Annotated in this window: 109 protein-coding genes and 1 tRNA gene (2 of these 110 cut by a window edge); 56 read left to right on the forward strand and 54 right to left on the reverse strand. The window is 69.9% G+C overall.

Features of this window, described 5'->3' with window-relative positions; translation table 11 throughout:
- The 5 genes from B378_RS0103165 to B378_RS0103185 form a co-directional block, all read left to right on the forward strand.
- A protein-coding gene (locus B378_RS0103165) for an energy-coupling factor ABC transporter ATP-binding protein (RefSeq protein ID WP_017342374.1) crosses the window boundary here: on the forward strand, nucleotides 1–551 show its 3' portion. The gene continues 241 nt to the left of window position 1, outside the view; 551 of the gene's 792 nt are visible here — the last part of the coding sequence; its start codon lies off the left edge, out of view; it ends in the stop codon at nucleotides 549–551.
- Complete coding sequence (locus tag B378_RS0103170) at nucleotides 548–1,261, forward strand: energy-coupling factor transporter transmembrane protein EcfT (RefSeq protein WP_017342375.1); 714 nt, start codon at nucleotides 548–550, stop codon at nucleotides 1,259–1,261. The genes B378_RS0103165 and B378_RS0103170 overlap by 4 nt, the downstream gene beginning before the upstream one ends.
- A gap of 78 nt (nucleotides 1,262–1,339) precedes the next feature.
- The gene (locus B378_RS0103175) at nucleotides 1,340–2,176 is read left to right on the forward strand and encodes a phosphoenolpyruvate hydrolase family protein (protein WP_017342376.1); all 837 of its coding nucleotides are present in this window, start codon (nucleotides 1,340–1,342) and stop codon (nucleotides 2,174–2,176) included.
- A complete protein-coding gene (locus B378_RS0103180; protein WP_017342377.1) occupies nucleotides 2,173–3,396 on the forward strand; it encodes a Tm-1-like ATP-binding domain-containing protein in 1,224 nt (407 codons plus the stop codon). The genes B378_RS0103175 and B378_RS0103180 overlap by 4 nt, the downstream gene beginning before the upstream one ends.
- 180 nt (nucleotides 3,397–3,576) lie before the next feature.
- On the forward strand, nucleotides 3,577–5,763 hold the full coding sequence (locus B378_RS0103185; RefSeq protein WP_017342378.1) for a (Fe-S)-binding protein: 2,187 nt from the start codon (nucleotides 3,577–3,579) through the stop codon (nucleotides 5,761–5,763).
- Between the two features lie 33 nt (nucleotides 5,764–5,796).
- On the opposite strand, the gene B378_RS0103190 is transcribed toward B378_RS0103185, so the two are convergent.
- Nucleotides 5,797–6,093: a hypothetical protein gene (locus tag B378_RS0103190; protein ID WP_017342379.1), complete on the reverse strand. Its 297-nt coding sequence runs from the start codon at nucleotides 6,091–6,093 to the stop codon at nucleotides 5,797–5,799.
- A gap of 211 nt (nucleotides 6,094–6,304) precedes the next feature.
- Here B378_RS0103190 and B378_RS0103195 point away from each other — a divergent pair, with 211 nt between their 5' ends.
- The 6 genes from B378_RS0103195 (at nucleotide 6,305) to B378_RS0103220 (ending at nucleotide 12,901) form a co-directional block, all read left to right on the forward strand.
- Entirely contained in the window at nucleotides 6,305–7,309 is a 1,005-nt protein-coding gene (locus tag B378_RS0103195; RefSeq protein WP_017342380.1) for a PstS family phosphate ABC transporter substrate-binding protein, read from the forward strand.
- A gap of 56 nt (nucleotides 7,310–7,365) precedes the next feature.
- Nucleotides 7,366–8,340 carry a phosphate ABC transporter permease subunit PstC gene (gene pstC / locus B378_RS0103200; RefSeq protein ID WP_017342381.1) on the forward strand — a complete coding sequence of 325 codons (975 nt, stop codon included), beginning with the start codon at nucleotides 7,366–7,368 and terminating at the stop codon, nucleotides 8,338–8,340.
- Nucleotides 8,340–10,124, forward strand: coding sequence for a phosphate ABC transporter permease PstA (pstA, locus tag B378_RS0103205; RefSeq protein ID WP_017342382.1), 1,785 nt, complete (start codon nucleotides 8,340–8,342; stop codon nucleotides 10,122–10,124). Before pstC ends, pstA begins: the two co-directional genes overlap by 1 nt.
- 1 nt (nucleotide 10,125) lies before the next feature.
- Nucleotides 10,126–10,962, forward strand: a complete 837-nt coding sequence (gene pstB, locus B378_RS0103210) for a phosphate ABC transporter ATP-binding protein PstB (protein WP_017342383.1) — start codon at nucleotides 10,126–10,128, stop codon at nucleotides 10,960–10,962.
- Nucleotides 10,963–11,664, forward strand: a complete 702-nt coding sequence (gene phoU, locus B378_RS0103215; RefSeq protein WP_017342384.1) for a phosphate signaling complex protein PhoU — start codon at nucleotides 10,963–10,965, stop codon at nucleotides 11,662–11,664. It abuts the gene before it with no gap.
- 184 nt (nucleotides 11,665–11,848) lie between these two features.
- Nucleotides 11,849–12,901, forward strand: a complete 1,053-nt coding sequence (locus B378_RS0103220; RefSeq protein ID WP_017342385.1) for a sodium:calcium antiporter — start codon at nucleotides 11,849–11,851, stop codon at nucleotides 12,899–12,901.
- A gap of 577 nt (nucleotides 12,902–13,478) precedes the next feature.
- Here B378_RS0103220 and B378_RS0103225 read toward each other — a convergent pair.
- Complete coding sequence (locus B378_RS0103225) at nucleotides 13,479–14,426, reverse strand: VOC family protein (protein ID WP_017342386.1); 948 nt, start codon at nucleotides 14,424–14,426, stop codon at nucleotides 13,479–13,481.
- A 133-nt stretch (nucleotides 14,427–14,559) separates the two neighbouring features.
- On the opposite strand from B378_RS0103225, the gene B378_RS0103230 reads away from it, so the two are divergent.
- The 4 genes from B378_RS0103230 to B378_RS0103245 all read left to right on the forward strand — a co-directional run bounded on the left by B378_RS0103230 (nucleotide 14,560) and on the right by B378_RS0103245 (nucleotide 18,144).
- On the forward strand, nucleotides 14,560–14,979 hold the full coding sequence (locus B378_RS0103230) for a cobalamin B12-binding domain-containing protein (RefSeq protein WP_004595202.1): 420 nt from the start codon (nucleotides 14,560–14,562) through the stop codon (nucleotides 14,977–14,979).
- Nucleotides 14,980–16,239, forward strand: coding sequence for a methylmalonyl Co-A mutase-associated GTPase MeaB (gene meaB, locus B378_RS0103235; RefSeq protein WP_017342387.1), 1,260 nt, complete (start codon nucleotides 14,980–14,982; stop codon nucleotides 16,237–16,239).
- A gap of 84 nt (nucleotides 16,240–16,323) precedes the next feature.
- Nucleotides 16,324–17,274 (forward strand): alpha/beta fold hydrolase, encoded by a 951-nt coding sequence (locus tag B378_RS0103240; RefSeq protein WP_017342388.1) that lies wholly within the window; start codon nucleotides 16,324–16,326, stop codon nucleotides 17,272–17,274.
- Nucleotides 17,275–17,379: 105 nt separating this feature from the next.
- Nucleotides 17,380–18,144 (forward strand): response regulator, encoded by a 765-nt coding sequence (locus B378_RS0103245; protein WP_017342389.1) that lies wholly within the window; start codon nucleotides 17,380–17,382, stop codon nucleotides 18,142–18,144.
- A gap of 30 nt (nucleotides 18,145–18,174) precedes the next feature.
- On the opposite strand, the gene B378_RS0103250 is transcribed toward B378_RS0103245, so the two are convergent.
- A complete protein-coding gene (locus B378_RS0103250) occupies nucleotides 18,175–18,693 on the reverse strand; it encodes a DUF4442 domain-containing protein (protein WP_017342390.1) in 519 nt (172 codons plus the stop codon).
- Nucleotides 18,694–19,421: 728 nt separating this feature from the next.
- Between B378_RS0103250 and B378_RS0103255 the strand changes: the two genes are divergently transcribed.
- A complete protein-coding gene (locus B378_RS0103255) occupies nucleotides 19,422–20,438 on the forward strand; it encodes a TIGR00269 family protein (RefSeq protein ID WP_017342391.1) in 1,017 nt (338 codons plus the stop codon).
- Between the two features lie 45 nt (nucleotides 20,439–20,483).
- Here the strand turns inward: B378_RS0103255 and B378_RS0103260 are convergent, their stop codons facing one another.
- The 4 genes from B378_RS0103260 to B378_RS0103275 all read right to left on the reverse strand — a co-directional run bounded on the left by B378_RS0103260 (nucleotide 20,484) and on the right by B378_RS0103275 (nucleotide 23,946).
- Nucleotides 20,484–21,488 (reverse strand): hypothetical protein, encoded by a 1,005-nt coding sequence (locus tag B378_RS0103260; protein ID WP_017342392.1) that lies wholly within the window; start codon nucleotides 21,486–21,488, stop codon nucleotides 20,484–20,486.
- A complete protein-coding gene (locus tag B378_RS0103265) occupies nucleotides 21,485–22,594 on the reverse strand; it encodes a glycosyltransferase family 4 protein (protein WP_017342393.1) in 1,110 nt (369 codons plus the stop codon). The genes B378_RS0103260 and B378_RS0103265 overlap by 4 nt, the downstream gene beginning before the upstream one ends.
- On the reverse strand, nucleotides 22,591–22,968 hold the full coding sequence (locus tag B378_RS0103270) for a 6-carboxytetrahydropterin synthase (protein WP_017342394.1): 378 nt from the start codon (nucleotides 22,966–22,968) through the stop codon (nucleotides 22,591–22,593). The genes B378_RS0103265 and B378_RS0103270 overlap by 4 nt, the downstream gene beginning before the upstream one ends.
- 102 nt (nucleotides 22,969–23,070) lie before the next feature.
- Nucleotides 23,071–23,946 (reverse strand): hypothetical protein, encoded by an 876-nt coding sequence (locus B378_RS0103275; protein ID WP_026046163.1) that lies wholly within the window; start codon nucleotides 23,944–23,946, stop codon nucleotides 23,071–23,073.
- Between the two features lie 130 nt (nucleotides 23,947–24,076).
- On the opposite strand from B378_RS0103275, the gene B378_RS0103280 reads away from it, so the two are divergent.
- From B378_RS0103280 to B378_RS0103290, 3 genes are all read left to right on the forward strand, one after another.
- A complete protein-coding gene (locus B378_RS0103280; RefSeq protein WP_017342396.1) occupies nucleotides 24,077–26,056 on the forward strand; it encodes an aldo/keto reductase in 1,980 nt (659 codons plus the stop codon).
- A gap of 69 nt (nucleotides 26,057–26,125) precedes the next feature.
- On the forward strand, nucleotides 26,126–26,512 hold the full coding sequence (locus tag B378_RS0103285) for a hypothetical protein (protein ID WP_017342397.1): 387 nt from the start codon (nucleotides 26,126–26,128) through the stop codon (nucleotides 26,510–26,512).
- Between the two features lie 74 nt (nucleotides 26,513–26,586).
- Nucleotides 26,587–27,357 carry a CDP-alcohol phosphatidyltransferase family protein gene (locus B378_RS0103290; RefSeq protein ID WP_017342398.1) on the forward strand — a complete coding sequence of 257 codons (771 nt, stop codon included), beginning with the start codon at nucleotides 26,587–26,589 and terminating at the stop codon, nucleotides 27,355–27,357.
- 13 nt (nucleotides 27,358–27,370) lie between these two features.
- On the opposite strand, the gene B378_RS0103295 is transcribed toward B378_RS0103290, so the two are convergent.
- From B378_RS0103295 to B378_RS0103310, 4 genes are all read right to left on the reverse strand, one after another.
- Nucleotides 27,371–28,450: a zinc-binding alcohol dehydrogenase gene (locus B378_RS0103295; RefSeq protein WP_017342399.1), complete on the reverse strand. Its 1,080-nt coding sequence runs from the start codon at nucleotides 28,448–28,450 to the stop codon at nucleotides 27,371–27,373.
- Between the two features lie 220 nt (nucleotides 28,451–28,670).
- Nucleotides 28,671–29,915, reverse strand: coding sequence for a cell division protein FtsZ (ftsZ, locus tag B378_RS0103300; protein ID WP_017342400.1), 1,245 nt, complete (start codon nucleotides 29,913–29,915; stop codon nucleotides 28,671–28,673).
- 4 nt (nucleotides 29,916–29,919) lie between these two features.
- Nucleotides 29,920–30,099: a ribbon-helix-helix domain-containing protein gene (locus B378_RS0103305; protein WP_004595187.1), complete on the reverse strand. Its 180-nt coding sequence runs from the start codon at nucleotides 30,097–30,099 to the stop codon at nucleotides 29,920–29,922.
- Between the two features lie 216 nt (nucleotides 30,100–30,315).
- Nucleotides 30,316–30,921 carry a zinc ribbon domain-containing protein gene (locus B378_RS0103310; protein ID WP_017342402.1) on the reverse strand — a complete coding sequence of 202 codons (606 nt, stop codon included), beginning with the start codon at nucleotides 30,919–30,921 and terminating at the stop codon, nucleotides 30,316–30,318.
- Nucleotides 30,922–31,081: 160 nt separating this feature from the next.
- Between B378_RS0103310 and B378_RS0103315 the strand changes: the two genes are divergently transcribed.
- Genes B378_RS0103315 through B378_RS0103325 form a run of 3 tightly spaced genes read left to right on the forward strand, consistent with a single transcriptional unit; the run spans nucleotide 31,082 to nucleotide 36,149 of the window.
- Entirely contained in the window at nucleotides 31,082–31,567 is a 486-nt protein-coding gene (locus tag B378_RS0103315; protein WP_017342403.1) for a bZIP transcription factor, read from the forward strand.
- Between the two features lie 18 nt (nucleotides 31,568–31,585).
- Nucleotides 31,586–35,170 (forward strand): chromosome segregation protein SMC, encoded by a 3,585-nt coding sequence (gene smc / locus B378_RS0103320; RefSeq protein ID WP_017342404.1) that lies wholly within the window; start codon nucleotides 31,586–31,588, stop codon nucleotides 35,168–35,170.
- On the forward strand, nucleotides 35,163–36,149 hold the full coding sequence (locus tag B378_RS0103325) for a ScpA family protein (protein WP_017342405.1): 987 nt from the start codon (nucleotides 35,163–35,165) through the stop codon (nucleotides 36,147–36,149). Before smc ends, B378_RS0103325 begins: the two co-directional genes overlap by 8 nt.
- A gap of 346 nt (nucleotides 36,150–36,495) precedes the next feature.
- On the opposite strand, the gene mtnP is transcribed toward B378_RS0103325, so the two are convergent.
- The 3 genes from mtnP to B378_RS0103340 form a co-directional block, all read right to left on the reverse strand.
- The gene (mtnP, locus tag B378_RS0103330; RefSeq protein ID WP_017342406.1) at nucleotides 36,496–37,362 is read right to left on the reverse strand and encodes an S-methyl-5'-thioadenosine phosphorylase; all 867 of its coding nucleotides are present in this window, start codon (nucleotides 37,360–37,362) and stop codon (nucleotides 36,496–36,498) included.
- Nucleotides 37,363–37,427: 65 nt separating this feature from the next.
- Nucleotides 37,428–38,426: a YeiH family protein gene (locus tag B378_RS0103335; protein ID WP_017342407.1), complete on the reverse strand. Its 999-nt coding sequence runs from the start codon at nucleotides 38,424–38,426 to the stop codon at nucleotides 37,428–37,430.
- Entirely contained in the window at nucleotides 38,423–38,614 is a 192-nt protein-coding gene (locus B378_RS0103340; protein ID WP_017342408.1) for a hypothetical protein, read from the reverse strand. Before B378_RS0103340 ends, B378_RS0103335 begins: the two co-directional genes overlap by 4 nt.
- Nucleotides 38,615–38,742: 128 nt before the next feature.
- Here B378_RS0103340 and B378_RS0103345 point away from each other — a divergent pair, with 128 nt between their 5' ends.
- Entirely contained in the window at nucleotides 38,743–40,167 is a 1,425-nt protein-coding gene (locus B378_RS0103345) for an HD domain-containing protein (RefSeq protein ID WP_017342409.1), read from the forward strand.
- A gap of 48 nt (nucleotides 40,168–40,215) precedes the next feature.
- Here B378_RS0103345 and B378_RS0103350 read toward each other — a convergent pair whose 3' ends face one another.
- From B378_RS0103350 to B378_RS0103360, 3 genes are all read right to left on the reverse strand, one after another.
- Complete coding sequence (locus B378_RS0103350) at nucleotides 40,216–41,619, reverse strand: FAD-dependent oxidoreductase (protein ID WP_017342410.1); 1,404 nt, start codon at nucleotides 41,617–41,619, stop codon at nucleotides 40,216–40,218.
- A gap of 151 nt (nucleotides 41,620–41,770) precedes the next feature.
- Nucleotides 41,771–43,060, reverse strand: a complete 1,290-nt coding sequence (locus B378_RS0103355) for an MFS transporter (RefSeq protein ID WP_017342411.1) — start codon at nucleotides 43,058–43,060, stop codon at nucleotides 41,771–41,773.
- A gap of 3 nt (nucleotides 43,061–43,063) precedes the next feature.
- On the reverse strand, nucleotides 43,064–44,176 hold the full coding sequence (locus B378_RS0103360; RefSeq protein WP_017342412.1) for an MBL fold metallo-hydrolase: 1,113 nt from the start codon (nucleotides 44,174–44,176) through the stop codon (nucleotides 43,064–43,066).
- Nucleotides 44,177–44,263: 87 nt separating this feature from the next.
- On the opposite strand from B378_RS0103360, the gene B378_RS0103365 reads away from it, so the two are divergent.
- From B378_RS0103365 to B378_RS0103375, 3 genes are all read left to right on the forward strand, one after another.
- The gene (locus B378_RS0103365) at nucleotides 44,264–44,998 is read left to right on the forward strand and encodes a helix-turn-helix domain-containing protein (RefSeq protein ID WP_017342413.1); all 735 of its coding nucleotides are present in this window, start codon (nucleotides 44,264–44,266) and stop codon (nucleotides 44,996–44,998) included.
- 103 nt (nucleotides 44,999–45,101) lie between these two features.
- Nucleotides 45,102–45,707: a bifunctional 2-polyprenyl-6-hydroxyphenol methylase/3-demethylubiquinol 3-O-methyltransferase UbiG gene (locus B378_RS0103370; protein WP_017342414.1), complete on the forward strand. Its 606-nt coding sequence runs from the start codon at nucleotides 45,102–45,104 to the stop codon at nucleotides 45,705–45,707.
- A gap of 38 nt (nucleotides 45,708–45,745) precedes the next feature.
- Nucleotides 45,746–46,555 (forward strand): nucleoside phosphorylase, encoded by an 810-nt coding sequence (locus B378_RS0103375; RefSeq protein WP_017342415.1) that lies wholly within the window; start codon nucleotides 45,746–45,748, stop codon nucleotides 46,553–46,555.
- A gap of 2 nt (nucleotides 46,556–46,557) precedes the next feature.
- On the opposite strand, the gene B378_RS0103380 is transcribed toward B378_RS0103375, so the two are convergent.
- The 7 genes from B378_RS0103380 to B378_RS0103410 form a co-directional block, all read right to left on the reverse strand.
- Nucleotides 46,558–47,271: an HD family hydrolase gene (locus B378_RS0103380; RefSeq protein WP_017342416.1), complete on the reverse strand. Its 714-nt coding sequence runs from the start codon at nucleotides 47,269–47,271 to the stop codon at nucleotides 46,558–46,560.
- Nucleotides 47,272–47,283: 12 nt separating this feature from the next.
- Nucleotides 47,284–47,979, reverse strand: coding sequence for a phosphoribosyltransferase (locus tag B378_RS0103385; protein ID WP_017342417.1), 696 nt, complete (start codon nucleotides 47,977–47,979; stop codon nucleotides 47,284–47,286).
- 123 nt (nucleotides 47,980–48,102) lie between these two features.
- Nucleotides 48,103–48,711: a hypothetical protein gene (locus tag B378_RS0103390; RefSeq protein WP_026046164.1), complete on the reverse strand. Its 609-nt coding sequence runs from the start codon at nucleotides 48,709–48,711 to the stop codon at nucleotides 48,103–48,105.
- On the reverse strand, nucleotides 48,651–50,189 hold the full coding sequence (locus B378_RS0103395; protein WP_017342419.1) for a DUF58 domain-containing protein: 1,539 nt from the start codon (nucleotides 50,187–50,189) through the stop codon (nucleotides 48,651–48,653). Before B378_RS0103395 ends, B378_RS0103390 begins: the two co-directional genes overlap by 61 nt.
- On the reverse strand, nucleotides 50,186–50,737 hold the full coding sequence (locus B378_RS0103400) for a hypothetical protein (RefSeq protein ID WP_017342420.1): 552 nt from the start codon (nucleotides 50,735–50,737) through the stop codon (nucleotides 50,186–50,188). Before B378_RS0103400 ends, B378_RS0103395 begins: the two co-directional genes overlap by 4 nt.
- Nucleotides 50,738–50,804: 67 nt before the next feature.
- Nucleotides 50,805–51,749, reverse strand: coding sequence for a DUF4129 domain-containing protein (locus tag B378_RS0103405; protein ID WP_026046165.1), 945 nt, complete (start codon nucleotides 51,747–51,749; stop codon nucleotides 50,805–50,807).
- Between the two features lie 82 nt (nucleotides 51,750–51,831).
- Nucleotides 51,832–52,881: an MBL fold metallo-hydrolase gene (locus B378_RS0103410; protein ID WP_017342422.1), complete on the reverse strand. Its 1,050-nt coding sequence runs from the start codon at nucleotides 52,879–52,881 to the stop codon at nucleotides 51,832–51,834.
- 119 nt (nucleotides 52,882–53,000) lie between these two features.
- Between B378_RS0103410 and B378_RS0103415 the strand changes: the two genes are divergently transcribed.
- The 3 genes from B378_RS0103415 to B378_RS0103425 all read left to right on the forward strand — a co-directional run bounded on the left by B378_RS0103415 (nucleotide 53,001) and on the right by B378_RS0103425 (nucleotide 57,418).
- The gene (locus B378_RS0103415) at nucleotides 53,001–53,378 is read left to right on the forward strand and encodes a hypothetical protein (RefSeq protein ID WP_017342423.1); all 378 of its coding nucleotides are present in this window, start codon (nucleotides 53,001–53,003) and stop codon (nucleotides 53,376–53,378) included.
- A gap of 418 nt (nucleotides 53,379–53,796) precedes the next feature.
- Nucleotides 53,797–56,070 (forward strand): phosphoribosylformylglycinamidine synthase subunit PurL, encoded by a 2,274-nt coding sequence (purL, locus tag B378_RS0103420; RefSeq protein WP_017342424.1) that lies wholly within the window; start codon nucleotides 53,797–53,799, stop codon nucleotides 56,068–56,070.
- Nucleotides 56,071–56,230: 160 nt separating this feature from the next.
- On the forward strand, nucleotides 56,231–57,418 hold the full coding sequence (locus tag B378_RS0103425; RefSeq protein WP_017342425.1) for an ABC transporter ATP-binding protein: 1,188 nt from the start codon (nucleotides 56,231–56,233) through the stop codon (nucleotides 57,416–57,418).
- A gap of 634 nt (nucleotides 57,419–58,052) precedes the next feature.
- On the opposite strand, the gene B378_RS16995 is transcribed toward B378_RS0103425, so the two are convergent.
- The gene (locus B378_RS16995; RefSeq protein WP_004595158.1) at nucleotides 58,053–58,202 is read right to left on the reverse strand and encodes a hypothetical protein; all 150 of its coding nucleotides are present in this window, start codon (nucleotides 58,200–58,202) and stop codon (nucleotides 58,053–58,055) included.
- A 211-nt stretch (nucleotides 58,203–58,413) separates the two neighbouring features.
- On the opposite strand from B378_RS16995, the gene B378_RS0103435 reads away from it, so the two are divergent.
- Nucleotides 58,414–60,126 (forward strand): L-lactate permease, encoded by a 1,713-nt coding sequence (locus tag B378_RS0103435; protein WP_026046166.1) that lies wholly within the window; start codon nucleotides 58,414–58,416, stop codon nucleotides 60,124–60,126.
- Between the two features lie 84 nt (nucleotides 60,127–60,210).
- A complete protein-coding gene (locus tag B378_RS0103440) occupies nucleotides 60,211–60,489 on the forward strand; it encodes a hypothetical protein (protein WP_026046167.1) in 279 nt (92 codons plus the stop codon).
- Nucleotides 60,490–60,649: 160 nt separating this feature from the next.
- On the opposite strand, the gene B378_RS0103445 is transcribed toward B378_RS0103440, so the two are convergent.
- From B378_RS0103445 to B378_RS0103465, 5 genes are all read right to left on the reverse strand, one after another.
- Entirely contained in the window at nucleotides 60,650–61,168 is a 519-nt protein-coding gene (locus B378_RS0103445; RefSeq protein ID WP_017342429.1) for a DUF3368 domain-containing protein, read from the reverse strand.
- The gene (locus B378_RS0103450; protein ID WP_017342430.1) at nucleotides 61,165–61,455 is read right to left on the reverse strand and encodes a UPF0175 family protein; all 291 of its coding nucleotides are present in this window, start codon (nucleotides 61,453–61,455) and stop codon (nucleotides 61,165–61,167) included. Before B378_RS0103450 ends, B378_RS0103445 begins: the two co-directional genes overlap by 4 nt.
- Before the next feature lie 103 nt (nucleotides 61,456–61,558).
- Nucleotides 61,559–62,158, reverse strand: a complete 600-nt coding sequence (locus B378_RS16290; RefSeq protein WP_082224234.1) for a DUF1102 domain-containing protein — start codon at nucleotides 62,156–62,158, stop codon at nucleotides 61,559–61,561.
- A gap of 366 nt (nucleotides 62,159–62,524) precedes the next feature.
- Nucleotides 62,525–63,469: a hypothetical protein gene (locus B378_RS0103460; RefSeq protein WP_017342432.1), complete on the reverse strand. Its 945-nt coding sequence runs from the start codon at nucleotides 63,467–63,469 to the stop codon at nucleotides 62,525–62,527.
- A gap of 179 nt (nucleotides 63,470–63,648) precedes the next feature.
- Nucleotides 63,649–64,236 (reverse strand): hypothetical protein, encoded by a 588-nt coding sequence (locus tag B378_RS0103465; RefSeq protein WP_017342433.1) that lies wholly within the window; start codon nucleotides 64,234–64,236, stop codon nucleotides 63,649–63,651.
- Nucleotides 64,237–64,558: 322 nt separating this feature from the next.
- On the opposite strand from B378_RS0103465, the gene B378_RS0103470 reads away from it, so the two are divergent.
- From B378_RS0103470 to B378_RS0103485, 4 genes are all read left to right on the forward strand, one after another.
- The gene (locus B378_RS0103470; RefSeq protein WP_020480111.1) at nucleotides 64,559–66,112 is read left to right on the forward strand and encodes a CARDB domain-containing protein; all 1,554 of its coding nucleotides are present in this window, start codon (nucleotides 64,559–64,561) and stop codon (nucleotides 66,110–66,112) included.
- A gap of 97 nt (nucleotides 66,113–66,209) precedes the next feature.
- The gene (locus tag B378_RS0103475; protein ID WP_017342434.1) at nucleotides 66,210–67,145 is read left to right on the forward strand and encodes a hypothetical protein; all 936 of its coding nucleotides are present in this window, start codon (nucleotides 66,210–66,212) and stop codon (nucleotides 67,143–67,145) included.
- Between the two features lie 203 nt (nucleotides 67,146–67,348).
- Nucleotides 67,349–68,512 carry a signal peptidase I gene (locus B378_RS0103480; protein ID WP_017342435.1) on the forward strand — a complete coding sequence of 388 codons (1,164 nt, stop codon included), beginning with the start codon at nucleotides 67,349–67,351 and terminating at the stop codon, nucleotides 68,510–68,512.
- A gap of 3 nt (nucleotides 68,513–68,515) precedes the next feature.
- The gene (locus tag B378_RS0103485) at nucleotides 68,516–69,850 is read left to right on the forward strand and encodes a DUF5305 domain-containing protein (protein WP_017342436.1); all 1,335 of its coding nucleotides are present in this window, start codon (nucleotides 68,516–68,518) and stop codon (nucleotides 69,848–69,850) included.
- Nucleotides 69,851–69,883: 33 nt separating this feature from the next.
- Here the strand turns inward: B378_RS0103485 and B378_RS0103490 are convergent, their stop codons facing one another.
- Both B378_RS0103490 and B378_RS0103495 read right to left on the reverse strand, forming a co-directional pair.
- Nucleotides 69,884–70,774 carry an NAD(P)-dependent oxidoreductase gene (locus B378_RS0103490; RefSeq protein WP_017342437.1) on the reverse strand — a complete coding sequence of 297 codons (891 nt, stop codon included), beginning with the start codon at nucleotides 70,772–70,774 and terminating at the stop codon, nucleotides 69,884–69,886.
- A gap of 43 nt (nucleotides 70,775–70,817) precedes the next feature.
- On the reverse strand, nucleotides 70,818–71,012 hold the full coding sequence (locus B378_RS0103495; protein WP_017342438.1) for a heavy-metal-associated domain-containing protein: 195 nt from the start codon (nucleotides 71,010–71,012) through the stop codon (nucleotides 70,818–70,820).
- Nucleotides 71,013–71,139: 127 nt separating this feature from the next.
- On the opposite strand from B378_RS0103495, the gene B378_RS0103500 reads away from it, so the two are divergent.
- Nucleotides 71,140–71,730: an AsnC family transcriptional regulator gene (locus tag B378_RS0103500; RefSeq protein ID WP_017342439.1), complete on the forward strand. Its 591-nt coding sequence runs from the start codon at nucleotides 71,140–71,142 to the stop codon at nucleotides 71,728–71,730.
- A 70-nt stretch (nucleotides 71,731–71,800) separates the two neighbouring features.
- Nucleotides 71,801–71,951, forward strand: a tRNA-Gln gene (locus B378_RS0103505).
- A 43-nt stretch (nucleotides 71,952–71,994) separates the two neighbouring features.
- Here B378_RS0103505 and B378_RS0103510 read toward each other — a convergent pair.
- Nucleotides 71,995–72,417, reverse strand: coding sequence for a low molecular weight phosphatase family protein (locus B378_RS0103510; protein WP_017342440.1), 423 nt, complete (start codon nucleotides 72,415–72,417; stop codon nucleotides 71,995–71,997).
- Between the two features lie 104 nt (nucleotides 72,418–72,521).
- Complete coding sequence (locus B378_RS0103515) at nucleotides 72,522–73,157, reverse strand: hypothetical protein (protein WP_017342441.1); 636 nt, start codon at nucleotides 73,155–73,157, stop codon at nucleotides 72,522–72,524.
- 98 nt (nucleotides 73,158–73,255) lie between these two features.
- On the opposite strand from B378_RS0103515, the gene B378_RS0103520 reads away from it, so the two are divergent.
- On the forward strand, nucleotides 73,256–73,759 hold the full coding sequence (locus B378_RS0103520) for a hypothetical protein (RefSeq protein WP_017342442.1): 504 nt from the start codon (nucleotides 73,256–73,258) through the stop codon (nucleotides 73,757–73,759).
- 461 nt (nucleotides 73,760–74,220) lie between these two features.
- Here B378_RS0103520 and B378_RS0103525 read toward each other — a convergent pair whose 3' ends face one another.
- The 3 genes from B378_RS0103525 to B378_RS0103535 form a co-directional block, all read right to left on the reverse strand.
- The gene (locus B378_RS0103525) at nucleotides 74,221–75,273 is read right to left on the reverse strand and encodes a cell division FtsA domain-containing protein (protein WP_017342443.1); all 1,053 of its coding nucleotides are present in this window, start codon (nucleotides 75,271–75,273) and stop codon (nucleotides 74,221–74,223) included.
- Nucleotides 75,270–75,755, reverse strand: a complete 486-nt coding sequence (locus tag B378_RS0103530; protein WP_017342444.1) for a FlaD/FlaE family flagellar protein — start codon at nucleotides 75,753–75,755, stop codon at nucleotides 75,270–75,272. Before B378_RS0103530 ends, B378_RS0103525 begins: the two co-directional genes overlap by 4 nt.
- A 129-nt stretch (nucleotides 75,756–75,884) precedes the next feature.
- Nucleotides 75,885–76,403 (reverse strand): zinc ribbon domain-containing protein, encoded by a 519-nt coding sequence (locus B378_RS0103535; RefSeq protein WP_017342445.1) that lies wholly within the window; start codon nucleotides 76,401–76,403, stop codon nucleotides 75,885–75,887.
- Between the two features lie 125 nt (nucleotides 76,404–76,528).
- Here B378_RS0103535 and B378_RS0103540 point away from each other — a divergent pair, with 125 nt between their 5' ends.
- The 7 genes from B378_RS0103540 (at nucleotide 76,529) to B378_RS0103570 (ending at nucleotide 83,092) form a co-directional block, all read left to right on the forward strand.
- Complete coding sequence (locus tag B378_RS0103540; protein ID WP_017342446.1) at nucleotides 76,529–77,524, forward strand: pantoate kinase; 996 nt, start codon at nucleotides 76,529–76,531, stop codon at nucleotides 77,522–77,524.
- 32 nt (nucleotides 77,525–77,556) lie between these two features.
- A complete protein-coding gene (locus B378_RS0103545; RefSeq protein ID WP_017342447.1) occupies nucleotides 77,557–78,324 on the forward strand; it encodes a DICT sensory domain-containing protein in 768 nt (255 codons plus the stop codon).
- 92 nt (nucleotides 78,325–78,416) lie between these two features.
- Nucleotides 78,417–78,719: an AbrB/MazE/SpoVT family DNA-binding domain-containing protein gene (locus tag B378_RS0103550; protein WP_017342448.1), complete on the forward strand. Its 303-nt coding sequence runs from the start codon at nucleotides 78,417–78,419 to the stop codon at nucleotides 78,717–78,719.
- The gene (locus B378_RS0103555) at nucleotides 78,716–79,192 is read left to right on the forward strand and encodes a PIN domain-containing protein (protein ID WP_017342449.1); all 477 of its coding nucleotides are present in this window, start codon (nucleotides 78,716–78,718) and stop codon (nucleotides 79,190–79,192) included. Before B378_RS0103550 ends, B378_RS0103555 begins: the two co-directional genes overlap by 4 nt.
- A 193-nt stretch (nucleotides 79,193–79,385) precedes the next feature.
- Nucleotides 79,386–79,808, forward strand: a complete 423-nt coding sequence (locus B378_RS16695; protein ID WP_155118185.1) for a hypothetical protein — start codon at nucleotides 79,386–79,388, stop codon at nucleotides 79,806–79,808.
- Between the two features lie 239 nt (nucleotides 79,809–80,047).
- Nucleotides 80,048–81,439, forward strand: a complete 1,392-nt coding sequence (locus B378_RS0103565; RefSeq protein ID WP_017342451.1) for a signal recognition particle protein Srp54 — start codon at nucleotides 80,048–80,050, stop codon at nucleotides 81,437–81,439.
- A gap of 426 nt (nucleotides 81,440–81,865) precedes the next feature.
- A complete protein-coding gene (locus B378_RS0103570) occupies nucleotides 81,866–83,092 on the forward strand; it encodes an MFS transporter (protein WP_017342452.1) in 1,227 nt (408 codons plus the stop codon).
- 33 nt (nucleotides 83,093–83,125) lie between these two features.
- On the opposite strand, the gene B378_RS0103575 is transcribed toward B378_RS0103570, so the two are convergent.
- Entirely contained in the window at nucleotides 83,126–83,584 is a 459-nt protein-coding gene (locus B378_RS0103575) for a DUF2237 family protein (protein WP_017342453.1), read from the reverse strand.
- Between the two features lie 108 nt (nucleotides 83,585–83,692).
- On the opposite strand from B378_RS0103575, the gene B378_RS0103580 reads away from it, so the two are divergent.
- Genes B378_RS0103580 through B378_RS0103590 form a run of 3 tightly spaced genes read left to right on the forward strand, consistent with a single transcriptional unit; the run spans nucleotide 83,693 to nucleotide 86,692 of the window.
- Nucleotides 83,693–85,480: a helix-hairpin-helix domain-containing protein gene (locus tag B378_RS0103580; protein ID WP_017342454.1), complete on the forward strand. Its 1,788-nt coding sequence runs from the start codon at nucleotides 83,693–83,695 to the stop codon at nucleotides 85,478–85,480.
- Complete coding sequence (locus B378_RS0103585; protein ID WP_017342455.1) at nucleotides 85,481–86,008, forward strand: Mut7-C RNAse domain-containing protein; 528 nt, start codon at nucleotides 85,481–85,483, stop codon at nucleotides 86,006–86,008. It begins immediately after the preceding gene.
- Between the two features lie 39 nt (nucleotides 86,009–86,047).
- A complete protein-coding gene (locus tag B378_RS0103590) occupies nucleotides 86,048–86,692 on the forward strand; it encodes a hypothetical protein (protein WP_017342456.1) in 645 nt (214 codons plus the stop codon).
- Between the two features lie 404 nt (nucleotides 86,693–87,096).
- Here the strand turns inward: B378_RS0103590 and B378_RS0103595 are convergent, their stop codons facing one another.
- The 4 genes from B378_RS0103595 to B378_RS0103610 form a co-directional block, all read right to left on the reverse strand.
- Nucleotides 87,097–87,906, reverse strand: coding sequence for a class I SAM-dependent methyltransferase (locus B378_RS0103595; protein WP_017342457.1), 810 nt, complete (start codon nucleotides 87,904–87,906; stop codon nucleotides 87,097–87,099).
- A gap of 69 nt (nucleotides 87,907–87,975) precedes the next feature.
- Nucleotides 87,976–88,434, reverse strand: coding sequence for a hypothetical protein (locus B378_RS0103600; RefSeq protein WP_017342458.1), 459 nt, complete (start codon nucleotides 88,432–88,434; stop codon nucleotides 87,976–87,978).
- Between the two features lie 96 nt (nucleotides 88,435–88,530).
- On the reverse strand, nucleotides 88,531–89,367 hold the full coding sequence (locus B378_RS0103605; protein WP_017342459.1) for a deoxyribonuclease IV: 837 nt from the start codon (nucleotides 89,365–89,367) through the stop codon (nucleotides 88,531–88,533).
- Between the two features lie 78 nt (nucleotides 89,368–89,445).
- On the reverse strand, nucleotides 89,446–90,297 hold the full coding sequence (locus B378_RS0103610) for a biotin/lipoate A/B protein ligase family protein (protein ID WP_017342460.1): 852 nt from the start codon (nucleotides 90,295–90,297) through the stop codon (nucleotides 89,446–89,448).
- Between the two features lie 145 nt (nucleotides 90,298–90,442).
- Here B378_RS0103610 and B378_RS0103615 point away from each other — a divergent pair, with 145 nt between their 5' ends.
- Entirely contained in the window at nucleotides 90,443–91,357 is a 915-nt protein-coding gene (locus tag B378_RS0103615) for a serine/threonine-protein kinase RIO2 (RefSeq protein ID WP_017342461.1), read from the forward strand.
- A gap of 38 nt (nucleotides 91,358–91,395) precedes the next feature.
- On the opposite strand, the gene B378_RS0103620 is transcribed toward B378_RS0103615, so the two are convergent.
- The 3 genes from B378_RS0103620 to B378_RS0103630 all read right to left on the reverse strand — a co-directional run bounded on the left by B378_RS0103620 (nucleotide 91,396) and on the right by B378_RS0103630 (nucleotide 94,778).
- Nucleotides 91,396–92,397 carry a cytochrome d ubiquinol oxidase subunit II gene (locus B378_RS0103620; RefSeq protein WP_017342462.1) on the reverse strand — a complete coding sequence of 334 codons (1,002 nt, stop codon included), beginning with the start codon at nucleotides 92,395–92,397 and terminating at the stop codon, nucleotides 91,396–91,398.
- Nucleotides 92,390–93,838, reverse strand: coding sequence for a cytochrome ubiquinol oxidase subunit I (locus B378_RS0103625; RefSeq protein WP_017342463.1), 1,449 nt, complete (start codon nucleotides 93,836–93,838; stop codon nucleotides 92,390–92,392). Before B378_RS0103625 ends, B378_RS0103620 begins: the two co-directional genes overlap by 8 nt.
- Nucleotides 93,839–93,977: 139 nt before the next feature.
- Nucleotides 93,978–94,778: a sulfite exporter TauE/SafE family protein gene (locus tag B378_RS0103630; RefSeq protein WP_017342464.1), complete on the reverse strand. Its 801-nt coding sequence runs from the start codon at nucleotides 94,776–94,778 to the stop codon at nucleotides 93,978–93,980.
- Nucleotides 94,779–94,961: 183 nt separating this feature from the next.
- On the opposite strand from B378_RS0103630, the gene B378_RS0103635 reads away from it, so the two are divergent.
- On the forward strand, nucleotides 94,962–95,258 hold the full coding sequence (locus B378_RS0103635; RefSeq protein WP_017342465.1) for a hypothetical protein: 297 nt from the start codon (nucleotides 94,962–94,964) through the stop codon (nucleotides 95,256–95,258).
- Nucleotides 95,259–95,776: 518 nt separating this feature from the next.
- Complete coding sequence (locus tag B378_RS0103645; protein WP_017342466.1) at nucleotides 95,777–96,610, forward strand: NAD(P)/FAD-dependent oxidoreductase; 834 nt, start codon at nucleotides 95,777–95,779, stop codon at nucleotides 96,608–96,610.
- A gap of 20 nt (nucleotides 96,611–96,630) precedes the next feature.
- On the opposite strand, the gene B378_RS0103650 is transcribed toward B378_RS0103645, so the two are convergent.
- Nucleotides 96,631–97,692 (reverse strand): TrmB family transcriptional regulator sugar-binding domain-containing protein, encoded by a 1,062-nt coding sequence (locus tag B378_RS0103650; RefSeq protein WP_017342467.1) that lies wholly within the window; start codon nucleotides 97,690–97,692, stop codon nucleotides 96,631–96,633.
- A gap of 85 nt (nucleotides 97,693–97,777) precedes the next feature.
- A complete protein-coding gene (locus B378_RS0103655; RefSeq protein WP_017342468.1) occupies nucleotides 97,778–100,096 on the reverse strand; it encodes an alpha-amylase family glycosyl hydrolase in 2,319 nt (772 codons plus the stop codon).
- Between the two features lie 104 nt (nucleotides 100,097–100,200).
- On the opposite strand from B378_RS0103655, the gene B378_RS0103660 reads away from it, so the two are divergent.
- The gene (locus tag B378_RS0103660; RefSeq protein WP_017342469.1) at nucleotides 100,201–102,327 is read left to right on the forward strand and encodes a hypothetical protein; all 2,127 of its coding nucleotides are present in this window, start codon (nucleotides 100,201–100,203) and stop codon (nucleotides 102,325–102,327) included.
- A 490-nt stretch (nucleotides 102,328–102,817) separates the two neighbouring features.
- Here the strand turns inward: B378_RS0103660 and B378_RS0103665 are convergent, their stop codons facing one another.
- The 4 genes from B378_RS0103665 to B378_RS0103680 all read right to left on the reverse strand — a co-directional run bounded on the left by B378_RS0103665 (nucleotide 102,818) and on the right by B378_RS0103680 (nucleotide 105,419).
- Entirely contained in the window at nucleotides 102,818–103,006 is a 189-nt protein-coding gene (locus tag B378_RS0103665; protein WP_004596599.1) for a hypothetical protein, read from the reverse strand.
- Nucleotides 103,007–103,104: 98 nt separating this feature from the next.
- Nucleotides 103,105–103,923, reverse strand: a complete 819-nt coding sequence (gene hisF, locus B378_RS0103670; protein ID WP_017342470.1) for an imidazole glycerol phosphate synthase subunit HisF — start codon at nucleotides 103,921–103,923, stop codon at nucleotides 103,105–103,107.
- Nucleotides 103,924–103,969: 46 nt separating this feature from the next.
- Entirely contained in the window at nucleotides 103,970–105,019 is a 1,050-nt protein-coding gene (locus tag B378_RS0103675) for a glycosyltransferase (RefSeq protein ID WP_017342471.1), read from the reverse strand.
- A gap of 127 nt (nucleotides 105,020–105,146) precedes the next feature.
- Nucleotides 105,147–105,419 (reverse strand): helix-turn-helix domain-containing protein, encoded by a 273-nt coding sequence (locus tag B378_RS0103680; RefSeq protein ID WP_017342472.1) that lies wholly within the window; start codon nucleotides 105,417–105,419, stop codon nucleotides 105,147–105,149.
- Between the two features lie 151 nt (nucleotides 105,420–105,570).
- Here B378_RS0103680 and B378_RS0103685 point away from each other — a divergent pair, with 151 nt between their 5' ends.
- Both B378_RS0103685 and B378_RS0103690 read left to right on the forward strand, forming a co-directional pair.
- The gene (locus tag B378_RS0103685; RefSeq protein WP_017342473.1) at nucleotides 105,571–105,963 is read left to right on the forward strand and encodes a PPOX class F420-dependent oxidoreductase; all 393 of its coding nucleotides are present in this window, start codon (nucleotides 105,571–105,573) and stop codon (nucleotides 105,961–105,963) included.
- Between the two features lie 112 nt (nucleotides 105,964–106,075).
- A complete protein-coding gene (locus B378_RS0103690) occupies nucleotides 106,076–106,795 on the forward strand; it encodes a class I SAM-dependent methyltransferase (protein WP_017342474.1) in 720 nt (239 codons plus the stop codon).
- A gap of 15 nt (nucleotides 106,796–106,810) precedes the next feature.
- Here the strand turns inward: B378_RS0103690 and B378_RS0103695 are convergent, their stop codons facing one another.
- On the reverse strand, nucleotides 106,811–107,221 hold the full coding sequence (locus tag B378_RS0103695; RefSeq protein WP_017342475.1) for a TRAM domain-containing protein: 411 nt from the start codon (nucleotides 107,219–107,221) through the stop codon (nucleotides 106,811–106,813).
- A gap of 230 nt (nucleotides 107,222–107,451) precedes the next feature.
- On the opposite strand from B378_RS0103695, the gene B378_RS0103700 reads away from it, so the two are divergent.
- Nucleotides 107,452–108,357 carry a dihydrodipicolinate synthase family protein gene (locus B378_RS0103700; RefSeq protein WP_017342476.1) on the forward strand — a complete coding sequence of 302 codons (906 nt, stop codon included), beginning with the start codon at nucleotides 107,452–107,454 and terminating at the stop codon, nucleotides 108,355–108,357.
- Nucleotides 108,358–108,383: 26 nt separating this feature from the next.
- Here B378_RS0103700 and B378_RS0103705 read toward each other — a convergent pair whose 3' ends face one another.
- Nucleotides 108,384–109,160, reverse strand: a complete 777-nt coding sequence (locus tag B378_RS0103705) for a YkgJ family cysteine cluster protein (RefSeq protein ID WP_017342477.1) — start codon at nucleotides 109,158–109,160, stop codon at nucleotides 108,384–108,386.
- A 25-nt stretch (nucleotides 109,161–109,185) separates the two neighbouring features.
- Nucleotides 109,186–110,742, reverse strand: coding sequence for a glycosyltransferase family 2 protein (locus B378_RS15780; RefSeq protein WP_192812430.1), 1,557 nt, complete (start codon nucleotides 110,740–110,742; stop codon nucleotides 109,186–109,188).
- Nucleotides 110,743–110,887: 145 nt separating this feature from the next.
- On the opposite strand from B378_RS15780, the gene B378_RS0103715 reads away from it, so the two are divergent.
- Nucleotides 110,888–111,265, forward strand: partial view of a DUF5788 family protein gene (locus tag B378_RS0103715; RefSeq protein WP_017342479.1) — the 5' portion only. It continues 69 nt past the right edge of the window; the window shows 378 of its 447 coding nt (coding positions 1–378); the start codon lies at nucleotides 110,888–110,890; the stop codon falls past the right edge of the window.

Consider the following 111,265-nt stretch of genomic DNA (forward strand, 5'->3'; position numbering starts at 1 on the left):
CCCCGGTCGACGAGGACCTCGTCGCCGCGCGCTCGGCGGTCGGCATGGTGTTCCAGGACCCTCGTGACCAGTTGGTCGCCGCCACCGTCGGCGCCGACGTCGCGTTCGGGCCGGAGAACCTCGGACTCGCGCACGACGAGATCGACCGACGGGTCGACGAGGCGCTCGCGGCCGTGAACATGGCGGGCCGGGAGCGCGAGCGCGTCGACTCCCTCTCCGGAGGCGAGCGCGAGCGCGTCGCGATCGCGGGCGCGCTCGCGATGGAACCGGACCACCTCGTGTTGGACGAGCCGTTCACCGGCCTCGACGAGCCCGCCCGGCGGTCAGTCGTGGAGCGGCTCCGGGCGCTTCACCGCGAGGGGACGAGCGTCGTCGTCGTCACCCACGACCTCCGCGACGTCGCCGCGCTCGCCGACCGGATCGTCGGGCTCGCGGACGGGCGGGTCGCGGTCGACGCGCCACCCGACGAGGCGGTTTCGGCGCTGCCCGGGCTGGACGTGCGCGTACCCGACGGCGCCCTCACCGAACCGTCCGCCGCGACCGACGGATGACGCTATCCTTCGTCCCCGGCGACTCGCTCGCCCACCGGCTCGACCCGCGGTCGAAGCTGCTCGTTCAGGTCGCGTTCGCCGCGGTCGCGTACGCGTACACCACCCCGCAGGGGCTCGCCCTCCTCACGCTCGTCGCGGTCGGCTGCCTCGTCGCCGCCGACGGGGGGCCGCGTGACCTGTGGAGCTACCGTGTCGCGTTTCCCGTCCTGCTCTTCGCCCCCCTCGTCGCGGGCGCGACGCTCGGCGCACCGTGGTTTCGGGTCGAGCGCGCCGCGACGACGGGACTCGCGAGCTACCGCGTCCTCCTGCTGCTCGTCGTCGCGGCCGCGTACGTGCGGTCGACCCCGGTCCGCGAGTCGCGCGCGGCGCTCCAGCGGACGATTCCCGGGCGGCCGGGCGTGTTCTTCGGGGTCGGCGTCGCGCTTGTCTTCCGGTTTCTCCCCCTGCTGAAGCGAGACCTGCTGACGGCGCGGGAGGCGGTCCGCGCCCGCGGCGGCGGCGCGCTGCCGGTCAGCGAGCGGATACGGCTCGTCACCGTCGCCGGGATCGACCGGGCGTTCGGACGCGCGGACCGGCTCGGAACCGCCCTGAACGCCCGGTGTTTCGCGTGGAACCCGACGCTCCCGCGGCTGGCGTTCGGGCGCGCGGACGCGGTCGCGCTGGGAGTCGGATTCGGCCTGTTCGCGGCCGCTCTCGCGGCCGTTCTCTGACCGCCCCGGCGACGCCCCCCCCTCGCCGAGAACATCCCGAACGTTCATTATGGTTCTGGGAGATGACGGACGCGTCACATGAAATTTGACCGATCGGAGACGCTCGACCGACTCGAATCAGTCGTCGCGGACGGCGACCCCGTGATCGGTGCCGGCGCGGGGACGGGGCTCTCGGCGAAGTTCGCCGAGCGGGGCGGCGTCGACCTGCTCATCATCTACAACTCCGGCCGTTACCGGATGAACGGGCGGGGGTCGCTGGCCGGGCTGCTCCCGTACGGCGACGCCAACGAGATCGTCGTCGAGATGGGCCACGAGGTGATCCCGGTCGTGGAGGACACGCCGGTGCTCGCGGGAGTCAACGGGACCGATCCGTTCCGGGACATGGGCGTGTTCATCGAGGACCTCAAGCGGCGGGGGTTCTCGGGCGTCCAGAACTTCCCGACCGTGGGGCTCATCGACGAGGAAAGCGACTTCCGACGGAATCTGGAGGAGACCGGGATGGGGTACGACCGCGAGGTCGAGATGATCCGCGAGGCCAGCGAGCGCGGGATGCTGACGTGCCCGTACGTCTTCACCGAGGAGCAGGCCCGCGCGATGACTCGCGCCGGCGCGGACGTCGTCGTCTCGCACATGGGACTGACCACCTCCGGCGACATCGGCGCCGAGACGGCGCTCGACCTGGAGGCAGCCGTCGATCGGGTTCAGGCCCACTGTGACGCCGCGAAGTCGGTCGACGAGGACGTGCTGGTGATCTGTCACGGCGGGCCGATCGCCTGGCCCGACGACGCCCGATACGTGCTCGAACACACCGAGGACGTCGTCGGCTTCTTCGGCGCCTCCAGCATCGAGCGGCTCCCCACCGAGACGGCCATCGAGGAGCAGGCCCGCGAGTTCAAGGAGATCGACCTCCGATGAGCGTCGTCGTCGTCGGCACCCTCGACACGAAAGGCGAGGAGATCGGATTCGCTCGCGACGTCCTCCGCGCCCAGGGCGTCGACGTCCACGTGGTCGACGTGGGAGTGATGGGCGAGCCGGAGTTCGAGCCGGACACGGGAGCCGACGCGGTCGCGGCGGCGGCCGACGCGTCCCTCGACGGCCTGCGCGACGCGGCCGACCGCGGCGAGGCCGTCGAGGTCATGGGCGAGGGCGCCGCCGCCGTGGTCTCGCGCATGTACGAGGCCGGCGAACTCGACGGCGCGTTGGGGCTCGGGGGGTCGGGCAACACCTCGATCGCGACGGCGGCGATGCGCGCGCTTCCGGTGGGCGTTCCGAAGCTGATGGTCTCGACGATGGCCTCCGGTGACACCGAGCCGTACGTCGGCGCGACGGACATCGCGATGCTGTACTCAGTCGCCGACATCGAGGGGCTCAATCAGCTCTCCCGACAGGTCATCGCCAACGCGGCGCTCGCGATGGTCGGGATGGTCACCAACGATCCCGCCGTCGAGGTCGAGGAGCGACCCACGATCGGGATCACGATGTTCGGCGTGACCACCCCATGCGTCCAGACGGCACGCGAGTACCTCGAATCGCGAGGGTACGAGACGATCGTCTTTCACGCGACCGGGACCGGCGGTCGGGCCATGGAGAACCTCGTCGAGGAGGGCGTCATCGATGGCGTGCTCGATGTCACCACGACGGAGTGGGCCGACGAGCTCGTCGGAGGCGTGCTCTCGGCCGGACCGGACCGCCTCGACGCGGCCGGGAAGGCGGGGATCCCGCAGGTCGTCTCGACCGGAGCGCTCGACATGGTGAACTTCGGCCCGCGGGACTCCGTTCCCGAGCGGTTCGACGAGCGGCTGTTCCACGTTCACAACCCGCAGGTGACGCTGATGCGGACCACCTCCGCGGAGTGCGCCGAGCTCGGGGAGATCGTCGCCGAGAAGCTGAACGCCGCGACCGGCCCCACCGCGCTCGCGCTCCCGCTCGACGGCGTCTCGATGCTCGACGTCGCGGGCGAGCGGTTCCACGACCCGGAGGCCGACGCGGCGCTGTTCGACGCGTTACGGCGCGGCGTCTCCGACGACGTCGAGGTGATCGAGGTGGACGCCGCCGTCAACGACGACGAGTTCGCCCGGACGATCGCCGCGAAGCTCGACGAGTACATGCGCGAGGCGGGGCTGGCGCCGGAGTGACACGCGGCGAGCGGAAGCCCGCCGCTTCGAAGATGGGGGGACGGCACGCGCGGCGCGGCACAGCCGGCGCGCAGGCGTGGAGAGGCGCCGTCTCGCGAGTCCCCCGACGCCGCGTGAACGCCGAGCGACGAGGTCCGCGTTGTGGCAAGTTTTAACCGGACCGTATCCGGCTGATCGATCATGACTCCCCTGCAGGCGGCCACCCGAGAGACCTTCTGGACGATCGGTCCGGTGGGGAAGGCGGCGTTCTACTGGCTCGCCGCCGTCGCGGTCCTCGTCTTCTGCTACGGCGTCTACGCCCGGTTCGCGGCGTACGCGCGCGGGAGCGCGGACCCGCAAGACAGACTGTCGAACCTCCCCGGACGGACCGTCGCGGCGACGAAGACCGTCCTCGCGAACGAGAACCAGTTCGACGGGGACCTGTACACCGGCGTGATGCACACGTTCGTGCTGTGGGGGTTCCTCGTCCTCCTCGTCGCGACGACGATCCTCGGGATCGACATCGACCTCTACCGCCCGCTCACGGGCGAGTCGTTCTGGGTCGGCGACTTCTATTTGGCCTACCAGTTCGCCGTCGACGCGTTCGGCCTGCTGTTCGTCGTCGGCGTCGGTATGGCGGGCTACCGCCGCTACAAGACCCGCGAGGGGCGGCTGTGGGGGAAACACACCTCCTTCGAAGACGACGCGTTCGTCTGGACACTCTTCTTGCTCGGCGTCGGCGGCTTCCTCGTCGAGGGCGTGAGCATGGTCGGGCAACCGCAGCGCGCGACCGAGACGGTGAGCTTCGTCGGGATGGCGCTCGCGACCGGGCTGGAGACCGCCGGGCTCACGGCCGCGGGCGCCGAGGCGATCTACGGCGTCCTCTGGTGGAGCCACTCGCTGCTCGCGTTCGCGTTCGTCGCGTGGATCCCGTACGCGAAGCCGTTCCACATGATCTCCTCGTTCGCGAACGTCGTCGCCCGCGACGAGAAGGCGGGCGCGCGGCTCCCGAACGTCCCCGCCGACCTCGATCACACCAACGCGGAGTCGCTCGACGACTTCACGTGGAAGGAGCTGCTGGACGGCGACGCCTGCACGAAGTGCGGCCGGTGTACCGACGCCTGTCCCGCCGACACGGTCGGTCGCAACCTCGACCCGCGGAACGTTATTCTCGATTTGAAGGCGTACCGCGAGTCGGTGAGCGACGATCCGGTGGCGGGGAGCGGGCGCGGGGACGGGCCGATGGCAACCGACGGCGGCGTCGCGAGCGCAGACGGGGGCACGGTCCCCATTGTCGCCGATGAGGGCGGCGTCATCGATGCCGAGTCGATGGAGTCGTGTATGTCCTGTATGGCGTGTATGGACGCCTGCCCGGTCGACATCGAACACCTCACCTCCTTCACGAAGATGAACCGCCAGCTCGTCGACGAGGGAGCGGTCGACTCGAACCTCCAAGATGTGTTCCAAGATGTCATGCAGAAGGGGAACAGCTTCGGCGAGTCGCAGTCGACGCGGGGCGACTGGGCCGACGACCTCGAGGAGGAGGTCGACGTCCCGGACGCCCGCGAGACGGAGGTGGAGTACCTCTGGTACGTCGGCGACTACCCGAGCTTCGACGATCGGAACAAGAAGGTCGCCCGCGCCCTCGCCCGCCTCTTCGACGAGGCGGACGTGTCGTTCGGAATCTTATTCGACGACGAGAAGACCGACGGCAACGACATCCGCCGGATCGGCGAGGAGTTCCTCTACCTCGAACTGGCGGGCCACCACGTCGAGACGTTCGCGGACTGCGAGTTCGAGAACATCGTCTGTACCGACCCGCACTCGTACAACACCATCAAAAACGAGTACCCCGAGGTCGACTTCGCCGAGTTCGCGGACGACCCGATGATGCCGTTCGACCGCGAGGAGCCGTGGAACCCGGACGGCGCGGTCGACGTGTTCCACTGGACGCAGGTGGTCGAGGAGCTCGTCGAAGCGGGCCGGCTCGACCTGTCGGGCGACGAGCTCGACTACACCGTCACCTACCACGACCCGTGTCACCTCGGGCGGTACAACGACGAGTACGAGGCGCCCCGCGAGCTGATCCGCGCGACCGGCGCCGACCTCCACGAGATGCCGCGCTCGCGCGACGACTCCTTCTGCTGTGGCGGTGGCGGCGGCGGCCTCTGGACCGAACACGAGGAGGAGGTGAAGCCGAGCGAAGAGCGCCTCCGCGAGGCGGTCGAGGACACCGACGCGGGCGCCGCGATCGAGAAGTTCGTCGTCGCCTGCCCGATGTGTACGACGATGTTCGAGGACGGCCGGAAGACGGGGAACTTCGAGGACGATGTCGAGATCGTCGACGTCGCGGAGCTGCTGATCGAGGCGGTGGAGGCCGGATCGTAGCGGTCGGGAGTTCTTTTTCGGCGGTCGTCGACGCTACGCGTGCCGTGACCGCGCGTCCGTCGCGTCGTCGGTGCGGCGCAACAGCGCCCGTCCGGGGGCGCGGTCGCGCACCGGCGCGTCGCCGAGGTAGTCGACGAGCGCGTCCCGGAGCAGCGCGATGTCCTCGTCGTCGAGCGCCGCGCCCCGCTCTATCGACTCGATCGGACGGCGGTACGCAACGTCCTCGTCGGTCGCGCGCTGCGCGGCGTCGAGCAGCGCGGCGTGAGCCACCCACGCCTCCTCCCGGGAGGTGGTCGGCGCCGGCGGCCCGTCGGTGGTGGGAGGGGTCATTCGTCCGGGTTCTCCCGGTACGGGGACTTAAAACCACGTCTCGGTTCGGGGTCGCGCGAGCCCGCGGAGTCGCCGTCGCCCTGACCGCGGTTCGGTCGTACCCACGCGTCTATATAGAGTATATATCGAAACATAGCCGTACCGGGCAGTACGCGCTCCCCTGTACTCATCATAGCATACTACTTAACCGAAACTCGCCCATCCACGGGTGATGGCTTCCAGCCACGACGCGGACACAGCGGGAATCACGCGGCGGAAATCGCTCGCGGCGATCGCGGGTGCCGGGGCGCTCGGGCTCGCGGGCTGTACGCAGAGTACGGGCGACGGCGGCGGTTCCGACGGGGGCGACGGCGAGCTCTCGGGCACGATCAACATCGCGGGTTCGAGCACAGTGTTCCCGCTGATGAGCGCGGTCATGGAGGACTTCGCCGAGATGCACCCCGAGATCGACCCCAGCGTGAGCTCGACCGGCTCCGGTGGTGGCTTCTCGAACTACTTCTGTGTCGGCGAGACGGACTTCAACAACGCGAGCCGGCCGATCCAGCCGGCCGAAGAGGACCTGTGCGGGGAGAACGGCGTCGAGTACATCGAGCTGGTCGCCGCGACCGACGCGGTCACGGTCGTCGTCAACCCCGAGGCTGACTGGATCGACCACCTCACCATCGACGAGCTCGCGCAGATCTGGCGGTCCGACGCGGCGCAGACCTGGGACGAGGTCCGCGACGAGTTCCCGAACGAGGAGATCCGCCGGTTCGGTCCGGCCGACACCTCCGGGACGTACGACTACTTCATCGAGAACGTCACGGGCGACGCGGGCCACACGGACGACTACTCGGCGACCGAGAAGGACAACGCGATCGCCGAGGGCGTCTCCGGCAGCGAGTTCGCGGTCGGCTACTTCGGCTTCGCGTACTACTTCCAGAACCCCGACCAGCTGAAGGCGCTCGGGATCGACGACGGGGACGGTCCGGTCGAGCCGAGCCTCGAAACCGCCGCCAGCGGCGAGTACAGCCCGCTCTCGCGGTCGCTGTACACGTACCCCTCGATCGAGTCGCTCGGCGAGGAGCACATCGCGGAGTTCGCCCGCTACTTCGTCGAACAGACCACCAACGAGGACCTCGTCGCCGGCGACGTCGGGTACGTGCCCGCCACCGAGGAGACCCAAGAGGCGCAGCTGGAGAAGCTCGAAGACGCGATCGAGCAGGCACAGGGGTAACCGGTCGAAATGAACCGGTGTATTGATTTACGACAGCGTTCGATACCCCACCGTTCGTGACTGACAGCACAGAGAGTCCCGATCTGACTCGGCAGGGCGGGCTCACACGACTGAAAGAGGGAACTTACGGCGGGCTGTTCGCGGCCTGCGCGGCGGTCACCTTGCTCACGACGGTCGCGATCTTCGTGACGCTGCTGTCCGACGCGGTGGTGTTCTTCCAAGAGATCGCCGTCACGGAGTTCCTCACGGGGACGAACTGGAGCCCGAACCCGGCCGGCGGCGGACAGGCGTTCGGTATCATTCCCCTGTTCATCGGGACGGTCGTCGTGACGGTCACGGCGGCGTTCGTCGCGCTGCCGACCGGGACGCTCACCGCCATCTACCTCAGCGAATACGCCTCGCCGAACGCGCGATCGATACTGAAGCCGCTCCTCGAGATCCTCGCCGGGATCCCGACGGTGGTGTACGGCTACTTCGCGTTGGTGTACGTCACGCCCGTCCTGGAGGCGACGCTGCTTCCGGGAATCAGCACCTTCAACGCGCTGTCGGCGTCGATCATGGTCGGCATCATGACGATCCCGATGGTGTCGTCGATCTCCGAGGACGCCATGAGCGCCGTGCCCGACGAACTCCGTCAGGCCGGGTACGGGCTCGGCGCGACCAAGTTCGAGGTGTCGACCGGGATCGTCGTCCCGGCGTCGATCTCCGGGATCGCCTCCTCGTACATCCTCGCGGTCTCCCGGGCCATCGGCGAGACGATGATCGTCGTCGTCGCGATGGGCGCGCAGGCCCGGATGCCGACGGTCAAGGAGGCCGCGTTCGGAGTCCCGTACATCAACCCCGCCGACGTGCTCTTGGACTCCGGGATGACGATCACCGTCGCGATGGTCCAGATCGCCGGCGGCGACCTCACCGGCGGAACGGTCCCGTACGACGCGATGTTCGCGCTCGGCCTCGCGCTGTTCGTGGTGACTCTCGTAATGAACGTGCTCAGTGACTTTATCGCGGAACGCTACCGGGAGGAGTACTGATGGCGACGGACAGCGCCACCCCGACCGAAAGCGAGGACGCGACCGCGTTCGGCACGGTCAGTCGGACGCGCGGGACGATCTTCGAGTACCTCTCCCTGTCCGCCAGCGTCGCCGGGCTGGTCGCGCTCGGCGTCCTCCTGGTGTACGTCGCGATCGACGCCTTCGACCTGGCGAACGCCAGCCCCGAGTGGCTGTTGACCTACTTCGTGACGCTCGTGCTGCCGTTCCTCGCCTTCTGCCTGTACAGCGCGGGCGACCCGGCCGTGACCCGGCGCGTCCTCGGCGTCCTCGGCGGCGGGCTCGTCGCCGTCGCCGTCGGCTTCACCGCGATCGAGGCGTTCGTCGTGGAGATCCCGCGGCTCAGCTGGCAGCTCACGTACCTCTTCGTCGTCGTCGGGCCCGCCGCGGCGTACCTCGCGTACGTCGGGAGCAAGGGGCGCGTCGGCGCGGTCGGCTTCGGGCTGCTCGGCCGGCTGATCGGCGGCGTGGCGGTCGGCCTCGCGGTCGGCACCCTCTTTTTGGTGTTCGACGAACTGGTCTGGTTCCTCGCGTACACGCTCGGCGTCCTCCCGGCCGCTGGCCTGTACGCGTACGGGCGCCTGCGCGACGCGGACCGGGCGGTCACCGCCGCCGTTCCGGTCGGTCTCGTCGGGACCGTCGTCGCGGCGGTCCTCCGAGAGGTGGTCGCGACGTACCCGTCGGACACCGTCATCTACCTCTGGACGATCGCGGTCCCGCTCGCCGTCGTCGGGGCCCTCCTCGTCGGCGCCCGCGGGAGCCGGACCGCCGCCGTCGCGGCCGGCGGCGTGCCGCTCGCGCTCGCGACCGCCGGCGGCTTCTTCGGCGGGAGCGTCGGACTGCCCGGTCCCACGACGCTGATCGTGATCGCGCTGACCGGCGTGCCGACGACCGTGTACGTCCACCGCGTCGTCGCGGACCGGGAGGGGACGATCGGCCTCGGACTACCGTTCCTGCTCGGTGTCGGCGTGATCGCCGGCGCGCTGCTCGTCGAGGCGTGGGGCGTGCCGGCGCCGGACCCGTGGCTCGACCCCAACTACGTCACGGAGGCGCCCTCGCGGACGCCTGAGGAGGCGGGACTGTACCCGGCCATCGTCGGCTCCGTGATCATCATCGCGCTGGTGGCGGTGCTGTCGTTCGTCCTCGGCGTCGGGACATCAGTCTTCTTGGAGGAGTACACCTCGGAAACCGGGGTCGTCGGGAAGCTGACGCGGCTGCTCCAGATCAACATCGCGAACCTGGCCGCCATCCCGTCGGTGGTGTACGGGCTGCTCGGGCTGGGGCTGTTCGCGAACCTGCTCGGGCTCGGCTTCGGGACGGCGGTGACGGCCGCGCTGACGCTGTCGCTCCTCATCCTCCCGATCACGATCATCTCCGCACAGGAGGCGATCCGGTCCGTGCCGGACGACCTCCGGCGCGGGTCGGACGCGATGGGGGCGACGCGCTGGCAGACGACGAAGAACGTCGTGCTGCCCGAGGCGTTCCCCGGTATCCTCACCGGGACGATCCTCGCGCTCGGCCGTGCGATCGGCGAGACCGCCCCGCTCATCATGATCGGAGCGGCGACGACGGTGTTCAGCGCGCCGAGCAGCCTCTTCAGTCGGCTCAGCGCGATGCCGATGCAGATCTACGCGTGGTCGAACTTCCCGCAGGCCGACTTCCGGTACGGCGTCGTCGCCGCGGGCGTCATCACGCTGCTCATCGTGCTCATCGGAATGAACGGGACGGCGATACTGCTGCGGAACCGCGCGGAAGGGGGGACCTGACATGAGTAACACGACATCAGACGACTCGCTCATCACGACGGAGGTACAGGCGGATTCGAACGACGACCGGGCGCCGCTCGGCGAGACCGGCACCGCGGTGGCGGCCCGGAACCTCGACGTCTACTACGGCGACGAGCAAGCCATCGACGACGTGACGATGGAGATCCCCGAGAAGCGCGTCACCGCGCTCATCGGTCCCTCGGGCTGCGGGAAGTCGACGTTCCTCCGGTGTATTAACCGGATGAACGACATGATCGAGATCTGCCGCGTCGAGGGCGACGTGGAGTTCGGCGGCAAGAACGTCTACGAGGACGACGTCGACCCGGTCGCCTTACGCCGGAAGATCGGGATGGTGTTCCAGAAGCCGAACCCGTTCCCGAAGTCGATCCGCGACAACGTCGCCTACGGCCTGAAGATCCAGGGGTACGAGGGCGACGTCGACGAGCGCGTCGAGGAGTCGCTGAAGGCCGCCGCGCTGTGGGACGAGGTGAAAGACCAGCTCGACTCCTCGGGGCTCGAACTCTCCGGCGGCCAGCAACAGCGGCTCTGTATCGCCCGCGCCATCGCGCCCGACCCGGAGGTCGTCCTGATGGACGAGCCCACCTCGGCGCTCGACCCCGTCGCGGCCTCGAAGATCGAGGACCTCATCGACGACCTCGCGGAGGAGTACACCGTCATCATCGTCACGCACAACATGCAGCAGGCGGCCCGCATCTCCGACCGGACCGCGGTGTTCCTCACCGGCGGCGAGCTCGTCGAGTACGACGACACCGCCAAGATCTTCGAGGACCCCGAAGAACAGCGCGTCGAGGACTACATCACGGGGAAGTTCGGATAGATGCCCCGCGAGAACTATCAGGAGCGGCTCGACGAGCTCCGCGAGGACGTGGTCGCGATGGGCGAGACCGTCTGCGACCGGCTCGACGACGCGATCGAGGCCGCGGTGACCGGCGACGACGAGCTCGCACAGTCGGTGATCGAGACCGACCACGAGGTCAACGAGACGTACCTCGCCCTCGAGGACGAGTGTACCGAGCTGTTGGCGCTCCAGCAGCCGGTGGCCGGCGACCTCCGGCTCGTCACCGCCTCCTTCAAGATCATCACCGACCTCGAACGCGTCGCGGACCTCGCGACGAACGTCGCGGCGTACGGCGGTCCCGAGGGCGGCGTCCACGACGCCGTCGACGTGCGCGACCTCGGGGACGGCGCCCGGGAGATGGTCGTCGACGCCGTCGACGCCTACGCGGCGCGCGACCCGGACGCCTGCCGCGAGATCGCCGCCAGCGACGACGCGTTCGACGAGCGCTGTCGCGAGGCGAGCGAGGCGGTCGTCCGCGAGCTCTTAAAGGCCGACCGCGCCCGCGACGCGGCGCGCGACGGCCCGGCGCCGACGGACGGCGAGGCGCTCGAAGCCTCCCTCGACGAGGTGTCGCAGGCGCTGCTCGCGGTGCGCGACCTCGAACGGGTCGCCGACCACGCGGTCAACATCGCGGCGCGGACGCTGTACATGGTCGAGAACGACGACGAGCTGATCTACTGAGCGCGGCTCGCGGCTCGGCCTGCCGCGGGCGGACCGGCTTCCGTCTCGGCCTGCCGCGGGCGGACCGGCTTCCGTCTCGGCCTGCCGCGGGCGACCGGCTTCCGTCTCGGCCTGCCGCGGGCGGACCGGCTTCCGTCTCGGCGTCTCCGGAACTCCTAATCGACTCCGGGCCTACTGACCGAACGTGACCGTACTGCAGGAGCTCATCGGAGACCAGTCGCTCGCCGTTTGGATCGCCTTGGGCGCGATCGGGTTCCTGCTGACCTGGAAGGGCGCGAACGTCATCGAGTCGACGACCTCGAAGATCAGCGACCACTTCGGGGTCTCGCAGGCGATTCAGGGCGGACTCATCGTCGCGGCCGCGACGTCGTTCCCCGAACTCGCGATTATCCTCATCTCGGTGCTCGTGCTCGGCGACTTCGGCGTCGGCGCGGGGGCGCTCATCGGGACGGCGGTGTTCAACATACTCGTCATCCCGGCGGCCGTCTCCATCACGAGCGGCGACACGACGACGACGCAGGGGATCGTCTACCGCGACGCCATCTTCTACATGGTCGCCGTCCTCGCCCTCTTCGGCGTGATCGCCTTGGGCGTCCTCGGGACCGACGGGCGGGAGATCGCGCGGATCACCCCGCAGATGGGCGTCGGCCTGCTGGTGTTGTACGGCGTGTACGTCATTCTCCTTGCCGGCGGGAAAAGCGGCGCTTCGGACCTCAAACGGGCCGAATCGACGAACGTCCCCAAACAGGCCGGACTGTTCGCGATCGGGCTGGTCGTCGTGCTCGTCGGCGTCGAGTCGATGGTCACCATGACGGTGCAGCTCTCGGACGCGCTCGACGCGCCGTCGTTCCTCATCTCCGTGACGGTGTTGTCGGCGCTGAGCTCCTTCCCCGACCTGCTCGTCGGCGTGAAGATGGGCAAGGCCGGCGACAAGCGCGCCGCGGTCGCCAACGTCTTCGGAACGAACACGTTCAACCTCGTCGCCGCGCTGCCGATCGGCGTCATCCTCGCCGGCGGCGTCTCGATCGGCTTCCTCACCTCCGTGCCGCTCCTGTTGTTCCTGTTTTACACGACCCTCGTCGTGGTGGTGATGGCCGCGACGGACTTCGAGATCACCACCGAGGAGGGGTACGTCTTCCTCGCGATGTACGCGGCGTTCATCGGCTGGATGACCGCCGAGGCGTTCGGGATCACCACGTTCCTGACCGAGTCGACGCTCCGGACGATCGTCGGGTGACGACTACCACAGCGGTCGATCGGTTCGGGACATCAGACAGCGCTCGAGTACGCACTTATAAATGGTTGAACCTCGGGCAACGGCGGCTACCTCCGAACGCTCGGGTTCTCTATTATAAGTGATTGACCGCAGATCGACCGTGGAGACCTCCAAAGCCCAGCCGCTCGTTTATAAATGGTTGCTTACGGATCGACGGCGAACACCGCCAAAGTTCCAGCCGTATACTTATAAATCGACACTGGCAGATCGACGACGAACACCTCCAAAGCCCCAGCCGCGAGGACTCGCGCGGCTTGCTGCGCGCCTCGCTCAGTCGCTCGCGTTGCTCACTCCTTCGCTGCGGTGCTTGCTACGCCGTGCTTCGCCCTCGCGGCAGCGTGGCGCGACGCGCCACGGGCAACCGGCGGCTTCGCCGCCGGTGACTGCCCCTTTGAGTTCCACCCCGCACAGCACCGCACCTCACGCCTCCCCAGCCTCGTCAGTCGCCTCCGCTTCGCTCCGGCGACTGACTCCCTCGCACGCGCTGTCTCGCGGCCGCCTTCAGCGGCCGCTCGCAGGCGCGCGCCACCGCATTCCTTTATAAAGACTGAGTTTCCGCTGCCCGAACCTGGACCTCGATCCCGTCGGCGTCGGTGACGGCGAACCCGTCCGCTCGCTCCGCGACAGCGAACTCGACCTCGTTCTCGCCCGCGACCGCGTTGAGTCGCGACCGGGCCGCCTCCAGCGCGGCCGCGTCGGGAACGACGACCTCGAACCACGCGACCCCGCGCCCCGCGGCGGGGGTCGTCCGCCCCCGCCACGTGTTCGCGCCGAGGTGGTGGTGGTAGCCGCCGGCCGCGACGAACCGCACGTCCGGGCCGCTCATCCCGACCTCGAAGCCGAGCCCGTCGACGTACACCGTCTCGAACGCCGACAGCGAGGTCACTTCGAGGTGTATGTGCCCCACGTCGGTGCCGGCGGGGGCGCGGTCGACGACTGCGGCGGAGTCAGCGCCGCCTTCCTCGCCCTCGCCGGCCGCCGCCGCGGCGACCCCCTCGACGTCGAGCGGGTCGGTCGCCATCCGGGGCGTTCCGTCCGGGTCCGTCGGCCACTCTCCGCGGGGGCGGTCGCGGTATATCTCCACGCCGTTCCCCTCCGGGTCGTCGAGGTACAGCGCCTCGCTGACGAGGTGATCGGAGGCGCCGTCGAGCCGCCACCGCTCCCGGACGCGTCCCAACGCCTCGCCGAGCGCGGCCCGCGAGGGGACCCGGAACGCGGTGTGAAAGAGCCCGGCGTCGGTCCGGCTCCGGGCGGGGCGGTCGGCGTCGCGCTCCAAGACGAGGAGGGGCGTCCCGTCGACCCCGAGCGTCGCGCGCTCGGGGTCGCGGTCGAGGACGACGAGGCCGACCACGTCCCGGTAGAACGCGGTCGTCTCGTCGAGGTCTGCGACCCGGAGCGCGGCGCGGCCGATGCGCGTTCCGGGCGGAAGGCGGTCGTCGCGGTCGCTCGCGGCGGCGTCGCCGTCGCCGTCGTCGGTGGCGGTCATCGGGCGGACTACGGTCGCTCGCGCGTTCAACGCGTCGGTCGCGGAAGCCGAACTGAGCGACCGCCCCGGCCGACCGCCCGAACCTTCCCCATCTTCCGTTAGAATCAAACCCGCACGCGACACAGAAGGGTGTATGAGCGCCGAACAGCAGGAGCGGGCCGTCCGGTGTCTGGTCGCGAAGGTCGGGCTCGACGGCCACGACCGGGGGGCACACGTGATCGCGCGGGCGTTCCGCGACGCCGGCTTCGAGGTCGTCTACTCCGGCCTCCACCGGGCGCCGGAGGACATCGTCCAGGCGGCCGTGCAAGAGGACGTCGACGTGCTCGGCATCTCGATCCTCTCGGGCGCGCACAACACGCTCGTCCCGAAGGTGATCGAGGGGCTGAAGGAGTACGACGCGTTCGACGACACCCTCGTCCTCGTCGGCGGGATCATCCCGGACGAGGACGAGGACGAGCTGAAGGAGCTAGGCGTCGCCGAGGTGTTCGGCCCCGGGACGCCGATGGAGGAGACGATCGAGTTCATCCGGAACAACGTCCCGGAGCGCGCGTAGATGGACGGGCCGGACGCACCCGCGTTCGCGGACGCGCCGTCGCTCACCGACGACGACGCCGCGCTCGTCGAGGACCTCCTCTCCGGGAGCCACCGCGCGCTCGCCCGCGTCATCACCAAGATCGAGAACCGGACGCCGGGGTACCGCGCGATCGTCTCCGCGCTCCACGAGCACACCGGCGGCGCGGACGTGATCGGGATCACGGGCTCGCCGGGCGCCGGGAAGTCGACGCTCGTCGACAAGCTGGCCGCCGCCTACCGCGACCGCGGCGACACCGTCGGCGTGATCGCGGTCGACCCCTCCTCGCCGTACACCGGCGGCGCCGTCCTCGGCGACCGGATCCGGATGGGGTCGAACGTGGGCGACATGGACGTGTTCTTCCGGTCGATGAGCGCGCGCGGCCAGCTGGGCGGCCTCTCGACGGCGACCGCGGACGCGGTGAAGGCGCTCGACGCCTTCGGGAAGGACGTCGTGGTCTTAGAGACCGTCGGCGCCGGACAGAACGAGGTCGACGTGGTCCGTACCGCGGACACGGTCGCGGTCCTCGTCCAGCCCGGCTCCGGCGACGACGTGCAGACGCTGAAGGCCGGAATATTAGAGATTGGCGACGTCTTCGTCGTCAACAAGGCGGACATGGACGGCGCACAGCGCACCGTCGCGGAGCTAGAGGAGATGGTCCACCGCCGCGAGGGCGGGACGACCGGTCGCGGCGCCGGCCACCACGGCGCGGCCTCGATGGCCTCGACCGGCGCGGGCGGCTCCGCGGCGGGGCACGGCGACGGCCACCACGATGGCGGCAACCACGGCGACGGCCACCACGATGGCGGCAACCACGGCGGCGATCACGCGGGCGGTTCCGGACACGGCGATGCCGACGCGCACGCGGGCGATGCCGACGCGCACGGAGCGGACGCCGACGACTCGTGGACGCCGGACGTGTTAGAGACCGTCGCGAACAGCGGCGAGGGGGTCGAGGCGCTGATCGAGGCGTTCGACGCGCATGCGGCGTACCTCCGGGAGTCCGGCGAGATCGAGACGACCGAGCGGCGCCGGTACGCCGCGGAGATCCGCACGCTCGTGCGCGCGGACGTGGGTTCGCTCGCAACCGCCGAGATCGAGCGGCACGGCGGGATCGATCGCCTCGCGGAGCGGGTCCGGGACCGAGAGACGGACCCGTACGCGGTCGCGGAGGCGATCGTCGGCCCGATAGCCGACTGCGTCGACGAGGAGCGCGCCGCCGACGACGAGCGCGACGACTGACGCCCGGGCCTGTTCGCGGTCGCGCGGACCGCGGCCGCGACCGCGTCCCACGGGTATAAGTCGCCAGCGAACCAACAGGTTTCTATGAAGCTCAGGAACCTCCTCGGCAGTGCCGCGCTCGGCGTCGGCGCGCTCGCCGCGATCAACACCGGCCTCCGGTACGAGGGCGAGTTGGAGTCCCCGCTCGACGGCGACGACCGCACCTTCCGCTGGCGCGGGATGGACGTCGCCTACACCGAGGCGGGCGACCCGGACGACCCCGACCTCCTCCTGCTCCACGGGATCAACGCCGCCGGCTCCTCCGGGGAGTGGCGCGCGGTGTTCGACGACCTAGCTGCCGACTACCACGTCGTCGCGCCCGACTTCCCGGGGTACGGCCGCTCGGACCGGCCGCCGCTCCGCTACTCCGCCGCGCTGTACGAGGACTTCGTCCACGACTTCCTCGCCGAGTTCGACGAGCCGGCCGTCGTCGCCTCCTCGCTGTCGGCCGCGTACGCGCTCGCGGCGACCGACGGCGGCGAGGAGGGCGGCGTCGAACTGAGCGGGTTCGTCGCGGTCTGCCCGACGGCGACCGCGGGCCCGAGTCCGGCGAAGGGGTGGCTGCGGGAGCTGTTCCGCGCGCCGCTCGTCGGGCAGGCGCTGTTCAACGTCATCACTGCGAAGCCGTCGATCCGGTACTTTAACGCCGACCACGGCTACGACGACCCCGCGAACCAGAGCGCGGAGTGGACCGACTACGAGTGGCGCACGACCCACGTCGAGAACGCGCGCTTCGCGCCCGCCTCGTTCGTCTCGGGGACGCTCAACAGCGATATCGACCTCGCCGCCGCGCTCGGCGACCTCGACGTGCCCCCGACGATCGTCTGGGGCCGCGAGGCGACCGTGAGCCCGCTCACGGACGGCCGCGAGCTCGCGGACGCAGCGGACGCGCGCCTCGTCGTCTTCGACCGCGCGCGGCTGCTCCCCCACGTCGAACACCCCGAGCGGTTCGTCGAGACGGTCGAGGAGGCGCTCGTCGCGGCCGCGGCGGCGTAGCTCGGCTGGCCCGTCGCCCGACGCTCTTCGATCGCCGTCGCCCCCGGTTCTCAGCGCTGAGCATCGGGCGAACACGAATAAGTACGCCGTCCGCCGAAGACGCGTATGACGAACGAGACGTTTCGCGTGCTGTGCGTCGACGACGAGCCCGGACTCGCGCGGCTCGTCGCGACCCACCTCGAACGCGACGCCGACCTCGACTGCGAGACCGCGGTCGAGACCCGCCCCGACGACGCGCTCCGCCGGATCGAGCGCGAGTCGTTCGACTGCGTCGTCAGCGACTACGACATGCCCCGCCTGACCGGCGTGGAACTGCTCTCGGCCGCCCGCGAGGTCGACCCGGACCTCCCGTTCCTCCTGTTTTCCGCGACCGGCCCGGCCGACATCGCGGCCGAGATGGTCCGCGCCGGCGTCAGCGACTACGTCTCGAAACGGGGCGGCGCGGACGGCTACACGGCGCTGTTGCGGCGCGTCAAGCGGACCGCAGCCGGCGAGAACGGGGGTTTTGCGGCTCGGGACGCCGACGACCTGACCGAGGCGGACGTGGCGCTCGACGGGGTCTGTACCGTGGCGCCCGACGGGACCTTCGAGTTCGTCGGCGAGGAGTACGGCGCGTTGTACGGCTACGCCCCCGAGGAGTTAGAGGGAGAGCCGTGGCAGCGGCTCCATCCCGAGACCGAGGTCGAACACATCGAGACGAACGTCATCCCGGCCGTGACCGACGGTGAGCGGTGGACGGGGGCGAGCACGGGGCTCCGGGCGGACGGCAGCCGGTTCGCCGAGTCGAAGATGGTGAGCGCGACGGCGGACGACCGGCTGGTCATCTCGGTGTCGCCGCTCGACGCGGTACGGCCGGTCGCCGACGACTGAACGGGTACGAACCGTAGGACCCCGCCCGCCTCACCCGTCGCGGCGCACGTACAGCGTCTTCTCGCAGGCCGCGTGGACTTCCCCCTCGTCGTCGACCAGCGAGACGAGGTACTCGCGGTCGGTCGATTCTCCCGGCTCGAGCGTCTCGCGGATCGCCTCGGTCTCGGCGGTCGGCACCTCGAACTCGGCGTACAGCGTGTCGCGGCCGGGTTCGATGAACTCCAGCGCGGCCGACTTGTCCCACACCGTGAACGTGTCGCCGAGGACCCGCCGCAGCATCATCATGTACACCGGGTCGATCGCGGCGTAGATGCTGCCGCCGAAGATCGTCCCGACCGCGTTGCGGGTGCGCCAGTTCAGCGGCAGTCGAATTCGAATGTAGCGCCAGTCGGCCGCGATGTGGTCGACGCGCGCGCCCGTGCCCCGGTACGCGGGGAGGAGGTTGAACCCGAGTCGCCAGAGCCGCGTCCGGCGGCTCTCCGCCGGCGGGTCCTCGCGCAGGGGTCGCGGGTCGGGGTCGCGGTCGACCCCGGTCGGGGAATCGCTCACGGCGATCCGGGACGCCCCGGTGACAAACCGGTGTCGGAACCGGCGACAACCGGCCGGGGGTTGTCGACGTCGGACACGTACTCCCACAACCCACGATGGCGCGTGCCTCCGAATGGCCGCCGAAGGCGGCCGCGAGGAGCACGCGCGAGGGAGTCGGTCGCCCGGAGCGGAGCGACGGGCGACCGACGAGGTTGGGGAGGCGTGAGGTGCGGTTGCGGTGCGGGGCGGGACTCAAAGGGGCAGCCGGGAGGGCGAAGCACGGCGACGTAAGCACTGGAAGGAGCAAGCAACGCGAGCGACTGAAGCGCGCAACGAGGCGCGCGAGTCCTCGCGGCTGGGGCTTCGGCGGTGTTCGCTGCCGATCTGCCAGTAATCATTTATAAATGAGCGGCTGGGACTTTGGAAGTGTTCGCTGCCGATCTGCCAGTAATCATTTATAAATGAGCGGCTGGGGCTTCAGAGGTGTCTGCTGCCGATCTGCCAGTAATCATTTATAAATGAGCGGCTGGGACTTTGGAAGCGTTTTCAGCCGATCTGCCGGAAGGCATTTATAAGCGATCGGCTGAGGCTTCGACCGCGTTTGCTGTCGCTCCGCCGGCGACTGTTTATTTATAAATGGCCGTCGCCTCGGGAGCGTTCGAATCGACGTCACTTCCGGCCACCTCCGATACTCCCCTCACGTAGCCGGCCCGAAACGGGTATCCCCGCGCGACCGCAACCCGACACCGATGGAGTGCGACAAGTGCGGGAGCGACGCGATCCACCACGCCGCCTACTCTGGGGCGCACCTCTGCGGCCACCACCTCCGGGAGTCGGTCGAGAAGCGCGTGAAGCGTCGGGTCCGCGAGGACGGCCTCCTCGATCCGGACGCGACCCCCGACGACCCTGACCGCTGGGTGATCGGGCTCTCCGGCGGGAAAGACAGCGTCGCCCTGACGCGGATCTTAGACGACGTGTTCGGGAAGGACCCCCGCGTCGAGATGCTCGCTCTCACGATCCACGAGGGGATCGAGGGGTACCGCGACGCCAGCGTCGACGCCTGCGTCGAGCTCGCCGACGAGCTCTCGCTGCGCCACGAGCTGGTCTCCTACGAGGAGGAGTTCGACGTGCGCATGGACGACGTCGTCGAGAGCGACCCCGAGAACATGGCGGCCTGCGCGTACTGCGGCGTGTTCCGCCGCGACCTCCTCGAGAACTACGCCGCCGAGTTCGACGCCGACAAGCTGCTCACCGGCCACAACCTCGACGACGAGGCGCAGACCGCGATGATGAACTTCCTCGAAGGCGACGTGCGGCAGGTCGCGAAACACTTCGACGCCTCGCTCGGCCCGTTCGACGAGCGCGAAGCCACCGACGCGTTCGTCCCGCGCGCCAAGCCGCTCCGCGACGTGCCCGAAAAGGAGATCGCCCTGTACTGTCACGTCCGCGACCTCCCGACCCACATGGCCGAGTGCCCCCACGCCGAGGAGGCGTACCGCGGCGAGATCCAGTCGACGATCCACGAGCTGGAGGAGAACCACCCCGGCGCCCGCCACTCGATCATGGCCGGCTACGAGGAGCTGTCCGCGCTCGCGGCCGAGGCGTACCGCGGGGGCGACGGGGAGGGTGCCGGCGGCGATGAGGGGGACACCGGCGGCGAGGGCGACGACTCCGGCCTCCGCGAGTGCGAGCGCTGCGGCTCGCAGACGAGCCGCGACGTCTGCCGGAAGTGCCGGCTGCTGGAGTCGATCGAGGCGGCGACGTGACCGGGGCGCGTTCACGCGCCGCCGTCACCGCGACCGGAGCGTCGTTCACGCGTCGTCGTCGACGCGACCGATGAGGTCGAGCTGGTGGGTGAGGTAGACGAGCGTCCCGGAATCGACCTGTCCGCGGCGAATCTCGAGCCACGCGTCGAGGTCGTCGGCCGAGACGGACCCCGTCTCACCCCCGTCGGCGATCACCTCGCCGACCGCGGCCTCGACGGTGTCGAGGATGTGTCGGAGGAAGAACGCCTCGTCGCCCGGATAGCCCGCCTCGCCGTCGGCGGGACGCGCGATCCAGTCGGAGCCGGCGGCCCCGAGGAGCGTCGAGCCGTCCGCCTCGCGCAGGCGCGCAAGCGCGGCGCCGCCGGCGCGGCTGTTCCCGCCCGGCTTCTCGTCCATGTGACGGTGGTACAGCCGCTCCACCTCCCGATCGTCGGGATGTGCCGGGCGGAACCGGGTCCCGCCGTCGAAGGTGATCGGGAAGTAGTAGGTCCCGCCGGGCGCCAGCGCGCCGAGCAGCGGGTCGAGCCGGTCGAGCCCGAGCACGTCCAGTAGCGCCATCCCGATCAGCGCGTCGGACTCGCCCGCGTGCGCCGCGGCGTACGCGGGCGCGTCGGCGGCGACGGACTCGACCCTGACCGTGCGCGCGTCGGTCTCGACGACGAGCGCGTCGTCGCCGCTGCCGCCATTGTCGACGGACGTCGGTGCGTCTCGTTCCGCCGCCCACTCCCGGAGGAAGGGACCTAGCCCGGCGAGCGCGTCCGGGTCGCGGTCGACCGCGACGTACCGCGTCTCGCCCGGCGGGAGCACCTCCCAGTCGATCAGCCGGGCGACCATCGTCCCGACGCCGGCGCCGACCTCCAAGACGCGGAGCGGCCCCTCGGTCGCGACGGCCCGCTCCGCGAGCCGCTCGCGGAGGATCCCGAGGAGCCGCCGGTCGAGCGCCCGGTCGTCGACGCTCTGCTTCGCCCGGAGGTAGCGCCGGAAGGCGGCGGTGTCGGCGGCGAGGGCGTCGTCGCCGGCCTCCGGAGGGCCGTCACCGTCTCCCGTCATGTCGTCACCTCCGGCTCGGCCGCGTCGACGGCGTCGGGCGCGTCGGCGACCCCGGCGAGGAGCCGGCGGACGCGGGCCGTCGTCTCCTCCCAGTCCGGGTGGCGCTCGTACCGACGCCTCGCGGCGCGGCCCATCTCGGCGAGCCGGTCGGGGTCGGCCGCGAATCCGTCGAGCGCGCGGGCGACGGCGGCCGGGTCGTCCGGGTCGACGAGGACGCCCGTCTCGCCGTCGGCGACCGTCTCGCTCGCGCCGCCCGCACTGGAGGCGATCGCCGGCAGGCCGAAGCTCATCCCCTCTAAGTAGACGATCCCGAACCCCTCGTACCGGGAGGGGACGGCGAGGACGTGGCTCCCGCGGAGCGCGTCGGCCAGCTCGGCGTCCGACAGCCGGCCGGCGAAGCGCACCCGATCGCCGAGCCCCCGCTCCCGGACCAGCCGCCGCACGTCGGCGACGTGGGACTCGTCGACCGCCCGACCGACGACCGTGAGGTCGACGGCGGCGTCGGCGCGGGCGACCCCCTCGACGAGCGTGTCGAGCCCCTTCCGCGGCTCGACGTTGCCGACGAACGCGACGCGGAGCGGGTCGGGGTCGGGACCGTCGAGCGACGCGGCCCGCGCCGCGATCGCGTCGTCGTCGATCGCGGGGTCGAACCGGTCGCCGGCGGGCGGCGCGACGACGGTCGCCGCGGGATCGACCCCGAGGGCGGCGACAGCGTCGCGGGTCGCCGCGCTGTTACAGACGACGCCGTCGACGGTCGCGAGGTAGCGGCGCTCGACGGCGCGGTAGAACGGCGAGAGGCGGCGCGGTTCGCTCGCGCGCAGGTGGTGAACGACGCTCACGACCGGGTACGGAAGGTCGCGGTTGGCGCGGAGCAGCGAGGGGTGCGCGAGCTCGTCTTGGAGCATCACGTCGACGTCGACGCGGAGGCGGTCGCGGACCCCCGGGAGCGCGTTGTCCAGCAGCCCGCGCGGGTACGCCCGCCACGGGAGCTCGACGACCTCGACGGCGTCGCCGGCCGCGCGGAGCCCCTCGACGAGCTTCCGGTCGTAGCGGAACCCGCCCGACCGCTCGTCGAGACTGCCGTACAGCGCGAGCCCGACGTTCATACCGGCGCGTCGTAGGTCGCGGCGGCCGCGTCGTCCTCCCAGACCGTCACGGCCAGCTCGCTCACGGCGTCGTCGGTCACCGCGTCGGTCACGCGCTCGAAGACGACGCGGGCGAACCGCTCGACGCTGGGGTTGTACCCCTCGAACTCGGGCAGGTCGTTGAGCAGCTCGTCGCGGTAGCGGTCCGCGAGGTCGCCGAGCGCCGCCTCGGCGTCGTCGATGTCGACGAGGTAGTCGTGCTCGTTCAGCTCGGGGCCGCGGAAGGTCAGCTCCACCTCGAAGTGGTGGGAGTGCGGGACGCTCTCCGGCCCCTCGTCGACGACCGTGAGGTAGTGCTGGGCCACGAAGTCCGTCAGCACCGTCGTCGCGTACATGAACCGATCCACGGGCGCGAGCAACCTAAAGCCGGAGGGCGGCGGAAGGACGCTCGACGCGTCGGGTCATTTATAAGGCGAGGCGAGCGGCGGCGACGCCGTTTATAAGTAGCCGAGCGCGCGAAGCCGGTCCCGGTCCGTCTCGCCCTCGCCGCCGTGGACCCGCGACACCGGTAGCGGCTCGGGCGGCGTCAGGGTCGGCTCGCGCGTCTCCTCGTCCGCGCCGTCGATCGTCGCCCACGGGACCGCGAGCAGCGCGGGGACGGGCGCGTGCATCGGGTGGCCGTACAACCCCCACTCGCCGAAGAGATTGCCGTGGTCGGCGGTGACCGCGATCCGCCCGTCGACGTTCGCCGCGAGGGACTCGACCTCGCCGAGGACGTGTCGGAGGTTCGCCTCGTACGCAGCCCAGACGCGCTCGACCGAGACCTCGCCGCGCCGGAGCAGCACCCACGGGTTCCCCGCGTTGCTGTGGCTCCCGGTCCGCGCCAGCCCGTCGTCGCCGTCGAGGGGTTCCGGGACGAACGGGTGGTGCGGCTGCATGTAGTGGACGACGAGCCGGTCGGGGCCGCGCTCGCGGGCGAGCGCGATCGCCCGGTCGGTCACGGCCGCGGCCGGCACGGTCCCCGCCGCCTCGTCCCACGCGTACTTCCACACCTCGTCGAGCGCGGCGAACGCGCCGGCGTCGAGGTAGCGGTCGGTCCACGTGTTGCCCGTGACCATGGCCGTTCGCGCGGTCTCCGGGCGGTCGACGAAGGTGTTCTCCAGCCACTCCGAGGAGGAGCTCCCGACCGACCGAACCGTCTCGACCCCGCCGAGGAACTCGAAGTCGGGCGCGACCGACCGAAGTAGGTCGGCCCGACAGGCGTCGAGGACGACGAGGACGTCCCACTCGCGGTCGAAGGCGTTCGTCCCGTAGTCGAGCCGCCGGCCGATCGCCTGCAGCCCGCGCAGGTAGGCGGTCCCGAGGCGGCCCATGCCCGGCTCCGTCACGCTCGCGAGTTCGGCGCGAGGCGACTAAACCGCTCCGGCGGGAGCGCCACCGTCGCCCCCGGCGACGCCCCGCCGCCGTCGGGACACCTATACGTCTCGCCGCCTCGGTACGACCGTGAACTGCCTGCTCGTCGGCGCGGGGGCGATCGCGCCGGAGTACGCCGCCGGCCTGCCCGAGAGCTCGCTGTCGCTGGCCGGCGTCGTCGACCTCGACGCCGACCGCGCCGCCGCCCTCGCCGCGGACCACGGCTGCCCGTCGTTCGCCGACCTGGAGACCGCGCTGGAGCGCGTCGACGCGCCGCTCGTGGTGAACCTGACGAGCCACGCGGCCCACGCGGCGGTGACGCGGACCGCGCTGGAAGCGGACCGCCACGTCTACTCGCAGAAGCCGCTGGCGCTCGACGCCGACGAGGCGCGGGCGCTGGTGGCGCTCGCCCGCGACCGCGGGCTCGCCCTCGGCTGCGCGCCCGGGACGCCGCGGGCGCCCTCGCAGCGCCGCGCGGGCCGGCTCCTCGCCGACGGGCGGCTCGGGCCGGTGGGGCTGGGATACGCCCACGCCCACGTCGGCCGCGTCACCGACTGGCACGACCGGCCCGACTCCTTCCTCGAGATCGGGCCGCTGTACGACGGGGCGGTGTACCCGCTCGCGCTCCTCGTCTCGTGGTTCGGAGCGGTCGAGCGCGTCCGCGTCGCCGACGCCCTCGACGTCTGGCCCGCCCGGGAGGGGCGGCGGCCGTCGACGCCGAGCCACGTCGAGGCGACGCTCGCGTTCGCGGCGGGGCCGACCGTCAGGCTCACCGCCAGTTTCTACGCGCCCCACCGGAGCCGGGAGTTCTACGGGCTGGAGCTCCACGGCGACGACGGCTCGCTGTACCTGAAGGGGACCGGCGCGATGGACGACGACCGCGATCACGTCCGGTTCGGCCGCATCGGTCGGGAGTACGTGAGCGCGCCGCCGGACGCGCCCGAGGAACCCTACGAGTACGTCGACGCCGTGGAGCGCCTCGCGGCGTCGGTCGAGGTCGGGTCGCCGTCGCGCGCGGGAGGACGACGGGGCGCCCACGTCGTCGCCGTCTGTAACGCGATCGAGGCGGCCGCCGAGGGGAACGGCCCGGTCGCGGTCGACGACTGCGGCGCGACCGCCGACCCGCCGCCGGCGCCGGCGGTGCGGCCGGAGAAGCAGCTTGGAGGGGAGACCGAGGTGGGCGCCGCCGCGCTCCGGCTCCCCGCCGTCGGCTTCGGCTGCTCGCGCTACCGCGACGGGGAGTACGTCGAGCGCGCCGACTCGATCGCGACCGCGCTCGACGCCGGCTACCGCCTCCTCGACTCGGCCGAGCTGTACGGCAACGAACACCGGATCGGGGAGCTGCTCGCCGCGCCGGGCGCGCCCGACCGCGAGCGCGTGTTCCTCCTCGGGAAGGCGTGGCGCACGAACCACCGCCGCGAGCACCTGCTCGCCGCCTGCGCGGGCAGCCGCGAGGAGCTCGGGATCGACGCGTTCGACTGCTACGCGCTGCACTGGCCCTCGGCGCTCGAACACCGGGGCGAGCTTCGCCGCCTCGCCGAGAAGCCGGTCGAGCGGCAGGAGTCGCTCACCTTCCCCGAGGACGCGGACGGCGAGCCCGCGACCGACGACGTGTCGCTCGCGACCGCGTGGGAGAACTTAGAGGCCGTTCACGACAGGGGCTGGGCGCGGACGCTCGGGGTCTGTAACGTCTCGCGGGCGGGGTTGGAGACGGTCCTGGAGGCGGGGGCGGTCGACCCGGCGCTCGTGCAGGTGGAGCGACACCCCTACCGCCCCCGGAACGATCTGGTCGAGTTCTGCCGCGAGCGCGGGATCCGGGTGGTCGCGCACTCGCCGCTGTCGGCGCCCGGCCTCCTCGACGAGCCCGTCCTGAGCTCGATCGGGTCGGAGCGGGGGCTCTCGCCGGCCGAGGTCGTGATCGCGTGGAACGCCTCGCAGGGGGTCGTCCCGATCCCGTCGAGCACCGCCGAGTCGCACGTCGTCTCGAACCTGGCGGCCGGGAGCGAGCGGCTGACCGACGACGAGATCGCGCGAATCGACGCCCTTCGAGACCCCGACTTCGAGCGGTGACGGTCGGTGGCGACCGGATTCCGGGGGTTCGGGCGGTATTTCTATGTGAGTGAAGCCCGTGCGTGTGGTATGGCAACGACCGAAGCGCGGCAGTCCGCGGTCGACATCGGCTCGTTGAACGGGCTCCACTGGGTGGGTATCGTCGCCGCCCTCGTCTCCGCCGCCGTCCACCTCCTCCTCGGCGTCAGGATGTTCCCCTCGCCGATGGGGATCAGCTTCGTTCTGGCCGGGTTGGGGTTCATCGGGGGCGTCGTCCTCCTCGCGATCGACTACCGGCGTCGCGCGGTGTACGCCGTCGGGATCGCCTTCACGCTCGTGCAGATCCTCCTGTGGTACGTCGTCAACTTCGCGGGCGGGGGGAAGTCGTTCCCGGCCGACGTCGGGACGCTCGGCGCCGTCGACAAGGTCGCACAGGTCGCGTTGATCGCCGTTCTGGTCCTCCTACTGCGCCGATAGCCGTGTCGACTCGGAAGCGCCGACCGCGACGCGGGCGCGCCGCCGGGGTCACCGACACCGGAGGTGACGGGTAGATGGCCGGCGTCCGCCGCCGGCGCTCTCTCCGCGTCGGAGTCGGCGTCGGGCTCCCGCTCGTCGCCGCGGTCGCGCTCGCCGCGCTCCTCTTTCGGCTGTTTCCGATGGACGCGACCGGCCGGTGGGGGCTCTCTCCCGCCGTCGTCGCGGGCGGCTGCTGGGCCGGACAGCTCTGGTACGTCGGCTACCGGCTCGACCCGGAGCGGCTGGCCGGGGGGTTCTGGCGGCGGCTGTTCGGGCTGGCGAACGCGGTCACGCTCGCTCGGGGGGCGCTGTACGCCGTCGTCGCCGGGTTCGCGGTCGTCCCGCCGGGGACGTCGCTCGCGTGGGTGCCGGCGCTGTGTTACGGGACCGGCGTCGCGCTCGACAACCTCGACGGGACCCTCGCCCGGACGGTGGGCCGGGAGACCGAGATCGGCCGCCGGCTCGACATGGCGTTCGACACCTTCGGGTTCGTCGCCGCGCCGCTGGTGGCGGTGCTGTGGGGGCTGCTGCCGGTCTGGTACCTCTCGATCTCCGCCGCGCGCTACGTCTTCCGCGGCGCCGTGTGGCTGCGCCGCGTCCGCGGGCTCCCCGTCGGCGACCTCCCCGACAGCGACCTCGGAAAGTACCTCGCGGGCGTCCAGATGGTGTTCGTGACGGTCGCGCTCGTCCCGCCGGTCCCGACGGAACTCGTGCGGACCGTCGCGCCCGTCGTCCTGCTCCCGTCGCTGGCGGTGTTTACCCGCGACTACCTCTTTGTCAGCGGACGCCTCTCCAACCGCCGGTGACCGCGGCGGCCGTTCACTCGTACTCCAAGATCACCTGTACCGTCTCGTCGGCCGCCGAGTCGAGCAGCTCGTACGCCTCCGCCGCGCGCTCGAACGGGATCCGGTGGGTGATCAGCTCGTCGGCGGGGACCCGGTCGAGCCGTTCGAGCGCCGCGTCCATGCGTCGGTCGCGGTCCCAGCGCCCCCGGAGCTCGGGGCTTATCGTCGACACTTGGCTGGAGACGATGTCGATGCGGTCCCGGTGGAACCGCCCCCCGAGCCCGATCGGCTCGCGTTTCGTGCCGTACCACGACCCGACGACGATCCGCGCGTCGTAGCCGACGACGCCGAGCGCGTCGTCGAGGGCGCTCGGCTGGCCGGAGAGTTCGACCGCGAGGTCGGCGTCGTCGAGCGCGGCGTCCGAGCCGGCGTCGCGGAGGTGGGCGTCCGAGCCGGCGTCGTCGAGCGCGGCGTCCGAACCGCCGAGGCCCGCGTCGGCGTCGTCGTCGAGAGCTGCCGGCGTCGTCGTCCGGTCGGCGCCGAACGACGCCGCGAGGGCCCGACGACGCTCGACCGGGTCGACCACGACGAGCGACTCCAGCGGGAACGCGGCCAGCAGTCGGGTGACGCAGAGCCCGATCACGCCGGCGCCGAACACCACGACCCGCTCCCCGAGCCGAGGGGCGGCGTCGAGGACGATGTTCGTCGCGGTCTCGACCGAGGGGAGGAGCGACCCGACGGCCGGCGTCGTCCCCGGCGGGAGCGCGACCACCGAGTCGGGGGTGGTCCGAAAGCTCGTCTGGTGGGGGACGAACGAGAACACCGACCGACCGACCCACTCCGGGTCGACGTCCGCGCCGACCTCGCTGACGACCCCGCTCGCGGCGTACCCGTACTGGAGGGGGTACGAGAGGTCGCCGTCGAGCGCGTCGAGCGTCTCGTCGGCCGGGAGACCGTCGGGCGTCTGGTCGCGGTACACGAGCAGCTCCGTCCCGGCGCTTATCGCCGACGCCCGGGTGCCGACGAGCAGTTCGTCTGCGTCCGGCGGGCCGACCGACGTCTCCCGCACCTCGACGGTCTCCGGACCCGTGAAGTAGAGCGCCGCGTCGGTCATCGTGTCGTCGCGAATCTGGCTCGACCGCGGACGGCGACGGAGCGACGCCGCGTCCCCCGGCTCGGCTGGTGACGTGACACGTAGGTCTCCACGGACCGTGTGATGTTAAGTCCTCGCGCCGTGCGCGGGTCGGACCAGTACCGATGGAAAACGGAACCGAAAGCGAACCAGTACCGATGGAAAACGGAATTGGAACCGAACCGCAGCGGTCGCGAGACGCTCAGCGGATGACGTCGAGCCCGTTGTTCTTCTCGATCGGGTCGCTGCCGCCGTCGGACTCCCAGCCGTGGTCGGTGCCGCCGGAGACCGCCGGCTCGCCTCTGTCGCCCGCGGCGCCCGCGCCGCCCGCGGCGTCGTTCGCCTCGGCCGCCCGCTGGCGCGAGTCGCCGAGGTCCTCGCCGCCGGCCGCGGCGCGCGACTTGTCCGCCTGCTTCTGGGTCGAGGGACCGAGCACCTGCGCGCTCTGGACGCCCGTCATGATCGCCATGACGCGTACCTTCCCCTTGTACTCCTCCTGAATGCGAGCGCCCCAGATGACGTTGGCGTTCGCCTCCAGCCGCTCGGTGATGTTGTTCGCGATCCCCTCGGCCTCCTTCAGCGTGAGGTCCGGGCCGCCCGTGATGTGGACGAGCCCGCCCGAGGCGCCGCGGTAGTCGACGTCGAGCAGCGGGTGGTTCATCGCGTCGTTGACCACCTCTTGGGTCTTGTTCTTGTCTTGGGTCTCGCCGACGAGCATGACCGCGACGCCGCCCTGATTCATGATCGTCGACATGTCCGCGTAGTCGAGGTTGATGAGGCTCGGCTGGGTGATCGTCTCGGAGATCCCCTTCACCGTCTCCGCGATGATCTGGTCCATCACGGAGAACGCCTTCCCGATCGGCAGGTTCGGGACGTAGTCGAGGAGGCGGTTGTTGTCGAGGACGATGATCGAGTCGGCCTCGTTGCGCAGGGTCTCGAGCCCCTCCTCGGCCTTCACCGTGCGGGCGCGCTCGACGTTGAACGGCGTCGAGACCATCCCGACGACGATGGCGCCCTGCTCTTTGGCGATCTTCGAGACGACCGGCGCCGCGCCGGTGCCCGTGCCGCCGCCCATCCCGGCGGTGACGAAGACGAGGTCCGCGTCGCCGAGCACCTCCTTGATCGTGCCCTGAGCCATCTCGGTGGCACGCTCGCCCATCTTGGGGTCGCCGCCGGCGCCGAGCCCCTGCGTGAGCGACTTACCCACGAGGATCTTGGTGTCGGCCTCGATCATCTTGAGGTGCTGTTTGTCCGTGTTGATGGCGACGGTGTCGGCGCCGTCGACGCCGATGTTGTACAGCCGGTTGACCGTGTTGTTCCCGGCGCCGCCGGCACCGACGATGACGATCCGGGGGTCCCCGAACTCGTCGTCGCCCATGTCGACGTCATCCATGTCGCGCTTCTCCGCCTCCGCGTTGTCGAGGGCGTCCTGAACGAGATCTTGCATCAGTTTACACCTTCGCCCAGTTGCGGTTGCGGCCGCGCTCGTCGCGCTCGCCGTCCTGTTCGTTCAACATGTCGCGGACGGCCGACCGGATCGCCTCGCTCCGGTTCGGGAACTCGCCCGTCTCCACCATCTGTTCGACCTCGTCGATCTGCTGTTTCGGGATTCGTAGTGTCACACGCTCCATTGGTATTCCCCCGGTAAGACGGCGAACACGCGACGCGTGTGTCTTACAGCGCGAAACCGCCCGACTGCGGGGCGACACCCCGCACCGGACGCCCGCTGTAAGACGACCGTCTTACGCAGTTGAAGTCACCGAGGCTACCATTATAAAAGTACCGGTGGCTGTAAGACAGAACGTGAAAACGCCCGAAACGAGGCGTATACAGCCGCCTATGCCACGTTACTGATCTTTCAGAACGTCCGCAGCCGGGGTCCGGCGTCCGCATCCGGGGCAGAACGCCCAGTCGGTTCGGAGCTCGTCGCCGCACTCGCAGAAGGCCCTGTGAGACTGCTTTTCACCGCAGTTCGGGCAGTATACGTGGTCAGAAGGGACGATTTCGCCGCATCCGCCGCAAGCGTTTTCGCGCGTTTGCGCGCCCGGACCCGCCTCCGTCTTACGCGTACTCGCTTCCGCCTCGCCGGCCGTCTCACGCGTCACACGAACCTCGTCGTCTCGATCGTCGGATCCGGCGTTCGGGGCGTCGAGAGTGACGTTTACGTTGATATCGCCGGCGTTCTCGGGCGTATACGCCCGCGTTGCGGCGCCGCCCGCCGGACCGAGCCGCTCGTCGAGCGCGGCGTCGAGCCGCTCCGCGATCAGCTCGTCGACGCGGTCCGCGAGGGCGTCGTCGACGCTCCCGGTCGCCGCGTCGGACGCGTCGGACGCGTCCCCCTCCCCGTCGAGGTGGGTCCGGAGCGCCTCCCGCATCACCTCGCTTTTGGAGGCGTCACACGCTTCCAGCCGGTCGACGAGGTCGTCGTCCGCCCGGAAGGTGATCTTGCTCATACCGAAGGAGTATCTCCGGTCGGTATAAGTATCTTCTCCTGCTGTCTGACACGTTTCACGGCGCCGAAACGTTCGCGCTGACGACGCCCGGATCGTGCGGTTTGGTCACACATGTGTCTGACGCAGATTTATACGCGTCGCGCGAGCATGCGTGTGTATAATGAGTAACCGCGTCGAGGACCTCGAACGGCAGGTCGCGGAGCTACAGGCGGCGGTCAACGGGCTCACCGAGGAGCTCGTCGAGATGAAAGAGCGCGTCCGACAGCTGGAAGACGAGCGGTCGGTCGCGGTGGAGGAGGCGGCCGCCGAGGCGACAGCCGGGTCGGAAGCGACGGACGCCGCGGCCGGCGAGCCCGCGGCCGGCGAGCCCGCGACCGACGAGCCCGCCTCCGACGACGCGTCAGAGGTGTCGGGGGGCGAGCGGACGACCCATTCCGACGACCACGTCGACGTCTTCGAGTCGGTCGAGGAGCCGTCCGACGGCGGCGACGGCGAGGCGGCAACCGCGGACGACGCGAGCGAGGGAGACGATGTCATCGTCCCCGAGCAGTCGGCGACGACGCCCGACGCCGACGCGGAGGCCGAGGAGGCCGCCGAGGACGACGACGACGGCGAGTCGAGCGACAGCGACATCATCGTCGCGTAAGCGGTCGCCTCCGACCCCATGCACATCACTGAAGTGGTCTTAGACGGGTTCAAGAGCTTCGGGCGAACGACGAGGATCCCCTTCTACGAGGACTTCACCGTCGTCACCGGCCCGAACGGCTCCGGGAAGTCGAACATCATCGACGGCGTGTTGTTCGCGCTCGGGCTCGCCCGCACCCGCGGGATCCGCGCCAAGAAGCTCACCGACCTCATCTACAACCCCGGCCACGACGACGGCGAGGCCGCCGACGGGCCGAACGAGGCGTCCGTCACGGTCGTACTCTCCAACGAGGACGGCACCCTCGACCGGTCGCAGGTCGTCTCCGCGGCCGGCACGGAGAACGTCGGCGACGTCTCCGAGATCACGATCAAGCGCCGCGTGAAGGAGACCGAGGACAACTACTACTCGTACTACTACCTCAACGGACGCTCGGTGAACCTCTCGGACGTCCAGGACCTGCTCGCGGCGGCGGGCGTCACGCCGGAGGGGTACAACGTGGTGATGCAGGGCGACGTCACCGAGATCATCAACATGACCCCCTACCAGCGGCGGGGGATCATCGACGAGATCGCGGGCGTCGCGGAGTTCGACGAGAAGAAGGAGGCCGCCTACGAGGAGCTCGACACGGTCGAAGACCGGATCGGCGAGGCCGACCTCCGCATCGGCGAGAAGCAGGACCGCCTCGACCAGCTCGCCGACGAGCGCGAGACCGCCCTCGAGTACCAGGAGCTCCGCGACGAGCTCGAGGAGTACCGCGGGTTCCGGAAGGCCTCCGAGTTAGAGGAGAAGCGCGACGCACTCGCGGACGTCGAGGGCGACATCGACGAGGCCGAGGCGGACCTCGAATCGCTCCGCGAGGAGCTCGACGCCAGACAGGGGAAGCTCACTCGCTTGGAGGAGGACTTAGCGGACCTCAACCACGAGATCGAGACGAAAGGCGAGGAGGAACAGATCCAGATCCGCTCGGAGATAGAGGAGATCAAAGGCGAGGTCTCGCGGTTAGAGGACAAAATTGAGTCCGCCGAGTCGCGCGCCGAATCGGCCGAGAACGACCGGCGGCAGGCGTTCGTCCAGATCGATCGCAAAGAGGAGAAGGTCGAGGAGCTGGAGGCCGAGATCCGCGAGACGAAAGTGGAGAAGGCGTCGGTGAAGTCGGAGCTGGCGACGAAGCGCTCCGAGCTGGCCGATGTCGAGGCCGAGATCGAGGGCGCGGACACGGAGTTCGACGAGCTGAAAAGCGACCTCGCGGAGAAGAAGGAGGCGATCGAGGCGCTCCGCGAGGAGAAAAACGAGACGCAACGCGAGAAGGACCGGCTGCTCGACGAGGCCCGCCGCCGCTCGAACGCCGTGAGCGAGGCCCGCGAGGAGTTAGAGGAGGCCCGCGAGTCGCTCCCGGAACACAAGGCGCGCATCTCCGAGCTGAAAAGCGAGCTCGACAAGGCGGAGAAGAACCAGTCCACCATCGAGGACGCGGTCGCCGACCTGTTCGCGGAGAAGGCCGAGAAGGAAGAGCGCTTAGAGGAGATCGAGTCGACGCTCCGCGAGAAGCAGAACGAGTACGCCAAGCTGGAGGCGGCGGCCGACGAGCGCGGCGACGCCTCCTGGCCCCGCGCGGTCACCGAGGTGAAGAACGGCGGTATCGACGGCGTCCACGGCGCGGTCGGCGAGCTGGGCTCGGTCGAGGCCGAGTACGCCGAGGCCTGCGAGACCGCCGCGGGCGGCCGGCTGGCGAACGTCGTCGTCGACGACGACGGCGTCGGCTCGACCTGTATCGACTACCTGAAACAGCGCAACGCGGGGCGGGCGACGTTCCTCCCCATCACGAAGATGGACGACCGGAGCCTGCCGCGGAAGCCCTCGCTTCCGGGGGTCGTCGACTTCGCGCGGAACCTCGTCGACTACGACGCCGAGTACGAGTCGATCTTCTCGTACGTGCTCGGCTCGACGCTCGTCGTCGAGGACATGTCGACAGCGCGCGATCTGATGGGCGACTACCGGATGGTCACGCTCGACGGCGACCTCGTCGAGAAGTCCGGCGCGATGACCGGCGGCTCCGGCGGCGGCTCCCGCTACTCGTTCACGAAGTCCGGCGGCGGGAAGCTGGAGCGGCTCGCGACGGAGATCTCCGACCTCGAGGACGAGCGGCAGTCGGTCCAGTCGGAGATAGACGCGCTCGACGACGATATCGAGGACGCCCGCGACCGCAAGGCCGACGCGGCCGAGCGCGTCCGGTCGCTGGAGGCGGACGTCGAGCGCGCCGAGGACGACCTCGCGGAGGCCGAAGCCCGGATCGAGGAGCTGGAAGACGAGCTCGAAGAGCTGGAGGCGGAACGCGAGTCCGTCGACGAGCAGATGACGGCGTTAGACGAGGAGCTCGCGGCGACCGACGCGGAGATCGACGAGCTCGCGGCCGAGATCGACGACATCGAGGCCGAGCTCGCGGACTCGAAGATCCCCGAGCTCTCCGAGCGCGCCGACGAGATCCGCGCGGAGATCGACGACTTAGAAGAGCGGATGGACTCGTTCGACAGCCGGATCAACGAGCTGGAGTTGGAGAAGGGATACGCCGAGGACGCCTTGGACGACCTCCACGACGACGTCGAGGAGGCGCAGAACGCGAAGGCCGAGGCCGAGGAGGCGATCGCCGAGCACGAGGCCGCGATCGAGGAGAAGGAGGCCGAACTGGCCGAGAAGAAGGAGTCGATCGCCGACCTCGAGGAAGAGATCGCGGACCTGAAAGAAGAGCGCGAGGAGCTTCGCGAGGAGATCCGCGAGGCGACCCGGAAACGCGACGAGCAGCGGTCGCTCGTCTCGGAGGCCGAGTCGGACCTCTCCGATCTCACCGATCGCCGCGACCGCCTGGAGTGGGAGATCGACGAGCTGGAGTCGCAGGTCGGCGCCTACGACGCCGACGAGATCCCCGACCTCGACGAGGTGGAGTCGCGGATCGAGGAGCTCGAATCGGAGATGGAGGCGCTCGAACCGGTGAACATGCTCGCCATCGACGAGTACGAGGAGGTCCAGGAGGCGCTCGACGAGCTCCAAGAGCGCCGCGACGTGCTCGTCGAGGAGCGCGACGCCATCGAGGAGCGCATCGAGGGGTACGAGGCGGCCAAGAAGGAGACGTTCATGGAGACGTTCGAGTCGATCAACGACCACTTCGAGGACATCTTCGCGCGCCTCTCGGCGGGATCCGGTGAACTCGTCTTGGAGAACCCCGAGGACCCCTTCGAGGAGGGATTGACGATGAAGGCCCAGCCCGCGGACAAGCCGGTCCAGCGGCTCGACGCGATGAGCGGCGGCGAGAAGTCGCTCACCGCCCTCTCCTTCATCTTCGCCGTCCAGCGCCACAACCCCGCGCCGTTCTACGCGCTCGACGAGATCGACGCGTTCCTCGACGCGGTCAACGCCGAGCGCGTCGGCGAGATGATCGAGGAGTTAGCCGAGGAGGCTCAGTTCGTCGTCGTCGGCCACCGCTCGGCGCTGCTGGAGCGCTCCGACCGCGCCATCGGCGTCACGATGCAGGGCGACAACCTCTCGGCGGTGACCGGCATGCAGTTCGGCGACGACGCCGACGAGGAGGAGGTGACCGCGGATGACTGAGGACGGCGACGGAGCCCCCGACGGCGGCGTCCCCGACCTCGACCTGACGAGCGAGCGCGACGGCGCGGACCCGTTCGCCGAGGACGCTCCGGACGACGGCGGGGCCGACTCGACCGACGGATCCGAGTCGGCGGCGGCTGACTCCGACCCGGTGCCCGACGTCTCGCCCCCGAACGAGACCGACGAGGACGAGGTCGAGCCCGTCGAGCTCCTCGTCCAGCTCGCCGAGGAGGGCGAGATCGAGCCGTGGGACATCGACATCGTCCAGGTGACGGACGCGTTCTTAGAGAAGCTCGACGAGACGGACCTCCGGACGACCGGGCGGGCGCTGTTCTACGCCAGCGTCCTCCTCCGGATGAAAAGCGACGGCATGCTGGCCGACGACGACGAAGACGACGAGCCCGAGCCGGAGCCGTGGGAGGTCGCGATGGAGGGCGGCGCGCCCGACCCGGCCGACGGCGACTTCGATCCGGTCGACGAGCTGGAAGACGAGATCGACCGTCGGCTCGACCGCAAGAACACCCGCGGCTCGCCGGAGACGCTCGACGAGCTGGTCCGCGAGCTGCGCGAGGCCGAGCGCGGCTCGTGGTGGAAGGACTCCCGCGAGTACGACACCTCGGAGTCGCCGCACGGCCACGCCCGCGGCACGCAGACGCTCGACTACCACGCGGACGACGAGTTCCGGCAGGACGGAGAGCCGACCGCGGGCGAGGCGACCGACCGCACCCACGACGAGGACATCGAGGAGGTGATCGTGGAGATCGACAACGCCCTCCGGACGCACTTCGACCGCGGCCGCACGGAGGTGCTGTTCGCCGAGATCGAGACCGCGGGCGGCCGCCCGTTCATGACCTACCTCGCGCTGCTGTTCATGGCCCATCGCGGCTCGGTCCGGCTCCAACAGGACGACCTGTTCGGCGACCTGTGGGTGAAGGACCCGACCGCGATGACCGGCGAGTCGGAAGCGATCGCGGACTGATACGCGTTTGAGAGGATAGCTGTCTCCAAAGCCCCAGCCGCTCGCTTATAAATAACTGGCAGCGGATCGACGGCGAACACCTCCAAAGCCCCAGTCGCGAGGACGCCGTACGCTCGCTGCGCTCCTCAGTCGCTCGTTTCACTCGCTCCCTGCGGTGCTTACGTCGCCTACGGCGTCCTCGCGACTGCCCCTTTGAGCCCCGCCCGACAGCGACCGCCCCGCACCTCACACCTCCCCAGCCTCGTCGGCCTCCCTCCGCTTCGCTCCGGTCAGCCGACTCCCTCGCGCGTGCTGCTCGGCCGCGAAGCGGCCTCGCAGGCACGCGCCACCGCATCGCCTCGTTTATTTATAAGTAATCGCCGAGAAGCGGCTCGACGCGCTCCTGCGTTTCTTCCGGAATCGCCTCGGTCGGCGTGTTGACAGTGCCTTCGAGCGACGTGTGCGCGTCGCACTCTAAGTCCTCGGGGAGCGTCCGCACGGCCGCCTCGACGGCGGCCTTGATCGCCGTCTGGTTCTTCTCGGCGTTTTCGAGCACCTCTTCGAGCGTCACCTCGCTGTCCGCCTTCCAGACGTCGTAGTCGGTGACGCCGGCGATCGTCGCGTACGCGATCTCGGCCTCGCGGGCCAACTTCGCCTCCGGAATCGCGGTCATCCCGACGAGGTCCCAGCCTTGGCTCTTATAAAACTCCGACTCCGCGCGCGTCGAGTACTGCGGGCCCTCGATGCAGACGTAGGTGCCGCCCTTCACGACCTTCGTGTCGCCGGGCGCGGCCGACTCCGCGGCCTCGGTGAGGTGGTCGACGAGCTCGGGGCTGTACGGGTCCGCGAACGGCTGGTGGACGACGACGCCGTCGCCGTAGAAGGAGAGGTCGCGGCCCTTCGTCCGGTCGTATATCTGGTCGGGGACGACGAGCGTTCCGGGCTCCAGCTCCTCTTTCAGGCTCCCGACCGCGTTCGACGCGAAGATGTGGGTGACGCCCGCCTTTTTTAAGGCGTACATGTTCGCGCGGTACGGGAGGTCGGTCGGCGAGACGCCGTGGTCCGAGCCGTGGCGCGGGAGGAACGCGACTTCCTTTCCGGTGTCGCCGAACTCGCCGATCGTCACGGCGTCGCTCGGCTCGCCGTACGGCGTGTCGAACTCGACCTCGCGCACGTCGTTCAGGGGGAGCGCGTCGTAGATGCCGCTGCCGCCGATGAATCCGATGGTTCCCATACTCGGAGTGCGCCCGCTCGCTACTTATAAGGAATGAACCCGATCGCGGCGCGCCGTCGGCCCGCCTACAGCAGCCAGCGCACCGCCGCGAGCGCGACCGCGCTCACGGCGAGCAGGTGGACCAACACCGCGCCGACCGGCGCGGCGCCCACCGCGCGCATGTCGTCGACGCGGATCGAGAGCCCGAGGCCGACGAACGCCAGCGCGAACAGCGCGTCGGAGACGCGGCCGATCGACGCCAGCGCGGCCGGCGAGAGCAGCCCGCTGTTGGCGACCGCCGCGACGACCAGGAACCCGAGCAGGAACTTCGGGAACTCCGCCCACAGCCGCCGGACGCCGGGTTCCGCGGCCGATCGCGCCGTGTACGCCAGCGAGTACGCGACCGCGACGCCGCCGAGCAGCGAGTTTCGCGCCAGCTTCGTCACGGTCGCCCACTGGCCCGCCTCGGGGGAGTAGGCGAACCCCGCGGCCGCGACGGGCCCGGTCGAGAACATGCTCACGCCCGCCCAGACGCCGAACTGCCGGCTCGTCAGGCCGAGCCACTCGCCCGCCAGCGGGAACGCGACGAGCGTCACGGCGTCGAACAGCAGGATCGTCGCGGCCGCGAACGTGATCGCGGCGCCCCGCGCGTCGAGCACCCGGCCGATCGCGACCACCGCCGAGACGCCGCAGATGCTCGCCCCGGCCGCGAGCAGCGACGAGGTCGGCGACCCGATCCGGAAGAGGCCACGCGCGACGACCTCCGCGAACAGGAGCCCGCCGGCGACGACCGCCACCACGAGACCGAGGACGGTCGGCCCCGCGGTCAGGAACTCCTCGACCGCGACCGCCGCGCCGAGCAGGACGATCCCGGTCTCCAAGAACAGCTTGTCGACGCCGACGCCGGGCTCCGCGACCTCGGGGATCCCGACGGTGTTCCCGATCCCGACGCCGATCGCCACGGCGACGACGAGCGGCTGAAGGCCGGGGACCGCGCCCGCGACGAGCGTCGCGGCGACCGCGCCGCCCGCGAGCAGCGCGAGACCGGGCAGGTGCGCCCGGACCGCCTCGATCACGCCAGTCACAGCGCCTGTCCGACGAGGTGCGCGGTGACGATCCCGAGTCCCAGCGCGAGCGCCTGCCAGCCGCGGTCGAGCGCGGTCCAGCGGTCGACGATTGAGGGCCCGGCCGCGTCGCCGGCGTCCGACTGCGGGCCCGTCCCGTCGGGAGCGTCCGGCCGCGCGTCCGCGCCGTCGGCGGCGTCCGATACCATACGCGTGCCTCGCCGCGCTCGCATTTATACGGTGTGACTCGGAGCGTTCTCGGGTTCCGGGGGAGCGCACGGCGGCCGGCTGACGACCGAAAGAGGCAGGACGCGGGAGGGTGTGGTGCCCACAATCGATGTCCACCACCCAGATCAAAGACGCCGTCCACGGCTACATCGAACTGCCGGACGCGCTCGTCGAGGGGGTCGTCGACACGCGGCCGTTCCAGCGGCTGCGGTACGTCCGCCAGCTCTCGGCGACCCACCTCGTGTACCCAGGCGCGAACCACACCCGGTTCGAGCACTCGCTCGGCGTCTACCACCTCGGGCGGACCGTCTTCGAGAGCCTCCGCCGGCAGTCGTACTTCACGCGGGACGCCGCCGTCGACGAACTCGAAGAGATCCAGCGCACGCTGGAGTGCGCCTGCCTGCTCCACGACGTGGGACATCCGCCCTTCTCGCACCTCTCCGAGGGGTTCCTCGACGAGGGGGTCCTCCGGGAGCGCGTCGCCGAGACCGGGCTGGTCGACGCCTTCGATCGGGCCGGCGTCGGCGGCGCACCGCTCCGCTCGGCGAACCCGCACGAGCTGCTCGGCTGCGTGATCATCGTCGAGGAGTACGGCGACGCCCTCCGCGATTTCGACGTGGACCCCTTCGAGGTGTGCGCGTACGTGCTCGGCTACAGCCTCGCGTACGAGCGCGGCGAGCCGTGGCAGTACGGCGTCGGCGCCCAGCTGCTCCACTCCCCCATCGACGTGGACCGGCTGGACTACATCACCCGCGACAACGAGATGACGGGCGCGGGCGTGTTGAGCTTCGACGTCGAGCGCATGGTCGACGCCTACACCGCCCACCCCGAGGCGGGGCTCGCGCTCTCGGAGAAGGCGCTCTCGACCATCGGCAACTACCTCGAAGGGAGAATCGCGCTGTACATGTGGGTCACCCAGCACCACAAGTCGGTGTACGCGAACCGGCTCCTCCAGGCGCTGTTGGGCGAGTACGAGCGGGAGACCGGGGAGAGCCCCGTCACGGTCGACGGCATACTCGACCGCGAGCTCGACGACAACGCGGTGCTCGAACGGCTCCGGACCGCCGCCCGCGAGAACCCCGACTCGACGCTCGCGTCGATGTACGACCGCTTCCGCGGGCGGCGCTTCCCCGCCACCTGCTGGAAACACCGGATCGCGCTCGCCGACCGGGTCGGCGGCGACCTCGGCGACGACCTCCCCGTGGACGGCGACCCCCTCGACGCGTTCACCGCGTGGCTCACCGCCGGCGACGACCGCTTGGAGCGGCTCCTCGCGGACGCCCTCGACGTGCCGGTCCACGAGGTGTGGATCGACCGCTCGTACGTCCCCGCCTACGACCCCGACGAGTTAGAGGACATCCCCATCGCGTACGGCGGCACGACGCGGTCGGTCGCCGACTGGGGGCTGTACGGCGACCGCGCGTTCGACGTGCCGATCCCCTTCGTGTTCGTCCCCGACGGGACGAAGCGTCGGGCGATCCGCGTGCTTAGAGAGGCGTTCGAGCGGGAGGTCACGGAGGAAGCGCGCGCGTAAGTCGGCGTTAGACGAATCGGCAGAAGAGCGGATCGGGTGTCGGCCGAATCAGTCGTCGGCCTCGGCGGGCACGGGGTCGTCGGCTTCGGCGTCAGCCGACTCGGCGTCGGACTCCTCGTCGGCCCGCGGGAAGTTCTCGATGGTCGCGTCGCGGAAGGCGGCCTCGTCGAACTCGTAGTCGTCCTCGAAGAAGTCGAGGACAGTCCCGACGTCCGTCATCGCGTTCTTCAGCGCGGTCGACGCGCCCGGCGAGGGCGTGATGTTGAATAAGATTCCGTCCTCGACGATCTTCGCCTCGCCCATGTCGAGCTCCTTGTTCTCGGTGTCGACGATCTGGGGGCGCACGCCGCCGTACCCCTTCGCGCGGTCGATGTCGTCGACGTCGACGCTCGGCACGACCTTCTGGACGTTCGGGAGGAACGCCCGCTTCCCGACCGCCGGGAGGTCGTACACGAGGTTGCGCACGACGTACGGGAAGAGGATCTTGTCCGAGAGGATGTTGACGTAGCTCAGCACGGAGTCCGGGTTGAAGCCGAACACGTCGGCGAAGTCGCTCACCGTCGAGAGGTGGCCGCGCTCCAGCGCGGGCACGAGCTTCGCCGTCGGCCCGAACCGGGTGATCCCGTCGTCGTGGACGTCGGCGTCGCCGTGGACCGCCGCGAACGGGAGCTTCTTCATCTGGAGCGTGTACACCTTCCCGTTCAGCAGGTCGTCCGCGAGGAAGAAGCTCCCCGCGACCGGCAGCAGGGACATCCCCTCGCCGTACCCCATCTCCTTGGCGAACTGGAGGCTGTGCGAGCCCGCCGCGACGACGACAGCCTCCGCGTCGAACGCGCCGTCGTCGGTGTCGATCGTGAACCCGTCGCGCCGGTCGTCGACGTTCGTCACGGTCGTCCCGAGGTGGACGGAGACGCCCTCCTCCTCGCGGGCGGCGTCGACGAACGACTCCGCGACCGCGCCGTAGTCGACGACGTAGCCGTCGGGCGTCTGGAGCGCCTTCAGCTCCGTGCCGGGGTCGCGCCCCTCGACGACCTTCGGCTCCAGCTCCGCGATCTCCTCGCGGCCGATCTCGCGCAGCTTCGGGAACAGGTCGCCGAACCCCTCGTCGCGGTAGCGCTCCTCTAACTTGGCGACCTCCTCGTCGCCGACCCCGAGGACCATCTTGCTCCGCTTGCTGTGCATCTCCCGGTCGGGGTCCTCCCCTTCGAGGTAGCCCGCGAGCAGCTCGGCGCCCTCCTTGACCTCTTCGGCCTTTTCGAGGGTGTAGTTCGTCTCGATGTCCCCGAAGTGGAGCGTCTGGGAGTTGTTCGTCCGGTGGGAGTTGATCGCCGCGATCTCCCGTTCCTTCTCGATCAGCGTGACGTCGTCGACGTCGGTGAACTTCGCGACCGTGTACAGAAGCGACGCCCCGCTTATCCCCCCGCCGATGATTACGAGATCGGTGTCAGACATGCGTGGTGAAAGCTCACCCGGTGAGACGACCTCCCCCGTTAACCCTTTTACCATCCTCGCCCGAATTTGGCGGGTAGAGGGCCTACAAACGTCTATTGGTAATACGACGATCGTCGAACATCTCGTCGGTCACGAACGCGGCCGCCGGCGGCTACTCCCGTGCGACCGGCTCGGTCGGCGACTCCGGCGCCGGAGCGGGCGGCTCGTGGGTCCCGAACTCGGGGTGCGTCTCCTCCATCCAGACGACCACGACCGCCCCGGAGAGGAACATCAGGGCGGCGGTCAGGTAGAACGCCGCCTCGGCGCTGACGAACTCCATCGAGAGCCCGATCAGGATCGCGCCGACGGCGTAGCCCGAGTCGCGCCACATCCGGTAGACGCCCATCCCGGCCGACCGCCATGTCGGGTGGGCCGCGTCGCTCGGAACGGTCATCAGGTTCGGGTACAAAAGCGCCATCCCGAACCCGGAGACGCCGGCCAGCGCGGCCCACGCGAGGTATCCCTCGACGAGGACCATCCCGAGGACGCCCGCGCCGGCCAGGAACATCCCGGCGACGACCGGCGGTCGCCGGCCGATCCGGTCCGCGAGGCCGCCGGTGCCGATCTGGAGGAAGTACATCGCGCTGTGGACGCCGACCACGGCCCCGACCGCCGCGATGTCGAGCCCCTGGTTCAGCAGGTACAGCGGGACGGCGATCCAGAACAGCGTGTCGACGAAGTTCTCGACGTGGCCCGCCTGCGCCGCCGCGAACAGCGTCCGGTCGCCGTAGGTCGCCCGCTTTACGACCTCCTTGAACGGGAGGTTCGCGTCGCGATCGTCGTCGTCTCCCTCGGCCTCCGCGTACTGGACGGTCTCTCTGATCAGGAAGACCGAGATGAGGAACGCCAGGACCACGACGACCGCGAGGAAGTAGAACGGCTCCGGTCGGAGGCTCCACCGGCTGGCGATGACGCCCGTGATCCAGGCGCCGACGGCCACGCCGGTGTAGCCGAACGACTCGTCGATGCCGACCGCGAGGCCGCGCTCGTCGGGGCTCGCGAGGTCGATCTTGGCGTTTATCGCCATGCTCCACGTCAGCGCCTGATTGATCCCCAACAGGACGTTCCCGACGGTGATCCAGCCCCAGCTCGGGGCGAAGATGAGGATGACCGGGAGCGGGAGCGCCGTGACCCACCCGGCGACGAGCACGGGCCTGCGGCCGTACTCCTCGCCCCACTTCCCGGCGTAGAGGTTGAGGATCGACTTCACGACCCCGAAGGAGACGACGAACGAGCCGATCACGAGGAACGACTCGACGCCGAGCACGTCCTCGCCCAACGCGGGCACGACGGTGCGCTCGGACCCGATGGTCAGGCCCGTGGCGAACACCAGCAGGACGTGGAGCGAGAACTGGCCGAGGTGTTCGCGGATTCCCTGTTTGACGTCGGTCGTCGCGCTCATCGGTTACTCGGCCGCGCAGTTGTTCGGCCCCAGCTCCAGCTCGGCCAGCTCGTCCGCCGGAACCGACTCCCGCCCCACGTTCGTGCGCTTGACGCGCTCGAAGTTCGGGGGGTGGTCCGGGACGTCCGACGCGAGCGCCGCGACGAAGGACTCGCGGTCGCGGTCGAGGTCCGCGTTCCGGCGCTTCACTTCGCCGAGCGTCGCGGTCACCGGCGGCTCGGGCGAGCCGGGATCGTGCGCCGGGAGCACGACCGCGTCGTCCGGCCGGTCCAGCAGCCGCCGGAGGCTCTCGTACAGCGTCGCGGCGTTCCCCTCCACGTCGGCGTCCTCGATCCCGGCCTCGACGCCGAGCTCGACGCGGCCGACGCTCTCGTGGAAGAGGGTGTCGCCGGTGAGTAGCGCCGCGCCGTCGACGTCGAACGAGACGCTCCCCTCGCTGTGTCCGGGCGTGTGGACGACCTCGACGTCGAGCCCGCCGACGGCCACGATCTGCCCGTCCTCGATCGGCGTCGCGTCGACCGCGAGCGCGTCCTTCGGATGGAGGTAGTAGGGGACGCCGTAGCGGTCGGCGAGCTCCGCCGCGCCGGAGACGTGGTCGGCGTGGGCGTGCGTGTCGAAGACGCCGACCGGGTCGGCGTCGTACTCGTCGAGGACCGCCTCGTACTCGCCGCGGTAGTGCGACGGGTCGAAGACGGCGGCCTCGCCCTCCGAGACGAGGACGTGCGAGAGACACCCCTTCCCCGGACGCGCGACCTGGACGAGCGTGCCGTCGAGGTCGACCGGGACCTCCGCGTGCCGGTGGACGCGGCTCCAGCCGTTCATCCCGTCCGCGAGCGTCACGGCGTCGTAGCCCAATTCGCGGAGGACCTCCGTCGCCGTCTGCGAGACGACCCCCGCGGCGCAGACGGTCACGATCTCGGCGTCGTCGGGGAGATCGGAGAGGGCCGGCTTGGCGCTGTCGGGGTCGTCGGTCAACTCGTCGTACACGTCGACGTTGACGCTGCCCGGGACGTGCCAGTCCTCGAACTCCGCCTCGTGGCGGACGTCGAGGACGAGCGGGCCCTTCTCGTCGTCTCGCAGTTGTTCGCTGAGCGCGTCCGGCGATAGCTCCTGCATCGTACACCGGTATAGCGGGGAGAAGGGGATACGGCCGCTGCCGGACATGACCGGCACCGTTAATTCGCGCCAGTCCGAAGATCCCGTATGAGCCTGTACGAGGCCTCGATCCGAGTGAAACACGAGTGTCCGTACCGCGAGATCTCCGAGCGACATCCGGATCTCACCATCCGCGAGTGGCCGCTGAGCGACTGTCAGGTGCTCGAGATCACCGCGGAGACGACGCCGACGGACGCGCTGCTCGACGACATCGATCGGCTCGGAACCGTCCTCCACGAGTCCGCGGACGACGACGGGTACCACGTCGTCACGCAGTCCTGTCTCTGTTCGCTCGAGGCGTCCGTCATCGACCGCTTCGAGCAGCACAACTGCCTGTATCAGTCGCCGACCATCTACCGGCAGGGCTGGGAGCATTACACGGTGGTCGCGTTCGACGACGCCGACATCCGGGAGCTGCTCGGCGACCTGCGCGCCGACAGGGAGATCGAACTGCTCTCGAAGACCGAGATCTCGGAGACCCAGGTCCCGCACAGTATGCTGGCGCCGGCGAACCAGTTGTTCGAGGACCTCACCGACCGACAGCTGGCGGCGCTCCAGTTGGCCTTGGAGCGCGGCTACTACACCCAGCCGCGGAAGACCTCGCTGCGGGAGCTCGCCGACCAGACGGCGGTCGCTCGCTCGACGTACGAGGAACACCTCCGGAAGGCGGAGAACAAGCTGCTCACGAGCGCGGGACAGTACCTGCGACTGGTCACCGCGACGTCGACGGGCGACCCGCTGGAGGTGGAGGCGACGCGACGGGCCGAACGTGCCGCCGATTAGTCCGCCTTAGACCGATGACTACAAGAGCCACACCGGAGCGCGGTCTCGCGACCGCTCGGCGCGTCGAAGGTCGACGAACGCGCGTCTCCGAGAGGGCCGCGCCGTGAGCGACGTCGAGAGCTTCGTCCGGTTCTGCGACAGCGAGTTCGGGAGCGCCGTCATGGACCGCGAGGCGGCGTACGTGCGCCGACACGTCGCCGCGGACGACCGGGCGCTGGACGTCGGGTGCGGCATCGGGTCGCTCGAGGAGCGCGTCCCCGACCGCGATATGACCGGACTCGACCTGTCGGCGGCGATGGTCCAGACGGCGCGGGACCGGGTCGATGCGTCGTTCGTCCTCGGTGACGCGACCGCGCTGCCGGTCGCGACCGGGTCGGTCGACGCCGTCGTCTTCGTCTCGACGCTCGAGTTCCTCCCGGACGCCGAGGCGGCGCTGAGCGAGGCGACCCGCGTCCTCGCGTCGGACGGGACCCTCGTCGCGCTCGTGTTGAACACCCGCTCCGAGTACGTCCGGTCGAACCTGCGGCGGGAGGGCTCGTACTTCCGGCGGATGGTCCACCGCGACTCGGCGGCCCTGACGGAGCGGATACTGGAACGCGTCGACGGCGAGCGGGAGTACTTTCTGGGGATCTCCGGCGAGGAGGTCTTCGAGAGCAGCGACCCGGAGACCGCGGCGATCGCGGGGGTCGTCGGCGAGCCGGTCGACTGACCGCAACACCCTTTCCTCGGTTCCGCGAACGCCGGGACATGACCGACCCGTCCGACTCGGACGCGTCGCCGCTCTTCGAGGCGAAGGCGTTCGACGAGCCGTCCGTTTTCGATCCGGATGCCCTCCTGAAGAACGCCCGGCGGCAGAAGGACCTCCCGGAGCGTTCGGTCCCGGACGTCTGCGTGCTCGACCCGGACGGGGACGTCGTCCGCCAGCTGGCGGCCACCGGCGCGGCGCGGAAAGACGAGACGTGGCCCGGCTACCACACGGACCTCTATCGGTTCGAACGAGACGGCGAGGAGTTCGGGATCGTGGGCTGCGCGGTGGGGGCGTCGTTCGCCGTCCTCGTCGCGGAGCAGCTGTTCGCTGCCGGCTGCGAGTTCCTCGTGAGCGTGACCTCGTCGGGGCGGATCGTGCCGAAAGACGACCCGCCGTACTTCGTGCTCATCGAACGCGCGCTCCGCGACGAGGGGACGAGCCACCACTACCGGTCGGCGGGTCGGTACGCGGTGCTCGACGACAACCTCCGCGCCTCGGTCGAAGACGCGTGCGAATCGGTGTCACGTCCGGTGTACGCGGGCGCGACGTGGACGACCGACGCGCCCTTCCGCGAGACGGAGACCGCGATCGAACGGGCCCGGTCCGAGGGGATCCTCGCGGTCGAGATGGAGGCGGCGGCGCTGTACGCGTTCGCGGCCGTCCGGGACCGGCCGGTCGTCTGCTTCGCGCACGTGACGAACCAGATGGGGCAGACCGAGGAGGACTTCGAGAAGGGGGACGCGGACGGCACCCGCGACGCGCTGGAAGTGATCGAGGCGGCCGCGGCGGCGTGGCGGGCGTCGAACTAAGCTTACGCCCCGTCCCGCGCGGCCCGGTACCGCTCGCGGACCTCCGCGAACAGTTCCCTCCCGGCCTCGGTCCGGAGCCGCGGCTCGGTCGTCGCGAAGAACTCGTCTAAGTCGTCGTACTCGCGGAACGCGTCGGGCTCGCCCCGCTCCGGGTCGTACCGGTCGTCCTGCTCGTACATCAGGGCTTGGAGGCAGGTGTCGAGCAGGTCGCACTCCTTGACGAGGACCGCCTCCGGCGAGTCGCGGGCCTCGTACGCCTCCCACGCGTCTCGCACGCGCTCTGGAAGCGGGCCGGCGAGGTCCGCCATCGCCTCGCGCTCCGCGGCGACCTTCGCCGCGCGGTCGACTCCCTCGGCGGTGGAATCGTCGCCGCGGTCCGCCACGTCGGCGGCCCGAGTCGCGACGTCGCCGGTCTCCGCTTCCGCCGCGTCGTGGACGACGGCGAGCCGCAGGGCGCGGTCGAGGTCAATCCCCGGGAACTCCTCGCGGAACCGCTCGCCGAGCGCCAACACGAGGTACGCGACCCCCCACGAGTGGGCGGCGACGGATTCGGGGTCGTCGACCCCGCGGAGCTGCCAGCCGGTGCGCCGCTCGTCTTTGAGGTCGTAGGCCGCGAGGACGGCGTCGAGCGCGGCGTCGCGATCGTCGTCCGCGTCACGGTCGGCGTCCGCGTCACGGCTGTCGTCACCGGTGTCGTCGTCCGATTCCCCGGCCATCGCTCCGGTCCGCTACTCGGCGAGCGCCCAGGTCTCCTCGCCGACGGGCTCCGCGACGTCCCGGCGGACCATCTCGTCGATGACCTCGTCGAGGCGGTCGGGCTGGGCGACCTCCATCTCGATCCGGCCGATGCCGTGGAACTCCTCTAAGTAGTGGCGCAGGTCCTCCCGCGAGAACGCCGACTCGTCCGCGCGCTCCATCGCGCCCTCCGTGAGGTCGACCATATCCTCGAGGAAGTTCCACGGGTAGACGACCCACGTCCACTGTTCGAGCCGCTCGCCCACGAAGTCGGGCTGGAACTCGGAGGTGCCGAGCAGCTGGAGCGTCGCGGTGCGGATCTCGGCGGCGTTCCGCTCGTCGACGTACTCCTCGGCGCGGCGGATCGAGCCCCCGGTGTCGGCGATGTCGTCGATGATGAGGACGTTCTTCCCCTCCACGCTCCCCTCGGGCATCGGGTAGCGGATCTGGGGTTCGTCGCTCTTCTCCGCGGCGCCGACGTAGTGTTCCATCTTGAGGCTGGTGAGGTCGTTGAGCCCGAGGAAGTCGCAGACGCACCGGCCCGCGAACCAGCCGCCGCGGGCCAAGGCGACGACCACGTCCGGCTCGAAGTCGGCCCGCTTCACCGCGTCGGAGACGTTGCGGCAGAGCCCGTAGATGTACTCCCAGTTGGTGAGCGTGCAGTCGAAGTCGTCCGGGAGGTCGCTCATTACGGGCGTACCTGCCACCCGCGCGCTGATAAGGGTTTAGCTCCGGCGTCGCGGGGCGTTCGCGCCCTCCCGATCGATGCCGCTCGCTCGCCTCGCCGTCTCACTGTCTCGCCGTCCACGCCGTCACCGCAGCGCCGAGATCAGCGCGATACCGCCCGCGAGAAGCAGTGCGAGCGCGGCCACCGGCTGGCCGCCGCCGACCGCGAGCGAGACGCCGTAGACGAGGCCGGCGGCGAGCGCGCCGACGAGCAGGCTCGACCCGGCGTGGACCGCGACGTTGCGCCGAACGCGGGCACCCCGACCCACCTGCTCGCCGAGGCCGACGCCGTGGTCGGCGACGTCCCACGCGACCGCGAGCCCGACGGCGGCGACGAGCAGCGGCTCGGCGGCCGCGCCGCGGTACCCCGCCAGCGCGAGGCCGACCACGCCGACCGCCGCGCCCCACGTCAGGACCCGGGTCGAGCTCCGGAGCGATCCGGCGAGGAAACCGAGCGCGGCGGCGCCGAGCAGCGCGCCGCCGATCGGGCTCGCGACCAGCGCGGCGGTCGCCGCGACGCCCGCGGCCGCGAGGCTCGCGACGATCGCGACCGTCGGCGGCCGCGCGTCGGTCTCGTGGAAGTCGACGAGCGCGTCGTCGCCGTCGCTCGCTCTGCTCTCCGCATCTTCCCCGCTCATCGCGACCACCGCCTCGTCGCGGCCGCGACGGCGACCGGGAAGGAGTCGTCGCCCCACTCCAGCGCGCGGATCCCCGCCGACCGCAGCGACCGCAGCCGCTGGCGTCGCTCGAAGGTCGTCAGCCGCTGGCCAGCGGTCTCGGTCGTCGTCGGGTCCGGCGAGAGCACCGTCACGAGGTGACCGTGCGCGTCGATCCGGCGCGCGAGCGTCGCCGCAGTGTCGTCCACCAAGGGGGTGAAAAACAGCACCTGCGCGTCGGCCGGGAGCCGCCGCCGGAACCGCCGGAGCCACAGCGACCGGTAGAACCGCTCGTCGCTCGGCGTCGGCGCGAGCGCCGGGTCGGTCGCCAGCGTCTCGCGCCCGCGGGCGGCGTGGACGGTCCCGCTGCCGGGCGGGAGCCAGCAGTCCAGCGGCGACAGCGCCGCGATCCCGACGCGGTCGCCGCCGTCGAGGAGCGCGGAGAACGCCTGGCCGGCGGCCGCGACGCTCGCCTCCACCGCCGTCTCCGCGTCGGGGTCGGCCGCGACGTACGCGGACTCGCGGGCGTCGACGAGCAGCACGACGGTGGCGGCGCGCTCCTCGCGCAGCTCGACGGTCGACAGCTCGCCCGTCCGGGCCCGCCGGTTCCAGTCGATCCGCTTCAACGGATCGCCGCGGCGATACTCCCGGGTGGCGTGGAACTCGACGCCCGCCCCGCCCACGTCGGTCGGCACCCGCCCGTGGTGGACGGTCGTCAGCCCGCGCAGGGGGAGATCCCCGCCTGCCGACAGCTCGGGGGTACAGGCGATCGCGGTCGGCGCGTCGAGCGTCGTCTCGCGCTCGCGCGCCCCGGCCGCGTCGCGCGTGATCGCGGTCAGCGGCTCCCACTCGTGGTCGCCCCGCGCCGCGCGCACGGTGTACTCGAACGTCACCGCGGTCCCGGGCCGCAGCGCCGTCGCGACCCGCGCCGGGCCGTCGACGACCGCTAACCCGGGCGGGACGCCGTCGACGAGGCGGAGGTCCGGGACCGCCGTCTCCCCGACGTTCTCGGCGCGGACGGTCACGCGCACCTCGTCGCCGGGGGCCGGCGCCTCGTTGCTCACGGACCGCGTCACCGAGAGCGTCGGCGTCGGCGCGTCGCCCGCCCGCGCGTACACGGCGTAGCCGACGCCGACCGCGCCGGCGAGCACCAGCGACGGCTGCCGGACGAGCACCCCGAGGCCGACCAGCGCCAGCGCCGCGCCCGCGATCCCCAGCCAGCGGTCGGTCGCGACCTCGCGCCGGCGCTCGCGATCGGTCGGGGTCTCGGAAGCTCCTTCGGCCGCGTCGTCTGCGCCTTCTGCCGCGTCGCCTGCGCCTTCTGCCGCGTCGCCTGCGCCTTCGGCCGCGTCGGCGTCGTCCGCGTTCGGTTCGCCTCCCTCGTCCCGATCCGGTTCGCCTCCCTCGTCCCGATCCGGTTCGCCTCCCTCGCCCTGATCCGGCTCGCCCGTCTCGGCCTCATCGAGCGTCGACGCGTCCGATTCGGACGCGACCGCTGCGTTCCCGGGATCGCTCACGGCTCTCCCCCCTCGACCCGCTCGATCTCGTCGATCGCGGCCCGGAGGCCGTACCAGTAGTTCGAGCGCCCCCGGACCCCGGCCGACAGGCGGACCCGGAGCGGGTACGCGGTCCCCGTGTCGAAGAACGCGGTTGCGACGGGGTCGTCCGACCACGTCCCGTCGTCGACGGCGGTCGCCGCGGCCTCCGGCGAGCAGTTGCGATCGCGAGCCACGGCGTCGACCGCGACCTCCCGGACCCGGTCGCGGAGGTCCCTGCGGTCGCGGTAGCCGCCCGGCGCCGGGCTGGCGACCCGCGCGATTCGCTCGTCGAGGTCGGACCCGGGCACCGCCGCCGGCGCGCGCCGCTCCGGCTCGCCGGGGTCGGTCAGCAGTCGCCGGCGGTCGCGGCGCGCGTTCGCGTAGCGGACCCCCTGGACCACGCCGAGGACGCCGATCAGCGTGACGACGGCCGAGGTCGGAGAGATTGCGGCCGCGATGCCGCGGTCGAGCGCCGCGAGGAGGCCGACGACGACCGCCAACACCCCGACGACCGCGAGCGGGCGCACTACGCGTCACCTCCGTCGGGCTCGGCGCGGCGCTCGACCGCGGCCGCGACGCCGGTCGGTTTGCGGCTCACGAGTCGCCCCCGTGCCGTTCCTCGATCCGGCGCAGCGCCTCGACGGCGCGGCGCTCGCGGTCGTCGGTCGCGTCCTCGCCGCCGTAGCGCACGCGTTCGAAGACCTCGGTGAGCGCGGTCACCGGCTCCTCGTCGACGCCGGCGTCGACTGCGGCGGTCGCGAACTCCGCCGGCGTCGAGGAGGCCGGTCGGTCGACATCGAGCACGTCGGTCATGTCCCGCCACGCCCGGTACACCTCGTTGTCCGCGTTCGACGACTCGATCCGGTCGGCGGCCTCGCCGGCGGTCCGGCCGATCGCGTCGAGCGACGGCGGCTCCTCGTCCGCCTCGTCGGGCCGACCGCCCGCGTCCCCGTCCGCCTCGTCGTCGCCGCCGGCGAGGAGGAGCGCGGCGACGCTCGCGATCACCGCGGCGACGACGACGACCGCGAACAGGATCTGCGGCGCCGACGCCGCGCCCTCTCCGCTGCCGAACCCCCCGCCGGCCGCGCCGCCCGGCAGTATCCCCGTCTCGTTGCCGCCGGTGCCGAGCGAGATGGAGATGCTCTGCGCCACCGAGCGGCACGTCGACAGCACCCAGAAGAGGACCGCGATCGGGGCGCCCATCACGCCGGCGACGGCGACGCTCGCGAACGCCGACGCCGTGTCGCGATAGGTGATCCCCGCCATCAGCGCCAGTCCGACGAGCAGCGCGAACACGGCCGGCGGCTCCCGCAGAGACGGGAAACAGAGCCCCGACGCGGAGAACTCGCCGGCCTCGCCCGTCGGGGAGAGCACTCCGGGGTCTCCGGTGTCCGATCCGACGCTCGGGGCGTCGCCGCCGCCCCCGCCGAACCCGCCGCTGCCCGTGTCGACGGCGGTGTCCAGCGTCGCCGCTGCGACGCCGAGCGCGACGAGGGCGAGGAGGGCGACCGCGACGGCGACCATGGCGTCCCGCTTCACGTCCCCGAATACGCCGGCCGCCGGGAATAGCTTTCGGCGAGGGCGGTCCCGGCGCCGCGTCGAGGGGGCTCGGACCGCTCCCCTACGCGTCGTCGCTCCCGTCCACGAGGTCGTCGAGGGGCGTCGTCGGGAACAGCGCGTCGACGTCGGGGTCGGGGTCGACGAGGCGGTACGCGGTCCCGTCGGGCTCGACGACGCCGGCGTCCGCGAGGTGGTCGAGGTGCGAGAACGCCTCGCCGGGGCCGTGGAGGACGTGGATATCCTCCAGCGAGCCGAACAGCGCGGCCGACACCTCCCACGCGGTGGCGGCTTCTCGGTCGGCGAGGACCTCGATCACTCGCCGGGTCCGGTGGCGGTGGTGGTCGAGAATCGTCGCCGCGCGCCGGCTCGGCTCGTCGATCCGCCACCGGTGGCCGGGATGGGCCGCGTCGAAGTCGCGGGCGACGATCCGCGCGAGGCTCTCGGCGTAGGCGGCGAGCGCGCCCTCGACGCGCACGTCCGCGCCGCCGACGTTGGGGGTGTACTTCGGGAGCAGCGCGTCGCCGGTGAAGGCCTCTTCCGTCGCGTCCGCGCCGGCGACGGGGTCGTGATCGGGGACGGTTCGGGGGTCGAACGCGAATCCGGTGAGACCGGCGGTGTGGCCCGGCAGGTGGAGGGCTTCGAGCTCGACGCCGCCGGCCTCGATCGCGTCGCCGTCTTCGAACGTCGTCACGTCCGCGGGCTCGCCGGAGAGGTCCGTGCTGACCGCGGCGAAGAAATCGGTCAGGCGCTCCCGGTCGGCGTCGGGCATCCCCCACCGCTCGAACGTCTCGCGCTGGAGGTCGCGGTCGGCGAACAGCGGCGTCTCCGCCCCGTCGACGAGTGCGGCGTCGGCCTCGTGGACGTACACGTCGGCGCCGCCTTCGGCCTGAATCTCGCCGGCGAGCCCCGCGTGGTCCGGGTGCCAGTGAGTGAGCACGACCGCGTCGATGTCGGCGAACGAGCGACCGTACTCGGCGAGGCCGTCGACCAACTCCTCGCGCACGTCCGGGAGCGCCACGCCGGTGTCGACGAGCGCGGTCGCCTCGCCGTCGAGCAGGTAGACGTCGTTCGCGCCCTCGAAGACGGTGTTGCCGAGCTGGATCCGTTTCACACGACACGGTCGTCGGGAACCCTTTTGAGGGTTACCACCGCGGCGAGGTGGACCGGCGCGACCGGTCTCTCAGTTCCGCCGTCGGGAGGGCTTTTACTCGCGCGTCCCTCACCGCGGGTATGGAGTACCAACCGGGCGTGTGTAACATCGGACCGACCCAACAGCGACGGCGGCTTCTCCTCGGCGTCGGGTCGCTGCTGGTCGCGGCGGTCTACGTCGCGGCGGTCGTCGCGCTCGCGTGGCCGCGGTGGGCGCTGATCGCCTCGGTGGTCCCGTTGTACGGCGCGGCGATGGGGGCGTTGCAGTACCGCGAGCGCTTCTGTATCGGCTTCGCCGGGATGGGGGTGTTCGACGTGGGCGACGGGGCGAACGAGATTCAAAACGAGGCGGCGCTCGCAGCCGACCGGAAGAAGGCGGTCCGGCTCAACGCGAAGGCGATGGCGCTCGGCGTCGCCGGAACGGTCGTCGTGTTCGTTGCGGTGAGCGTCTTTTTATAAATCGTGGCAGGAACACGGACCGTTTGTTTATAAATAACTACTAGCGGGGTGGCGGCGAACACCTCCAAAGCCCCAGCCGTGAGGCGGGCGCACGCTCGCCGCGCTCCTCGGTCGCTCACTCCGTTCGCTCCCTGCGGTGCTCGCTTCGCCTGCGCCCGCCTCACGGCTGCCCCTTTGAGTCCCACCCCGCACCGCTCCGCACGGCACCTCACACCTCCCCAGCCTCGCGGCTCCCTCCGCTTCGCTCCGGTCACCGCGTCCCTCGCGCGTGCTCCTCGCGCCCGTTGGGCGCTCGGAGGCACGCGCCACCGCACACCACCGCGAGCAGTTTCGTATCGCGACGGCGTCGCGGTCGCCGAATACACACGAACGTGCGTATAGAAAAGCATTAGAACCGGCTCGGTAACCACGTAAGTGAATGAGTCTGTCCGATGCGGACCACGAGCTCGTGACCGCGGAGCTCGGTCGGGAGCCGACGGCGGCCGAGGCCGCGCTGTTCGAGAACCTCTGGAGCGAGCACTGCGCGTACCGCTCCTCGCGGCCCCTGCTGTCGGCGTTCGACAGCGAGGGCGACCAGGTCGTGGTCGGCCCCGGCGACGACGCCGCGGTCCTCGCGCTGCCCGAGCCCGACGCGGCCGACGCCCCCGCGGCCGAGCGCGACGCCGACGACTACGGCGACACCTACGTCACGTTCGGCGTCGAGAGCCACAACCACCCCTCCTTCGTCGACCCGTTCGACGGCGCAGCGACGGGCGTCGGCGGCATCGTCCGCGACACGATGAGCATGGGCGCGTACCCGATCGGCCTCCTCGACTCGCTGTACTTCGGCGGCTTCGACCGCGAGCGCTCCCGCTACCTCTTCGAGGGCGTCGTCGAGGGCATCTCCCACTACGGCAACTGTATCGGCGTTCCCACGGTCGGCGGCAGCGTCGCCTTCCACGGCGGCTACGAGGGCAACCCCCTGGTCAACGTCGCCTGCGTCGGCCTAACGAACGAGGACCGACTGGTCACAGCCACCGCACAGGAGCCGGGCAACAAGCTGGTCCTCGTCGGCAACGGCACCGGTCGCGACGGGCTCGGCGGCGCCTCCTTCGCGAGCGAGGACCTCGCGGAGGACGCAGAGACCGAGGACCGCCCGGCGGTTCAGGTCGGCGACCCCTACGCCGAGAAGCGGCTGATCGAGTGTAACGAGGCGCTCGTGGACGAGGACCTCGTGCTCTCCGCCCGTGACCTCGGCGCGGCCGGCCTCGGCGGCGCCTCCTCCGAGCTCGTCGCGAAGGGCGGGCTCGGCGCCCGGATCGACCTCGACCGCGTCCACCAGCGCGAGCCGAACATGAACGCGATGGAGATCCTGCTCGCCGAGAGCCAGGAGCGGATGTGCTACGAGGTCGATCCGGACGACGTCGACCGCGTCGCCGCCCTCGCCGAGCGGTTCGACCTCGGCTGCTCCGTCATCGGCGAGGTGACCGACGGGAACTACGTCTGCGAGTTCGCGGGCGACGCGGACGCCGACCCGGCCGACCGCGAGGTCGTCGTCGACGCGCCCGCCGAGTTCCTCGCCGACGGCGCGCCGATGAACGACCTCGCGAGCGAGCCGCCGAGCGAGCCCGACAGGGATCTGCCCGACGACGAGCCCCCGCTCGACGAGGCGGTCGCGGCCGTCCTCTCGGCCCCCTCGACCGCGAGCAAGCGCTGGGTGTACCGCCAGTACGACCACGAGGTCGGGACGCGCACGGCCGTGAAGCCAGGCGACGACGCCGCGCTGCTGGCGATCCGAGAGACGGAGCCGGAAGACGGCGGCGGAGCGGACGACGCCGGTAGCGACGACTCCGCCGACGGCGTCGGCCTCGCGCTCGCCTCCGGTGCGAACCCGAAGTGGACCGCGGTCGCGCCGTACGAAGGCGCCCGCGCGGTCGCCGTGGAGAACGCGACGAACCTCGCCGCGACCGGCGCGGTCCCGCTCGCCGCGGTCGACTGCCTCAACGGCGGCAACCCGGAGAAGCCGGACGTGTACGGCGCCTTCGAGGGGATCGTCGACGGCCTCGCGGACGCCTGCGCCGCGCTCGACACGCCCGTCGTCGGCGGCAACGTCTCGCTGTACAACGACAGCGTCGAGGGGCCGATCCCGCCGACGCCGACGCTCGCGGTGCTGGGCACGACGCGGGGGTACGACGCGCCGCCCGCCGCGCTCGACGCCGACCGCGCGGCCGACTCCGAACTGCTGCTCGTCGGCGCCGGGGGCGACGCGCTCGGCGGCTCCGAGTACCTCGCGCACGCCGGCGGGAGCGACCGGTTCCCGACGCTGCCCGACGAGTCCGGCGCCGCCGACGACCTCGGCGGCCTCGTCGCGTCGCTCGCGGCGGCCGCCCGCCACGAGTCGACGCTCGCGGCCCACGACGTGAGCGAGGGGGGGCTCGCGGTCGCGCTCGCCGAGCTGATCACCGACGACGCCGGCGTCGACACGACCCTTCCGGACCGCGTCGCGGCCTTCGACGAGACGCCCGGACGCCTGCTCGTCCAGACGACCGATCCCGAGGCGGTCGCGGCCGCGGTCGGCGACCTCCCCGTCTTCCGCCTCGGCGACGTGACGACGGACGGGGCACTCTCGCTCACCGTCGGCGACGAGTCGGTCGCGCTCTCGGCCGATGCGGTCCGCGACCGCCGCGACGTGATCGAACGCGAACTCGCCTGAACCGGCGCGACGCGGCCGGCGAGCGGCGAGCCGCACACGCCGGCCGCCCACGATCTCCCGATTTCGATGCCGCGAGAGCGAGCGATACGCTTTTAGGTACTCCTAAAGTATGAGGTGGCAACCGCGGGACGCCGGTCCGCCCGGCGCCCGCCCCCCATCGATGGCATCCACGGAACCAGTCGGCACGACGCGCTCGGCCGAGTCGGACGACGCGACGGCCGAGGGCTCGGAGGACTCGGCGGTCGAACACCGGGCGAGCGCCGCCTCCGACGACGAGTCGAGCGCCGGCGCGGACCCCGTCCTGTCGCTGTCGGACGTCACGAAGGCGTTCGGGCCCGAGACCGCCGTCGACGACGTCTCGCTCGACGTTCGCTCCGGCGAACTGCTGACGTTCCTCGGCCCCTCCGGGTGCGGCAAGACGACGACGCTGCGCACCATCGCGGGCCTCGAAGAGCCCACGGAAGGGGAGATCGCGCTCGGCGACGAGGTGGTCGCCGGCGACGGGTCGTTCGTCCCGCCGGAGCGGCGCGACGTGGGCATCGTCTTCCAGAACTTCGCCTTATTCCCCCACCTCACCGTCCGCGAGAACATCGCGTTCGGGCTCGGCGACGCCGACGCGGAGGAAAGCGAGGCCCGCGTCGACGAGCTGCTGGAGCTGGTCGAGATGACCGACCACGGCGAGAAGACGCCCGACCAGCTCTCCGGCGGGCAGAAACAGCGCGTCGCGCTCGCTCGTTCGCTGGCGCCCGAGCCCGAGGTGCTCCTCCTCGACGAGCCGTTCTCGAACCTCGACGTGCGCCTCCGCGTGGAGATGCGCGAGGAGGTGCGCCGCATCCTGAAGGCGGCCGGCGTCACCGCGGTCTCGGTCACCCACGACCAGGAGGAGGCGCTCTCCATCTCCGACCGCGTCGCCGTGATGAACGACGGGAAAATCGAACAGGTGGGCCGCCCCGAGTCCGTCTTCGAGCGCCCCGAGTCGAAATTCGTCGCCTCCTTCCTCGGGCGGGCCTCGTTCCTCGAAGGCGAGCTCCGCGACGGGAAGGTCGACACCGGCATCGGGCGCTTCGACGCCGTGACGCTGGAGGGGTACGACACCGTCTACGACGGGGCGCCCGTCGACGTGCTCGTCCGGCCCGACGACCTCCGCGCGACGCCCGCGAGCCCCGAGCTCGCCGACGGCGTCGTCACCTCGCGGCAGTACGTCGGCCCTTCCTTCGTCTACCGGGTCGAACTCGACTCCGGCGAGGCGGTCCACTGCCTCCACAACCACGTCGAGGAGTTCGACCTCGACGAGCCGGTCTCCTTGGAACTCACCGCGGACCACCCGCTCGCTTGGTACCCCCGGTAAGCGCGTCGCGGTAGGGATGTCGGGCACGATTGGCTCGGTTGTCACCTATTTTTCAGACATATTACCGTCTGAACCAGCTGTTCGCTGAACGGTGCTTCTTGATCGAGTGCGGGAGTAGGTGTAGTACGTCGTGAGTGAGGCCATTTATAACGCGGATAGCGGTGTTGCTGTCGGCTGTTTATAAGTGACTGACGCCACCGCGGCGAGTGTCTCCAAAGCCCCAGCCGTGAGGGCGTCGTACGCTCGCTGCGCTCCTCGTCACTCGCTTCGCTCGTTCCTGCGGTGCTTACGTCGCCTACGACGCCCTCACGGCTGCCCCTTTGAGTCCCGCCCCACACAGCGACCGCACCTCACGCCTCCCCAACCTCGCCGCTCACGCCCTGCGGGCGTTCGCGGCGTCCCTCGCGCGTGCGACTCCCGCCCTCCGGGCGCTCGTCGGCACGCGCCACCGCACCCCTTTTTTATAAGCACTCGTCGCCGCCGCTCACGGTTATTTAAATACGACATCGCGGCCGGCGATCTGCGATACTCACTCCCGCTATCGCTCGCCGCTACCTCTGTACTGATGAGGAAATTTACCAGCTGCTGGGTATCTCAATGGCGCCGTCCGATTCAAAAGTCGCCGAGCGGCGGCTCAGAACGTCGCGAGGAACGGAACCGCGTACGCGATCAGCAGGCCGACGAGCGTGACGGCCGCGCCGATACCGACCTCGCGGCTGCCGAACTCCTGCATCGGTGCGGTCACGCGCTTGTCCGGGTCGGGCTCGTGCGAGTGGTCGTCCATAATCGCGGATCCGGTCGGGGGACACATAAGCCCACCTGTACCCGGCGGAGGTGACGCTCCTCGCCGCGGCGTTGAAGCGCCGAATTGACTTGTCACTGATCACGCGGCACACCGCGTTCCGGTGTCCCGATCGCCGTGGATAATCTCAGTCAAAAAGAAAATTACATATAGCCAGTTGTAGGACGGAAACGTACGCCCAAAGAAGATACCTATGACAAGTGTCCTCACCCTGGCGTTTGTCGGCGTGGTTCCGATTGCCGTCGCGTTCGTCCTGCTCGCCGGACTCAGGTGGTCCGCCGCCCGCGCGATGGGAGTCGGGTGGCTGCTCGCGGGCGGAATCGGACTCACGTACTGGCGCATGGAGCTCGACTGGCTGATCGCGTCGGCCGTCTACGGCGCGTTCCAGGCGGTCGACATCATCCTCATCGTCTTCGGTGCCATCCTCCTGATGAACTACCTCGAGGGGAGCGGCGCCATCGCCACCATCCGGTGGTACTTCGGGCAGATCGAGGAGGACAGGCGCATTCAGGTGCTGCTCATCGGCCTCGGCTTCATGACCATCATCGAGGGCGCGGCCGGGTTCGGGACGCCGGGCGCGCTCGCCGCGCCGCTGTTCATCGGCCTCGGCTTCCCGCCGCTGGCCGCCGCGGTGTTCGGCCTCTTCTTCAACGCGCCGAACCCGCCGTTCGGCGCGGCCGGAACGCCGGTCATCGGCGGGACCGGCGCGGTCATCGAACCGGCGCTGTCGGGCTCGGTGAGCGTCGGCGAGTTCCTCTCGATGGTTTCCGCGTGGTCCGGGGTCGTCACGGGGGTGACGTACGTGTTCTGGGGCCTGCTCGGCGTGTTCTTCCTCACGTACTGGTTCGGCGACGCCGACGGGGGCCGGAACCTCGGCGGCGCCGTCCGCGACACGCTCCCGATCGCCCCGTTCGCGCTCCTGCTCGGCGTCGTCACCGGCGGGACGCAGCTGGCGATCGCGTGGGTCGTCGGGCCCGCGCTCCCCGACATCGCGGCCGGGTTCGTCGTCCTCGGCGTCGGGCTCCTGCTCGCGAACAACAACATCCTCGTCCCCGACCGCGAGTGGGACTTCCCGAGCGACTCCCAGTGGAGCGACACCTGGCTCGGGGGGCTTGAGCTCGACGAGATCTCCCGCGACCAGCCGAAAAAGGAGATGTCGGTGCTGCTGGCGTGGACGCCGTACCTGCTCGTCGCGGTCGCGCTGCTCGTCACGCGGTGGCCGGACCTCACCGTCGCCGGCACCGAGGTGCTCGCGTGGATCCAGAGCTTCTCCGTCAGCATCGACTCGATCCTCGGCACGGAGCTCGGCTACACGCTCCAGTACCTCTACCTCCCGGGGACGATGCCGTTCATCCCCATCGCCGTCCTCACCGGGCTCCTCCACAAGATGGACCTCGACGAGATGGGCGCCGCGTGGCGGCGCTCGGTCGAGCAGGTCGCGCCCGCCGCGCTCACGCTGATCATCGCCGTGTCGATGACGCAGGTGATGATCCAGTCGCAGACGAACACCGCGGGCCTCCTCGGCATGATGGAGGCGCTCAGTCGGGCGCTCGCGATCGGCGCGGGCGGCCTGCTCCCGATGATCTCGCCGTGGATCGGCGCCATCGGCTCCTTCATGACCGGGAGCAACACCTCCTCGAACATCCTCTTCAGCGTGCTCCAGTACAACGCCGCCGAGACGGTCGGGCTCTCGCGGACGATCGTCGTCAGCCTCCAGAACGTCGGCGGCGGCCTCGGCAACATGGTCTCCGTGCTGAACGTCGCCGCGATCTGCGGCGTCGTCGGAATCACCGGCCGCGAGGGCGACCTGCTCCGCAAGGCGATCGTCCCGATGGCGCTGTTCGCGCTGTTCGCCGGGCTGTTCGGGATGCTCCTGAGCTACGTCCTCGTTCCCGGGCTGTTCTGAGCCGGGACGGAGGGTTTTTCGAAGAAACGCTTTCCCGCAGCCGACTCGAAACGTGGGTCGAACAACTCGACGTCGAAGGCCGCTATGAGCGACTCACGAACGCCTGAAGAAGGCTCGGCCGGAGCCGACGACGGTCCCGAGCGACCGCCCCGTTACGAACAGGTAATCCGGTGGGCCGAATACATCAAAGCGCAGCCGCCGGAGGTGTGGGGCCCACAGCAGAACGCGGTCGTGAACGGCCAGATCGAGAGCGCGCAGGCGGTCGACGTGAGCGTCGAGGAGAAGCAGGCGATTCGGGAGTTCGCGGACGAGACGTTGCGGGCCGAAGGTGAGACCGACGAGGAAAATAACAGCGAGGAGTAGATCGACGCCCGAACTCAGCCGTAGAGTATCTCATCGATGTCCGACTCGTCGGTCGCGACCCCGGAACTGACTCGGCCGCGCCGCATTCGTTCCTTTTGTTCCTCTGATAGCGGGAGGGGCGATACCATACCGAGGCTTCTCTCACGACCCGTAATAGTCGTTACTCGAACGACTCCAGCTTCCGGACGATCTTCATGTACACGTCCGGCGCGACGTACCAGCCGCGGTCGATCATCGCGTCGATCGCCTCGCGTCCTGCCTCGGCCGACAACTTCCCGCGCTTCACCGCCAAGAGGACGACGTACGCGGTCCCGCGCGTCTCGACGCCCTCGACCGCTGCCGCCGAACGCCCCGCGGCCTCGTCCATCACCGCAACGCCGTCGCGCGCGTCGGCACACGCGAGGGCCGCGATGTCGGCGTCGCTCAGCCCCGAGTGGCGCTCCAGCCGCGTCGCGACCGTGGAGCCGTCAAAGTCGACCTCGACGACGTCGAGGCCTCTGTCCTCGACCGCCCGCTCGATCCGGCGCGCGTCGTCGTATCCCCCCTCGATCCCCTCGGTCACGACCTCGCGGTACACTCGTTCGGGGACGAGCCGCGGGGCCGAAACCGTCTCGATGATCTCCACCCGTTCAGCCTTCGCGAGGTAGATCAGCGGGGTCGTGTCGAAGATCCAAGTCACAGGTCGTCGAGATCAGCCTCAAGATGGTCGCCCGAGACCCACGCGCGGTCGGACTCCTCGATCAGCCGTGCGAACTCCCAGACCGACAGGTCCGTCAGGTCGGCGGCCCTCGCGAGCGAGACCTCGCCGTCCGCGAACCGGTCGACTGCGCGTTCTCGACGCCACTCGTCGAGCCCCTCTGAAAGGAGTTTCCTGACCGCCGTGCTCCGGTCGAGCCGTTCCGATTCGAGGTATTCCTCGAGTTCGGCTTCGAGGTCCTCGGGGACGCGAGTGGAAATCGTTCCCATGGTGTATGCAATGTATACATTCTATACAAACATTTGGGACCGAGACTGAAATCGCCCTTATCAGGGGGACTAAGATCGAAAAATTATCCAACGACGTTTTCCGCTACTCGAACAACTCGGTGAAGCTGTTATCCCCTTCATACTCTGCCCCAGGCGCAGCATGGAGGGTTATAGTACCGCCAGCATCGCTGTCGGTCGAGCCTTTGGTCTCTATCGTCATATTGGCCGTGAGTGACCCATCATCCGCATCCACGCGAGGGGTATTTGCCGGGTCGCTGTAATCCTCTGCTAAGAGTGACTCACCCTGATTCGAAGTGATCTCCAAGTTCTCAAGATTGAACCCAGAGGTGGTAATTACCATGCGGAGTTGTCCGCCATATTCCCGCTCAACGACTCTGAAAAGGTCATCAAAAGCATAGGTGGAGTTAGGATTCAGTCCTTTCCCCTCATCAAATGTTCCAATCCCTGCGCCCTCGCCCCTACCTTCGATCTCGCTAAAGTCTAGTGTAATTTGTCCGTTATTGACCGACGAGTAAGGGCTTTCCGTATCGAAGAGGCCAATGTAACCACTGCTGTCAGAGGCAACCCGAATCTCCACCTGACGTTCAGCTGAAGCGGTAGTAAATGCCCCCGTACCAACTGCAGCTGCGCTTCCACTTGCCAATGCGCCCAGACCGGCGAGGAACTTACGTCGTTTTGCCATAGTTGTGTAACCTCGTTGTGTCCGCACACGACCCACGTCCGGGAACACGAGACATCCCGTGTCACCCTGGGTCGCTCTACTACACCCATGGGGCGTATCCCATATCGTTATGAGTCAGCAGAAGATTTGCTGGAGGACGCTGAATCGGCTCTGGACGGGCCTATAACGATTCTGGGCCGCCCTGAACACGGTTCTTGCCGTTCAATACACGGAATGATCTGACCGTGAGCTAACCCTGTAACCGTACGACACGATAGCAAACCTGCGCTATCTGAGTAGTTTGACTATGTATACTATAGACAGCGACGCGGTTGACGGTATGTACCTAATATAACCTTTCGTGCTAGATATACTGCGTCAGGCGGCTTAATCGCAAGCAGAGAGCGTGTCCGAGTTGAATTCGCTTTCTGTTTCCGGCACGCCGTCATAACATTCCGAACTACCCGGATTCAAGCCGTCACCCTCTCGAACATACGTATGATTTAAATCAGTAAGCGACACAGCGACGATCCGTTTTCCGTTCTTGTTACTGCCGCTGAAAAGTTGGTTTCGTATCTGCCCGTTCGAGAGATTCGGTGTATCGTGTTCGAGTCCTGTAGACACGTCGCGATACCAAACCCGAGTGGGGATCTCGGATTCGGTTCCCTTCAACTTCGCGTTATCGCTATTCCCTTTAAAATCGACAGTCGGCGTCTCGGACGCAGACACATCTTCAGCTCCTGTGAGGGTGAATGCCCGCGTCTCACCGAACAGCTGTGCGCTAATACCTCTTTCAACGCCCTCAATCGTGATCGTCACTTCGATGTCTAGGCTGTCACCAGGTGGAACGTACGCATCCGCGACGATCCGAACCCACTCGCCAGGTCCGAACGCGTCGTCGTCGTTCGCGCCCGGGTAGTTACCGTTTGTCGACCCGCGCTCGATCGCTACGTGGTCCTCGTCGACGTCGGTGAAGTCCTCGTCGCTGAGCGTTTCGTCGGGAGCCGCCGGGCTATCGTAGCGCTCGACAGCGACGTTCCGCAGTACATCATCCTCTCTGTCCTCGTCTTCGTACTCGTACTCGACGCCGACGAGAGCGAGGTCCTGGCTGCCACCAAACTGATTTCGAACGCGAACGAGCGTGACCTGTTCACCGTCTTCGACGGTTTTGCCATCGCTTGGCGTCTCGTACCGAATGTACGCGTCCTCGTCGTCCTCCACGTTGACCGACACGTTCCGCTCCGCCTCCATACTGCTGAACGCGCCGGTCCCGACGCTCATCGCCCCGGAACTTGCGCCGCCGAGCAGGAGGATGAGGTTGCGTCGTTTCATGGTGTGCGTGGGTCCGACACTGGCTTACTGGTTGACAACACGTGTCGCGTACTTAAGGTTATGAGCCGTCGGAAGCGGGTATCGGACCGCTTGAACGCCCGTGACATTGGCCTGAACCCCTTTTTTGCTGCCGACCGCGGGACCTCGGTCGCCCGCGCTCCGCTCCGGTCCCCGGTCGCTCACTTGTCGCCCACTTCGGGCGGCTCCTCGCCGCGGCCGACCTCCATCTCCGCGGTGTAGTACTTGTGCGCCAGCGCCGAGAACGCGAACGCGACGACGATCGCCAGCGTCCACGCCATCTCGGGGAGGAGCGTGAAGGGCCACACGCCCACCCACACCGCCGAGACGAGCGCGGCGGCCACGCCGGAGAGCCCGAGGTAGTACTCGCTCCACGGTATCTCTCGGCCCTCAACGACGTCTAAGTACACGTCCACGTCGGTCAGCGCCGGCGTCGGCTCGACGACCCCGCGCGCCTTGTTGAACTCCACGACCCCCGCCTCGTCCATCTTCGGCAGGTGCGACTGCTGGAGCGCCGTGTACACTCGCTTCCGCTCGCTGCTCGATATCTCGGCGGTGTCGATCCCGTTCTCCCAGGCCGCGATCTGCTCCGCCATCTCGCCGATCTCGACCGCGTCGTCCGGCTCGCGTTTCAGCAGGTGTACCGCGAACCGCCGCCGCTGGTTGGCCAGAACGTCGAACAGATCGTCTTCGGAGATCTCCGCCGCCGGCTCTGCCCCTCCCGTCTCGATCTGCTGTGCCGACGCCATTTACGTCAGACAAATATGAACACACCAACATAAAACCACAGGTTGTGATAACTCGACAACGTTTATTTGCGTTCACGATCGTCTCCGCGAATGGGCCTGATACGCCTGTTCTGCGGGGTTTGAGTGATTCCTTCGGCATCTCAACTGACGAACAACCTATTTGATCGCGATTCGATATATGAAATTATCACATTCCGAATCACTTTTTTGGGGCGGTGACTCCGCGGTCCCGCGCGGCTCTCGGACACGTTGACGAACCCCTTCGGAACTTCAAGCACCGCATAACCAAGGGCTTCCGGCCGCAAGGGTCGACCCGATATACATGTCTACCGTCCGCCGGACCCTCCTCCTCGCTGTCCTCGTCGCGTCCGCGGGAGGCCTCGCCTTCGCGACGGGGGCAGCGGTGGTCGACGGGCCGGGGGACACGTTCGCGGAGGAGCGCCTCGCCGTTCACCCCGTGGACGGCCCCAACGGCGCCTACGCGTACCTGAACGACGACGACGAGATCGTCGTCGACGTCTCGGGGTCGAACCCGAAGCTCCCGAGCGACTTCGAGGGGGTCAACCCGGGAACCCTCGCCTCGGCCGAGGGCGTGTTCACGATCACCTACAGCGCCGACGAGTACGCCCGCGTGTGGATCGAACACCCCGAGGAGAACGTCACCTTCGTCGCCGACGGCGAGTCGATCGAGGGCGAGGCGAACAATGTCACGCTCGGTCCCGACGAGACGGTCGCGATCGGGCTCGAAGTGGACGCGCGCGGCGCCGTCGCCGGCACGCAGCTGGGCGGGGACGACTTCGACATCCGCGCCGAGGTCGCGGAACCGGAGTCGATGTCGTCGAACGCGGACGGCGAGGAGGAGGACGCCGACGGCGGCGCCGCGACGACCGTTCGTCGCCCCGAGCCCGACCGCCGAGAGTTCGAGGGCCGCGAGCTCTCTCCGGGCGACGGCGTCACGTTCGACGCGGGCGCGATGGAGATCGCAGGTGGCGACGTCACCCTCGACCGCGTGCGGATCACGAGCGAGAACGGCCGCGACGTCAACTTCGAGACGGTCGGGCGACCGGACCCGTTCCCGTCGGCGGGGCCGCTGAACGACACCCGGGGCGCGGCGCCGAACGGCTACTTCGAGTTCGACCACTCGTTCGCCGGCGATGAGGTGTCTCGCGTCCGGTTCTCTATGAGCGTCGACCGCGACTACCTCAACGAGACGGGCGGCGACCCCGACGACATCTCGCTGTACCGCCGGTCCGAGTCGGCGCCCGGCGGCTGGGAACGGCTGGAGACGGAGCGCGTCGACCCGGCCGTCCGCCGCCTGCTCGACCTGCCCGAGGACCGGGTCCACGTCACGGCGTCGACCGACGAGTTCTCGGTGTTCGCCGTGGCGACCGACCGGGCCCGCATCCGCGCGACCGACGCCTCGCTCGACCGCGAGGCCGTCGACGCCGGCGAGTCGGCCGTCGTCCGCGCAACGGTCGCGAACGAGGGGCGCGACGACGGCGCGCGCGACGTGACGCTCACCGCGGACGGCGAGCCGCTCGCGACGCAGCGGGTCGAACTCGACCCCGGAGAGAGCGCGGCCGTCGCGTTCGAACCGGCGTTCGACGACCCCGGCGAGTACGACATCGCGGTCGACGACGCCTCGGCGGGGACGCTCGCGGTCGGCGACCCGGCCGGTGACGGCGACGAGGACGACACCGCGTCCGTCGAGGGAGGAACGGACGACGGTGGCACGGCGGCGCCCGACGGCGACGCGTCCGATCCGCCCACCGAGGAGCCGAGCGGGATCGGCCCGTCGAACCTCGTCGGACTCGCCGTGTTCCTCGTCATCGCCTTGGCGAGCGTCGCGCTCGTGCGGCGGATGCCGCGGTCGTGACACCCGCTCGCGTCGGTGGCGCGGACGCCGGTCGACGGGTATCGCCGTTGGATCCCGGGACCACAGAGATTAACCGAGCGTCGCGGAAGTGATTCCCGTGAGCGACCTCTCGTCGGAGACTGACCGTTCGGCCCCGGGCAGGGACGGGAGCGACGGCGCCGTCCGCGACCGCGACGCGCGCGCTCGCTCGGGGTACGCGGCGTTCCTCGACGAGCTATCCGCCCGCACTCGCCTTATCGACCTCGTCGCGCTCTGCCTCCCGCCGACAGTCCTCGTCGCTGTGTTCGCGCTCCCCCGAGTGACCCGCCGGTCGCTCGCGTTCGCGTACACCGACCCCACGCTGCTGTCGGCGTTCACGGCGCACTACGTCCACCTCGGCGCCGACCACCTGCTCGGGAACCTCGCCGGGTACGGGCTGCTCGCCGGGACCGACTACGCGCTCGCGGTCCTGAGCGGGCGCCGGCGCCTCTTCTTCACGGCGTTCGTCACCTACCTCGCAGCCTTCCCCTTCGCGCTGTCCGCGCTGAACCTCGCGGTCCCGCGGAACGCGATCGGCTTCGGCTTCTCCGGGGTCAACATGGCGCTGGCCGGCCTGCTTCCCATCGTGTGGTACTACTACGCCCGCGAGCAGTTCGCGCCCGGGGCCTCCGTCGCCGCGCTACCGGCGGTCTTCTTCGCGCTCGTCGGGTGGATCGCGCTCCTCGCGCTGCCCGTCTCGACGGAGGGAATCGGGCTGGCGGGGCTGTCGATCGGCGTCGCGGGCGCGCTCCTCGCGCTGCTGTACGCGGCCAGCAGCGGGGTGCGGCTCCCGCGGTCGCTCCGGGCGCACGCGAAGTCGATCGCCTCGCGCCCCGGCTACGGTGACCTACTCGCCGTCGGTGCGGCGGTCGCCGTCGGCTACCCCGTCGTCGGGTTCCCGTCCGACCCCGCGGGCGCCGACAGCGTCGTGAACCTCTACGTCCACCTGCTCGGGTTCTGTCTGGGCTTCATCGGCCCGTTCGCGCTGCTTGCGGGCGGCGTCTTCGACGAATAAGGCCGTCCGCAACCGTCCGGACTCGCCTCCACCCACGAACTTATTAGGACACGCCGCCGTTCAGCGATCGACGGCTACCTGACGCTCTGACGACAGGAACCGCTTCGCGGCGGGAGCCGCCCCGAGATCGCCGGCGCCCCGAGATCGCCGCTGCGCCGAGACCGCCTTCGATCCGAGACTGCCCCCGACCAGAGACCGACACCATGTCCATCAAACGAACGCTGTCCGTGGCCCTTCAGGCGGCCGCGGTGCTGGTCGTCGTCTCGCTCGTCGTCGGCCAGTTCCTCGGACAGCCGATACTCCTCAGCTACGTCGAGACCGGGAGCATGCAGCCGACGCTCTCCCCCGGCGACGGGTTCGTGGCGATCCCCGCGCAGATCGCGGGCGGGATCGGCCCGGGAGACGTCGTGACGTTCGACGCCCAAGAGATCCAGGGCGGCGGCCTGACGACCCACCGCGTCGTCGAGGAGACCGAGCGCGGGTACGTCACCCGCGGCGACAACAACCCCTTCACCGACCAGGACGGGGGTGAACCGATCGTCCAAGACGCCGACATCGTCGCGAAGGCGCTTCAGGTCGGCGGCGGCGTCGTCGTGATACCGCACTTGGGCACCGTCGCGATGGGGTTCCAGTCCGCGCTCCAGTCCGTCCAGACGTGGCTCGCGGTGACGTTCGGCGTCCGCTCGTTCCAGGGGACGCAGGGGCTCGCGTACATCGTCTTCGGGCTGTCGGTCGTCGCCTACGCGGTCGACTGGTACCTCAACGCCGGCACGCGCGACCGCGACTCCCGGGACCGGTCGCGCGACGATGGCACCTCTGTGTTCGCGATCCTCGGCGTGCTGGCGCTCGTGTTGATGGCCACCGCGACGGCCGCGATGGTCGTCCCCGCCGGGACACAGGAGTACGGCGTCGTGAGCGCCGAGTTCGAGTCGGAGAACCCGACCGTCATCGAGAGCGGCACGAGCCAGGAGCTCGAGTACGTCGTCCCCAACGCCGGGCTGGTCCCCGTGTACGCGTACGTCACGCCGGCGAGCCCGGGTGTCGACGTCGACCCGCAGCGGCTCTCGGTCGGCAGTCGCGGCGAGGCGTCGACGACGGTGACGCTGTCGGCGCCCGACGAGACGGGGTACTACCGCCTGTTCGTCGTCGAACACCGCTACCTCGCCGTGCTGCCGCCCGGCATCGTCGACGAGCTGTACGGGGTCCACCCGTGGGCGCCGCTCGTCGCGATAAACGGCCTGCTCGGCGGCGGAATCGTCTCGATCGGGCTGCTGCTGTTGCGCGGCGAGCCCGCCCGGATCCGGTCGCGCGGCTCCCGGGAGCGCCCCCCGCTCTACAAGCGACTCCTCCGCGAGTTCTACAGGTAACACATGTCCGAAGACGCTCCCAACGAACGTCGACTCCGGCTCCGCGCCGTCCTGAACGCACAGTCCACCGCGATCCTCGTCGTCTGTCTCCTCCTCGTCGCGGTCGGGGCGGGGCTCGCGTACACGACGCACGTCGACCCCGGCACGGAGACGGAGAGCCGGACGGTTTCGTCTCTCACCGTCGAGAGCGAGTACCGCCACAGCGCGACGGTGACGGAGCCGAACGCCGTCTTCGAGACCGGCACGGAGCTCGACGGGCGCGACACGTACTTCACGCGGATCGCGCCGGAGCTCGACGTGGACGTGGCGACGAGCTACGCGGCGTCGACCGCCGAGAACGTCACCGTCGAGGTCGGCTCCACGCTCGTGATCCGCAACGTCGGCGAGGAGGGGACCGTCTACTGGCGCGAGACGGAGCCGCTCGCGTCGGAGACCGTCTCCGGCGTCTCGCCCGGCGAGACGGTGAACGCCTCGTTCGCGCTCAACAGCACCGCGATAGACGGGCGGGTGGCGTCGATCGAGGAGGAGCTCGGCGCCTCGCCCGGCGAGACGGAGACGTTCGTCACGACCGACGTGGCCGTCGACGGGTCGATCGGCGGCGTCCCGACGGCGTCGACGCAGACGCTCGACATGACGATCACCCACGGCGGCGACACGTACTCCGTCGACGAGCCCGGCGTCCAGTCCGACACGACTGAGCGGACCGAGCAGATGACCGTGGAGCGGGAGTACGGCGTGCTCCGCTCGTTCGGCGGGCCGCTCCTCCTGCTCGTCGGCCTCGTCGGCGCCGGCGGGATCGGGTACGCGACGCGGGAGTACGACCTCGCGCTCACCGACGCGGAGCGGGAGTACCTCTCCTACCGCGACGACCGCTCGGAGTTCGCCGAGTGGATCACGACGTTCCGGCTCCCGGCGTCGGTCCACGAGCGGCCGACCGCCGAAGCGGGGTCGCTGCGGGACCTCGTCGACTTCGCGATCGACAACGACACCGGCGTCGTGGAGGACCCCGAGACCGGCGCGTTCCACGCCGTCTCCGGCGAGTTCGTCTACACCTACCGCCCGCCCGCGCCGGCGGTCGAGGGGGACGGAGAGGGCCCCGCCGACGCCGATGCGGTCACCGACGCGGACCCCGGCCCGACGGCGGCGGCGAGTCCGGACTCGGCCGCGAGCCCCTCGGCTCCCGCCGAGGACGGCGACTCGCCGGACCGCGGGGTCGACGCCGCCGACCTCGACGCCCCCGATGTCGACGTACCGAACGAAGGGGACGTCTGGGACACGGACTCACGTCCGACCGACGCCGACGCGGAGGACTCGGACGAACGGGACGAGGAGGTCTGACCCCCGGTCGCGACCGCGACCTCGACCCCTACTTTAGTCGCTCTCGCCGTCCGTTTCGACCTCGTCGCGCCACGAGTGTGCCGGCTCCCACCCGAGCAGCCGCTTCGCCTTCGAGCAGTCGAAGACGGACTCGTCGCCGTCGAGGTCGCAGTCGGCGGGGCGGTCGCCGTGAACCGCCTCGATCGTCGCGGCGGTGTCGCGGCCGAGGAAATTCTCCGCAGAGACGATCAGCACCGCCTCGTGGCCGTCGACCTCGGTCTCGGGGTCGATCGCGGCCTCGATCGCGGAGACAACGTCGCGCACGTCGACGGAGGACCAGCAGTTGCCGCTCGGCTCCGCGGTCGCGGGGTCGAACGTCTCCCGGGCCTCGCGGCGCCGCTCGTCGCCCGGGAACGTGACCCACGAGAGGCGCAGCGAGACTGCGGGGACGCCATGCCGGCGGGCGGCGGCGGCCGCGACCTCCTCGCCGACGACCTTCGAGAGCCCGTACGGGTCCTCGGGTTCGGTCGGCGTCTCCTCGTCGATCGGGAGGCTGTCGGGGAGCCAGTCGTCTTCGGCGAAGACGGTGCCGTAGAGGCTCTCGCTCGACGCCCAAACGATGCGGGCGCCAGCGGCGCCGGCCGCGTCGAAGACGTTGTACGCGCTCTCGACGTTGTTCGCGAACACCCGCGAGCCGGCGTGGTCCTCGGGGTGCGGGATCGCGGCGAGGTGAACGACCGCGTCGGGCGCGGCGGCGTCGACCACCTGCCGCGTCTCGCCGTAGTCGGTGAGGTCCGCCGCCACGTAGTCGACGTCGTCTCGGCGGTCGTCCGTCGGCGGCGTTTCGCGGTCGACGGCGACCACCTCGCGGCCCGCGTCGGAGAGCGCGTCGACGGTCCACGCGCCGACGCCGCCGGCGCTTCCGGTGATCAGTACCGTGTCCATGTCCCCGCGAGCGCGCTCGGGCGGAAAAGGGGCAGCGATTCGCTTACGCGGACGCTTCGTAGCCGGCCTCCTCGATGGCGGCCACGACCGCGTCGACGTCGACGTCGCCCTCGACGGTCGCGGTGCCCGCCTCGTGGTCGGCGCTCGCGGACTCGACGCCCGGCAGCTCGCCGAGCGCGTCGGTCACGTTGTCCTCGCAGCCAGTACACGACATGCCGTCGACGTCTATCGTCGTCATGCGCGCCGGTTTGCGCCGCGGGCACAACTGCCTTTCCGTCGCCCCCGTGGGCGACCGGTTCTCGGGATCGTTTTCGCGTCCTTCGATCGCCGGACTGCTTTTGCCCGCGCCGGTCGAACGCCCGGTCATGCGCACGCTCGACGAGACGGACCGAGAGATCATCCGGCTGCTGCTGGCCGACGCGCGGCGGCCGTACAGCGATATCGCCGAGCGGGTGGACCTGTCGGCGCCCGCGGTGTCCGACCGCGTGGACCGGCTCCGCGAGGTGGGCGTGATCGAGGGGTTCACGCTCCAGATCGACGGCGACGCGCTCTCCGACGGGCTGCGAGTCCTCGCGACGCTTTCGGTCGCGCCCGCGGACGCCGAACGCGTTCACGAGGCGGTCGCGGGCCACGAGCGCGTCGAGCACGCGTTCCTCACCGCGGACGGCGAGGTGACGGTCGCCGCGCGCGTCGAGGAGGGGACCGCCCGCGACCTCGTCGACGAGGCGGTCGGGTTAGAGAGCGTAACCGAGCTGTCGGTGCGCCCGCTCGACGCCCACGAGTGGTCGCCCGCGGTCGGGGACGCGGACCTCGCGGTCGACTGCGTCGAGTGCGGCAACACGGTCACCGCCGAGGGGGAGTCGGCCCGGATCGACGGGACGCTGTACCACTTCTGTTGCGGCTCCTGCCGGGAGAACTTCGAGGAGCGGTACGACCGGATCGAGGAGGGGGCGTAGTCGGGAGACGGTCTCTGGACGCGCCGCGGAGAGTAACGTACTTGAGTGCCCGCCGGTTAGCCGGAGTCGCAGTCCCGTGGTGTAGTGGCCAATCATAATGGCCTTTGGAGGGAATCCGTCCGCGTCCGCGACTCAAACGCGGCTGTTGGGCGTTCCGGTAAGAACGCCCGTCGGATACCCGAAGTCAGCCATTGACGGCGGTTCGAATCCGCCCGGGACTACTTTTCAGCGATCCAGTAAACCGCGGAGTCCGTTGTCCGCCGCCTACGCCTCGCCGAAGAACTCGTCGAAGAGACCTCGGACGCGTCCTTCGATCTCGTCGCGGATCTCGCGGACGCGCTCGACGTCCTGCCCGTGCGGGTCGTCGAGCGCCCAGTCGCGCCCCTCGACGCCGTCGGCCAGCGTCAGCGTCGAACATCCCATGGTGGCGACCACGTCGCACGCGTCGAGCTCGGCGGTCGAAACCTCCCGGGGGACGCGGTCGGCGAGGTCGATGTCGAGTTCCCGCATCGCTTCCACGACCTCGGGGTGGACCTCGTCGGCCGGGTGCGTCCCGCCGGTCACGATCTCGACGCGGTCGTCGAGGCCGCGCTCGCGGCGCTCGCGCTCCGCGAACGCCGCCGACATCTGGCTGCGGCCGGCGTTCTGGACGCAGACGAACCCGAACGTGACGACGTCGTCGTTCATACTCGTGCGTCTCGGCGCGCCGGATTAACCGTTCCTAAGAGGGCTATAGAGCAGTATGTATTTCGCGCGGCGAGGCCGACGGGCGGGGGTCCGGCGACCGCCGCTCACTCCAGCACGACGGAGAAGCCCCACGTCGCCGACGACTGCGGTTCGGCGTCGTCGGACACGACGGAAACCGTCGTCTCGAACCGGTACTCGCCGACCGGGAGGCAGGCGTCCTCGCCGGGCGTCGCGTACAGGTCGACGAGGCGCTCGCTGGACTCGCCGGGGTCGAGCGCGAACGTCCGGTACTCCTCGGTGATCGCGATGGTGTCGGTCAGCCGCCAGCAGCCGGGTTCGGCGGGATACTCGCCGCCCGCCGGGAGCAGCACGAGCGCGTCGTCCGCGTCGGAGACGTACTCGAAGTGCGCGGCCCGCCCCTCGCCGACGCGAATCCGCTCGTCGCCCGCGTTCGTCAGCCTCGTGCGGAGCTGCGGCGGGTGGTCCTCCGTCGCGGCCTCGCGAGCGATCTCGACGGCCGGCCGAATCGGGAGCTCGACCTCGTCGTCGACGGAGACGATCGAGACGCCCGGCCCGCCGGTTCCCTCGGGGCGCGTGCCGCCGACGTCGGTGCCGTTGCCGCTGTCGATGCCGTTGCCGTCGCTACCGTCGGGAGTCGACGTACAGCCGGCGAGCGCGAGCAGCCCGCCGGCGCTCGCGCCGCCGACCCCGCGGAGGTAGCGCCGTCGCGTCGGTGTCATGGGTCCGACAGCACCGGCGCACGTATAGCCTTACTGCCGGGGGCGCTCCCCCGCAGATCATGTGTGTTATTTTTTAGCATGTAGGTCGTGGGGGTCCTATGGAGATCAGCGATTACCGGGACGCGGTCGCGGCGAACCGGCGCGACCACGGCTTCGAGGCGGTCGAGGCGGGGGCGGAGGAGTTCGAGCGCATGTGGATGACCCGCGAGACGGACGACACGCTCGGCGACGTGGCGGTGTTGGCGACGCTCGTCGAGGCGGACGAAACTGAGGGAGACGGGAGCGACGCTGAGACGCTCGCGGACACCGCGGCGGCGTTCCGCGACGTGCTCGCCGACCGGATCGACCCCCAACCCGGACGCGCGGACGGCGGCGAGGCGCCGACGCCGATCGGCTACATGACGTTCGCGACCTCGGACCCCGACGCGTCGCTGCTCGCCGCGATGAACGGGTTCACGGTCGCGAAGCGGCGGACGAACGTCTTCCCGCTCGTGTACGACGCCGAAGCGGAGCGGCTCCACCGCCACGAGGTGCCGCGGCTGAAGGGCCGCGGCATCTACCGCCGGCAGGCGGACGACGCCGAACGCCTCTTCGACGTATAAATACTGGGCAGTGGATCGGGGGTAAGCGTCGCCAACGTGGCGGCCGGTCGTTTATAAATAGCTGATTGTGGATCGGCGGAGAACGCCTCCAAAGTTCCAGCCGTTCGCTTATAAATAACTACGAGCAGATCGGCGGTGACCACCGCCAAAGTCCCAGCCGGGAGGCCGCAGTACGCTCGTTGCGCTCCTCGCTCGCTTCGCTCGCTGCGGTGCTTACGTCGCCTACTGCGGCCTCCCGACTGCCCCTTTGAGTCCCACCCGACCGCGACCGCACAGCACCTCACGCCTCCCCAGCCTCGTCGCTGGCGGCTGGCGCCGCCAGCGACTCCCTCGCGCGGTGCTGCTCGCGGCCTGCCGGCCGCTCGCAGGCACGCGCCACCGCATCGATCCCGATATGCGTAGCGCGGATCGGCCGCTGTTGGATTTAAAAATAATAAAACGCCGAACCGCTCGCGCGCCGCTCAGACGAGCCGCGCCGCGATGCGCGCCGCGCCGTCAGCGGCCGCGAGCGCGGGCTCGTCGGGCGAGACGACCTCGACCTCGCGGTCGAGCTCCTCGCTGAGGCGCTTCTCGAACTCCTCGGTGAGGCCGGGGATGCACGCCATGCCGCCGGTGACGGCGAGCGGGCGCCCGAGCGCCAGCTGGTAGGGCTTCATGTGGTCGTTCGCGAGCTCGGGGAGGAACTCGTTGGCGACGACGTCGACCGCCTCGTCGATGTAGCGGTCGATCGGCTCCTGGACGCCGCGGTCGACGGTGAACTCGTGGCTCCCGCCGCCCGGCTGCTGGACCACGTCGGTGAACGGCTCGAAGTCGTACACGTCGCCGTGCTGCTCTTTGTACTCCCGGGCGGTCGTCCGGTCGATGTGGACCCGGCCCTGGGTCTCCTCCTCGACGGCGGCGACGATCCGGCGGTCGACCTCGTTGCCGGTCACCGAGCCGGTCGAGAACGGCGAGAGCTGCTCGCCGCGCCGGTAGGCGCACGCCTCCATCGTCGTCGAGCCGAGGTTCACCGAGACGAACACCTCGTCGATCGCGTCGAGCCCGTCGCCGTAGGCGGGGATCGCCCCGCACAGCGACTCGGGGTAGCTCCGCGTCTCGACCTGCCCGATCGAGGAGCCCTCGATCACCGACTTGAGGTTCTCGACGCCCGCCTCGTTGTCGATGGTCGGCACCGCGTAGACGACCGCGCTGTCCTCGGGCACGTCGTGGGCGTCCACGACCGCCTCGAAGAAGCGCTCGGCGTCCGCCACGCTGTCGTCGTCCTCGGGGAGGCCCGAGCGCAGCATGAAGCGCACGCGGTCGGGGTACTCCACCGCGGCTTCCTCGCCGAACAGCACCTTCTCCTCGCCGGTGATGGCGTCCTCGTAGGTCGCGAGGCAGGTCAGTATCGAGTGGCGCTCGCGGCCGCCCCGGCCGTCGGGAATGTCGAGTACCGTCCGGGTGCTGCCGAGTTTCACGCCGACCGCCGCCGATTCGTCCGATTCGTTGATGTCCGTGGATTCGTCGTCGCTCATTGGTCACTCGCACACGAAGCGATCCGGACGATGGAGACGAGGCTGATCCGGTGGTCCGCGGGGGTGAACGGCCGGTCGCGCGTCGGGGCGTCGAACCCTTCCAGCCGGCGCGAAAGCGCCGCGACCGCGTCGTCGCCGACCCAGTCGATCTCGCCGTAGTAGGACAGCGCGTCCCGGCTCCGCACGTGGCCGCCGACGTCGACGAGGTAGCCGAGCCACTCGCCGATCTCGCGTTCCGCCGCGGGCGACGCCGGGATCGCCGTCAGGTACGGTCGATCCGCGGTCCCGCCCCCGTTCAGCCGCGCACCACGCTGACGCTGGAGCAGCTCCGTGAACGCGGCCGAGCGCGCCGCCTGCTCGGCTCGGTTCTGGTTCGGCCGCCGGAGCGCCCGCTCCCGAGGCGCTCCGTCCGCACCGTCTCGCGGGGCGTCCGCGATCCGGCGCAGCTCCCGTACGTCGTATCGTCGTGGATTCAGACTCATGTTTCCGTCCGTCGTTCGCGTCCGTACCCGAACCCTCTCGGCGGGGTTATATGATAGTTGGCTCTCAGTTATCAGCGGTGAGAAACTACCGCGGGTGACGCTGTCCCGGTACCGGTGGGGCCGTCCGCGTCACCGGTCGTCCGACTCGGCCCACGGGAGGGGTTCGGTACACCAGTGACAGAAGTCGAGGTCGGCGTCGACCTCCTTGCCGCAGCTGGGACAGGTGACCTCCAGCGTCTCCCCGTCCTCGCCGTCGCCGGCCGCGGCCGGCGGGGACCGACCCCCTCCCGGTCCGTCGTCGCCGTCCGCGTTCGCGGCCCGCCGCCGCATCGCCTCGGTGGCGGCGTCGATGCGGTCGCGCTCGGCGGCGTCCGCCCGCCCGACGAGGTACGCGTCGAGCGCCGACAGCGCGGACAGGAGGACGATGGGGAGCGCCACGTCGGTGGGGACCGCGGCCGACACCGCCGCGGGGTCGGCGAGGGGGTCGACCGGTTCGACGTCGTACAGCGTGAACAGCGCGACCCCGCCGCCGACGATCGTCAGGTGCCACAGCAGCGCCCGCCCCCATCGGCGCAACGATAGGTGGCCGAGCCCCGGGAACACCAGCGCGAGCAGGGCGGCGAGGACGGGGCGCAACTGGCTTCGCATACGGCCGCGGTTCGGCCGGCCGGTACTTAGGCCTGCGGTGTCGTCGCCGTCGCGCGGCGGTCGCCTCCCCGACCGACTCGGTCCGGATAACAACCGTTAATCGCGGCCCGCTCGTCGGCCGCCACATGAGCAGCCAGCGGGCGACCGCGTTCGTCCCGGGCCACGTCACCGCCTTCTTCAGCGCGCACCCCGCGGACGACCCGGCGGTCGCCGGCTCGCGCGGCGCGGGCGTGACGCTCACCGACGGCGTGACCGTCCGGGTGTCGGCGCCGGCCGGCGAGACCGGTGCGGCGACGGGCGACGGCGCGGACGGCGAGACCGGTGCGGCGACGGGCGACGGCGCGGACGGCGACGGCGGCGCGGACGGCGACGCCGCGAGCGACGGACCCGGATCTCGCACTATCGACGGCGAGCCCGGATCGATCGGCGCGGTCGACGACGTCCTCGCCGAACTGGGCGCGCGCGGCGCCGACGTGGCCGTCGAGACCGACCTCCCGATCGGCGCCGGCTTCGGCGTCTCGGGCGCCGCGGCGCTGGGGGCCGCGCTCGCCGCGAACGACGCGTTCGACCGCGGCCGGTCCGAGAACGAGCTCGTCCGGATCGCCCACGCCGCGGAGGTCGGCCGCGGGACCGGCCTCGGCGACGTGGTCGCGCAGGCGCGCGGCGGGGTCCCGGTCCGGCTCGAACCGGGCGCGCCCGGCGTCGGCGAGCTCGACGGCGTCCCGGCGACCGCGCGCGTCGAGTACGTCACGTTCGGCGAACTGTCGACGGAGGCGGTGTTGGGCGGCGACACCGACGCACTCACGGCGGCGGGCGAGGACGCCTTGGACCGCCTCCGCGCGGACCCTCGACTCCCGACGCTGATGGACGCGGCCCGGCGGTTCGCCCGCGAGGCGGACCTGCTCGTCCCCGAGGCGGCCGAGGCGATCGTGGCGGTCGACGCTGACGGCGGCTCGCCCGAATCGTCCGGGTCGCCCGACGACCTCGGCGCCGCTATGGCGATGCTCGGCCGTACCGTCTTCGCGCTCGGGACCGGACTCTCGGACGCGGGCTACGACCCGGATGTCTGTCGGATCGACGCCGCGGGCGCGCGGCTCGTCGACGAGCGCAGCCGGGAGTAAGGATTTTGTCTCGCTTGGCCGGAGTAACGCCCATGGCCGAATCGCTCCGTTCGTTCTTCGACGAGCTCGAAGCGTCGGACCGGCACCTCGTCCTCCTGAACCGGTCGTCGCCGGACCCGGTCCGAAACCTGCTGGACTCGCTGCTCGACGGCCAGCCCGTCTCGGTCAGCGAGGCCGAGGCCGACACCGCAGCGGACGACGACGTGGTCGCCCTCGTCGAGGACGGCTCGGTCGTCGCGCGCTCGACCCTCGACGAACTGCTCGAATCGGTGCTGCTCATCAACTCGGACCTGTACAAGTCCGGTGCGATCGATCTCGACGAGGTGGCGCTCCCGGCCGTGTTCGAGGGGCTCGACGAGGTCCCGTTTCGGGTGCGCGGCTACCCCGCCTCGAACAAGGAGAAGCTCCTCCTCATCGTCGTCTCGCGCGTCATCGAGCGGATCGCGGCCGAACACGGCGCCGGCACGCTTCGCGCCTCGTTCCAGCGACTCTCGCGGATCGACGACGAGCGCGGCACCCGGGACGTGTACGAGCGCGTCGCCGGGAGCGGCGTCGACGTCCACGTGTACGGCGTCGGGGAAGCGGACTCGCTCTCGGGGCTCCCGATCACCGTCCACACCGGGACCTCCTATCCGTATCAGCGGTCGTGGTTCGTCGTGTTCACGCCGCCGGAGGGCGGCGACGGCGACCACGTCGCGCTGCTCGCGCTCGAAGACGAGCCGAACGTCTGGGACGGGTTCTGGACGTTCCGCCCGGAGCTGGTGACGCGGATCGAGCGGTACATCGCGGAACACGTTTGAGGCGGGGATGGTCTCTGACTCGTCTTCCGATCTCGACCGATGGTTCCCTAAGTAATACTTATTTAGTATTACGAGAAAAGTATAACAGGCGTATGCCCAGAGTCACCACGAAGGGGCAGGTCACAATCCCGAAAGAGATCCGCGACGCCCTCGGAATCGAACCCGGGGACGAGGTCGACTTCGAGCGCGTCGGATCCGAGTATCGACTCCAAAAGCGGGCACCGACCACCGAGGACGGCGACGATCCGTTCGAGAAGCATCGCGGAAGCGCCGACAGCGACGAGACGATGCCGGAGCGGATGCGTCGACTCCGCGGCGAGTACCCGCGAGAGACCGACGAACTGCCCGAAACCGACGAGCGTTCCGACGACGAAAAGACGGGTGCCGACTCGTGACGACGGCGGTCGACACGAACGCGTTCCTCGCGCTGCTGTACGACGACGAACACGCCGACGCCAGCGAGGCGGCGCTCCGACGCGCGTATCGAGACGGAGCGGTCGTCGTCGCGCCGGTCGTCTACGCCGAACTCGCGGCCGATGGACGCTTCGAGTCGGCTGCCGATCTCGATCGCTTCCTCGCGGATTTCAGCGTCGACGTGGTCGACCTCTCGCGCGAAGCCCGCTTCACCGCGGGCGAGCGCTTCCGAGAATACGCAGACCGTCGTCCGGATGGAATCCAATGTCCCGCGTGCGGTGAGAAGCAGTCGGTCGACTGCGACGCGTGCGACGAGTCGCTCTCGCCGCGCCAGCACGTCGCGGCCGACTTCCTCATCGGCGCACATGCCGCCGTCGACTGCGATGCGCTGGTGAGCTTCGACAAGGGTTTCTACTCGACGTACTTCCCGTCGCTCACCGTATATCCCGCGTAATCGGTTACCGGGTTTCGTCCGGAAAGAGACCCCATAAATCCGGGTGTTCGCGGGGATCGATCGGCAGTTCTTGCTCATGGGTCGCGGACGGATCGGAAGCGATCCGGTCTCGAACCTGTTGCCACTTCTCGTGACGGCACAGGACGTTCACCGGTATACCGTCGAGTTCTAACACCGACGCGATCGCCGCCCGGTGGAACCCCTCGCACAGTTGGACCTCTCCCTCTCGTCCGATTGCGACGACCGGTTCGAGTCGGTGGACGTACGCTCCCTCGAAGTCGTTCTCGGCCGACGCCGGCTCGTGTTCAGTCTCCGTGTTTGGCCGGTATCCTTCCTCCTCGATCGACCGGATCAGGTCGTCGAGATACGGGAGGCGCACCCGTCGATACTTGTCGAGACTCTCGTATCCGCGAACGCGTTCACCGGCTTCGAATCGTTTTTTCGCGCGACTGTACAGCGACGTCTCCTCCCACGGATCCCCCTCCTCGTACCGTCGCCTCGTCGACCGAAACACTGCCGTCTCGCGGAATGGTTCCCGTCCATCGATGTCCCAGCCACCACCCTCGACGCGGCCGATACCTCGATCGAGGCGAACCCGCTGGTTGTGGTGTCGTAATTCCGTCGGATCGACCCGTATCGTCGCCCACGGATCCGCCGGAGCCCGGTACCGCCGGTCGTTCGCGAACGCGTGCCACCGGGTGTAGTAGCGGAGTCGGTCGAGGTCCATCGGTGTGGGCGGTCACTGGTCTGTCGGCGCGCCACTAAACGGATCGCTTCGTCGCTCCGACAGCCACGACGTATCCCGCCACCGCCGACGAACAAAGCTTTACCGCGTCGCCCGCCTATCTCCGGCAAATGGTACTCGACGACCTCGGCACGTCCCTGCGGAGCAGCCTCGACAAGCTCCAGGGGAAGTCCCGACTCTCCGAGAGCGACGTCGAGGAGATCGTCAAGGAGATCCAGCGCTCCCTCCTCTCCGCCGACGTCGACGTCTCCCTCGTGATGGAGCTGTCGGACTCGATCAAGTCCCGCGCGCTCGAAGAGGAGCCGCCGGGCGGCACCACCGCGAAGGACCACGTCCTCAAGATCGTCTACGAGGAGATGGTCGAGCTGGTGGGCGACTCCACCGAGCTCCCCCTCGAAAACCAGACGATCCTGCTGGCCGGCCTCCAGGGGTCGGGGAAGACCACCTCCGCGGCGAAGATGGCCTGGTGGTTCTCGAAGAAGGGGCTCCGCCCCGCGGTGATCCAGACGGACACCTTCCGGCCGGGCGCGTACGACCAGGCGAAGCAGATGTGCGAGCGCGCCGAGGTCGACTTCTACGGGAACCCCGACAACGACGACCCGGTCGACATCGCGCGCACCGGTCTCGAAGAGACCGAGGACGCCGACGTTCACATCGTCGACACGGCGGGGCGTCACGCGCTCGAAGACGACCTGATCGCGGAGATCGAAGAGATCGAGGGCGTCGTCGACCCCGACCGCTCGCTGCTCGTCTTGGACGCCGCGATCGGCCAGGGCGCCAAGGAGCAGGCCAAACAGTTCGAGGAGTCGATCGGCATCGAGGGCGTGATGATCACCAAGCTCGACGGGACCGCGAAAGGTGGGGGTGCGCTCACCGCCGTCAACGAGACCGACTCCTCTATCGCCTTCCTCGGCACCGGCGAGACGGTCCAGGACATCGAGCGGTTCGAGCCCTCGGGGTTCATCTCGCGGCTGCTCGGGATGGGCGACCTCAAGCAGCTCTCCGAGCGCGTCGAGCGCGCGATGCAGGAGACCCAAGAGGAGGACGAAGACTGGGACCCGGAGGACATGCTTCAGGGCGAGTTCACCCTGAAGGACATGAAGCGGCAGATGGACGCGATGAACAAGATGGGGCCGCTCGACCAGGTGATGGACATGATCCCCGGGCTCGGCGGCGGGATGATGGACGAGCTCCCGGACGACGCGATGGACGTCACCCAAGACCGGATGCGCCGCTTCGAGCGCATCATGGACTCGATGACGGAGGAGGAGTTAGAGAACCCCCGCGTCGTCGGTCAGTCGCGCACGGAGCGGATCGCCCGCGGCTCCGGCACCGACGAGGAGACCGTCCGGCAGCTCTTAGAGCAGCACTCGATGATGGAGGAGACGATCGGCCAGTTCCAGGGGATGGGCGAGGGCGACATGCAGCGCATGATGAAGAAGATGGGCGGCGAGGGCGGCGGCCTCGGCGACATGATGGGCGGCGGCAAAGGGCCGTTTTAAATAGTATCTCGTTCGCGAACTGATCACAAGTCGTCGCCCTCGCGGGCGATGGGGACTACCTCCAAAGCCCCAGCCGCGAGGCGGTCGCACGCTCGCTGCGCGCTTCAGTCGCTTACTTCGTTCGCTCCTTACAGTGCTTACGTCGCCTGCGACCGCCTCGCCGCTGCCCCTTTGAGTCCCACCCCGCACAGCACCGCAACCGCAGCCTCACGCCTCCCCAGCCTCGCCGCTCGCTCGGGGCTCCCTTCGGTCGCCCACATCGCTCGCGGCGTCCCTCGCGCGTGCTGACTCGCGGCCTCCGCTTCGCTCCGGCCGCTCGCAGGCACGCGCCACCGCGGAACCCCCGAGATAGCCAAAACTGGTCCCTACCGGCAGCCGCCGAGCGCTTCAGGCCCTTTATACGGGTGACCGGGCTACGCTCCGGCGATGAACCGAGACCGGATCGGCGAGTACGACGCCCTGGTGCTCGTCTCGCTCGTCTGGTTCCTCGGGAAGTTCGTCCGCTACCTCTTCCCCCCGCTGTTCGAGTCGATTCAGGACGCCTACGGCGTGAGCAACGCCGTCGTCGGGACCGCGTTCACCGGGTTCATGATCGTGTACGCGTTGCTACAGTTCCCGAGCGGTGCGGTCGCGGACCGGCTCGGGCCGGTCCGGGTGATCGTCGCGGGCGCGCTCGTCGCCGGCGCGGGGTCGCTCGCCGTCGTCTTCGACGCGCCCTTCGCCGCGCTCGTCGCCGCGATGCTCGTCATCGGGGCGGGCACCGGCGTCCACAAGACCGTCTCGGTGCGGCTGATCGCGCGCGTCTACCCCGCCCGCACCGGGCGGATGCTCGGCGCGCACGACACGCTCGGCGCGATGGGCGGGGTCGCCGCGCCCGCGGTCGTCGTCGCCGTCCTCTCGGCGCCGCCCGCCCTCGCAGCCGTCCTCGCGCGGCTCCCCGGCGCCGACTGGCGCGCCCCGTTCCTCCTCACCGGCGCCCTCGCGGTCGGCCTCGCGATCGCGACCGCAGTCCGCCTGTCCGGCTCGCCCGCGGCGGCCGGGCCGACCGACGACGACGGGAGCGACCCGGACACGCGCGAGTACCTCCGGCTGTTCCGGAACCCCCGGTTCTCGGCGTTCGTGCTGGTGACCGTCGGATTCTCGTTCGCGCACAACGGCCTCGTCGCGTTCCTCCCGCTGTACCTCTCGGAGGCCGGCGACCTCGCGACGTCGACTGCGAACCTGCTCTACTCACTCGTGTTCGCGGTGACGTTCGTCCAGTTAGTCACCGGCGACCTCTCCGACCGCGTCGGGCGGTTCCCCGTGATGGTCGGCACGCTCGGCTTAGCGGCGGCCGCGCTCGTCGCGCTCGTCTCGCTCCCGAGCTTCGGCCTCGGCGCCGTCGCGGCCGCTGTCGTCGTCGCACTCTTCGGCCTCGGCTCCCACGGGTTCCAGCCTGTGCGCAGCGCCTACCTGATGGAGCTGCTTCCGGAGCGGCTCGCGGGCGGGGGCCTCGGCGTCGTCCGAACGCTGCTCATGGGCGCCGGCGCGCTCGCGCCGAGCGCCGTCGGGATCGTCGCCGACGCGGTCGGCTTCCGGCCCGCGTTCGCGCTGCTCGCCGGCTCGATGGGGCTCGCGGCCGCGGTCGCCGCCGGGCTCTGGGTGACGGAGTGAGGGCCGTTCTCGGCGCTCCGCGGGCGTCGGCGTTCAGTCGAGGCTCTCGGGCTCGAACGCCTCCGGGTCGTACTCGTGCTCTCGGAGGCGGTCGGCGTCGACCGCCCGCAGCACGGACTCGTTCGTCGCTTCGAGGACGACCGGCGGGGCGACGCCCGCCTCGGCCGCCTCCACCCACCGGCCGACGCAGAGACACCAGCTGTCGCCCGGCTCCAGCCCGGGGAAGTCGAACTCGGGCCGCGGCGTGATCAGGTCGTTGCCGCGCTCGCGGCTGTACTCGAGAAACTCGGCGGTGACGACCGCACAGAGCGTGTGCTCGCCGACGTCGCCGTCGACGTCGCGGCAGTGGCCGTCGCGGAGGTAGCCGGTCGTCGGGTCGCCCCCGCAGGGGGCGAGTTCGCCGCCGAACACGTTTCGGTCGCCGGGATCGCGGTCGTCGCGGTCGTCGGGATCGTCGCGGTCGTCGGGATCGTCACGGTCGTCGGTCGACATGGGACGGGGTCCGGTCGCCGACGGCATAAGCGACCGGCGGGTCGCCGCGCGTCGGCCGTCGGGCGTTCGGCCGGCGGTATAAGTGCCGCGCCGTCGAACGGTCGCGTCATGAGCCGGAACGACGAGGTCGCGACGCGCTTGGAGGAGTTCGCCGACCTCCTCGAGGCGACGGGCGTCGAGTACAAGCCGACCGCCTACCGACGGGCGGCCGAGAACGTCCGCGACCACCCTGCGCCGATCGAGGGGCTCGCGGCGGAGGGGGAAGAGGCGGTCGCCGAGATCGACCGCGTCGGCGACGCGATCGCGGCGAAGATCGTCGAGTACGTCGAGACCGGCGAGATCGAGGAGCTGGACGAGCTCCGCGAGGAGCTGCCCGTCGACATGGCGGGCCTGACCGCGGTCGAGGGCGTCGGCCCGAAGACGGTCGGGTCGCTGTACGACGCGCTCGGAATCGCTGACCTCGACGAGTTAGAGGCCGCCGCCGAGGCGGGCGAGATCCAGGAGGTGTCCGGCTTCGGCGCGAAGACCGAGCAGAACATCCTCGACAACATTCCGTTCGCCCGGGAGTCCCGCGAGCGCACCCGCCTCGGCGACGCCCGGCCGCTCGCGGACGACGCGCTCGCGTCCCTCGCCGATCTCGACCCCGTCGAGTCCGCCGAGGTGTGCGGGTCGATCCGGCGGTGGAAGCCCACCATCGGCGACGTCGACCTGCTCGTCGCGAGCGAGGCGCGCGAGCCGATCGTCGAGGCGTTCACCGACTGGGAGACCGCGGACGCGACGATCGAGGCGGGCACGGGGAAGGCGAGCGTGCGCGCGGACGGCACCCGCGTCGACCTCCGGATCGTCGACCCCGACGAGTTCGGGGCCGCGCTCCAGTACTTCACCGGGTCGCGGGCGCACAACGTCGCCGTCCGGAACCGGGCGATCGACCGCGGGCTCAAGCTGAACGAGTACGGGCTCTTCGACGTGAGCGACGTGGAGGGCGAGGGCGCCGACGCCGAAGACGCCGGAGACGACAGCGAGGAGCCGGACGCCACTCGCGCCGGCGAGCGCGTCGCGGGCGAGAGCGAGGACGAGGTGTACCGCGCGCTCGACATGGACCCGGTCCCGCCCGAGCTGCGCGAGGATCGCGGCGAGGTCGAGGCCGCCGCCGAGGACCGGCTCCCCGTCCTCGTCGGCGAGGGCGACCTCCGCGGCGACCTCCACACGCACACGGACTGGTCCGACGGCGGCTTCTCGATCGCCGAGATGGCGCGGGCGGCCGAGGAGCGCGGCTACGACTACCACGTCGTCACCGACCACGCGACCGGGCCGGGGATGGTCGGCGGGGTCGGCCTCGACGAGTCCGACATCGAGGAGCAGGCCGCGGCGGTCGCCGAGGCGGCCGACGAGGTCGACATCCCGATCCTCCACGGGATCGAGGCCAACATTGACGCCGACGGCGGCCTCGCGACAGACGACGAGACGCTCGCGGCCCTCGATCTGGTCGTCGCGTCACCACACGCCGCGCTCGGGCAGGACCGGGAGGAAGCCACCGAGCGGCTGGTCCGCGCGGTCGAACACCCGCACGTCGACGTCCTCGGCCACCCGACCGGCCGTCTCATCAACGAGCGCCCCGGCCTCGACCCGGACGTCGAGGTGATCGCCGAGGCGGCCACCGCGAACGGGACCGCGATCGAGGTGAACGCGAACCCCGCACGGCTCGACGCCGACGGCGAGTTCGTTCGGGCCGCGATCGAGGCGGGGGCGACGATCGCCGTCAACACCGACGCGCACGCCCCCAGAGAACTCGACAACGCCCGATACGGGGTCCACACGGCGCGGCGTGGGTGGGCGGAGACATCGAACGTGCTCAACGCGCGCTCGCTCAACGGCCTCCGGTCGTTCCTGCTGTAGATGTCGAGCCGGGAGGACAGCGACCCGTCGACGGGCGACCCCCCGCCCGTCCTCCTTGACGTCATGTGCGGCAAGCTCGCGACCTACCTCCGGATCTGCGGCTACGACGCCGCCTACGCGCTCGACCGCGGGATCGAGGCCGACGACCGGCTCCTCTCGCTCGCGGCCGCGGAGGGGCGCGTCCTCCTCACCCGGGACCGCGAACTCGCGGACAGGGCCCCGAGCGCCGATCCCGCGGTCGACGCCGTCCCGCTCACCGAGCGCGACGTGCTCGACCAGCTCCGCGAGCTCGACGCGGCCGGCCTCCCGGTCGAACTCGCCGACGAGCCGACGCGGTGCGGCGCCTGTAACGGGCCCGTCGAGCGCGTCGCGTCCCCCGAAACGGACGGCTCCCCGGTCGACCGACCCGACTACGTCCCGGACGATGTGGGTCCGGGCCGGCCCGGGTGGCGCTGTACCGAGTGCGGCCAGTGGTTCTGGAAGGGCGGGCACTGGGACGACGTCGCGGCGCGGCTGGACGACCTGTGAGCGTAACCGGTTTGCCCGCCCGCCGCCTATCGCCCGCCAATGGAACGCGAACGGGCCGTCGACCGCCTTGAGTCGCTCGTCGACCGCGTCGAGAGCGAGCCGATGCCGGTGCCCGTCCGCGAGGTGTGGGCGTTCGGCGACGTCGCGCTCGGGCTCGACCCGGTCGACCGGCTCGACGTCTACCTCACGAAGGACGTGATCATGGGCGGCGACGCCGACGCGGCCGCCGCGTTCGAGGCCGAGTACGGCGTGAAAGGCGTCGGCACCACGGTCGACGCCGAGTGGGCCGAGGCGCATCCGGAGCGCGTGCGGACGAGCGACAACGGGTACGCGGCGCCCGAGAAGTGTCTCGCGGCCGAGCTCGTCGAGGACGAGGAACCGATCCACCTCGAAGTGTGTAACGCGGGCTTCGAGGACAACGTCCGCCAGCGCCTGAAAGGGGCGCTCGCCCGCGACGCCTACGAGGAGGTGCTCGACCCTCGGGGGGTCTGCCTGTGGGTCGACGGCGAGCGCGACGACGAGGCGTTCGACCGCCTCCGCGAGGCCTCGCTCGCGATGCCGACGCTGCCCGCCGCGCTCGGGATGCTCGGTGCCGACGAGGAGGCCGCGACCGAGGCGGCCGACGTGCTCAAACAACAGCGCGCCGAGCAGGAGGGGGCGTCCGTCCGCGGAGACATGGTTTGATACGGACGCGCCGCGACGCTATTTATAAATGAAATGCGGTGCGGTGGCGCGTGCCCGCGAGCGGTCGCCCCCGGCGACCGCGAGACGGCACGCGCGAGGGAGTCGCTGGTCCGGAGCGTAGCGGAGGACCAGCGACGAGGCTGGGGAGGTGTGAGGCGCTGTGCGGTCGCGGTCGGGTGGGACTCAAAGGGGCAGCCGCGAGGGCGAAGCACGGCGCAGTAAGCACCGCAGCGAAGGAGCGAAGCGACTGAGCGAGACGCGCAACAAGCCGCGCGAGTCCTCGCGGCTGGGGCTTTGGAGGTGTCGGCCGCCGATCTGCCAGCAACCATTTATAAATCACATTCGGAGCCCGCCGCTCTGACTTATAAATGACCGCCTGACGGCCTCGGTTCTCCTTTCGTCTCTCAGTTCACTCGTCCGACGGTCACGTCGAAGGGGACGTACTCGACGCGCTCGTACTCGCCGGCGTCGATTGCCGCCGCGACCTCGCGGCCCATCTCGCGCCAGCGCCCGCGGAGGTCGTCGTAGGCGGCCTCCGAGGTCGCGGCCACCAGCTCTTCGCGGTGGTCGGCCAGCCCCGCGCCGGAGGCCTTCCGCGCCGCCGACCGCAGCGCGGCCTCGGCGTACGGCGGCTCGGTCCGCTTCTCGTGGACGTAGCGCCGCGTGCGCACGTCGACGAGCCCGGCCGCGTCGAACGCCTCGCGCACGCGGTCGCCGAGCGCGACGTCCGTGTCCACCCCATCGACGTACGCCTCGCGCGCCTCGCGCTCTAAGCGCTCCTCGGCGTCGACCGTCGAGGCCACCCGCACGTCGGCGTTGTCCGGCTCGACCGCGGCGACGAGGTCCGAAGAAACGCGGGCGAGTTCCCGGACCGCCGCGGTCGGGTCCGGGAGGTTGATCAAAAGCGCCTGACACACCGCGAGATCGACCGCGTCGTCGCCGACCGGGAGCCGGGTCGCGTCGCCCGCGAGGAACTCGGTCCGATCGTCGCCCTCGTCACGGGCGACAGCCAACAGGTCGCGGTCCGCGTCGACGCCGTACACGGACGCGCCCTCGGCCTCCGCGGCCAGCACGCGTGTCAGCTCGCCGGTACCGCAGCCGACGTCGAGGACGCGCTCGCGGCTCGACAGCTCAAGGTCCGCGAGCGCGTCGCGGCCGTCCTCCCACATCCCGCGGCGGGTGTGTTCGAGGTACTCAGCGGAGAAGCGTCGCACGGGCCCGCTTCGCGGCGGGCGAAAATAAACGTCCGGAGATCGGTCGGGCTCGGTCTCGCCGCGCGTCCCTCACTCGTCGCTGTCGGCGCTCCCGAACCCCAGCACGTCGGCGGCGAGGACGGCGGTCACGCCGGCGCAGTAGCCGACGAACGCGCTGGTCACCCCGATCGCGGCGAAGCTCACCGTCACGTCGCCGATCGCCGGGTTCCCGCCGTTGACGCCGGGGACGCCGACGAGCGTCCCGAGGAGGACGAACCCCCCGAGGACGAGCGCCGGCACGACGCCGACGGCTATACACGCCGGCCCGCCGCAGCGCGCGTACGCCCCGGCGGCCGCGAGGGGCCCGGGAGCGTAGAACACTAAGAGCGGCAGGAGCCGGTCGGTCAGCGCCGTCGCCGTCGTTGCGCCTGCGGACTCGGCGGCGAACGCGGCGACGAGCGCGAGCGTCACGACGCCGGCGAACCCGACCACCAGCCCGACCGCGCGGTCGCGGCGGCGTCCGAACAGCAACGCCTTCGTGGTGGGCATGTCCGTGGATCGCTCACGGGATCACTTAAATCCGCGTCGGACGGACGGCGTCCCCGGGAACGACGGCGACCCGGCGCCACCGGGAGCGAGGCCGCCTCAGTCGCGGCGGAGCTCGCGCACCCGGTCGATGTTCCACGCGAAGCTCTTCCCGTCCTCCGTCGGCGTCTCCAAGGCGAGCGGCACGTCCGTCAGGTCCGGGTGGTTGAGGAACCGCTCCATCCCCGCCTCGCCGATGTGCCCCTCGCCGATGTGGGCGTGCTCGTCCTTGTTCGTGCCGCACTCGTGTTTCGAGTCGTTGAGGTGGACGTACTCCAAGTGTTCCAGCCCGACCACGTCGTCGAACTCTCCGATCGTCTGGTCGACCGCCGCGGGCGTCGAGAGGTCGTAGCCCGCAGCGAACGCGTGGGCGGTGTCGACGCAGACGTCGATGTCCGTCTCCGTGCGGTCGATGACCCCCGCGAGGTGCTCGAACTCGCCGCCGAGCTTCGTCCCCGCGCCGGCGTCGCTCTCGATCAGGATCGTCACGCCGTCGGGCACGTCGAGGTCGTCGATCACCGACGCGGCGTTGTCGAGACCGCCCTCGACGCCGGCGCCCGTGTGCGCGCCGAGGTGGACGTTCACGTACGGGATTCCCAGCTTGTCGGCCGCGTCGACCTCTTTTTGCATCGAGTCGAGCGACTTCTCGCGGAGCCCCTCTTTCGGCGTACAGAGGTTCACGAGGTAGGAGGTGTGGATCACCCACGGCCCCTCCATGTCGCGCTCCGTCCCCTCGCGGAACCGCGCGGCCTCGTCGTCGTCGATGTTCGGGTCCTGCCACACCTGCGGCGAGTGGGTGAATATCTGTCCGCAGTTGCCGCCGACCTCGACCTGATTTTCCACGGCGTTGTCCACGCCGCCGGCGATGGAGACGTGCGCGCCGACCTTGAGACTCATACCGGACACTGGGGGGCGGTCGAAAAAGCCCCTTCGGAACCGGGCGGATCCCGACGACGCCGACGAGCCCGTCTCTCCCTACTTCCCGCCGCTCCCGGGTCGCGTCCGGATCCACTCCTCGTCGCGGTACTTCTCCGCGACGAGCTCCTCGGCGCGCTCCAGCTCCGCCGCCGTCCACGACCCGTTGAGGTCCACGGTCGCCTCGGGCGCCGCTCCGGCCCAGTCGGAAAGCGCCGCTTCGACGGCCGCCACCGCGTCCGCGCGGTCGACGTCGACCAGTTCGTCCATCCCGACGACGCGCTCGCGGAACGCCTCGGGCGTCACCGGCGGCTCGGCGAACACGCCGAGGTGGCGGTCCGCGTCGACCGAGAACGTCAGCGACCCGTGCTGGATCACCGCCTCCCGCTTGCGGTACTGGGCGTTGCCGGCGATCTTGCGGCGTCGATCGCCCTCGGGCCCCCGGGCCACCACGTCGTGCGCCGGGTGGAGTTCCCGGAGGTAGCAGGCCGGGTGGTACAGCTCCGGCATCGGCTCGTCGACGTAGTCGGCGTCGACCCCGAGCCGGTCGAACGCGTCGAGGACGGGTTCACAGAGGAGGTGGTAGCAGTCGAGCAGTTCGCCCGGTACCGTCTCCGCAGGAACCGCGATCGAGTACGCGACGTCCCCCCGACCGTCGTGGTAGATCCCGCCGCCGCCTGTCTGTCGGCGGGTCACGTCGATCCCCTCGCGCTCGCAGAACGCCCAGTCGACCGTTTCCGGCTCCTGGTGGCGACCGAGGGTGAGACAGCTCGGCTCCCAGCGGTAGGTCCGGACTGTCGCCGGTCCCCCGGCCGCGGCGGTCTCGGCGGCGACCTCGTCGAGCGCCATCTGTATCGGGCCGGGGCGGGCCTCCTCGCGGATCAGCCGCCAGTCGACGGCGGGCACGGTCATACCGCCCTCCTCGGGCGCCGCTCCGAAAGCGGTTGCGCTCGGTGTCCGACCGACCCGAAACAGATTTGCTATCGCGGTATACGCTATATCGGGCCCGCCTGCCGAACGCGCGTCCCTTTTAGGAATCGCCGGAGTAGGGGCGCGTATGGTGCGAAACGTCGCCGGCGACATGGCGGAGCTCGACCCCGAGGACTTCTACCTCCTCTCGGGCGTCGAGCAGGGGATGCGCTTCTCGGAGTGGGTGCGCCGCGACAAGCTCCCGGAGTACGCCGACCTCACGCGCGAGGAGGTCGACTACCGGATCGATCGGTGTCTCGACCGCGAGCTGATCGAGCGGAAGACGATCCAGTACGAGGGGTATCAGCTCACCTTCGAGGGGTACGACGCCCTGGCTCTCCGGACGTTCGCCGAGCGCGAGACGATCGACGGCGTGGGCTCGCCGCTGGGGCTCGGGAAGGAGGGCGACGTGTACGAGGCGCAGTCGTTCCGGCCGCTCGCCTTAAAGTACCACCGCGAGGGGTACACTAACTTCCGCGAGGTGAACCGCGAGCGCGAGTACACCGCCGACCGAGACCACGTCTCGTGGCTTTACACCGCGCGCAAGGCGGCCGAACGCGAGTACGAGGCGATGGAGGAGCTGTACCCCGACGTGAGCGTCCCGCGACCGGTCGATCACAACCGGCACGCCATCGTGATGGAGAAGTTCGCGGGCGCGGAGCTCTCGCGCGCGAAGCTCGACCCCGAACAGGCGGTCGGCGTCCTCGATCTGATCCTGCGCGAGCTCGCGACCGCGTACGAGCTCGGCTGGGTCCACGCCGACGCCTCCGAGCACAACGTCGCGGTCGCCGAGAGCGGGATCACGATCTTCGACTGGCCGCAGGCGGTGTCCGTCGACCACGAGAACGCCCGGGAGTTCCTCGAACGCGACGTCGAGAACCTCTTGCGGTACTTCGCTCGGAAATACCCCCACGAGGTGCCCAGAGACGCCGATACCGACGGAGTCGCCGCCGCTATCGCCGACGGCTCGTTCGAGAGCGTTCGGGCGTTCGGCGCCGAATAAATCACATAGCGCGATACGAAATCCGACTTCGCCGGTGGTCAACTTTTGTATCCCTCACCCTCGATCGGACCGCTAAACACCCCATAGAGGAATTTGAAGTACCACAGTACGAGGAGAAGCGCCGGAAATCCGAGAATCGTCACGAGATTCAGCGCTAACGGTGAGACAACCGCTTCTCGAACCGTCAAGCCGGTTGGCGGATAGATCGTCGGATACAGCAGGAGCGCGACCAGCAGGCTCAGTAGCGCAGGAAGCCCGAGTGCGCTCACCAGCCAAGCACGGTACTTGCCGCGCAGAGCGAGAACACTTCCCCCTCCTCCCGCAACGACCGACAAGAGGACAATCGCACCTACGGGAAGCGAAAGAACGGTTTCGGCAGCACCTCCGGCATCAGTTACGACAACCGTCGTCAGCAGAGCGACGACTCCGATCAAGTATACCAGCGTCGCGACGATTCCGTACGTGCGCAGGTCTGACGCTAACCGTGGCCTGGTTTTAGCTGTCAGAAAGGCCGCGCCGGTGGCGACCGAGACAGTTACGAGGCCGACACCAGTCAGCAGTGCCGGTAGCGACAGCGTCGGCGCGTCGAAGATCCACCGACCGGCGAGCGTCCCGAACAGCAGCGGCGCGAGAAAGCTCCCTCCGATAAAGGAGTAATCCCAGTACCGCTTCCAGCGCTCGTCGTCGCGCTGTTCGCGCATTTCCGGGCCGAGCCCGCGGAACAGCAGCGCGAGCACGAACCCGAGCGCGAGCAGGTAGTGATCGGCCAAGACTCGCGAGTACACTCGCGGGAACGCCGCTAGCAGCATCGTTCCGAAGGCGACGACCCACACCTCGTTTGCGTCCCAAACCGGACCGAACGCCGTCAAGAGTGTCTCCTTCTCGCGTTCGTCGTCGCGAGTCGCGTACAGCATTCCGATTCCGAAGTCGAACCCGTCGAGGACTACGTACATCGCCAGCGCAAACATGACGGCACCGAACCAGATCTCGGGGAGCGCGTCGACAAGATACGCGTCGACGAGCAACACGAGCTCAGTCATCGTCGCTCACCTTCGGGACCGGACCGTACCATCGATCGTCGTCCGATACCTTCGCTCCGAGTTCCCGAAGCTCGTCTTCGACCAGCCACCGCAGCACATGAAGAGCTACCAAGATCAATCCGATATAGATAACGACGAAGCCGACGAGCGTCAGAGTCGCTTCGGTTCCGCTCAATGTCGAGGAAACGGCCTCACTAGTTCTGAGTTCGCCCTGGATGACCCACGGTTGTCGACCGATCTCTGTGACGTACCACCCCGTGAGAAGCGCCGCGTAGCCGAGCGGCGACGCAGCGATCATCGTCTTCAGGAATCGATTGCTCTCCGAGAGGCGTCCGTTGTAGATGAGATACCCGCCCCACAGCGCCAGCCCGATGAACAGGAATCCGAGTCCGACCATGAACCGGAACGACCAGAACACCATCGCTACGGGCGGGTTCTCCTCGTACTCGTTTAATCCGAGCACTTCGGCGTCGAAGTCACCACCGCTAGCGAGGAACGACCCGACGCCCGGGAGACTCACGGTAAAGAGGTTCTCGGCTTTCGGATCGGTGATCGCGTCAATGCTCTTCGGGAACGCGAGCAGGTGTAAGTCCGCCGTGCCGGTCTCGTAGTGAGCTTCCATGGCTGCGAACTTCTGTGGCTGTGTATCTGCGACGTGACGCCCATACGCGTCACCGTGGACTGCCTGCAGAGGAGCGGTGACGAGCAGGATGATAACCGCGAGTTTCAACGCAGTGTTCCACGCAGCGGCGTCTCGCTTCTTCCAGACGATGTACGCCGAGACCCCGGCGACCAGCAGCGCGACGGAAATGACCGACGCGTTGACCATGTGTACATACATCCACGGCATCCGGGGCGTGAAGAACGCAGCCAGCGGGTCGGTTAGCTTCGCGACCTCCATACCGTTACGCGTGATCATCTCGAAGCCCTGTGGAGTCTGCATCCAAGCGTTGACGATCAGGATCCAGAAGGCCGACAGCCACGCCCCGACACCCACCAGTACCGACGAGAGAATGTAGGTCCGATCGCTGACGCGTTCCTGACCGAACAGCAGTACCCCGAGGAAAACAGCCTCAAGGAAGAACGCCATCTTCGCTTCGAATGCGAGCGGCCCACCGATCAGCTCGCCAGCCACCTCGGCGAACTGCGGGAAGTTCGTTCCGAACTGGAAGCTCATCGGGATGCCGGTGACCGTTCCCATGACGAATCCGGCGGCGAACACCTTGACCCAGAATGATCGCAGCCGTGTGAACCGTTCGTCGTCGGTCCGAACGTCCTTCCAAGTGAAGTAGACGATGAACGGCGCTAACCCAACCGAGAGCGAGGCGAAAATTATGTGAACGCTGATCGTCCAGCCGAACTGCGCACGGCTCGCAAGCTCCGGCGAGAGCTGTAGCGCCCATCCCTGAATCAAGACGTCGGGGAGCACCGTCGAGAACATAGATATATTTTCTCACGGAAATAAAAGAGAAGTTGTGTAATTCCCCCGTTCGAGGACTGTACTACGGTAGCTTATATCCGCAGAGCCGTAGCTTCTGTAGTCAATACGAGACGGTCACGGGTAGCGCCGGAGGCGGAGTTCAGTGCCCCATCGCGCCCCCGAGGGGCTGGTAATGCGGGAACATCGGGTGTGGAAGGTGAACACCGAGCGCCATCAATCCGTGCGCGAACAGCACGTACCCCAGTACGACGAACACCACGCCGAGCAGCCGATGAATGCGACGCCGGTGGGCAACGTCGATCGACTGGATAATCGTTCCATAGAGGAAGACAGCCGGGATCGTCCCAATGCCGAGGGCACCGAGAGCAATTCCCCCGGTGGTCGGGGAGCCGCTCGCGAAGGCGAACAGATACGCGGGATACAGCATCGGGCAGGGAAGAAACGCGTGGACGGCGCCGAGCCCGACAATACTCGGGCTGTTGACGTGCCGATGGACTCTCGTTGCGAGCCACGACGTAACGCGCTGGACGCCGGGTATTCGAATATCTCCTCCGCTTCCGCCGATGACGTACCGAACGCCGGTCGCCACGATGAACCCTCCGACCGCGAGACCGACAACACCTCGCAGGAGGTCGGCGATCGGTGTCAACTGGTCAGCGGTGACGAACACGACGCTTCCGAGAGCGCCGAAGACGGCCCCGAGAATCGCGTACGTCGTCGCCCGGCCGACGTTGAACAGGAAGTGCTGGCGAACCTCGTAGGTCGTGAGATGACCGGCACGCCCGTCGTCGGCTGTCACCGTCCCGCCGTCTGGCTGCGGCGTCATCTGCTTCGAGTACATCGTCACAAGTGGACCGCACATCCCGATACAGTGTGCGCCGCCCAGCACGCCGATGAGAACGAAGAGGACGACGTCAATCCGGAGGAGCGACTCGATCATAGTCGTTCTCGGTTGCGTACGGATTTGTGTCGTCTGGTGTGTCTCTCGAACGAGCCCGGACAGATACCGAGGACGTGTCACGGGAGGCTAAAAGAGGTCGCACTCGGCTGGAGACGTTCGAAAGCATCTGGAGTGTGGCTCTTGGCGGAACAATTCTTCACAGTAGGCGCCAATACACAGACGATGACGGACGAAATCGATATCCCAACCGAGCCGCGGGCTGCGGTCGACGCACTGGCGGCCCATCTGACTGCGACCGCAGACCGCCCAGTCCCGCCAGCGACGAACCGATGGCTCGGAGAGGCTGAAGCCGTCGCCCGCGATGCCACCAGTGACGACCTTGACACGCAAACCAGACGGAAACGGGTCCGCCAAGTCGCCACACTGCTTGAGTCGGCCGACGAAACGGGCGACGCCGTCGCCGACCGCCACATCGAAGCAGCGATCGAGTGCTGTCGAGTCGTTCTCGCCGACGAGTGACGGTGACCCTGTTTCTACGGAATAGAATAATTACAACAGTTAGCGAAGCCGGCGTATGTATATTATTTCACATTTTTAAGTAAAAAATAGAAGGCACACATCGATACCATCCTCCGAGATCGTGGGCGGTCGGAGGTGTTGCGCGTTCGGCTTCTGTCACCCTCCGAGCGCGTCTCGCTCCCGCGCGGCACTTATCGCCTCGTCGGCCGCTCCGACAGGTCTCCATCGCGGGCCGCACGCTCAGACACCGCCAGCGCGCGTCGAGCGCGGGGAGGCCGGCGAGATCGCGTTCGCAGCGGCCGACCGGGACGAGCCGTTCATCGCCGCGGACCGTCCAGTTCGGGTGCGCCGCTGACCGGGCGTCCCCGACCGATTCCGCTCCCGCTCCCTCGGTCCGGCGCGACCGACGCGGCCCGGGACCGACGCCCGTATCTCGTCTCGGCCGCATCGACCGGTATGGACCCGAACCGCGACCGGGCCGGAGACGGCCCGCGACGACGCCGCCGGGTGATCGACCGATGACCGAGGAGACGACGGGTGCGCTCGAGGGATCGACCGCCCCGGGAACCGAGGCACCCGCCGCGCGCGACGTGGTGGTCGTCGGCGGCGGGGTCGCCGGCCTCTCGGCGGCCGTCTACACTGCCCGGCAGGGCCTCGATACGCTCGTCGTCGACCCCGGCGGCTCGATCCTCCGGCGCAACGCGCGTCTGGAGAACTTCCCCGGCTTCCCGCTCGGCGTCGACGCGCGCCGCCTGCTGGACCTGCTCACGGAGCAGGCCGAGACCGCCGGCGCGGACCGCCTTGACGCCCGCGTCACGCGGGTCTCGCTCGTCGATCCCGACGGAGGCGCAGACGCGGCCGACGCCCCCGCCGACGCGGCCGACAGTGACCGCTTCGTCGTCGCGACCGACGGCGGGGACCGAATCCGGGCGCGGCACGTCGTCGCCGCGACGAAGAACGAGGTCGGCTACCTGACGGATCTCGACGGCGTCTCGATCGTCGACCGCGGGAAGGCGTACGTCGACACCGACGAGCGCGGCCGGACCGGGGTCGACGGGCTGTACGCCGCGGGGCGGCTCGCTCGCAAACCGCATCAGGCGGCGGTGTGCGCCGGCCACGGCGCCGAGGTCGCGGTGACGCTGCTCGAAGAAGCGGAGACTCCGTTCTACCACGACTGGGTCGCGCCCGAGGGGTACTTCACCGACCGCGACCGCGAGGTGCCGCCGGGCTGCGAGGAGATCGACGCCGCGGAGCGCAAAGAGCGCGAGGCGGCCGCGCTCGACGCGACCCGCGACCGGTTCGCGGAGCCCCACCCGGACCCGCAGGAGACGCACCCGAGTCTGGAGGAGTAAGGGCGACTGGGGGCCGGCCGCTACTCGTCGCCCGCCTCGATCCGGACGAGGTCGGCCTCGACATCCTCGACGAACGCGCCTTGGCCCCCGACGGTGACGTCGCCGTCGTCGGTCTCGACGACGAGGGAATGCTCGACCGGGAACTCGTTGTTCGTCGGCTCCACCATCCCCTGTCTCGTCTCGACGACGCGGCCGACGACCTCGGCCGGCTCGTCGTCGTCGGTCCACCGACCGCCGACGGTCACCCGCGGCGCGTCGCCGGCGCGGAGCCGCAGCGTCGCCTGGAGGACGGTGTGTCTGAAGTCGGTGTACTCGGCCGGGAGCGGCGCCGGGTCGGCGACGGCGAGCTCGGTCGCGGCGGGCCAGTAGTTCCCGAGGAAGGAGCCGACGATCACTGGCGCGAGCTGCTCCTGCGCGAAGGCGATGGCCTGTCGGTCGGTCGTCGACCGGCGGAGCAGCTCCGGGGGGGAGACGACCCCGGCCGCGGAGTCGACGGTGAGCAGCGTCGGCATCGCTTCGCCCCACGTCCGGACGACGTTCGCGACGCCCGCCAGCCCGGGGTCGTCGGCGTCAAGGTCCGCAGCCGCGTCGGAGACGACGAGGAGGACTAAAACGCCGCGGTCGACCGCGTCGACGAGCGCCTCCCGCACCTCGGAGAGCTGCTTTGCGGTGATCGACAGCGCCACCTCCGACTCGGCGTCAGCGAGCAGCGACCGGATCCGCTTGATGACGGTGGCCCGCGACTTGATCACCTCGAACTGCTCGGCCTGGCGCTCCACGCGGGAGTACCGCTCCGCTAACCCGGGCCGCATCGCGTCCACGTCGGACCGGAGCCGGTCTATCACCTCGTCGGGCGGGTTCGCGCGGATCGTCGTCGGCACGACGTGGTCGTTCACCTCGACGAAGCCGCGCTCCTCCAGCGACTCGCTCACGCTGTACACGTACCGCTTCGAGACGCCCGCCGCGTCGGCGACGGTGCTCGCCTTCGCCTCGCCGTGTTCCAGCAGGCTGAGATAGGTGTCCACCTCCTTGTCCGAGAGCCCGAAGCGACGGAGGAGGTCGGTCAGCGTCCGGTCGTCCATACGCACGCCTCTTCCGAGCGACACTTATAGGGGTCGGTCCCGGGCGACCTCGCCGCCCCGCGGCCGGCCGACATCGAACGGGTCGTCACCGAAGCACGGCGACCGCGTCGACCGCGACCCGAGTCCCGCCGTCACCGTCGAGTTCCGCCGCGTTCCCCGCCCCGAACAGCTCCGCCTCGGCCGAGTCGGGGACCGCCACCGTCGCCGACTCCTCGGCGAAGTTGACGACGACGAGGAGCGGGTCGCGGTCGGCGTCGCCGTTGGCCGCCCCGTCCGCCGGCGGCGTCCGCTCGTAGGCGACCACGCGCTCGGCGTCCCCCTCGACGACGCGCACGTCGGCGGCCCGACCGCCGAAGTCGACCGCGCCGGTCCGCAGGATCGGTTCCGCCTCGCGCAGCGCGGCCAGCCGGCGATGGAAATCGGTGAGGGCGTTGTCGCCGTCGTGCCATCGAATCGGGCCTCGGTACGTCTCGTTGCCGCGCTCCTGACCGGCGTAGATCATCGGCGCGCCGGGCAGCGTGAACGTCACGGCCGCGGCCGCGCGGAGGGCCGCCCGGCCGTACTCGGCGAGGTACCGGTCCTCGTCGTGGTTCTCGACGTAGCGCATCTGGGAAGCGGGATCGTCGAAGCCGAGCCACTCGCCGCGAGCGAGGGCTGTCTCGACGGCGTCGGCCGGCTCCTCGCCCGCGCCGACCGCGCGAAGCGTCTCGTACAGCGAGGTGTCGTAGTGGCGGTGGAACTCCCCCTCGCCGTAGAACGGGTCGTGCGGCAGGGTCTCGTCGAGCAGGAGGGTGTCGTCTGGGACGCGGTCGGCGACCTCCTTCCAGAACCCGTGCGGGACGCCCCACGCCACGTCGGCGCGGAAGCCGTCGACGACGTCGGCCCACTCGTCGACGACGTCGAGCAGCCACTCGCGGACCGCCGGGCTGTCGTAGTTGAGATTCGGGATGCGGCCCCACTCGAAGTAGTAGTCGGGCGCGTCCCCCTCGCCGAGCTCGGCCCAGTCGATCCCGGTCACATCGGCGCTCGCGTCGGTGCGTCGGTAGTGGTCGGCGTACGCGTCGACGCCGGCCGAGTGGAGCTGGAAGGCGGGGTGGTCGCGAGAGGTGTGGTTGATCACGAGATCGAAGACGACGCGGATCCCGGCGTCGTGGCAGGCGTCGACGAGCGACTCGAACGCCTCGCGCGAGCCGAGGTCCGCGGCGGTGTCGTAGTAGTCGGTGACGTGGTAGCCGTGGTCCGTCGGCGAGGCGAGGACGGGGGTGAGCCAGAGCGCGTCGACCCCGAGGTGTTCGAGGTACTCGACACGGCGCTCGATCTCCCGGAACGTCGTCGGCAGCGTGTCGCCCGCGAACGACCGCACGAAGACCTCGTAGATCGTCGGCGATTCGGCCCACTCGGGCGTCGGGTTCGGGTCGGCGACCGCGACCGACGCACCGCCGTCGACGGCCTCGATCCGCACCGTCTCCCCGGCCCCGTACCGCTCGCCGTGCGGGACCGCGTGGATCCGGACCGAGTCAGGGAGCTCGTCGAGCGGGACCGTGAGCGTCCGGCCGTCCGCGCGCGACTCGACCGCCGCGACCGTCTCCGGGTCGGCGTCGCGGTCGTCGACGAGGAACGTCGCGTCGAGCGCGTCCGGGTCGCCGCCGCGCTCGACGTCGTCGATCTCGGGCGCGGGCTCGACCGCGGCGGTCAGGCGGAGTCGCTCGCCCGCCCCCGGGTTGCCGTCCTCCCCCGGGCCGTCGGCCCCGACCACCGTCGCGTCGAGCGAGAGCCGCGGTCGGCCGGGGCCGGGGACCTCGCAGTCGCCGTGGACCGCGGCCGAGCGGTCGCCGTCGGGGACGAAGCCGAATCCGTGGCTGCCGGGCGGGACGCGCACGGACGCGACCCACTCGTCCCCGTCGCGCTCGGCCCGGTCGAGCGCGAGCCGGTTCTCGTTGAGGTGCCACAGCAGGGAGACGCGGTCGGGGTCGGTCTCGTCGCGGGCGAGGCCGTCGCCGGCGAGCTCCTCGACCGGCACGCGGATCTCCGCCTCGCGTCGCTCGTCGGGGAAGACGCGCACGCGCTGGCGGTGGGTCCCGTCCGGCGCGTCGAGCGCGAGGACGTAGGTCCCGGGGGCGTCCGGGTCGAGGTGGACGACCGGGTCGTCGTCGCGGCCCGTCTCGCCCGCGCGCAGCACCGCCGACGAGGCGTCCGCGGTCGATGGCTCCTCGTCCTCGACCGCCGTCGCCGAGCTCGGCGGGCCCGTCGCGTCCGGGTCCGGACCGTCTCCGGGGGAGAGGTCGCTGTCGGCGGGCGCGTCGCGGACGGTCCACCGGTAGGTCCCGTCGGGGTCGGGAGACCGCGGCGCTAACTCGACGGGCTCGCCGACGCTCGTCGTTCGCGGGGGGCCGGGTTCGTGCACGCTCCGCCTCTCGTCGCGCCGCGGTTTGAGGGTTTCCGTTCGCTAAACGATTGAACAATAATTACACCAAAGCTTCATACCGGCCGCCGGCGTGTGTTCGCGTAATGCAGCTTCGCGACGCGCTCGACGACTACAAGCGCCACGCCGGTGACGGGACGCGCTTCCCCGGCGAGCGGCGCACCGTCTCCGGCCGGTTTTCAGGCGGCGACGGTCGGCTCGTCCACGTCGGCGACGACGGCGAACTCCGCGACTTCGGCTACCCGCTCACCGGCCGGACCGGGCTCGTGCGGTCGCGGATTGGCCTCGCCGTCGGCGACGAGGTCGCATGGCTCGACGAAGCCGACACGACACAGCGGTACGTCGGCGACGCCGCGCTGGTCGAGACGGTCCACGAGACGCCGCGCGCGACGGTGACGCGCCACGACGTCACGCTCGGCGACGCGCACCTCACCCGGGCGTCGGTCGAGTTCGCCGAGGACGCGTCGGGCGACGATAGCGCCGACGGCGCCGACGCCGACCCCGCGGACGCCTCGCTCGTCGTCTACGCGCGCTTCGCGCCCGACGGCCGCGACGACCGGGTGGGCCAGCTCCGCTACGACGACGCCGTCGAGGTGTACCACGCCGACGAGCACGACTTCCTCGCGAGCGCGACCGGCTTCGCGGACCTCCGTGGGCAGCTCCCGGCGACGTTCCCGGAGTTGCTCGCCGACGACCCGACCGACCTCCCCCGCGACCGCGACGGCGACCGCTACGAGGAGGAGCGCCTCTCGGGCGAGGTGATCGCCGACGTGCCGTTCTCCGACGGCGTCGCCACCGTCGCCACGCTCCTGACGGACGGGGCGGAGACCGACCGAGAGGCGGCCCGCGACCGGCTCGACGCGCTCTTTTCGGACCTCGACAGCGTCGACGCCCTGCGGGAGGCGGCCGCCGACGCGCTCCCGTCGGTTCCCGAGGACGCGCCTGCCCGCGAGTCCGTCGTCGCGGACCTGCGCGTCCTTTCGCTGCTCTCCGCCCCCAGCGGGCTCCGGATCGCGGGGCCGGACTTCGACCCCTACTACGAACACTCCGGGGGCTACGGCTACACGTGGTTCCGTGACGACGCAGAGATATCCGGGTTCCTGCTCGGCGCCGCGGACGCGGTCGGCCTCGACCTCGATGACTGGCACGCCCGCTCCGCGCGGATGTACGTCGCCACGCAGCGCCCCGACGGCTCGTGGCCTCACCGGGTGTGGCCGCGCGACGGCGCGCTCGCGCCCGGGTGGGCGAACGCTCGCATCGAGGACGGCCCGGACGTCGACTACCAGGCCGACCAGACCGGCAGCGTCGTCGCGTACCTCGCGCGGGCTCGGGCGGAAGGCGTCGACGTCGACGGCCTCGACCGGACGCTCGTTGCCGCGCTCGCGGGCCTCGACCGGACGCTCGAACCCGACGGCCGCCCGGTCGTCTGTCAGAACGCGTGGGAGGACTCCGCCGGCCGGTTCGCGCACACCGCCGCGACGTTCCTCGAGGCGTACAGCGAGCTGGGCCGCCACGGCGAGGGGCTCGCCGTCGACGCGCTCGACGACCCCGACGCCGTGCCCGGCGCCGACTCGCTGCCCGAGGACCTCGCCGCGCACGCCCGCGACCGGGCCCGGGAGGTGTACGACGCGCTCGACGACCTGTGGGTTCCCGAGCGGGGCTGTTACGCGGTCCGCGAGACGCTCGACGGCGGGATCGACGACCGGCTCGACTCCGCGACGCTGGCGCTCGCGGCCGCGCACCGCTCGTTCGACGCGGTCGGCGCGGTCGACGACGAGCGCCTCGACCGGCTGGTCTCGCACGTCGAGACGGTCGTCGACGGGCTCTACCACGACACCGACGAGATCACCGGGCTGATCCGCTACGAGGGCGACGGCTGGCGACGGGCTGACCAGCTCTCCGAGAAGGTGTGGACCGTCTCGACCGCGTGGGGCGCGAACGCCTGCGCGGAGCTCGCGGCCCTGCTCGCGGCGCACGATGACCCGCGCGCGGCCGAGATGACGGCCCGGGCCCGCGACCTGCTCGCGCACGTCTCACCCGGTGGCTCCCTCTGCGAGCCGACGACGTACCTCCCTGAGCAGTTCTTCGACGACGGGACGCCCGACAGCGCGACCCCGCTCGGCTGGCCGCACGCGATCCGGCTTGCGACGGTTGCGCTCCTCGACGACGAACTCCCGCAGTTCGCCGACCGTGCCGCCGCGGACGACGACTGACCGGACCTCGACGACTATTTATAAATAACAACTGCGGTGGCGCGTGCCTGCGAGGCCGCTTCGCGGCCGAGCAGCACGCGCGAGGGAGTCGGTCGCCGAGCGAAGCGACGGCGACCGACGAGGCTGGGGAGGCGTGAGGCGCGGGGCGGTGCTGTGCGTTCCCGCGAGCGAAGCGAGCGGGAGCACGGAAGTCGCAGCCCGCGCAGCGAAGCGAGCAGGAACGTCTTCCGGTGGGGCGGGACTCAAAGGGGCAGCCGCGAAGGCGGGCGCAGGCGACGTAAGCACCGCAACGAGGGAGCGAACGGAGTGAGCGACCGAGTGAGGAGCGCAGCGAGCGTGCGTCCGCCTTCGCGGCTGGGGCTTTGGAGGTGTTCGCTGTCGATCTACCGTCTGTTATTTATAAATGAGCGGTTGGAGTTCCGGAGGTAATTGTCATCGCTCCGCTAACACCGATTTATAAATAACCACCAAAACTGCCACAAAATTCCTCCTATCGCCACTCGTCGCGGGAGACGCAGTCGGATTCGCGGACTGTGATCCACCGAGTGGTCCGCTCGTCCGGGTCGACGTCCCGCTCGAAGAACGTCACCTCGCCGCCGTCGTCACCGTCGTCGGTCCGTTTACAGACGAGCTCCGGCGAGCCGTCGCGAACACGCGTGGGTGACGTGGACGTGGACATACGTCACAGTTCGCGCTCCGTCGGATAATAACTGTTGGTTTCGGACGCGGAAAAATAGACACTACAGCGGTAGTTAACGCACCACCGACGCGCCGAGCTCAGCGGCGCACCGGCACGCCGCGCTCGTCGAGGTACGCCTTCGTCTCCTCGATGGAGTAGTCGCCGAAGTGGAAGATGGAGGCCGCGAGCCCGGCGTCCGCGTTCGCCTCGGTGAACACGTCGTACATGTCCTCGGGACTCCCGCACCCCGACGACGCGATGAGCGGGGTCGAGACCGCCTCGCCGACCGCCTTCATCAGCGGGATGTCGTAGCCGTCCTTCGTCCCGTCCTTGTCGATGGAGTTGACGAACAGCTCGCCCGCGCCGCGCTCCTCGGCCTCCTTCGCCCATGAGACGGCGTCGATCCCGGTGCCCTCGCGGCCGCCCTTCTTCGTGCACTCGAACCACACTGTCTCGCCGTCCTCGTCCTCGTAGAAGTGGTCACCCTCGTCGTCGTATCGGCGCCGCGCGTCGACGGAGATGACGATGCACTGGCTGCCGAACGCGGCTGCGCCCTCCTCGATCAGCTCCGGCCGCTCCAAGGCGCCGGTCGTGATGGACACCTTGTCCGCGCCGGCCCGGAGCGTCTCCTTGATGTCTCCTTTCGTCCGGATGCCGCCGCCGACCGTCAGCGGGATAAAACACTCGTCGGCGACCCGGTTGACCACGTCGAGCATCGTCTCGCGCCCGTCGGCGCTCGCGGTGATGTCGAGGAAGACGAACTCGTCTGCGCCCGCCTCGTTGTACTTCTTGGCCAGCTCGACGGGGTCGCCGGTGTACTCTAAGTTCTCGAAGTTGACGCCGGTGTACACCGCGGCGTCGCCGTCCTCGTCGAGGTCGACGTCGATACAGGGGATGATGCGCTTCGTGAGTCCCATTCGTTGGCGGAGCGTAGGCCGCGGTTCCGGTTAAAAGGCCCGGGGCTCACTTGGCGTCGTCGCCGTCGGCCTCGGTGGCTCCGTCCTCGGCCGCGGCGCGGTCGCCGCGGTCCGCCCCGCTCCCGCCGTCGCCGTCCGTCTCCGCCCGCCGGTCGTACTTCGCGACGGCGCGGTCCGCGCGCGTCGAGATGCCGTTCGGGTTCCGCGCGGGACTCCGGTCCCGGCGCCGCGCGACGAGGCCGTCGGAGCTCCCGCCGGTGAGCCCGACCAGCACGTCGCGGCCCGTCGCGGCCCACCGTGAGGGAGTCGACTCGCCGCGGATCACGTCTTTTGCCGCGCCGAGCGCGTCGCCGATCGCGTGCGACCCCGTCCGGAGGAGGGCGGTCGGCCGCACGCCGTAGTTCTTCAGTAGGCGGTAGGCGAGCCCGCGGTACTTCCAGCCCCACTCGTGGGCGCTCCGCCCGCCGTCCGCGGCGGTCGGGGTCGGGAGCTCCTTCCGCGCGGCCATCGCCGGCCGCCACGCCACCTCGCGGTCCATACGCGCGAGCCGGTGGGCCGCGTCGCGCGCGCCGCCGACCCGGAGGTACTCGTCGAAGCCGTCGAGGTCCCGGAGGGCGTCCCGCCGGAACGCGACGTTCCCGCTCTCGAAGTAGGTGACGTCTCGACCCGCGATTCGGTTGCGCTCCGGCTCGCTCGGGTCGTCGGCCGGCGCGTCGTCCGGGCGGTCAGCTCCCGCGTCCGCCCCGCTCGGCGGGATCGGCGTCACCGGTCCCGAGACCACGGGGGCCGCGTCGAGGCCGTCGGCGACCGCGTCGCGCCACCCCGGCTCGATCCGGTTGTCGTAGTCGACCAGCGCGACCGCGTCGCCCGTCGCCACCTCGATGCCGGCGTTGCGGGCGACGTTGACGGTGCGGTCGGATATCTCGACTAACACGTCGACGTCGTCGCGGTCGCGAACCATGCCGGTCGTGCCGTCGGCCGAGGGACCGTTGACGACGATCACCTCGGCGTCGGTGGCCTCGGCCGCCAGCGCGTCGAGGCAGGCGGCCAACCGGTCCCGACCGTTGAGCGTCGGGACGACGACCGAGAGGTCCATACGAGCCGCTATCGTGGCGAGGAGGTAAAAAGGACTGCGTGTGCGGTCGGTGCGGCCGAACCGGCGCCGAGCCGGCGCGGTCGTCGAGAACGGTGCGGGAGACGATGAGCTACGGTGCGAGAGCCGTTCAGGTCGTCAGGTAGTACACCTGCTTGCGCGCGTCCTTGAAGCTGTACCGCGAGTCGACGAGGCCCTCCTCCTCGAGGCGGTTGAGCGCGTAGCGGACGGTGCGGTCGGGGAGCAGCGACTCCTCAGCGAGGCCGCCCTGCGAGAGGGGGGCGTCCCCCTCCAGCACCTTCGCGACGAGCTTCGCGCTCGGGGGCAGCTCGCGCAGGCGGTCGCGGTACTCGGACTCCGACAGGCGGTCCTGGTCAGCGGTCTCCGCGGGACTGGTACTCATGTCTCACACGAATCCCGTGAGTACTGGTAAAGGTTGGCTACATATAGGGGAATCTGCCTGTGATAATATAATGTGTTAATATCACTTTTCGTCCGCCTATCATAGACGATCTATGAGGTAGGTTTTCCGACGCGGGGCCCTATCACGTCGCGTGATACCCGAGTCCCACATCGACATCCTCGAAGCCGAGTCGTACGCGCACTTCGCCACCGTCGGACCGGATGGACTCCCCCACGTCACGCCGGTGTGGGTCGACCACGAGGACCGCGAGTACGTCCTCGTGAACACCGCCCGCGGGCGACGCAAGGAGCGGAACGTCCGACACAACCCGAAGGTCGGCGTCAGCGTGCTCGACCCCGACGACCCGTACCGGTACGTCTCCGTCCGCGGCGAGGCAGAGCTGACGGAGGAGGGCGCGCGCGAACACATCGACGAGCTCGCCCGCCGCTACTTCGGCGTCGACGAGTACCCCCACCATGACGAGGAAGAGGGCGCACGTGTGATCGTCAAGATTCCGGCCGAGAACGTCGCCACGAGCGGGTGACTGCGGGCTCCCCACGGAGTCCCCACCGGACCGCGTCCGACCGACCGCACAGGGGCCGCCGCCGGACCGCATCCAGTACGGTTTTGTCGGTCCGGGCTCCATCACGGACAACGTGAAGGGACAGGATTGGTACCAGGCCGACGAGGTCGCCGAGGAGTACGACGACGTCCGCTTCTCCGGCGGCGGACAGCTCATCGACCGCCGGGAGAAGGAGGCCGTCCTCGCCGCACTCGGCCCGATCGACCCGGGCCACCGCGTGCTGGAGGTCGCCTGCGGCACCGGGCGGTTCACGACGATGCTCGCCGACCAAGGGGCGGACGTCGTCGGGCTCGACGTCTCCCGCGAGATGCTCGAACAGGCCCGCGAGAAGGTCGCGGCCGCCGGTCACGCCGACGCGGTCGAGTTCCTCCGCGGCGACGCCTCGCGGCTCCCGTTCCCGGACGACCACTTCGACACGGTCGTCGCGATGCGCTTCTTCCACCTGATGGACGACCCGGTCCCGTTCGCGAAGGAGCTCCGCCGGGTCAGCCGCGATCAGGTGTTCTTCGACACGTTCAACGGCCGCAGCCTGCGGACGCTGTACACCTGGCTGCTCCCGATGGGCTCGCGGCTCTACTCGGAGCGGCAGGTCGCCGCCATGCTCGGCGAGGCGGGGCTCACCCTCGCGAACGAGGAGCACGACTTCGTGCTGCCGTACGGCTTCTACCGCGAGCTCCCGGGCGCCGTCGCGAAGCCGTTCCGGGCCCTCGACGAGTTCGCGGGCGACACGGTTCCCGGCGACTACGTCGCCTCGGTGTCGTACTGGGACGCCCGGGTGCCGGAGGAAGAGTAGCCGCCTCGCCGCCGCTCAGCCCGCTTCTTCGACGACTTCGCCGACGGCGAAGTTGGACTTCACTTCGGTCACTTCGATCTTCACCCGTTCGCCCACCTCGGTGTCGGGGACGATGATCACGTACCCGCGCTCGACGCGGGCGATCCCGTCGCCCTGCTTGCCGAGGTCCTCGATCTCGACGTACCGCATCTCGCCGGGTTCGACCGGCGGCTGCGGCCCGTCGTCGTTCCGCGAGGGAGAGGCGTCGGCGTCGGCCGTCCCCTCCGCGGAGCCGTCGCGGGCGACGAGCGCGACGCGGTACGTCTCGCCCGGCTCCAGCGATCCGGCGTCGATCTCGCGGTTCGGCACGTCGACGACGTACTCGCCGTCGTCGGTCTCGCGAACTTCCGCGCTGAACAGACAGAGGAGCTTCTCGGAGATTTCCATAGTAGACTCCACCGGATGCTGGGCGCGGGCCAGTATAGTTGTACCGCCGACACAGTCAGGCGTCGCGCCGAACAGAGTCCCGATCGGTCGTCGGATCCCCACCGTCCCCGGGTCCCCGCCGTTCCCGGATCCTCGCCGGCTCCGGAACGTCCCGTCCACGGAACCAATCGCCCCCGGAACACCTCGCCACGGGACCAAGGTCTTTGTCACGCCCGGTCGAATCGGCCCCCATGACAGCTCCGGAGTTCCGACACGGCGCCGTTTCACCACCGATCGTCACCCCGTTCGACGCCGACGGCGACGTCGACACCGACACGCTCGCGGATCACGTCGACGCGCTCGTCGACGCCGGGCTCGACGGAGTGGTCCCGTGCGGGACCACGGGCGAGTTCGCCAGCCTCACCGACGCGGAGCGGCGGACCGTGGTCGAGACCGTCGTCGACGCGGCCGACGAGCGCGTGCCGGTGATCGCAGGCGCGGCGGACACCTCGGTCGCGGGGGTCCGCGAGCGCCTCGACGCCGTCGACGCGGCCGGCGCGGACGCGGCGCTGGTCACGCTCCCGTACTACCACAACTCGACGGCGCCGGCGGGACAGCGCGACTTCCTCGACGCGGTCGCCGACGACGCGCCGCTTCCGATCTACCTCTACGACATCCCGTCGACGGTCGGCGAGCCGATCGACCCCGACGTGCTCGCGGCCGCCGCCGAGCACGAGTCGATCGTCGGGCTGAAAGACACGAGCAGCGACGTCTCGGCGGTCGACACCGCTGTCGACCGGACCCCGGACGAGTTCACCGTCTTCCAGGGCGTCGACGCGCTGCTGTACCCGAGCGCGAGCCTCGGCGTCGACGGCGGGATCCACGCCCTCTCGCAGGTGATCCCGGAGGTCTTCGTCGCGCTCGGCGAGGCGATCCGCGACGGCGACGACGAGCGCGCGCTGACGCTTCACCGCCGCGCGGTCAGGCCGCTGTTCGCCCGCTGCGGCGACCACGGCTTCGCGCCCGCGACGAAGGTCGCGGCCGCCCACCGCGGCTTCATCCCGAACCCGGCCGTGCGCCCGCCGCTCACGCTCCCGGACGAGGACGCTCGCAAGGCGATCCGCGCCGACGTGGACGCGGCGCTGGACGTGGTCTGAGAGCGACGAAATCCGGTATCCGACCGCTACTCGCTGCGGACGGGGGTCCCGTCGGCCTCCTTCGGCCCCTCGGAGTCGAAGACGACGACGTCGCCGTCGGCCCGCTCGCGCGCGCCGGGGTCGTAGCCGTCGCGGACGCCGATCGCCTCCTCCAGCTCGCGCACCGCGCGCTCCTTCAGCGCGCCGGCCAGCTCCTCGGCGTCCTCGCGGGAGATGTCGCGGCCGAGCCCCTCGCACTCGTGCGCCCGGACGACGCCCGCCTCGTCGACCGCTTCGCCCATCGGCTGGCTCGTCCCCTCCAAGGCGACGCTGAACGGGTAGGTCCGGCAGATGAGCGGGCGCGCGTCGTGGACCGTACAGGCGCCCTGCCCGTCGGACTCCTGGTAGAAGGTGCAGTCGCCGCAGTCGTCGGTCGCGAGCGCCCACTCGAACGTCTCGCCGACCGGGTCGCCGTCCGCGTCGGCGTCGAGCCCGAACGGCATCGGCCGCGCCACGTCGCGCCAGTCGTACGCCTCGCCGAACTCGTCCTCGGCAGCGTCGGCGACGCGCCGGACCTCGTCCGGGAAGACGGTCGCGGTGTGGGGCTCGCGGTCGGCGTCGTCGCCGTCGTGGCAGCTGTCCGCCTCGACCGCGTCCTCGTCTTTCCCCGCTCCCGCCGGCGCGCCGCCCGGCTCGTCGGGCGCGTAGCCGGTACAGCAGCCGCCACAGCGCGTGCACTCGAACCCGATGGACTCGATGGCGTCCGCGAGGTCCGCGACGTCGAGGTCGCGGGCGGCGGCGAGTTCGGCTTCGAGCGACTTCATAGTCGATCGAACGCGGTCGACCGTGTTAACACCGTTCCTCGCGACCGGCGTCGGCGGTGACCTCGTCCCCGTATTTGTCCGCTTCGGAGACGGCCGCCTCGGCCGCGCCCGCCGGCCCCTCGGTCGCTCGCTGCTTGACGCGGGTCGGCTTCAGCCATTCGTTCTGGCGCCCGGGCCGGAGCGCGCCGAGGCTCCGAAGCAGCACGGCGTCTTGGAACTGCTTGTATCCGAAAAGCGAGAGGGGCGCGAGCAGGACGAGCCGGAGATCCTCGCCTTCGATCAGCACCGCGAGCGCGGACAGCAGGATCTGGAGGAGGACGAAAAACCCCGCCAGCTGGAGGAGCACCCCGGTGCCGCCGACGAATAGCGAGGCCACAATCAGCGCCAAGACGAGGACGCCGAGGAGCGGCAGCGCGGACATCGACAGGAACACGTAGGGAAACGCGACTCTGTGAAGGAGACCGTACCGGCTGTCGGCGAACACGTCGCGGTGTTTGACGACCGTCTGGAGGTTCCCTTGGAACCAGCGCCGACGCTGCGCGTAGAGGTCGCGCCAGGTGTCCGGAGCCTCGGTGTACACGGTCGCCTCGCTGGCGTGGATCGCGTACCCCTGCTTGAGGATCGCGATCGTGAGATCGAAGTCCTCGGTCACGGTGTCGGCGCTGTAGCCCTGGACCGCTTCGAGGACGTCTCGCCGGAACGCGCCGAGGGAGCCGGGAACGACGGTCACGGCCCCGAACAGGTCGAACGCCCGCCGGAACGTGTTGATACCGACGACGTACTCAAGCGCTTGGAGATCGGTCACCAGCGACCCGCGGTTGACGACCTTGACGTTGCCGGCGATCGCGCCGACTGCCTCGTGGCGCTCGAAGTCGCGGGCCAGTTCGGTGAGCGCCTCGGGGTGGATCGTGGAGTCGGCGTCGACGGAGACGACGAGCTCCGTCTCGACGTAACTGAGACCGAGGTTCAATGCGGCGTGTTTTCCGCCGTTGCCGGTGTGGACCACTCGGGTCCGATCGTCCGCGGCCGACGCCGCCTCCGCGAACGTGCCGTCGGTGCTGCCGTCGTCGACGACGACAACCGACAGCGCGCCGGGATAGTCCGACTCTTGGACCGACCGGACGCAGTCCCCGACGTAGTGCTGCTCGTTGTACGCGGGGACGAGCACCGTCAGGGGCGGCCATTCGTCGGGTGTCGGCGTCTCGCTCGCGTGTCGTATCTTCTGGAACAGCGCGAGCGGCACCACCAGCCAGTAGTAGAGGAAGACGAACAGCAGGCCGAGCGCGAACACCACCGCCACGGGAGTCAGGAGCGCCCTGTAGTAGTAACCGACGACGCCGACGACGACGAGGGGGAAGCCGACGCCCAGCGCCACCGGAAGCCGGTCGAACCGGGCCGGGATCCACGCCGGACGGCCGAGCAGGTAGACCGCGCCGCTGAAGTACACGACCGCCATCGCGCCGACGGCGAGGACGAGCGTGAGAAGCTCTCGCGGGAGCAGCAGCGCCAGCCCGAGGACGGCGACCGCGATCAGCGACAGCACCGCGGCTACCTCCCACGTGATAACTCCCCTGAGACGCATTCGATCTGCCCGGAGGCGCCGCGAGGGCATAACCGTATCTGGTGTCGATTTCGCGGCCTGTTGACGGTCGGTACCCCCGATCGGAGCCACCTCACCTCGCCCGGGGGCGAAGGAGCGAAGTACGACCGCCGCCTACCGGCTCGGCGTGAAGGAGTTCGAGCGAAAACAGCTCTTGGAACGGGTCGAGCGGGAGTCCTCGACGATCGGCGTCGACATCCCGGAGTCGATCGAGATCCAGGGCGAGGCGATCGACCTGCGGTCGTTCGTCTTCGAGATCAAGCGCCGCGACTCGGTCCCGCCCGGCGAGCGCGACCGGGTCGACCGCGCGAAGCGGAACCTGCGGCGCGAGCGGCTCGACCGGCTCGAACCCATCGAGGAGAACGAGGTGAGCTACGAGGAAGGCGAGGAGCTGGCGGCGTCGATCATCGGCATCGACCGCGCGCTGGAGGCGTTAGAGGGGCTCGACGCGCCCGACCCGGAGACCGAGGAGCAGCGGCAGGAGGCCGCGGATCAGAAGCGCTGG

This window comes from Halorubrum sp. T3 (assembly GCF_000296615.1).
GTDB classification, from domain to species: domain Archaea; phylum Halobacteriota; class Halobacteria; order Halobacteriales; family Haloferacaceae; genus Halorubrum; species Halorubrum ruber.

Coding starts and splice junctions, on each gene's coding strand:
- B378_RS0103495 (WP_017342438.1), bottom strand. CDS start 71,012: ATGACGACGATAGACGTCGACGGCATGTCGTGTACTGGCTGCGAGGAC.
- B378_RS0103645 (WP_017342466.1), top strand. CDS start 95,777: ATGACCGAGGAGACGACGGGTGCGCTCGAGGGATCGACCGCCCCGGGA.
- B378_RS0103385 (WP_017342417.1), bottom strand. CDS start 47,979: ATGAGCGACCTCCCGGACGACTTCGACTGCACGCTCACCAACTGGGAG.
- B378_RS0103380 (WP_017342416.1), bottom strand. CDS start 47,271: ATGGCCGGGGAATCGGACGACGACACCGGTGACGACAGCCGTGACGCG.
- B378_RS0103270 (WP_017342394.1), bottom strand. CDS start 22,968: ATGTACGCGACGACGGTGCTGACGGACTTCGTGGCCCAGCACTACCTC.
- B378_RS0103240 (WP_017342388.1), top strand. CDS start 16,324: ATGAAGCTCAGGAACCTCCTCGGCAGTGCCGCGCTCGGCGTCGGCGCG.
- B378_RS0103275 (WP_026046163.1), bottom strand. CDS start 23,946: ATGGGCCGCCTCGGGACCGCCTACCTGCGCGGGCTGCAGGCGATCGGC.
- B378_RS0103375 (WP_017342415.1), top strand. CDS start 45,746: ATGACCGACCCGTCCGACTCGGACGCGTCGCCGCTCTTCGAGGCGAAG.
- B378_RS0103535 (WP_017342445.1), bottom strand. CDS start 76,403: ATGCGAAGCCAGTTGCGCCCCGTCCTCGCCGCCCTGCTCGCGCTGGTG.
- B378_RS0103490 (WP_017342437.1), bottom strand. CDS start 70,774: ATGGACACGGTACTGATCACCGGAAGCGCCGGCGGCGTCGGCGCGTGG.
- B378_RS0103540 (WP_017342446.1), top strand. CDS start 76,529: ATGAGCAGCCAGCGGGCGACCGCGTTCGTCCCGGGCCACGTCACCGCC.
- B378_RS0103170 (WP_017342375.1), top strand. CDS start 548: ATGACGCTATCCTTCGTCCCCGGCGACTCGCTCGCCCACCGGCTCGAC.
- B378_RS0103295 (WP_017342399.1), bottom strand. CDS start 28,450: ATGACCGACGCGGCGCTCTACTTCACGGGTCCGGAGACCGTCGAGGTG.
- phoU (WP_017342384.1), top strand. CDS start 10,963: ATGCCCCGCGAGAACTATCAGGAGCGGCTCGACGAGCTCCGCGAGGAC.
- B378_RS15780 (WP_192812430.1), bottom strand. CDS start 110,742: ATGCGTCTCAGGGGAGTTATCACGTGGGAGGTAGCCGCGGTGCTGTCG.
- B378_RS0103665 (WP_004596599.1), bottom strand. CDS start 103,006: ATGTCCACGTCCACGTCACCCACGCGTGTTCGCGACGGCTCGCCGGAG.
- B378_RS0103290 (WP_017342398.1), top strand. CDS start 26,587: ATGGCCGGCGTCCGCCGCCGGCGCTCTCTCCGCGTCGGAGTCGGCGTC.
- B378_RS0103625 (WP_017342463.1), bottom strand. CDS start 93,838: ATGTTCTCGACGGTGCTCCCCGACGTCTTGATTCAGGGATGGGCGCTA.
- B378_RS0103515 (WP_017342441.1), bottom strand. CDS start 73,157: ATGACACCGACGCGACGGCGCTACCTCCGCGGGGTCGGCGGCGCGAGC.
- B378_RS0103615 (WP_017342461.1), top strand. CDS start 90,443: ATGGTGCGAAACGTCGCCGGCGACATGGCGGAGCTCGACCCCGAGGAC.
- B378_RS0103485 (WP_017342436.1), top strand. CDS start 68,516: ATGTCCGAAGACGCTCCCAACGAACGTCGACTCCGGCTCCGCGCCGTC.
- B378_RS0103265 (WP_017342393.1), bottom strand. CDS start 22,594: ATGAACGTCGGGCTCGCGCTGTACGGCAGTCTCGACGAGCGGTCGGGC.
- B378_RS0103600 (WP_017342458.1), bottom strand. CDS start 88,434: ATGCCCACCACGAAGGCGTTGCTGTTCGGACGCCGCCGCGACCGCGCG.
- B378_RS0103315 (WP_017342403.1), top strand. CDS start 31,082: ATGAGTAACCGCGTCGAGGACCTCGAACGGCAGGTCGCGGAGCTACAG.
- B378_RS0103305 (WP_004595187.1), bottom strand. CDS start 30,099: ATGGAGCGTGTGACACTACGAATCCCGAAACAGCAGATCGACGAGGTC.
- B378_RS0103550 (WP_017342448.1), top strand. CDS start 78,417: ATGCCCAGAGTCACCACGAAGGGGCAGGTCACAATCCCGAAAGAGATC.
- B378_RS0103580 (WP_017342454.1), top strand. CDS start 83,693: ATGAGCCGGAACGACGAGGTCGCGACGCGCTTGGAGGAGTTCGCCGAC.
- B378_RS0103545 (WP_017342447.1), top strand. CDS start 77,557: ATGGCCGAATCGCTCCGTTCGTTCTTCGACGAGCTCGAAGCGTCGGAC.
- B378_RS0103435 (WP_026046166.1), top strand. CDS start 58,414: ATGACAAGTGTCCTCACCCTGGCGTTTGTCGGCGTGGTTCCGATTGCC.
- B378_RS0103575 (WP_017342453.1), bottom strand. CDS start 83,584: ATGTCGACCGACGACCGTGACGATCCCGACGACCGCGACGATCCCGAC.
- B378_RS0103470 (WP_020480111.1), top strand. CDS start 64,559: ATGTCTACCGTCCGCCGGACCCTCCTCCTCGCTGTCCTCGTCGCGTCC.
- B378_RS0103675 (WP_017342471.1), bottom strand. CDS start 105,019: ATGGACCTCTCGGTCGTCGTCCCGACGCTCAACGGTCGGGACCGGTTG.
- B378_RS0103180 (WP_017342377.1), top strand. CDS start 2,173: ATGAGCGTCGTCGTCGTCGGCACCCTCGACACGAAAGGCGAGGAGATC.
- B378_RS0103325 (WP_017342405.1), top strand. CDS start 35,163: ATGACTGAGGACGGCGACGGAGCCCCCGACGGCGGCGTCCCCGACCTC.
- B378_RS0103365 (WP_017342413.1), top strand. CDS start 44,264: ATGAGCCTGTACGAGGCCTCGATCCGAGTGAAACACGAGTGTCCGTAC.
- hisF (WP_017342470.1), bottom strand. CDS start 103,923: ATGGGACTCACGAAGCGCATCATCCCCTGTATCGACGTCGACCTCGAC.
- pstB (WP_017342383.1), top strand. CDS start 10,126: ATGAGTAACACGACATCAGACGACTCGCTCATCACGACGGAGGTACAG.
- B378_RS0103460 (WP_017342432.1), bottom strand. CDS start 63,469: ATGAAACGACGCAACCTCATCCTCCTGCTCGGCGGCGCAAGTTCCGGG.
- ftsZ (WP_017342400.1), bottom strand. CDS start 29,915: ATGCAAGATCTCGTTCAGGACGCCCTCGACAACGCGGAGGCGGAGAAG.
- B378_RS0103185 (WP_017342378.1), top strand. CDS start 3,577: ATGACTCCCCTGCAGGCGGCCACCCGAGAGACCTTCTGGACGATCGGT.
- B378_RS0103590 (WP_017342456.1), top strand. CDS start 86,048: ATGGAACGCGAACGGGCCGTCGACCGCCTTGAGTCGCTCGTCGACCGC.
- B378_RS0103635 (WP_017342465.1), top strand. CDS start 94,962: ATGACGGACGAAATCGATATCCCAACCGAGCCGCGGGCTGCGGTCGAC.
- B378_RS0103525 (WP_017342443.1), bottom strand. CDS start 75,273: ATGAGCGACGACGAATCCACGGACATCAACGAATCGGACGAATCGGCG.
- B378_RS0103705 (WP_017342477.1), bottom strand. CDS start 109,160: ATGAAGTCGCTCGAAGCCGAACTCGCCGCCGCCCGCGACCTCGACGTC.
- B378_RS0103660 (WP_017342469.1), top strand. CDS start 100,201: ATGCAGCTTCGCGACGCGCTCGACGACTACAAGCGCCACGCCGGTGAC.
- B378_RS0103255 (WP_017342391.1), top strand. CDS start 19,422: ATGGAGTGCGACAAGTGCGGGAGCGACGCGATCCACCACGCCGCCTAC.
- B378_RS16290 (WP_082224234.1), bottom strand. CDS start 62,158: ATGGCAAAACGACGTAAGTTCCTCGCCGGTCTGGGCGCATTGGCAAGT.
- B378_RS0103700 (WP_017342476.1), top strand. CDS start 107,452: ATGACAGCTCCGGAGTTCCGACACGGCGCCGTTTCACCACCGATCGTC.
- B378_RS0103565 (WP_017342451.1), top strand. CDS start 80,048: ATGGTACTCGACGACCTCGGCACGTCCCTGCGGAGCAGCCTCGACAAG.
- B378_RS0103190 (WP_017342379.1), bottom strand. CDS start 6,093: ATGACCCCTCCCACCACCGACGGGCCGCCGGCGCCGACCACCTCCCGG.
- B378_RS0103230 (WP_004595202.1), top strand. CDS start 14,560: ATGAGCGCCGAACAGCAGGAGCGGGCCGTCCGGTGTCTGGTCGCGAAG.
- pstA (WP_017342382.1), top strand. CDS start 8,340: ATGGCGACGGACAGCGCCACCCCGACCGAAAGCGAGGACGCGACCGCG.
- B378_RS0103695 (WP_017342475.1), bottom strand. CDS start 107,221: ATGGAAATCTCCGAGAAGCTCCTCTGTCTGTTCAGCGCGGAAGTTCGC.
- B378_RS0103260 (WP_017342392.1), bottom strand. CDS start 21,488: ATGACGGGAGACGGTGACGGCCCTCCGGAGGCCGGCGACGACGCCCTC.
- B378_RS0103440 (WP_026046167.1), top strand. CDS start 60,211: ATGAGCGACTCACGAACGCCTGAAGAAGGCTCGGCCGGAGCCGACGAC.
- B378_RS0103450 (WP_017342430.1), bottom strand. CDS start 61,455: ATGGGAACGATTTCCACTCGCGTCCCCGAGGACCTCGAAGCCGAACTC.
- B378_RS0103480 (WP_017342435.1), top strand. CDS start 67,349: ATGTCCATCAAACGAACGCTGTCCGTGGCCCTTCAGGCGGCCGCGGTG.
- B378_RS0103345 (WP_017342409.1), top strand. CDS start 38,743: ATGTCCACCACCCAGATCAAAGACGCCGTCCACGGCTACATCGAACTG.
- B378_RS0103680 (WP_017342472.1), bottom strand. CDS start 105,419: ATGAGTACCAGTCCCGCGGAGACCGCTGACCAGGACCGCCTGTCGGAG.
- B378_RS0103570 (WP_017342452.1), top strand. CDS start 81,866: ATGAACCGAGACCGGATCGGCGAGTACGACGCCCTGGTGCTCGTCTCG.
- B378_RS0103175 (WP_017342376.1), top strand. CDS start 1,340: ATGAAATTTGACCGATCGGAGACGCTCGACCGACTCGAATCAGTCGTC.
- B378_RS0103245 (WP_017342389.1), top strand. CDS start 17,380: ATGACGAACGAGACGTTTCGCGTGCTGTGCGTCGACGACGAGCCCGGA.
- B378_RS0103285 (WP_017342397.1), top strand. CDS start 26,126: ATGGCAACGACCGAAGCGCGGCAGTCCGCGGTCGACATCGGCTCGTTG.
- smc (WP_017342404.1), top strand. CDS start 31,586: ATGCACATCACTGAAGTGGTCTTAGACGGGTTCAAGAGCTTCGGGCGA.
- meaB (WP_017342387.1), top strand. CDS start 14,980: ATGGACGGGCCGGACGCACCCGCGTTCGCGGACGCGCCGTCGCTCACC.
- B378_RS0103355 (WP_017342411.1), bottom strand. CDS start 43,060: ATGAGCGCGACGACCGACGTCAAACAGGGAATCCGCGAACACCTCGGC.
- B378_RS0103520 (WP_017342442.1), top strand. CDS start 73,256: ATGGAGATCAGCGATTACCGGGACGCGGTCGCGGCGAACCGGCGCGAC.
- B378_RS0103530 (WP_017342444.1), bottom strand. CDS start 75,755: ATGAGTCTGAATCCACGACGATACGACGTACGGGAGCTGCGCCGGATC.
- B378_RS0103360 (WP_017342412.1), bottom strand. CDS start 44,176: ATGCAGGAGCTATCGCCGGACGCGCTCAGCGAACAACTGCGAGACGAC.
- B378_RS0103350 (WP_017342410.1), bottom strand. CDS start 41,619: ATGTCTGACACCGATCTCGTAATCATCGGCGGGGGGATAAGCGGGGCG.
- mtnP (WP_017342406.1), bottom strand. CDS start 37,362: ATGGGAACCATCGGATTCATCGGCGGCAGCGGCATCTACGACGCGCTC.
- B378_RS0103425 (WP_017342425.1), top strand. CDS start 56,231: ATGGCATCCACGGAACCAGTCGGCACGACGCGCTCGGCCGAGTCGGAC.
- B378_RS0103510 (WP_017342440.1), bottom strand. CDS start 72,417: ATGAACGACGACGTCGTCACGTTCGGGTTCGTCTGCGTCCAGAACGCC.
- B378_RS0103500 (WP_017342439.1), top strand. CDS start 71,140: ATGCGCACGCTCGACGAGACGGACCGAGAGATCATCCGGCTGCTGCTG.
- B378_RS0103610 (WP_017342460.1), bottom strand. CDS start 90,297: ATGACCGTGCCCGCCGTCGACTGGCGGCTGATCCGCGAGGAGGCCCGC.
- B378_RS0103415 (WP_017342423.1), top strand. CDS start 53,001: ATGGAGTACCAACCGGGCGTGTGTAACATCGGACCGACCCAACAGCGA.
- B378_RS0103310 (WP_017342402.1), bottom strand. CDS start 30,921: ATGAGCAAGATCACCTTCCGGGCGGACGACGACCTCGTCGACCGGCTG.
- B378_RS0103465 (WP_017342433.1), bottom strand. CDS start 64,236: ATGGCGTCGGCACAGCAGATCGAGACGGGAGGGGCAGAGCCGGCGGCG.
- B378_RS0103605 (WP_017342459.1), bottom strand. CDS start 89,367: ATGAGTCTCAAGGTCGGCGCGCACGTCTCCATCGCCGGCGGCGTGGAC.
- B378_RS0103620 (WP_017342462.1), bottom strand. CDS start 92,397: ATGACTGAGCTCGTGTTGCTCGTCGACGCGTATCTTGTCGACGCGCTC.
- B378_RS0103585 (WP_017342455.1), top strand. CDS start 85,481: ATGTCGAGCCGGGAGGACAGCGACCCGTCGACGGGCGACCCCCCGCCC.
- B378_RS0103225 (WP_017342386.1), bottom strand. CDS start 14,426: ATGACCGCCACCGACGACGGCGACGGCGACGCCGCCGCGAGCGACCGC.
- B378_RS0103630 (WP_017342464.1), bottom strand. CDS start 94,778: ATGATCGAGTCGCTCCTCCGGATTGACGTCGTCCTCTTCGTTCTCATC.
- purL (WP_017342424.1), top strand. CDS start 53,797: ATGAGTCTGTCCGATGCGGACCACGAGCTCGTGACCGCGGAGCTCGGT.
- B378_RS0103340 (WP_017342408.1), bottom strand. CDS start 38,614: ATGGTATCGGACGCCGCCGACGGCGCGGACGCGCGGCCGGACGCTCCC.
- B378_RS16995 (WP_004595158.1), bottom strand. CDS start 58,202: ATGGACGACCACTCGCACGAGCCCGACCCGGACAAGCGCGTGACCGCA.
- B378_RS0103195 (WP_017342380.1), top strand. CDS start 6,305: ATGGCTTCCAGCCACGACGCGGACACAGCGGGAATCACGCGGCGGAAA.
- B378_RS0103650 (WP_017342467.1), bottom strand. CDS start 97,692: ATGGACGACCGGACGCTGACCGACCTCCTCCGTCGCTTCGGGCTCTCG.